This window comes from Pseudomonas sp. BIGb0558 (genome assembly GCF_024807515.1).
In the GTDB taxonomy this organism is placed as follows: Bacteria; Pseudomonadota; Gammaproteobacteria; order Pseudomonadales; family Pseudomonadaceae; genus Aquipseudomonas; species Aquipseudomonas yamanorum_A.
Window position 1 is genome coordinate 1 of sequence record NZ_JANUEW010000009.1, and the last position, 115343, is coordinate 115343.

A 115343-nucleotide genomic window follows, 5' to 3' on the forward strand; every position below is an offset into this window, starting at 1 on the left:
AATGCGCTTGCAGATGGGCGAGCGATACATCACTTCCAGCGTTTCGGCTTCAAGTTCCTTGGGCACTTTCACCGTGATGGTCATGAGTTCGCTGTCCGGCGGCGGCACCAAACTTCGGTCCATGGCACAACCGCTCAGGCTGGTGAATAGAGTGATCATGGTGAGGGGAAGAACTATGTTCATTTTTGCGCCTCCGCAGCCAGGCGGATGGCTTGTAGTTTGCGGAAGTTGGGCTTGGAGCGACCATCGGCTGAGGTGCTGCCATCGGGGTAGGTGAAGGCGGTGTGGTTACCTTCCTTTTTAATCTTCGGTCCAGCCGAATAGACCGCGAAACCTGAGTGCAGAACCGGCTCGAAATATACTTGGCGAGCTTGCAATGCCTGATAGCCGAGATAAATATCGCCTTCACCCGCCAAACTTACGGTCTTTTTATAAGGCCCCAAAAACTCTTCATCAATCCAAGGGTAATAGTCCTTCTTGATCATCAAATCCCCTTCGACTTCAATAGGTATACCCGCGCTTCTCAGCCCGCGATTGTGGTCAAATTTCACCACGACACCGCCTCCCGCCCCGTAAGTTACATTCTCGCCAAATTGCGCGGGATTGCTGTAGGCAACGCCAAAGATGACGTTACTCAAGCGCCACTGGCATGCACCACCGCCGTCCATTGGTAACTTGGCTTCGTAGAGATCACTCTGCCCCTGCTGCTGCAGTTGCACGTCAATTCCGTGATAACCCTGCAGTTCAATGCGTTGGCCGCTGGCTCCGGAAGTAATGCGCTTGCAGATGGGCGAGCGATACATCACTTCCAGCGTTTCGGCTTCAAGTTCCTTGGGCACTTTCACCGTGATGGTCATGAGTTCGCTGTTCGGCGGCGGCGCCAAACTTCGGTCCATGGCACAACCGCTCAGGCCGGTGAATAGAGTGATCATGGTGAGGGGAAGAACCATGTTCATTGTTGAACCTCCGCAGCCAGGCGGATGGCTTGTAATTTGCGGAAGTCGGGTTTGGAGCGACCATCGGCTGAGGTGCTGCCGTCGGGGTAGGTGAAGGCGGTGTGGTTACCCTCTTTCTTCTCCTTTGGCTGTATGGAGTAAACGGTGAATTTAGAATGCAGGACAGGTTCGAAGTACACGTGTCGGGCCTGTAGTGCTTGATAGCCAAGATAGATATCACCCTCACCAGTAAGACTGACACGTTTACGGTAACCACCTAAAAAGCTCTCTTTCACCCAAGGGTAATAGTCCTTCTTTATCGTCAAATCGCCCTCAACTTCAATATCTGCACCTCCTCGTAGTGAGTTGTTTTGATCAAATATCGCTACAATTCCGCCTCCCGCGCCGTAAGTTACATTCTCGCCAAATTGCGCGGGATTGCTGTAGGCAACGCCAAAGATGACGTTACTCAAACGCCACCGGCATGCACCACCGCCGTCCATTGGTAACTTGGCTTCGTAGAGATCACTCTGCCCCTGCTGCTGCAGTTGCACGTCAATTCCGTGATAACCCTGCAGTTCAATGCGTTGGCCGCTGGCTCCGGAAGTAATGCGCTTGCAGATGGGCGAGCGATACATCACTTCCAGCGTTTCGGCTTCAAGTTCCTTGGGCACTTTCACCGTGATGGTCATGAGTTCGCTGTTCGGCGGCGGCGCCAAACTTCGGTCCATGGCACAACCGCTCAGGCCGGTGAATAGAGTGATCATGGTGAGGGGAAGAACAATGTTCATTGTTGAGCCTCCGCAGCTAGGCGGATGGCTTGTAATTTGCGGAAGTCGGGTTTGGAGCGACCATCGGCTGAGGTGCTGCCATCGGGGTAGGTGAACGTTATATAACTACCCACTTTATGGACCCTGCTTCCCTGTGAAGTCGCCATAAAATCAGAATGCAGGACGGGTTCGAAGTACACACGTCGGGCCTGCAATGCTTGATAGGTGAGATAGATGTCGCCCTCGCCTGTCAGACTGATCCGTTTTCGATGCCCCCCAAGAAACGCCTCACTCAACCAAGGGTAATAGTCTTTCTTGATCACCAAATCGCCTTCAATTTCTATAGGCAATCCGGAAGTGCTCAATGGGCGGTTGTGATCAAACTTCACGCCAATTCCCCCGCCGGCACCCCAAGTCACGTTCTCTCCAAAACGCTTGGGATCGCCATACACGACCCCAAAGGACACATTACTCAAATGCCATTGGCACGCACCGCCGCCTTCTATCGGTAACTTGGCTTCGTAGAGATCACTCTGTCCCAGCTGTTGCAGTTGCACGTCAATCCCGTGATAACCCTGCAGCTCAATGCGTTGGCCGCTGGCTCCGGAAGTAATGCGTTTGCAGATGGACGAGCGATACATCACCTCCAGAGTGCGCGCTTTCAAATCCTTGGGCACTTTCACCGTGATGGTCATCAGCTCACTGCCGGCCGGCGGCGCCAAACTACGGTCCATGGCGCAACCGCTCAGGCTGGTGAGTAGAGCGAATAAAACGACGGTGGTGTTCCTGATCATGGTCTTGTCCTGGCCGGTATTTACGGGCTTAACCCTTAATGGTTTCGTGGTGTCTCTCGGGATCCGAGACCGCATCGAAACGTTGCAGCGCTTCGGCGCCGCCCTCCATTTCCCGCGTGACGCGCAGGGCCTGCTCCAGTTGGTTTTGCAGTTCGAGGAACACCCGGTTACGCGTCAGCTCATCTTCGGGCGCGCTCAAGGCGTTCTCCCGCATCTGTTGCTTGAATTTCTGCCGCTGCACCTGCCGCTCCAGCAACGGGTCGCGCCCAGGGTTGAGCAGTTCCAGCAACTGGTTGCGGATATGGGGTTGGTACACCCCCATGAAATGGTTGCCGAGCCCGGTGAACCGGCCGGTCCTGAGGTTGCCATTGGGCGGGAAGATTCTGTCGCGGCTGTCGGTGGTCAATGAGGTGAAAAACCGCTGCTGGGCGTGTTCGGCCTGTTGGCTGTCGTCGGTGCTCAGGCTGGGTACCACGTACATCAGGGATCGTTGCGCCAGGCGATGGTTGATCGTGGTGTGGTAGGGCGCGCCCAGTCCTTCCTTGTTGAGATAGGCCGGATAGTGCGAGCCTCTGGCCTGGCGGTGCTGGTCGGCCCAATACAACATGGCGATTTCGCCGTGATGGCAGAACGGGTCGCCGTACCGGAACAGTTGCCTGGCGGTCAGTTGAACCAGGGACCAGGCGAACCCAAGAGAAGTGCCCAGTTGGCCGTAGAGGTTGTACAGGTAGTTGTCCAACTCCGCTTCGGGTGGGACGCTGGGGATAGTGTCCGTGTCGTTGACGTGGCGGAAGTGTCGGATATCGGCCAAGCCTTGTACCGCTTTGAGGGTGAAGGTACGGGGCATGCCGTAGGTGTAGAGCAGTGGGTTTTGGTCTTTCAGGGATGAGGCGTGGATCAGGCCGAGCGCGCCGCCCAGGCTGTGGCCACAAATAAACAGGTCTTTACCGTCAATAGCGTTAAAGACCGTCCCGCCTAGACCCTCGGCATAAATCCTTCTGGCCTTCTCAAACGCATCACGAAAGCCCAGATGCACGCTGCCCTGCGGGGTCAAATCGTCACAGGGCACCTTGGGCTCACAAGTGGCCTGCACTTCTGGCTTCACGGGCCGAAAGGTTACATCCGTTGCCAAATCGGTAAACGGCCAGGCCATTTCGGTGCCGCGCCAAGCAACCAGCACCTGGGAGGCGTTGATGGCGTAGAAGAATTGCGTGTTGCCTTCCGGCGGATCCGCCTTCCCCGTGTCCAGGGTCCGTGCCAACGTATAGCGCTGACTAAAGGGCACATCCGTTACCACGCAACCCCAGTTGTTCCCGGTATCCAATACCCGTGGCGTGCGTGACAGGTCCAGGCATTGATGGAGAAAAAACTGCTCGGGTGAACCGCGATCGTTCTCCTCATATCGGCTATAAGCCAAAATGCTCATAAGCCCCAAATTGTGTGCATTTACCAAGCTGTACTCAGGCTGGTGATGCAGCACCAACGCCCAAGCACGAAACGGACACACCTCCACCACATGCCGGCGATTCAGCTCCTCGTACTCAACGGTAAACCCACTGAAAGCCGGGTCCGGAAAGTGAAACGCCGGAAGTTTCTTCGAGTCTGCCAACGGCGGGTCAACGTTCGGCGCTTGATCGCATAACTGCCCAATGCGCACATAGTGGTAGCCGTGCCCCGCCGCGAGCGCCTGCGCCTCAATCGGCGAAAAGCCCGGGCGCTGCGGACCGTAGGGCGCGCCGCGGTCACCGATAATTGGCCACTCCGGTTCGGGCCTTTCGGCACGCAAGCGCCGGGTTTGCAGTTGCTCGGCCAGCGGGTCGGCGGACACCAGCAAGGTGATGGGGATGGGGTGCAGGCCGTCTACACGAACCACTCCTTGGGCATCGCTCACACCTGAGTGCGGCGGCGCACAGTCGGCACGTGTGGCATCGTTCACCGCTCGCCACGGCAGGTTCGCCAGTGGTTCACCCTGTTCATCCACCAACTGGAATTCAACCCAGTGCTTTTTCTGTGGACCGCAAGTCACTACTTTGACGGTGCCGAGTGTATCCGTGCGATGCAAAAATTCGTCACTCATACAAGCCCCTGAGTATCTCTAGTTATGATGGGTTAAATCCATAATCAATGGTGCGTAGATTTGCTTTTCCATCTAACTGAAAAACTTCGACAAAAGAAAAACAAAAAACAACCATCCAACTCCACCCACCACAAGTCCGACTGACCATTTCATGCGTAGTTTGATAGAGCCAGGCAAACAAGCCAGTTCCTGAGCGTCGAGCGAACCGTTGCGTATATGCTTGTACGGCCACATCACACTTCCGGCCACTACCATAGATAAGGCGCTGCGTGAAAAAAAAGAACCACCCGCCCATACATCAGCATAAGACGTCACAATGGAGCTTTTTTTAAAAACCTTTAACACCACCTCCAAATCACGGCATGCGACATAACTATTCACCCCGGCACCCGCCAATCCGAGGGCCAGAGGCGCGAACAATGAAAAGAATAATTTCAATAAAATAAGCGTCATGAGTATCTCCATCGACCGCACACACTGACTGGCGTACTACTTCACCTGCCAACGAGTAAATTCCTCGAGCTCGTCATCAAAAAGCTCTACAACTTCTGACGCAACCCATCCTGCGGCGATCCCGCCACCAATCAATAGTGCAACAGCACACACGGGAGCTCCTGGGCCACACACCAGCGAAGCGGCAGAGCCGGCTAAAATCGTGCCTGAAAGCCCGCCAGCCATTACAGCGCCTTGCTTGATCACTTCTTTCACTTTGTTTTGCGCATTGACAACGTCGTAGACAACATACGCAACAGTCACCACTATCAGCACTTTCCCTATCGTTCTTAATGCTTTGTTTCTTATATTGAACTTGGTGTTTGGCCTGGCGGAAGACTCAATGATCTCGTAATGAACAGTACTTTTCTGCCGAGGGCCCAGCTCATTAAACCTTTTTCCAAATTTCCTGCCGGACTTTTCGTCCAGCAATTTCTCCAGAGCAGGAGAAATTACTTTCTCTCTCTCAGCAACGGCGCGCCCCGCCACCGAAGTTCTGGCGCGCGTTTCCGCCATGATTGTATTTCTCATTTCATAGCAAAACTCAGCACCTTCCTTTGCTGAAATGCTCCCATTTGCTACTTGCTTCAAAACCTCAGCCTTGACCCTCTTGACGTTACGATTGTAATTATCACGCTGCCTTGCATCTTCTATAAAATCCGAAGAAAACTTAACGGCAACTCCCTCAAAGCTCTCTAGCGCACGCTCCAGAACCTCAGCATCAACCGAGTGATTTTCTCGAGCCGGGTAATTTCGATAAGGGGCATCCATATTGATTACTCCATAATCCTTTTCAGTATTTCTTCGGCGCAGCTAATACCCGTTTCCTGTGGCGCAAGTTCAGCCACCTCAAACTTGACACAGGTGTTACCAGCAAAAGAATAAAAGCTCGCCTTGTTCTGATGATCGAACTCACCTTGCAAAACGGTTCCATCGTCCATCGTCGCAGTGCATTTGATGCCTTGATGATTCAATTCAACCGGCGCGCAAAAGCTGATCCATTTCTCCGATGCAGGAAACTCAACTTTCAACTCTCCCGGGACCAGTGTATGGATCGGCATGGCCTTGCCTGCCTTATCGGTCACCCCCTTGAACACCTCTCCCTGCCGGGTGGTAATCCGATAACGAGTGAACGGCAGGGGCACCCGGGCTTCATCCTTCAGGGCATAGCTACCGGAATATCCCGCTGGTAGCGGTGATACCGGCGTATCAAGGCTGGCGCTTCCAAGCTTGTCGACATGGGCAGCCTTGAGGTAAATATTGCCGGGCGCACCCAGCTCAATTTCGCCATTCTTCAGGCGGATATAGGCGCCACCACAGTTGAGTACAAGCTCTTGTGGCGCGCTGATTTCTACGCGGCCTTCCACGCTTTCGATCTTGATATCGGTCTTCGCCATCGCATGCAGATTGCTGGCCTGGGCATGCAGCTCAATCTTGCCTAAGGCGGCCTTGAGCTGCATGTCTGCACGTTGCGCAAGTACGCTAATCCCCCCCTCGGCAGCGGCCGTGATGTTGTGCCCGGCGCTGATGTCGGCGTTGTGCGCCGCCATGATGCCCACGCTTTCGCCCCCGGATGACAGGCATACCGCTTTGGGACTGACCACACCGACACCTGCGGGGGCATGCAGCAATACGCCCGATCGCCCCAACTCGCTGAGCGCCTGAACCAGTCCTCGTTGGCTATCGATATCACCGGGGAGAGCTCGTGCATTACGAGCCGCATCGGCCAGGGAGCGCGCCAGTGATAGCGCGCTTTCCAACTGCGTAATGGCGGCTTCCATTTCAAGTTGCTCACCACCGGCCTTGACCTGCTTGTCGGCACTGATAAACAACCCCTTCCCCGCCCGAATGGCACCCCAGTCGTCGGTTCGCAGCTCAAACCCCTCCCCGCGCTTTTTCTTCCCGGCATCCACCAAATGCCCAAGGTTCAGCTGACTTTTCCCACCGTATTCCGTACTGAGCTTGACGTGCTCCTGCCCCCGCGTGTCGTCCATGCGCAGTTTGTTGTTGGCCGGTGTGCGCAGCACGTTGCGTTTGTAGTTGCGCAAGGTCACATGGTCCTCGCGCCGGCTGTCGTGCAAGGCATGGGCGATGTAGGGACGGTCCGGGTCGCCTTGCTCAAACGCAATGGCCACTTCGGTGCCCGCTATCAGCGGCAAGTGCAGGCCATGGGTGTCGCCTGCGTACGGACGGGCCAGGCGCAGCCACATACTTTCCTGGCCGGGCTTCCAGGTGTCGCGGTCGAACAGGAAGTTGACCCGGTAGCGCCCTTCCAGGTCGATTTCGGCGTACGGGTCGTTGGCCTGCCGGCTGGTGACACGGGCCGGGACGGTGCCGGCGATTTGCGGTTTTTTCTTGAGCTCCGGGCGGAAGCACACGGTCTCCGAGTAGGGAATGGCTTTAAAGCTGACGTCGAAACTGCGGTCGCGGGCGGCCCGGGTGGTCAGTTGCGAAATCACCGCGCCGGGCGCAAAAGCCTGTGGCGCGCCGCCGGAGATTTTCAGTACCTGGCCGGGCGCCAGGGTGGCGCTGCTGCTGTCGCCGCTGAGTTGGGTCTGGCCATTGAGGTAACGTTCGTGGCGCAAACGGGCGTAGAAGTAGCCGCTTTCGCTTTGCAGGTCTTCGTCAAAGGCGTAGCGGTCGCCCATGACGGTGTAGGGTTCGGCGTAGTGATAGGCCTCGCCGTAGGTGGTGGTGGCGCCACGGGTTTGGTCGATTTCCCCGTTCAGGTGGGCGTGGGCCACGCGGTGGTGGTAGCTGCGGATATTGACGTGCTGCTCCACCACCTGGTGGCTGGATTGCAGGTTCCATACGCCATCTTGCCCGGTGCTGCTAAGCCCGGATTGTGGGCGGTAGGCGAGTTCGACATTGAATTGGTAATGGCGTTGGTCGTCGTGGAATTCCACCACCTCGATGTTCAGGCGTTCATCGCGGGTGAAGCGGTACCAGATGCCTACATCGGCCAATAGGCGGGTGATGAAAGCCAGATCGCTCTCGCCGTACTGCATGACCTGGTGGCGCTGGGGGTATTCGCGCACCAGATTGAAGAAGAAGTCCTGGCCTTCAAAGTCGTGGCGGTTGCGCAGGATGCTTTCGACGATCTGCGGGACGGATTGGTGTTGGTAGATGCGGAACTGCTGGCCTCGCCCCAGCAGGGCAAAGTGGGGTTCCAGGGTGATTTCGTAGCGGGCTTCATCAACGGAACCGGACAGGCGTTTGAACCCGGTGACCACGCCATGCAGCGTGCGCAACTGCCTCGCAGGCGGCGGGATGAAGCCGCGCATCGGCGATTGCTGCAGTGCGCTGTATAAGCTGAACGTGGCGTTCTGACCGAGCATTTTCTCGACAGCGATGTCGCGGGCGGTACTGGTGAACTCGACACGGTAGTTGAACAGTTCGCTCAGGCCTTCGGTGCCCTCGAAGGCCAGGACGTCGAGTACTGCATCAACGTTGCGAACGGTGAGTTTATGGCGACTGTGGTCGAAAAACGGGAAGGGTGATGCGCTGGAGTTCATGCCTTTTCATCCCTGGACTTTGCGAGAGGCCAGAGAGTAAAGATTTGCTATCGGTGAATAATGTCAGAAGATTCCTCTTTACAAGCAAGGCGCTTCCCGTTTCGACTTTTTACAAGTTATCAATGTGCCAGTAGTCCACCCGCAATCCGGTCGCCAGCTCTTTTGCCCTCCCCAACCGAATCGGCCCACGCTCGATATCCACCAGCAAGCCCGGGCAGTCCAGTTGCGGCAACCCCGCCACATCCTTCAGCCGCCCATCCGTGACCACCAGCAAACGCTGCTGTTCCGCCGGATACCGCTTGCGCCGGGCCACCAGCCAATGGCCTGCCTCTGTCAGCGCCGCCAACAAGGGCGTACCGCCGCCCGCTCCGAGCCCGTCAAGCCAATGACCAAGCCCCTTAGCCGCCTTTAATCCCTGCACCTGCCATTTCGGCGATTGCCCGCTCGCGGTGAGCAACGCCATGCGCGCCCGCTGCCGATAGGCGTCGTCAAAGAGTTGGGCGAGCAACCCTTTGGCATCCGTCAACGCCTGATGCCGCCGGGTGGAGGCCGACGCATCGACAATCACCAGCCACAGTTCGTGGGGCGTGCGGCTGCGCAGTTGGTACAGCACGTCTTCACGGCGTTGCGGCCGCCCGCCGAGCAAGGTGCCCGGCCAGTTGATCGAACCTTCGGTCGCGCTGCGCGCCTGCCCTCGCCGGCCCTTGTTCAGTCGACCCGCCTTGGGCCGTGCATCCGCCCCCGCGTCAGGTTTGGGGCGGATGCCTAGGGCTTTTTTGGCCAGGTGGGCACATCTCGGCGTGCGCCTATCGGCAAGGCGGGTGCGGGCATGTCGCCCCATTGGCCCTGGCCTTCCGGCGAATCATCGGGCTTGGGTGATTGACCGCCAGCGGGCGGCGTCAAAGGTGGCGATTGCTCCTGGCGACGGTGGCGCAGGGCGAATTCCGCAACGGCTTCGATATCTTCGTCGCCGATGACCGTCGCCCCCCGCCAGGCCGCATGGGCACGGGCGCCACGCAGCCAGACCAGGTCTGCGCGCAGGCCGTCCACGCCAGCGGCAAAGCAGCGTTCGGTAATCTGCGCCAGCGCGTGGTCATCCAGCGGGATGCTCTCCAAGTGCGCCCGCGCCTGGGTGCAGCGCTCGCGCAACGCGGCCTGCTGATCGGCCCATTGCCCACAGAAACCCTGGGGGTCGCTGTCAAAATCCAGCCGGCGACGGATGATCTGCCCACGTTCGGCGGGCTGGGTGTGCCCGCTCAGTGCCACGTTGAAGCCAAAGCGGTCGAGCAATTGCGGGCGCAACTCGCCCTCTTCCGGGTTCATGGTGCCGATCAGCACGAAACGCGCCGAATGCCGGTGGGAAATCCCGTCGCGCTCGATCAGGTTGGTGCCGCTGGCGGCCACGTCCAGCAGCAGGTCCACCAGATGGTCGGGCAGCAGGTTGACTTCATCCACGTAGAGCACGCCGCCGTCGGCCTTGGCCAGCACGCCTGGGGAAAACTGGGCGCGACCTTCACCGAGCGCCGCGTCCAGATCCAGCGTGCCCACCAGGCGTTCCTCGGTGGCGCCCAAGGGCAGCGTGACGAACTGGCCGCTGGCGAGCAGGTCCGCCAGGCCACGGGCCAGGGTGGACTTGGCCATGCCACGCGGACCTTCGATCAGCACGCCGCCGATCTTCGGGTCGATGGCGGTCAGGCACAGGGCCAGTTTCAGGTCATCGGCGCCGACAACGGCGGACAGCGGGAAATGCGGGAGGTCGGTCATCAACTGCCTTCTTCTATATCCAACAACAGGTTTTCCAACGCCTCGCGGTACGCCCCGGGCTCCTGCCACATGCCGCGCTGCTGGGCTTCGAGCATGCGCTCGGTCATGTCCCGCAGGGCATCCGGGTTGTGCTGCTGCACAAACGCCCGGGTGTCCGGGTCGAGCAAATAGGCGTCGGCCAGCAACGCGTACTGATGATCGTCGATCAGCGCTGTGGTGGCGTCGAACGCGAACAGATTGTCCACGGTGGCCGCCATCTCGAACGCGCCTTTATAGCCGTGGCGCTTCACCCCTTCGATCCACTTCGGGTTGGCCGCCCGGGCACGGATCACCCGGTTCAACTCTTCCTTCAGCGTGCGCACCTTCGGCAGGTCCGGCTGGCTGTGGTCACCATGATAGCTGGCGGCCTTGTCGCCGCTCAGGGTTTCCACGGCGGCGAGCATGCCGCCCTGGAATTGGTAGTAATCATTGGAGTCGAGCAAGTCATGCTCGCGGTTGTCCTGGTTCTGCAACACCGCCTGCACCTGGCTCAAGCGCTGGGCAAACTGTTCGCGGGCGGCGGTGCCTTCGTCGGAGCCGCCATAGGCGTAGCCGCCCCAGTTCAAGTAGACCTCAGCCAGGTCTTCGCGGCTTTGCCACAAGCGCCCGTCAATTGCGCCCTGCACGCCGGCACCGTAGGCACCGGGCTTGGCGCCGAAGATCCTCCAACCCGCCTGTTTCGCGGCGGCCTCCTCATCCAGGCCCGAAAGGCGCAAGGCCTCACGCTCGCTGCGCACCTTGGCCGCCAGCGGGTTCAGGTCATCCGGTTCGTCCAGCGCAGCCACGGCTTGCACTGCCGCATCGAACAGGCGGATCAGGTTGGCGAACGCATCGCGAAAGAACCCCGACACGCGCAACGTCACGTCCACACGCGGCCGATCCAACAGGCTGATGGGCAGGATTTCAAAGTCATCCACCCGCTGGCTGCCCGTGGCCCACACCGGGCGCACGCCCATCAGTGCCATGGCCTGGGCGATGTCGTCACCGCCGGTGCGCATGGTGGCGGTGCCCCACACCGACAGGCCGAGCTGGCGCAGGTGGTCGCCGTGGTCTTGCAGGTGACGCTCCAGAATCAGGTTCGCCGACTGGAACCCGATGCGCCAGGCCGTGGTGGTCGGCAGGTTGCGCACATCCACCGAGAAGAAATTCCGCCCGGTGGGCAACACATCCAGGCGGCCCCGGCTCGGCGCACCGCTAGGGCCGGCGGGCACGAAACGCCCGCTCAGGGCATCCAGCAAGCCGCGCATTTCCGCCGGGCCACAGGCATCCAGGCGCGGCGCAACGACAATGCGCAGGCTCTCGATTACGGCCTTGACGTCCTCCCAGCCCGGCTCTTCAAGCTGTTCCACCGGCCCTTCCAGCGCCTGCTCGATCAGGCGGGCGGCATACAGTTCCAGGCGTTCACGGGTGTCGCCGGCGGTGCGCCACAACTGCGAGTCAATCTTCTGCAGTACCAAGGGGCGGCGCCCGGTCCAGGGTTCGGCCAGGGCGCAATCCAGCGGGTCGAAGCCCAGTTCAAAAGCCTTGGCCAATACCCGCAGCAGGCTCGATTGCGGCCCGCGCCCATCACCCCGGGGGATGCGCAACAACGCCAGCAAGGTGTCGATGCGCAAGCGGCCTTCAGGTGACTCACCAAAGATGTGCAGGCCATCGCGAATCTGCGATTCCTTCAAGTCACACAGGTAGGTATCCAGGCGCGGCAGCCAGATCGCGGCGTCGGCGTCGCTGTCGAGATTTTCGTCGAGGGCCAGTTCCTGGTCGATGCGGGTTTCGCGCACCAGCTTGAGGATGTCCTTCTGCAACTCGCGGGCACGCCGTGGGTCGAGCAATTGGGCTTCGTAATATTCGTCGGCCAGTAACTCAAGGTCGCGCAACGGCCCGTAGGTTTCGGCGCGGGTCAGTGGCGGCATCAAGTGGTCGATGATCACCGCCTGGGTGCGCCGCTTGGCCTGGGCACCCTCGCCCGGGTCGTTGACGATAAACGGGTAGATGTTCGGCAGCGGACCCAGCAGTGCGTCCGGCCAGCAGTTCTCGGAAAGCCCGACGCCCTTGCCCGGCAGCCACTCCAGGTTGCCGTGCTTACCGACGTGGATAACGCCATGGGCGCCGTAGGTCTGGCGCAACCAGAAGTAGAACGCCAGGTAGCCGTGGGGCGGCACCAGGTCCGGGTCGTGATAGACCGCGCTGGCGTCCACCTGATAACCCCGGGCCGGCTGGATGCCGACGAAGGTCAGGCCAAAGCGCAGGCCGGCGATCATCATGCGCCCGTCGCGGAACATCGGATCGCTATGTGGCGTGCCCCAGCGCGCCAACACCGCCTGGCGGTTGGACTCGGGCAAGCGGTTGAACATCGCTTCATAGTCATCGAGCGCGAGGCTTTGATGGCACGGACGCAGGTCGAGGCTGTCCAGGTCGTTGCTGACACCGCCCAGCAGTTCCTGGATCAACGCCGTGCCGCTCTGCGGCAGCACGTCCGGCAACGGATAACCTTCGGTCTTCAAGGCCCGCAGGATATTCAACGCGGCGGCCGGGGTGTCGAGCCCCACACCATTGCCGATACGCCCGTCCCGGGTCGGGTAGTTAGCGAGGATCAGCGCAATGCGTTTTTCGCCATTCGGCACCCGCGCCAGTTCGACCCAGCGCCGCGCCAGCTCGGCGACAAAGTCCATGCGTTCCGGCTGCGCGCGATAGCACACCACATCGGACTGGCTGCGCTCGCTGCGCCAGGCCAGGTCCTTGAAGCTGATGGGCCGGCTGATGATGCGCCCGTCCAGTTCCGGCAACGCGATGTGCATCGCCAGGTCCCGAGGGCCGAGACCTTGCTCGCTGGCCTGCCAGCCAGGCTCGTTATCCTGGGCGCAAATCGCCTGGATCACTGGAATGTTGCGGCGAAACGGCCGCAGGTGCGGCGCTTCAGGGCTGGATTGGGCAAAGCCGGTGGTGTTTAGAATCACCGAGGCGTGCACTTCGTCCAGCAGGTCCTCGACCACCGTCAGGCAGCCGGGCTCTTTCAGACTGGCCACCGCCATCGGCAACGGATTAAGACCCGCCGCCTGCAAGCGCTGGCAAAAAACATCGATAAAGCCGGTATTGGCCGCCTGCAGGTGAGAGCGGTAGAACAGCACCGCCGCCACCGGGAAACCAGGTTGCCAGTCCGCCTGCCAATCGTTGAGACGGGCATTGGCTTTGTGCGGGTGATAAATCGCGGTGCGCGGCAGGGTTCGCGGTTCGTCCCAGGCATAATCGCGACCCAGGTAGCCGGCCGCCAGGCAACGATAAAAGTCCAGCGCGTTACCCAACCCGCCCTGGCGCAGGAAGTGCCAGAGCCGGTCACGTTCCTCGGCGCCCACGGTGCTCAGGCCGCTGAGTTCCGGGTCCGGGCGATCATCCCCCGGCACCAGGATCAGTTGCACACCGCGCTCGGCCAGCTCAACCAGACGCTCGATGCCGTACCGCCAATAGCCGATACCGCCGTGCAGCGAAATCAGGATGACTTTGGCGTGGCGCAGCACCTCGTCCACATACAGGTCGACCGAGGCATGGTTCTGCACCTGCATCGGGTTGGCCAGGCGCAGGCTCGGGTAATCCTCGGGCAACTGCTGAGCCGCTTCGGCGAGCAGCGCCAGGCTGGAATCACCGCTGCACAGGATCACCAGCTCGGCGGGGGTTTGGCCAAGGTCGGCAATGTTGTCATCCGAGACGAAACCGCCGGGCTGGGTCCTGAGCAGGTGCATGGGTTAAACGCTGAGGGCAGCGCGCAATTGCGCTTCGAGCAAGGCTGCGTCCAGTTCCTGGCCGATCAGCACCAGGTGCGTGGCGCGCGGCTCGTCGGTGCGCCAGGCGCGGTCGAAGTGCTTGTCGAAACGCGTGCCCACGCCCTGGATCAGCAGGCGCATCGGCTTGTTCGGGATCGCGGCGAAACCCTTCACACGCAGGATGCCGTGCTGGACCACCAGTTGGGTCAGGGCGTCGAGCAGCAGGCTTTCGTCGGCCTGGGGCAGTTCGATAGAGATAGAGTCGAAGGCGTCGTGGTCGTGGTCGTGGTCGTCTTCACCTTCGTGGTGATGATCGTGGTGGCTGTGGCGGCCGTCGATGTGCTCTTCGGAGCCAGCGCCCAGGCCGATCAATACGTCCAGCGGCAGGCGACCGCTGCTGGCTTCGATGACTTTTACCGCGGGCGGCAGCTCTTCGGCCACTTCCAGGCGCACACGGGCCAGGTCTTCAGGGCTGATCAGGTCGCACTTGTTGAGGATCACCAGGTCGGCACTGGCCAACTGGTCGGCGAACAGCTCGTGCAGTGGGGATTCGTGGTCCAGGTTCGGGTCGAGTTTGCGCTGGGCGTCGACCTGGTCCGGGAATGCGGCGAAGGTGCCGGCGGCCACGGCCGGGCTGTCGACCACGGTGATCACCGCGTCAACGGTGCAGGCACTGCGGATTTCCGGCCACTGGAACGCCTGGACCAACGGTTTTGGCAGGGCCAGGCCCGAGGTTTCGATGAGGATATGGTCGAGGTCGCCGCGGCGCGCCACCAGTTCGCGCATCACCGGGAAGAACTCTTCCTGGACGGTGCAGCACAGGCAACCGTTGGCCAGCTCGTAGACGCGGCCGTTGGCTTCTTCCTCGGTGCAGCCGATGGAGCATTGCTTGAGGATTTCACCGTCAATGCCCAGCTCGCCGAACTCGTTGACGATCACTGCAATGCGGCGCCCCTGGGCGTTGTCCAGCATGTGGCGCAGCAAGGTGGTCTTGCCCGAGCCGAGGAAGCCGGTAACGATGGTGACGGGGAGTTTGGCCAGTGTTTTCATCGGATGCCCTTTGGGGCGGGCATACGGGACGAGTGGCCCTGCGCGGGTGCGCAGAAGCAGAATTCGCCACCGGATCACCCCGCCCGGTTGAAGTAGAAAATCGGTTGCGAGGCAGGTCTCCTGGCTTGGGGCTTGCCGGCGATGAAGCCGGCGCTGGCTGCGCCTTCCCGCCTTGTTCAGGCAGTGGCGTGGCAGTCAGATAAACCCTTTACAGTTGCGGGGGCAGCCGCGGCATTGACCGCGTTCCCTTCTTAGCTTCGACCTGGGCCGAAGAACCTCGAACGTGCAAGGCTACGCAGTGCGCGGGGACGGGTCAATGTCCGAGCGCTTGGCGCGAAGCAGCGCCAGGCGCTCCAGCATGCCCTCGCTCGCTGCCGGCCCGGCTTGCACGCTGCATTGCTCGACGGGCACGCGCGCGCCGCTGCCGGCTTCCACCACGGCCACTTCCACTGGGCGCCGGGTTTCCCGGTCGACCAACTGCAGGCTTTCACCTTCGGTAGCGAAGTGGCGGTTGCCCCAGCCGATAAACGCCATGATCACCACGCGGAAATCCTCGCCCACCGGCGTCGGCACGTACTCGAAACGCGGCGGCCGCTCGCTGTATTGCCGGCGCGCAAGCAACCCCGCGTCCACCAGGCTGTTGAGCCGGCGCGTGAGCATGTTGGGGGCGATCTCCAGGCTCTGGGAAAACTCGTCAAAACGCCGCAAGCCTTGCAGCGCATCGCGCATGATCAGGATGCTCCACCACTCGCCTACCCTTTCCACTCCACGGGCTACCGGGCATTCGGCATTCACCAGCGACTTACGTTGCATTGCAGTTCCTCTGTGGGGCGGCCCCGAAAATTTAAGCTGTTCGATGTTACTTTCATAATGATAGTTTCGTCGCAGCATTGCTACCAAACTGAAATTGCGGAGCTAAGCGATCATGAATAAGCGAATTGTTGTGACCGGCATGGGTGCAGTGACCCCGCTGGCAACCGGCGTGGAACAGACCTGGAAACGCTTGCTGGCCGGCGAGTCCGGCATCCGCCGGCTGCCCGAGGAATTGGTCGGGGACCTGGCAATCAGCATTGGCGGCCAGGTGTTGGGCCGTGATCAGGACCCACACGCCGGTTTCGACCCCGACAGCGTGATCTCCGCCAAAGAGCAACGCAAGATGGATCGGTTCATCGTGTTTGCCCTCGCCGCTGCGCAGGAAGCCTTGGCGCAAGCCGGCTGGGCACCGCAAACCCCGGCGCAGCAAGAACGCACCGCGACCATTATCGCCTCCGGCGTGGGTGGCTTCCCCGCGATTGCCGAGGCAGTGCGCACCGCGGACAGTAAAGGGCCGCGCCGCCTGTCGCCATTCACGATTCCGTCATTCCTCGGCAACATGGCCGCCGGGCATGTGTCGATCCAGCATCATCTGAAAGGCCCGCTGGGCTCCCCGGTCACCGCCTGCGCCGCCGGCGTGCAAGCGATTGGTGATGCCGCACGGATGATCCGCGCCGGCGAAATCGACATCGCCGTATGTGGCGGCGCCGAAGCCTGCATCCACCGGGTCAGCCTCGGCGGTTTTGCCGCCGCGCGTGCGCTGTCCAGCGATTACAACGACACGCCGGCACTCGCTTCGCGCCCGTTTGATCAAGGCCGCGATGGGTTTGTAATGGGCGAAGGCGCCGGCTTATTGGTGATCGAGGAACTGGAGCATGCGCTGGCCCGGGGCGCGACGCCGATTGCGGAGCTGGTGGGTTATGGCACGAGCGCCGACGCTTATCACATGACTTCAGGTCCCGAGGATGGCTCCGGCGCACGGCGGGCGATGGAATTGGCGATTGCCCAGGCCGGGATCACACCGGCACAGATCCAGCACCTGAACGCCCATGCCACCTCCACGCCGGTGGGCGATAACGGCGAGCTGGCGGCGATCAATACGCTGTTCGGAGCAGACTCGACTGTCGCTATCAGTGCCACCAAATCGGCGACCGGCCACCTGCTGGGCGCGGCGGGCGGGATTGAGGCGATCTTCACCGTGCTTGCCTTGCGCGACCAGATTGCCCCGGCCACCCTCAACCTGGACAACCCCGACCCCGCCGCTGCCGGGCTGAACCTGATTCGCGGCACAGCCCGGCAGTTGCCGATTGAATACGCGATTTCCAATGGTTTCGGGTTTGGCGGCGTGAATGCCAGCGTGCTGTTCAAGCGCTGGAGTTAAACCGGCGATTTGACGCCCATCGCCCGGCCATGCTCTCCTACACATCTTGTTTCGGGTGCCCTTCACAGGGTGAAACGGGAAACCGGTGAGTCATATGCTTTTATTCAAGGGCATGACGAGTCCGGTGCTGCCCCCGCAACGGTAAGCGAGCGAAGTGTCAGATCCACTGTGTCGTTATGGCATGGGAAGGCGATGCTTTCAGGCGATACATGCCCCTCGCAAGCCCGGAGACCGGCCCGAAAAAATCAGATAACAAACCCGCGGTGGGCGGGCGCTGTTCAAAACCCTGCGTGCCTGGCTCGCGGGGTTTTCATGCGCTCGTGCACCCTGAAACCCAGAAGGGACGCGCCATGTCGATCATCAGCAGCACCGCCTCTACCGCCAGCACCACCGCCACCCTGAGCCAACGCCTGACCGCCGCCATCGGCGCGTCGATCCTCGGCGCGTGCCTGGTGTATTTCGCCGGGTTCTCGCATATCGAAGCGGTGCACAACGCCGCCCACGATACCCGCCACAGCGCCGCGTTCCCGTGCCACTGAGACCTGCCGACATGATCAAGCGTATTGCGCAAACCGCAGGTTTCACCGGTCTTCTGGCCGCCTTGTTGCTGACCCTGCTGCAAAGCTTCTGGGTCGCTCCGCTGATTTTGCAGGCGGAAACCTTCGAAAACGCCCCGGCCGCCACCGAAGTGCATGAGCATGCCGGCGCCGCAGCCCACACCCACGACGCCGAAGCCTGGGAGCCGGAAGACGGCTGGCAGCGTGTGCTGTCCACCACTGGCGGCAACCTGGTGGTTGCAGTGGGCTTTGCCCTGATGCTTGCCGGCCTGTACACCCTGCGTGCGCCGACCCGTACGGCGCAAGGCCTGCTGTGGGGCCTGGCCGGTTACGCCACGTTCGTGCTGGCGCCGACCCTGGGTTTGCCGCCTGAATTGCCGGGCACTGCCGCTGCTGACCTGGCACAACGACAAATCTGGTGGATCGGCACCGCAGCCTCTACCGCCGCCGGTATCGCGCTGATCGTGTTCGGCCGCAATTGGCTGCTGAAAGTGCTGGGCGCGGCGATCCTGGCGGTGCCCCACGTGATTGGCGCACCACAGCCGGAAGTCCACTCGATGCTGGCGCCAGAGGCGCTGGAAGCTCAGTTCAAGATCGCCTCGCAACTGACCAACGTGGCCTTCTGGCTGGCGCTGGGCTTGATCAGTGCCTGGTTGTTCCGCCGTAACCGTGATGGCCAGTATTCGGCATGATCCTGGCGGTTGGCCTGGGTTGCCAGCGGGGTTGTCCTGTCGACGCCCTGCTTGAGCTGTTCAATGCCGCCCTCACCGAGGGTGGCATTGAGCGCCAACGCATCAGCGCATTGGCCAGTATCGATCGCAAGCAGGATGAGCCGGGGTTGCTCGCACTGTCCCAGGCTCTGAAGCTGCCTTTGACGTTTTTTAATACGGCTCAACTGCTGCCTTATGAAGATCGATTGAGCCATAAGTCAGACACCGTTTTTGCCCACACCGGCTGCTATGGCATCGCTGAAAGTGCCGCGTTGGCCCTCGCGGAACACCTGTCACAGCGCCCCGCCACCCTATTGATCACGCGCAAAAAAACCGCCCAGGCCACCTTTGCATTGGCTTGCGCCGGCTGAATTCCCGATAATCATCAGCTTCGATCATGAGCAACTTTCATCTGAAGGCCTGCTCGCGTGCTTTTTTCACAGGAATGTATCCATGACTGTCTTTTTCATCGGCGCAGGCCCAGGCGACCCGGAACTGATTACCGTCAAGGGCCAGCGGCTGATTCGCAGTTGCCCGGTGATTATCTATGCCGGCTCGCTGGTACCGGCGGCGGTGCTTGAGGGGCATCAGGCAGAATTGCTAGTCAACAGCGCTGAATTGCATCTGGAACAGATCATCGAGCTGATCAAGACCGCCCACGGGAAAGGCCAGGACGTGGCGCGCGTGCATTCCGGGGACCCGAGTTTGTATGGAGCGATTGGCGAGCAGATTCGCCTGTTGCGGGAGCTGGGGATTCCTTTCCAGATCATTCCCGGCGTCACCGCCGTAGCGGCCTGTGCGGCGTTGCTGGAGGCTGAACTGACCCTGCCGGACATCGCTCAAAGCGTGATCCTGACGCGTTATGCCGACAAGACGGCGATGCCCGAGGGCGAGGCGTTCAGCAGCCTGGCGCAACATGGCACGACCATGGCGATTCACCTGGGGGTGAATCATCTGGAGAAGATCGTGGCCGAGTTGTTGCCTCACTATGGCGCGGACTGCCCGATTGCCGTGGTGCATCGGGCGACCTGGCCGGATCAGGATTGGGCGGTGGGTACTCTGGCGGACATTGCCGGGAAGGTGGCGGCCAAGGGCTTTCGGCGTACCGCGCTGATTTTGGTGGGCCGGGTGTTGGCGAGTGACAGTTTCAGCGAATCCTCACTGTATCGAGCGGGCCACGCCCACCTCTACCGCCCCTGAAGAAACACAGTAAAAATGTGGGAGCTGGCTTGCCTGCGATAGCAGTGTGTCAGCCAAAGCATCCGACATTGACCCACCGCTATCGCAGGCAAGCCAGCTCCCACACTTAATGTAAATTGTCATTATTTACGTGCAAACCACTGAATAACAAGCATAAAAAAACGGCGCTCACGGGGCGCCGTTTTTTTATATCCGCAGCGAACGCCTTAGTAGTAGGCGTTTTCTTTCTGCGTATGGTCAGTCACATCACGCACACCCTTGAGCTCCGGAACACGCTCCAGCAAGGTGCGCTCGATGCCTTCACGCAAGGTCACGTCCGCCTGGCCGCAGCCCTGGCAACCGCCACCGAACTTCAACACGGCAATCCCGTCATCCACTACATCGATCAGGCTGACCTGGCCGCCGTGGCTGGCCAGCCCCGGGTTGATTTCGGTTTGCAGGTAATAGTTGATGCGCTCGTTTACCGGGCTGTCGGCGTTGACGTTCGGCACCTTGGCGTTGGGCGCCTTGATGGTCAACTGGCCGCCCATACGGTCGGTGGCGTAGTCGACCACGGCGTCGTCGAGGAAGGCTTCGCTGAAGTTGTCGATATAAGCGGTGAAGCTTTTGAGCCCCAGGGCGGTATCTTCAGGTTTCTCTTCGCCAGGCTTGCAGTAGGCAATGCAAGTCTCGGCGTATTGGGTGCCGGGCTGGGTGATAAAGACGCGGATGCCGATACCCGGTGTGTTCTGCTTCGACAGCAGGTCAGCCAGGTAATCGTGGGCGGCGTCGGTAATGGTTATGGCAGTCATGGAAACTCCTCACAGGCTTGCCGGCAGTTTACGCCAAATTATTACCGAGGTACAAAGTCCTAGTATTTTTGTCGGGAAAAGGTCAACCGCCATCAGCGGCGCACGCACGTCAACCAGCCCCCACAGGAACAGCCTCCCGACCCTCTATATATCTACGCCGCCACCGCGCCAGGCAGTTTTAACATCGTTGATCCCGCTCACAGCGCCCACGAGATCAACTCGATGCCAGCCTCAACGTCGTCGTTTTATCTGGAAAACATTGCCAGCTTCCAAACGCAACTGCAGCAACTACTCCAACAACAACCCAGTGCGTATAGCCTGATCGGCGTTCTTCACTCGCACGCACAAAACATGTTCGCCACACGCCCGCCGCCGATTGAGGCGCAAGAAATACGCTACGAAAAGAACCTCTGGTTCATCACCGTCCCCAATCGCCGCGTGTACGCGCCTGCGGGGTACCGCATCAATGGTTTGCAGCGACTCCTAGCACAAAGGCCATGGGCAGGCGGCGTCCTGCAAGATAACGGCTTTTACCGAGCCTACCTGCAATCGGCGAATTCGACCCTATACAGCAACCCCTCATTTGAATCGTTGATCGAATCCATGGTTCGCAGCCCGGACCAACTCTACGCCCGACAACTCGATGCGTTCTGGAACGGCGCTCGCTCCGACACCGATCTTCGCACGCGCCGGCAATGGCTGGCCGACATCCAGCGCAGTGCTCTGCAAGACCTGGCAGCGCTGCGTCTGGAGGATGGCACGCTGGGCCTGCACTTCAGGCACATGCTGGACCATTTGTACCGTTGCCCGAGCGCTATCCAACGGGCCGGCGCCCCCTCCGAGCAACGCCCTTCCACGCTGAAAGCGAGTGTGCACATCGCAGATGGGCTGCCGGACATCGACCTGCTCAACACATTCATCCTGACAACCAAGACACCAGGGTCATCGATAAACGCCGACACCGACTGCGGCCCTGTTGTGCTGTGCTGCAACATCAATGGCATCCAAACCTTTGACTCCCTGCCGGCGCTCCAGCAGGCGCTGCAAGCTCGCCTGGCCGCATCCACCTCGCGCCACCAACTGCTACGCAACGTGCCATGGCACGCCCATGGCAGGATCGAACGGCACCCTCAGCGATCCATTTCGTTCACCACAGTCGAAGGCAATATCTTTGAATATGCCGCCCAGGCCCTTCTGGACCAGCAGCGAAGTGACTTGGCGTTCACTTGGCAGACCCTGCCCAAAGATGAAACAGACTTCGCGGCGCTGCAGGAAGCTTTCGATCACGCCGCCGATATCGGCCCTCTACTGGACCTTGGGCATGGGCTCAAAGCCCGCGCAATCTTGCTACTCGAAAAACATCGCCCGGATTGGTATATCGCACTCGATCCAGCCAACGGGATACGTTTGCGGCAATACCTGGACGACGACCATGCGCAAAACAAGACCCTGGCCCGTTTGCTGATACAAAAACAGATCCCTTCGTTGCAGGCTTATACCCGCAAACGCATTAAGGAGTACTTCGCGCCGCGTTTCGTCGACCTCGACCCGGAAACGGTGCAGGTGGTATTTACGACCCTTTCAAGCCCTATCAATCCTTCCGGATCCTCAACCCCGACCATTGGTGGCCCCGCAGCTGACTACCCGAAGAAAATCGATCTGGAACGCATGACACTGACCCAGTTTGTGCTGAGAAACGTCGACCCTTGGGACGTGACCTATATAAAACTGCTGTCACGCACGAACAGCCGTTTACACGCCCATTACCTGCACAAGGCCCCCACAGAGGTGCTCCTCAATAATGACGAACTACGCGCCCTCGCCAAGGATCTGGACGCGGGCCAAGGCTACGATGAGTTATTACACGAACAAATGATCGTACAGGGCGCAGAACTGCGTGAGTCGTGGCGAAGGGCGTACCTGGCCACGCTTAAGGCCAACGCCTTGGTTGCGCACTTGGAAAACACACGGTTCCTGCCTGACCGGCTCAACCGCGGCTACGAATGGGTCAAAGCATTGATTGATCATCCATTGCCAGCCCTGCGCAGCGTAGAAGGCCAACTGATCGTTGCCAATATTCTGCAAATCGGCAACAGCCCGAGCGCTCGTAATGGTTATGAGCTGAACAACGTGCTGGTGCTCAGCGCCCAACACTCGGCCTCCGTCCCCAATGTCGTGCTCTATACGCCCAACGGGCCAGACGGCCAGGAGCTCAAGGAGTTCAAGGACCTGGGCACACTCAAATACGTGCTGAAAGAGCAGTGGGCCTCCTCGCCCCCATGGGTCCGCTATTTCCAGGAACGGCTGACCACCGAAGGCAAACGTTCCCTGGAACACAAGGCGTTTTCCCAGGACTGGATGAAGACCTTTCTGAGCGCCTCGCGCCATCGGGCAGGCAACCCGTTCGACACCCTGCGCCTGGTTCCCGTCAACGGGAATGTGCATGAATCGATGTACGATCAGTTAGTCCACACCCTGAGGCATAGCGCTGGCAGCGAGTCCACCACCAATGCCGAGGTCAAAAAGCAGTCGGTCATGAACAAAATCATGTTCGGCGTTGAAGTCGGGCTCGACATCCTTGGTTTTCTGCCCGTCACCTCAACGTTTACGGCACTGTCGCATATCCGCCAGATTTACTTGATGCTGGCACAAATAAAGAAGTCCAGATCCGCAGCCAACCAGATATGGTCCCTTATCGGCAGTAACAGTCGAGTAGTGCTGACAACCCCCTCTGCCCTGCCGCCGGCCCTGAGCAGCCTGCCCCCCGCACCCGCCAACACCCTTGTGCCGGTGCCTTCGAAAGATCTCAGGCAAATGTCCGGCAATCTCTATCGCAATAACGCCGGATCGGAATATTTCGTACGGATAGGTGACGACTTTCACCCCAGCCTGCAAATACAAGGACAACGTTATATCTATGACCCAGCCTTCCCCAACATTCGCTACCTTGTCGCCCAGGATGAGCTGACCGACATATGGTCGCCTGTACCCCGGGAACGGCAGCTGCGCCTGCTCGGCGGGAGGGATGATGCCCCACGCACGGATGCCGACACCCCCCTGAACAGCTACCACCTCAGCCCTGCTCAGCGCAACGAGCTTGCGACCTTTGCCACCGAGCGCTTCGGCATACTCAACCTGGCGAATCCGCAGCTCTACGCGCCGGCGACTCGCGCGTTTCAGCGCCATCTTGAAGCGGTGCGCGAAAGGCTGACCCAGGACGCCCAGCGTTCCCTCGTGCAATTCAGGCCTGCACCCAGGCCACGATTGGCGCAGGCCAACCACGCAGACGTGCGCGCCCTGATTGAGGTAATCCTTGATCAACACCCAGGGCTGGTCGTCGGAGAGATGCACACCCACTCAATCGCACGGCAGTTTCTGATCGAAAACATGCCCACCTTTCACCAGCAGGGCGTAAGAGTGCTCTACCTGGAAGCCTTCAATTGGGACCTGCACCAAACCGCCCTCGACCGGTTTTTCCTTTCCAGGACCGGAGAACACACCCCGGAGCTGAAAACCCTGCTCCAGCAAATCGACCAGGTGACCAACGCCAATGACGCGTTCACCTACAGGCAATTGATCGATACAGCGCGTGCACAGGGCATACGCCCGGTTGCGATCGATTGCCTGGCCTCGTGCAGTATCGCCGCTATCAAGCCGTTCAGCCTGGAGATGCTGCAACAGCGTTTGCGCACGATGAATTATCACGCAGCAAAACTGATAAACGCCGATCAAATCCAACGGGGAGCAAGCCGCTGGGTAGCGCTGGTCGGCTGCGGCCATGTCAATCAGTATCTGGGCGTGCGAGGGATCGCCGATATGACCAACGCGCTCGGTGCACGTATCAGCAGTGTCGACCGGGCCTTGTCCGCACACGCCTTCAGAGACCCTGGCGAAGCCACGTACCATGACAACCTGCAACACCCCATCAAGCTGCAATGCGACCTGTTGATCAACCTGCCAGGCACACCCGTGACGTCGTTCCCCGAGTTCCGGCTGCACAGCAAGGGCATGTTTTCCCTTGAGCGCAACCTGACCCAGCTGCCAATTTTGCATTACCGAAACCGCCAAAACCAACTGACTCGATCAGCGATCCTGAGTCGCAACTCGAAGTACTACCTTGACGACGCTGAGTTCGGTGCTCTCCTCCATCAGCGTTTCGACAGCCTTCAGGCACTGGTCAACGCGCTGACCACTGACTATCAGATGGTGTGTGTCTGATACATGCCTTAAAGGTTCTCGTAGCGATTCATGTCCAGCACGCCGTCTTCCAGGGGCGTAGTGTCGCGGATGTACTGCGATAAATCGTGAAAATACTGCCAGAACAACGGGTGGCTGCGCCGAACGCCCCAGCGGTCGACAATCTTCCCAAACCGATTGGCATCCTTGGCGCGCTCCATCTGCGCAACGAATTCGGGCACTTCCTGTGCAGGGATATTGAACATGAAATTCGGGTAGCTGCTGAGCACCCCTGGGTAGACCGTCAGCGTGTCCAGCCCCGGTTGATAGCGATAGGCCTCACCCAGCAGAAACGCCACGTTACTGTGCGCGCGGTTACGCAGCAGGCTGTAGACCACCCGTTTGCCGCCGGCGGTTTCAATACGCAGCATCGTGGCTTCGGGCAACTGGTCGATGACTTTAAGCCCCGCCGCCGGCCGCGACGTCAGGCGGCTCAATGCTTGCTCGGCGTCCTGCAACGCCGGGTCGATACCGTCGCGCGAGCAATAGGCGCCGGTGCAGCGGTTGATCGGGTCCGGGCTGGCGTTCAGGTCGCCATAACGGCCGAGTAATTGATTGGCAAAGTCGCGCTTGGGATCCTTTTCATCCAGATGCAGCCCCGTAGGCTTATCGTCGTCAATCGCTTCGTAGTCCAGCCACAGCTTGATCTTGCCGCTGTTCTGGTACCAGTCGTCCATAAAGTCATCGCGGCTGTCGGCCGGCATCAGGCGCAGGAAGTTCTGTTCGGCGCCGTTGCGAATCAGGTCAAAGTACAGGCGGGTCTGGGCCTGATGGGAGACGTTGCCGAACACATCGAAGTTCACCGCCAACTGGTAATAGGTGCGCTCCAGCAGCGGGTAGTCGAACAGCCACATCGTCTGCGGCACTTCGCCAATCAGGCCCTTGGTCACCGACGCACTGTCAAAGTGGCGAAAGATCGTCAGCAGCGCGTTGTCATTGCCGGCCCACAGGCTCGACCAGCTTGGCGGCGGCACGTCGGCGTAACTGTCACGGCGAAGCGCTTCGTACTCATTGCGCTTGTCGCGGTATTTGATCCAGAGGCTGAGCACGCTGCCCACATCATCAATTTGCCCTGGCATCGCCAGCAGCGGCGTGGCCTGGCCGCGGTAGCGGGCATCGGTGATGTACAGGTCGTGGTCGGGGTCCTGGAACAAGGTCCAGAAGTTGTCGCGGATCACGTCCGTGGCGATTTGGCCCCGGCATACCGGCCCGCGAATAAAGGTGCGCACGAAGTATTCGGCGTTATCCAGCATGAACTGGTAGCGCGCCTTGGCTGGAATCGCTTCAAACGTCTCGAACGGGTTGGCCCGGCGGCCCGGCCCGTAACCCGGCAAGGCGTGCACCTGCCAGTCGTCGGTGTAGAACAGCGACTTGATCCGGGCCATTTTCTCGGCACTGAACGGATAGGTGATGTGGGTCTTGTGCACGATCACGCCCTGCACCGGCCACAGGCGGTAGTAAATCTGGGTGCCCGGGTCGTCGTTGGGGCGGCGGGTGTTGATCAGGTCGATCGGCTGGCCGCTGGGTGTACGCGAACGTACCCACTGGAAGAAATGCCCCGGTTCGCCACCTTCAAAGTAGATGTGGGCCAGGAACAGATGCTCGAACAACCAGCGCGCCACCAGGCTTTCCCGGGCGCCGGGCTGGTTGAACAGGTTTTCCCATTGCTGCACCTGCAAGGCTTCCTTGGCGCTCGGCGCCAGGCCTTGTTCGTCGATCGGGGCACCCGAGGCCAGCCAGCGTTGCAATGTCTGGTATTGCTGGTCGCTCAGGCCGGTGACCGCCAGCGGCATGCCTTCCTTGGGGTGGCTGCCAGCGTAGGCGTTGAACTCGCCCGGCATCGGGCAGGTGTTTTCGCGGTTCAGGCCCAGCACGATGTCGTCGGGCAGCTTGGCGTTGGGCTGCAAGGGCGCGTTATGCCCCAGCTCCAGCATCCGCGCCATCAGTGCGGCCTGGCTGCCCTGGGCGTCGAGCACCGAGTAGAAATCCTTTTGCTGCCAGGCCGCCTTGCCAAAGGCGTCATAGAACAAGCGCGTCGGTTGGCTGGCCTGGCTGCGTTCGCCGTCGTACACCGGCACTTTGGTCGCGCCACGTGCGGCCCCTTCGGCGCTGCCCAGGTTGAGCTGGCAGGCCGAGTCATAGCAGGCGTGGCAGGCCACACATTTCTCGGTGAAGATCGGCTGGATATCACGGGTATAAGAGATCGCCGGAGCGGGACCTTCTGCCTGTGCGGTGAGGGCGAACAGCGCAAACGCGGCGCTGACGATGAGGCGAAGTGACATGTTCCCGGTCCCGATTCAATGCGTGCAGTAAAAAATCCTACGCAATTCTACCGACCTGCAGCCCTCACCAACATGAGCGATATTCATGCAAAACCTGCACATGCTCTAAAAGCGCACAGGTTTGTTATGATCTTCGCCCTCCGTAATACCTGACCAGAGTAGTCCCATGCCCGATCGTAGCGCTCGCCTGCAAGCCCTCCACCAAGCCCTCAAGGAACGCATCCTGATCCTCGACGGCGGCATGGGCACGATGATCCAGAGCTATAAGCTGGAAGAGCAGGACTACCGTGGCAAACGCTTCGCCGACTGGCCGAGCGACGTCAAGGGCAATAACGACCTGCTGGTGATCACCCGTCCGGACGTGATCGGCGGCATCGAAAAAGCCTACCTGGATGCCGGCGCCGACATCCTGGAAACCAACACCTTCAACGCCACGCGCATTTCCATGGCCGACTACGGCATGGAAGAGCTGGCCTACGAATTAAACGTAGAAGGCGCACGCCTGGCGCGCAAGATCGCCGACGCCAAGACCCTGGAAAACCCGGCCAAGCCGCGTTTCGTCGCCGGCGTGCTCGGCCCTACCAGCCGTACCTGTTCGCTGTCTCCCGATGTGAACAACCCGGGCTACCGCAACGTGACTTTCGATGAACTGGTGGAAAACTACACCGAGGCCACTAAAGGCCTGATCGAAGGCGGCGCCGACCTGATCCTGATCGAAACCATTTTCGACACCCTCAACGCCAAGGCCGCGATCTTCGCGGTGCAGGGCGTGTTCGAGGCGTTGAACGTCGAACTGCCGATCATGATCTCCGGCACCATCACCGACGCCTCCGGCCGTACCCTGTCGGGCCAGACCACCGAAGCGTTCTGGAACTCGGTCAGCCACGCCAAGCCGCTGTCCGTGGGCCTCAACTGCGCCCTGGGCGCCAGCGAGCTGCGCCCGTACCTGGAAGAGTTGTCGAACAAGGCCAACACCCACGTTTCCGCGCACCCGAACGCCGGCCTGCCCAACGAGTTCGGCGAGTACGACGAACTGCCGTCGGAAACCGCCAAGGTCATCGAAGAGTTCGCCCAGAGCGGCTTCCTCAACATCGTCGGCGGCTGCTGCGGCACCACCCCGGGCCACATCGAAGCCATCGCCAAGGCCGTGGCCGGTTATGCGCCGCGCCCGATCCCGGACATCCCCAAGGCCTGCCGCCTGTCGGGCCTGGAACCGTTCACGATTGATCGCAGCTCGTTGTTCGTCAACGTCGGCGAGCGCACCAACATCACCGGCTCCGCCCGCTTCGCCCGCCTGATCCGCGAAGACAACTACACCGAAGCCCTGGAAGTCGCCCTGCAGCAGGTGGAAGCCGGCGCCCAGGTGATCGACATCAACATGGACGAAGGCATGCTGGACTCGAAGAAGGCCATGGTGACCTTCCTCAACCTGATTGCCGGCGAGCCGGACATCTCCCGCGTCCCGATCATGATCGACTCCTCCAAGTGGGAAGTGATCGAAGCCGGCCTCAAGTGCATCCAGGGCAAGGGCATCGTCAACTCCATCAGCATGAAGGAAGGCGTCGAGCAGTTCATTCACCACGCCAAGCTGTGCAAGCGCTACGGCGCGGCGGTGGTGGTGATGGCGTTCGACGAGGCCGGCCAGGCCGACACCGAAGCGCGCAAGAAAGAAATCTGCAAACGCTCCTACGACATCCTGGTGAATGAAGTCGGCTTCCCGCCGGAAGACATCATCTTCGACCCGAACATCTTCGCGGTGGCCACCGGTATCGAGGAGCACAACAACTACGCCGTCGACTTCATCAACGCCTGCGCCTACATCCGCGACGAGCTGCCGTATGCACTGACCTCGGGCGGCGTGTCCAACGTGTCGTTCTCGTTCCGCGGCAACAACCCGGTGCGTGAGGCGATCCATTCGGTGTTCCTGCTGTATGCGATCCGCAACGGCCTGAGCATGGGTATCGTCAACGCCGGCCAACTGGAAATCTACGACCAGATCCCGGCCGAACTGCGGGACGCGGTGGAAGACGTGGTGCTCAACCGCACCCCGGAAGGCACCGACGCCCTCCTCGCCATTGCCGACAAGTACAAGGGCGACGGCAGCGTCAAGGAAGCCGAGACCGAAGAATGGCGCGGCTGGCCGGTGAACAAGCGCCTGGAACACGCGCTGGTCAAGGGCATCACCACCCACATCGTCGAAGACACCGAGGAATCCCGGCAGTCGTTCGCGCGCCCGATCGAAGTGATCGAAGGCCCGCTGATGTCCGGCATGAACATCGTCGGCGACCTGTTCGGCGCCGGCAAAATGTTCCTGCCCCAGGTGGTGAAATCCGCCCGGGTGATGAAACAGGCCGTGGCCCACTTGATCCCGTTCATCGAGCTGGAAAAAGGCGACAAGCCGGAAGCCAAGGGCAAGATCCTGATGGCTACGGTAAAAGGCGACGTGCACGACATCGGCAAGAACATTGTCGGCGTGGTGCTGGGTTGCAACGGCTATGACATTGTTGACCTGGGCGTGATGGTGCCGGCCGAGAAAATCCTGCAGGTGGCCAAGGAACAGAAGTGCGACATTATCGGGCTGTCCGGCCTGATCACCCCGTCCCTGGACGAGATGGTGCACGTAGCGCGCGAGATGCAGCGCCAGGATTTCCACCTGCCACTGATGATCGGCGGCGCCACTACCTCCAAGGCCCACACGGCGGTGAAGATCGAGCCCAAGTACAGCAATGACGCGGTGATCTACGTCACCGACGCCTCCCGCGCCGTGGGCGTGGCGACGCAGTTGCTGTCCAAGGAATTGAAGCCGGCGTTCGTTGAAAAAACCCGCCTGGAATACATCGACGTACGCGAGCGCACCTCCAACCGCAGCGCTCGCACCGAGCGCCTGAGCTACCCGGCCGCGATTGCCAAGAAGCCGCAGTTCGACTGGAGCACCTACGCTCCGGTCAAGCCGACGTTTACCGGCTCCAAGGTGCTGGACAATATCGACCTGAACGTTTTGGCCGAGTACATCGACTGGACGCCGTTCTTTATCTCCTGGGACCTGGCCGGCAAATTCCCGCGCATCCTCACCGATGAAGTGGTGGGCGAAGCCGCCACCGCGTTGTACGCCGATGCTCGGGAAATGCTCAAGAAGCTGATCGACGAAAAACTCATCAGCGCCCGCGCGGTGTTCGGCTTCTGGCCGACCAACCAGGTGCAGGACGATGACCTGGAAGTCTACGGCGACGACGGCCAGCCGATTGCCAAACTGCATCACCTGCGCCAGCAGATCATCAAGACCGACGGCAAGCCGAACTTCTCCCTGGCCGACTTCGTGGCGCCCAAGGACAGCGGCGTGACCGACTACATCGGTGGCTTCATCACCACCGCCGGTATCGGCGCCGAAGAGGTCGCCAAGGCTTATCAGGACGCTGGCGACGACTACAACTCGATCATGGTCAAGGCCCTGGCCGACCGCCTGGCCGAAGCCTGCGCCGAGTGGCTGCACCAGCAGGTGCGTAAAGAGCACTGGGGTTACGCCAAGGACGAAGTGCTGGATAACGAAGCGCTGATCAAAGAACAGTACAGCGGTATCCGCCCTGCCCCGGGCTACCCGGCGTGCCCGGATCACACCGAGAAAGCCCAGCTGTTCCAACTGCTGGACCCTGAAGCCCGCGAGATGCAGGCCGGCCGCAGCGGCGTGTTCCTCACCGAGCACTACGCGATGTTCCCGGCAGCGGCGGTCAGCGGCTGGTACTTCGCCCACCCGCAGGCGCAGTACTTTGCCGTGGGCAAGATTGACAAGGACCAGGTGGCGAGCTACACCGCCCGCAAGGATCAGGACCTGAGCGTGACCGAACGCTGGCTCGCGCCAAACCTGGGTTACGACAACTGATCGACACTCGGGGGCGGCGCCCTGCCGCCCCCGGCCCCCTTCAGGTTTACAGACCCATCGCAGCGCGCTCGCGCGCCGTCAATTGCAGCGCCAGCGCCTTCTCCTCTTGGATTCGCTGTGTGTCCAAGGCCACCGAGGCTGCCAGATACGCCGGATTCAGGTCCGTATGCTGCGCTTCGAGTGCCTCAACTCTCGCAGCGTGCCCGCTGGCCATCGCTGAAAACTCGGCGGGGTACTGCCGCTTCAGGTAATCCACCCAGTAGTCACGGGTCACCAACTTGTCGGTGAACGCGGGTGTGTTTTCACTGGCGATGATGCGGGTGTAGGCGCTGTCAATGTCCGCGGGTGTCACTCCGGAAAAGTTTTCGTAAATCATGGTGGACGGCTGCCGGGGCAGTTCCAGCCGTTGCGCCAACCGGATGCGATAGGCCAGGCGCACTTCCGCCTGGTCGATACCCGGGTGCTGCCTGATGGCGGTCTCCGCCGTGGCTTCGACTTCTTCCAGACGAATAATGCTTCTGGCCAGCCTGAAAAGGCCGAGGCCTTCCTGCCCAGGGGAAACCGTCTGGAGCACCTTGAACTCATAAGCCCTCACTTCAAGATCGCTGAACAACAAGATCCAGCCATCACCACAGGTCACCTGTTCGATCGAGGCGCGCGCCCGGAGAAACAACGCGTCTCTCAAGTCGGGCTGTGCATGCGCGCCCTCCAACACGTCCCACACCCGCCGGGTAAGCTCGGCACGGTCTACCTCGTAGTCCTTGGCGTGCCTCAACTGGGAAATGATCTGGAAAAAGTCGGCGCTGCCCTCGGCGGCCTTGAGCTCATCCCAGATGGCATGTTTTTCCGACTCGGCAGGCACGCCGTTAAACCACTGGTCTTTCTGCTCCTGCGGCGGCTGCTGCTCCGGGTGTGCCTCGTCATCGGGGCCATTGCCATTGGCTTCATCATCGTTTTCATAGCCATCCAGCAAGCGGTCGATCTCTTCCTCGGTAAACCCCAAGCCGTGGCCGGTGTCGAGCAAATAGTCGTGCAGTACCCGAAGGTCACCTTCCAGCAGCAGGTTATCCGACAGGTTGATCCCCGCCATCAAGGCCAGGTGTTCGGGATACCAGGCATCGGCGGGCACCCTCTCGATCTGATTGTTACTCAGGTTGAGGCTGCGCAGGCGCGGGGCCTCCAATACGCCCACCGGCCAGTCCACCAGGATGTTGCCATGCAGGTCGAGGGTTTCCAGCTGTGGCAGCCGGGAGATGTCCAGGCCGCTGAGGGAGTTTGCGCTCAGGTCCAGCCACTCCAGGGCCGGCAATTCATTGAGCGTCGCCTGCAACTCGGCAAGGCCCCACACGTTATTGTGGCCAGCCTCCAGCCGGGTCAGTGCCGACAACTCGCTGACCGCCTCCGGCAAGCGACTAAGGCCGTTGTGACTGAGGATCAGGCTGCGGACCTGGGGAAATGCGCGCAGAAACTCGTTGGAACCCTGCTCCGTGAGTTTCACCGCGCTCAGGTTCAGCGTCGTGACATGCGCGAAGTGCGGCGCCACCGGCGGAAGATCCCCAAGGTACAGGTCGGACAAGTCCAGCAACTGGCGCCCGGTTTCAGGCTCGGTGCGCAGGTTGTACCGCCAGCTGTCCAGCAGCCGGTCCGCCGCTCGTCGCCGGTCAACGGGGCTCACCCAACCGCCGCCCTCGCGATAGGCGCGAATATCGATCCAGTCATTCAATTGCCTGACGAGCGCCTGATGCTGCGCGCTCCACTGCGTCAACCGGGCCTCAAGGTCGAGGCTGCTCAGCCCCGATGCGCTGAGGTCTGCAATGCGCTGCACGGCTCGTGCATCGCTCAAGGCCGGATCGAGTCGTTGCATCCTGACCGCCGCCGTCAACGACGCCTCGCCACCCGGCGAATCCAGGGGCAGTGCTATCAGCAGGTCGGGATTGTCCCTCACCTCCAACGGAAAATATTCAGGGTCGCCACCGGTACGGCCCTCTGCAAGCAAGTGACGAGGAATGCCCAGGACTGAATCGTTCTCCGGGCGCGAGGCCAGGTGGCGTTGCAGCTCGGTAAGCACCGTGGACGAAGACCGCGGGCTAAAACCTTGCAGGTCGGCAAGCGCCTGGGGCCTCAGGCGACACCCTCGCAGGTTGGTGCCGCGCATCAATGGATCATGCCCGACGAGCGCCGCGCCGGGCACTTGGGTAATCGCGCTGTGGCTCATGTCCAGCCGGCGCAGGTGGGGCAAGTCCAGCACTCCGGTGGGCCAGGCCGTAATACCGGTGTGGCTCAAGTCCAAACCGCGCAACTGAGTCAGGCCCCTTACGGCCAGTTGACCAACGCGGTTGTACGCCAGGCTCAGCTCCTGAAGGCTGCCCAGGCCGCTCAACTGCTGTTGCATGGTCGGGGTCAGGATCAGTTGGTTATATGTAAGGTCCAGGTGCTCAAGCCCGCGCAGTTCTGTCAGCCTTGCCGGCAAGGTCGCCAAATTATTGCGCCTCAGGCTCAGCCGGTTGAGCTGCGTAAAACGCGCCAGCACGCCGTCCAGCGCCTCGACGGAGGCACGTACACCGTCCAGGTTCAAACCCTGCACATGGGCGAAGCCTTGCGTTGGCAAGCGCGGAAAATCCCCCAGCACGCCTCCCGACAAATCCAGCCTGCTAACCCGCGGATTGATCGCCGACGACGGGCCTGGCTGGGCATCACTCCCCGTGCGCCGGTCGAGCCCTTCGCGCCAGCACTCCAGCAGATTTTCCGCCGCTCGCTGACGGTAAAAAAAGTCCACTTGTCGGCGGTCGACCCGCAACTCACGGGTCTTCCAAGCCTCCAGTTCGTCAACCAGCGCAGTGTGCTCGTTACGTAATGCATTGACCCCTAGCACCCGCTCACGTGGCGACACCCCCAACCCCTTGAACGCTGCCGTCATATCCTGGAACGACGACACCCCGCCGAACCTCAACGCGCGAAGACTGCCCTCGCCATAACCCTGTGCCAAGCGCTCTTCATCCACCAGATGCGCCGGATGGTCGTGCAGGTAGTCAAACACCCGCAGGAAGTCCTCGGTTTCAAAGGTTGGCCAGTTCAGATGCAACCCCCGCCAGACACGTTCCGATCCTTGAAACAAGGCCTCGGGCAACCTGTTGATGCGGGTGCCCGACAGATTCGTCCATACCAGCCGCTCCAGACTCGCGAGCCCTTCTGGAAAGGTCGCCAGGGAACCGGAAACGTTCAGTGTCTCCAGGTTTGGCAGGCTGCTCACGTCCAGGCTCTCCAGGGCGCCACAGAGACTCAGCGTCTCCAACTGCGGCATGCCATTGAGCACCGGCTCAAGCCCGTTGGCAAAATTCAGCGCGTCCCCATCAATCGACAAACGGGTGATGTTCGGCAAGTTGCGCAAACGCTCGCCCACCGCGCCCAGCTCGGCCTGCGCTACATAGAGGTCCAATTGCCGTAGCCCGGGAAATTGCTGGAACAAGGCGCTGCCGTTTTCGCCGAGCATCGCCGGGCCTTGCAGACGCAAGGCGTACACATGGGAAAAGTCTGCCTGCAAGGTCGGCAAGCGGATTTCCCAGTGCAGGTTCAACCGGGCATGGGGGCGAATCCCGCGATACAGATTTTGCCGCCAGCACGCGATAAGGTCCTCGGCCAATTGCCTGCGCCTGGCGGCCAGATACTGCGGCTCGCCCACCGCCCGCGCCCACTCATCCAGGGTCGCCCGCAGGCCGTCAAATTCACGCTGGCGAGTGGTCAACAGGTGGAACACCTGCTGTGTCGTGTCGCCGTCTCTCAGGCGCCCCAGTACAAAACGGCCGGCCTGTTCGTCGCTGAGGTCGGGATACAGGTCACAGACCCTGGCGACCAGTGATGCGTCAGCGGCAAAGGCGTCACCACGGCCCGTCATTGCATAGCCCGGGCGCCCGCCCGGCAGGCGCCATTTGGGTCTGGAGCGGGCGATCCGCAGCTTGAGAAATTCACTCATTTGCTTGCGATGACTCACCCCATACTGTGCCAGTAGCCGTTGCAGCTCGGCATCCTGGCTCACCAGCGGCACACCCAGCTCTCGCCGTGCGGCATCAGGTAATGCGTGCATGATTGATTGAAACCAGTTACGGCTACCCGGCACCCTGCCGTTAAGGGTTGCGCCGTTCGCGTCGCAGGCCTGAAAGGTATCGCCGTCCTTGACCAGGTACCTGCGCACGGGCGCCGAGTCCGGGCCGATGCTGTCCAGCACCCGCCCCCCGATGCTGTCGGCGCGCACCTCCAGCCGCAGGTTCCCCGGCCATCCCGGCAAACGCTCCAGGCTGTGCAGCGCCAGCCGGTCACTGTCTGCACCGGCCAGCGCCTCACGCTGCATACCGGCAATGGCCCGGCTCAGGCGTACTTGCTGGGCTACGCCACGCGCGAGGTTGTCCAGCCGCGCCGGCACGCGGCCCTGAGTGCGGATTTGCAGGCGATCCTGTTCGCTGGCCTGGGCCAACACCTCGGCCATCGCGTCCCTGGACAACATGGGAAACCGGCGTGCAAGCCACTCACTATCGGGCAGACCGGCTTGCATGGGACGGGACAAACTATCGAACAAAGCCTTTTTGCGCTTCTGCGCAAAATCCGCCAGGCGTCCGTTGAAGGCCTGTTCTTTGCTCCCGCTCGTAGCGTTCGCCTGGCTGCCCAACAGTTCAGCCGTTTCATCCTCGCCAAGATCAGCCAACACGTGTTGAGGCAGCTTGCCTTTGCGCAGCTCACCCCGGGTAATCTTGATCGAGGCCCGCACATCCGCCGCCGATGCACGGCTGCCATACACCCGGGAGCGTCCCCAGGGCTCCGGCCCCTCGAACACTTCCAGTACCCGGCCCACCGGCCAGCGCGGCATTTCGACCACCAGTGGCAGGACATGTTCGTAGTGCCGGCCCAGCCCGGCGCCACTGCGAATCCGGGCGACCAGTTCATCCACTTCCTGGTCGACCCTGAACTGCCTCAACGTGTCGGCCAGTGGCGCCGGCAAGGGCAAACCATCGATATGGATCTTGCGCAATGCCTCGTCGGACACACCGCTGATATCGCCAATGGTCGCCAGTGTTTCGTCGGAGAAACCCAGGGTGTCGTGCCCCAGGCGTCGCAGCAGGGTCAGGCGTTCCCAATCCCGTGGCCGCTCATGCACTGCGCGCCAGGCCCCGGCGTGGTTACTGTGCAACTCCGGTTGGTAGGCGTTGGGATTATCGGGGTGTTTGATTCGCCATTTTTTCAGCCGGGAATCAAAACCTTTTTCGTACACACCATCACCGATACGCACGTAGATCTTGCCCTCCACCTCGTACTGGCCCTGGGCATTGGGCAGGAGGTCCGGGTCCAGTACCACGTCACTGCGATAGGGCTCCAGATCGGGCTTCCACAACCGGGCTTCACCGCTGGGCAACTTGACCGGCACCAGGCCGTCCACCCATTTCGAGACCTGGATCACCGGCTTGCGGGCGGCCAGCGCACCTGCCGTCCCCAGCGTTGCCATGAAGGCCACATTCAGCGCCACCGACTCCAGATGGCCCCAGGCTGCGTCCAGGTCGCCCTCTTTCCACGATTCGATGCCGTGGTACACCTCCAGCCCCAACTGAATCGCAGTGACAGCCAGCATCACCTCGCCCAACCCCGGCACGAAGAACGCCGCCACGTTCAACAGGTTCATACCCAGGCTCAACCAATGCTCATGACGTTCCTGGGCCGCCTTGCGGTCTGCTTCAGCGGTCGGTACCGCGAGCTTGAGGGCATCGTCCTTGAGGCGCTGGACGTGCTTTTCGTAGAGGTCGCCAAACAGCTCGCCGCTGATGGGTGTTTGCCGCAGGTTCAAGCTGATCTGTTGGTCGTAGACCTGTTCATACAAGCCTTTGGTGGCATTCCATTGATAGGTATGGAGCCTGTCTTTCAGGCGTTTCAGAAAGGCCGGCGCATCACCTTGCGGTACGCGGCTGGCCAACAAGCGTTGATAACCCGATGAGCGCAAGTTGATTGCCAGGTCCTTTTCAAACGCCTGCATCGATGGGTATTCCTTGAGCGGGTACAGCGGTGCTCCGGGAATCCAGGCCACAAAACGTCCGAAAGTGGGGGGACTTGTCAGCAGGTCGATCGCGCTTGCCACCGGTGTCAGGAGCGCACTCCAGCCCAAGGCTTTGGCGGCGTCACCCTCAACCCCGACGCCCGGGCCAATCAATACCACCTCCCCCAAAGGGCAGCCCAGCACCGAGAGTTGGCTGTAGCCCACGGGGTGATCGTCCAGTGTGAGGCCGCCGGTGCCGGCCAGCAGCTTGAGCAGCACGGCGTAGAACGACTCGCTCACCTCCTGCTTGATGCGCGCGGTGTGCAGTCGCACGGCCAGCAGGTCCTTTTGTGCCTGGATCATCCGGGCCCGCACTTGAGGTGCAGTGTCCGGGGCGTCGAATATCTGCTTCAGATGGTCCTGGTATTGCCGGCCCAGGTCCAGGGTGCGGCACAGGGTCGAGAAGTCCTGCGGCGGGATCGGCAACTTTTCGGTGTAGCGATAGCGCGCCGGCCATCCTCCGCGACTGAACTCACCGTAATCGGTCACCAGCGCATCGACGGGGGCAATGGCGCTGGTTTCGCCCAACGCCACCTCGGAAAAATCTTCATTGCCCTCAAAGTTCAACAGCGCGGCCTGAAGCAGCGTGTGCTGCACGGGGGCCTGGCGATAACGCAGGTAGAACAGTGCGTTTTTATGGGCGTCCGGGGCCTGCCCGAAGCGTTCGCTCAAGGCTTTCAACAACAGTGGCTCGGCAAATTCCGTCGGTCCCTTGAGCAGTTTCATGCACTTTGCCAGTGCCAGGTTGGAAGCGTGACTGCGCTGCTGACTGACGCTCAGCGCCACGCGCAGCGCCGCCGGTGCATGCGTCAGCCACGCCGGGGGCGGGCCGGCAGGGACGCGGCCGGGGAGCAAACCGCCCCGCAGGCGGCGGATATCCGCGCCGGCACTGTGGGCCACCCACAAGGGTAAACGTTGCTTGATCAGGGCTGTGTGCAGGCCCTCTTCCGGCGCGGGGGTTGAAATGGTCATGGGTGACTCCTGGAGACTCTGGTTGAGGAGTCCCAGTACAACGAGCGCGCTGCCACCCAAGGCAGTAGATAGCTATGGACCGGTGTTTTGCCGGAACTTGACTATCCTGTGGGGAGCATCGGTCTTGTCACCACGAGCTGAGGGCCATATGGACGACTCCAATAACAAGCCACCCACCTTCTGGCAAATGCTCCACAGCGTCATGGCGGCGGCCTTCGGCGTGCAAAGCGGGAAGAACCGCGCCCGCGACTTTACCCACGGCAAGCCCAGTCACTTTGTGGTGCTGGGCATTCTGTTCACCGCGATCTTTGCCTTGACGCTGTTTGGCATCGTCCAGTTGGTATTGCACTTGGCCGGCGTTTGAACGCGCTCAGTGCATCAGTAGTTGCAGGCTGAACGGGTAACGGTAGGCGGCGGGCTTGCCCTGGGCCGACAAGGCGCGGAAGTCGACGCCGTAGGCCTGGCTGGCATTGATCTGCAACAGGCGGCGCGCCAGCTCCGGGTCGATCAACTGAAACAGGTCCAGCGTGCGTTCGCGCCCGCCATACTTGGCGATATCCAGGCCCCTGGCATCGTCGTGCAACAACACCATCGCCCATCCACCTACGGTGAAATGCCCGGCCGCCAGCACGCTTAAACGGCCATCGAGCCGCGCCTGCAACACCTCGGGCGAACTGTTGACCGCGCTGAACAACACATCCCGGCCCGGCGTACGCCCGCTGTCTTGCAACGCCGCCATGGCACCCAGGGCCATTTCATCATTGGCCGACCACACCAACGCCGTCTGCGGGTAACGCTTGAACAGTTGCCTTGCCTGCTCGAAGGCTCGCTCGCGACTCCATTCGCCATACACCAACTGGCGCAGGCGCACTTGCGGATGGTCCGCCAGGGCACGCTGTAAACCCCGCTCGCGCAATTGTGCTGCCGGTGTGGTCTTGGCACCGGAGAACGCCAGCAGGTCGATGGTCTGGCCGGGCGCGACCGGCCCGTGCTGGCGCAGCAACTGCGTGAGCATCAGGTAGCCCGCCTGTTCGTCGTTGGCCACCAGGCTGCCTATCCAGTTGGGGTACTTGCCTGCGTCGAGCAACTCGATCTGGTCGGCGGTCAGGGCGTTATTGACGATCAGCAGCTTGACCCCGCTGCCCTGGGACAGACGCAGGATCTGCGGGGCGATGTATTGCTCATTCACCAGCACCAGATAGTCCGGACGCTCAGGACCTTGCAGTGCCTCGCGGGCCTGAAACAACGTGGTGTCGGGGTTGCGCTCGGAATAGCGCACACGCAAATCCAGGCCGAGGTCCCTGGCGGCGGCCTGCATGAATTGTGCGTAGCTGACCCAGAAGGTCTCATTCGAATTGCCAGGGTTGAGAAACACCACCGACGTCGCCTGGGCGATGGCCCAGAACGGCGTGCTCAGCACCAGCAAGCACTTGCAGAGAACCTTCAACATCGTTGCCTGAGCCCTTCGGAATGACCGCCCATGATAATGGCTATGGGCCGGTCAATCTCGATTAATTGCCGACTGTCCGACAATCCGGCTCGGGTAACGTCCGTTTATTGATGGCTGACCCAGAACACGGCAGTGGAAACCACCAGGATAATCAAGAACAGGATCGCCCAGGCATCGACACTGCTGTCACTTTTGCGGGCTTTGGTCGGATTGCTCATAGCATCGCCTCTTGTCGGTTTTATAGGTGATTGCATAAAGACACGAGCACAGTAAAGTTCATGATTGCCCGCATGACAAATGTGGGTATCACGATAACGGTTCTCATTAGTCAATTTGGTTATTTGCATATACTCAAACATCACTTTTGCGCATAAACGCAAACTGGTATCGTGCGCCGGCTCCGTTGGGAGTGCGCGGCCGTGCGCGCAGATTTGCCGAGAACAGGACCTATATGTACGTATACGACGAATACGATCAGCGCATCATCGAGGACCGCGTCAAGCAGTTCCGTGATCAGACCCGACGCTATCTGGCAGGTGAACTGAGCGAAGAAGAGTTCCGCCCTCTGCGCCTGCAAAATGGCCTTTATGTTCAGCGCTTTGCGCCGATGCTGCGGGTTGCCGTGCCTTATGGCCAACTGACTTCCCGTCAGACGCGCATGATGGCCAAGATTGCCCGCGACTTCGACAAGGGCTACGCCCACATCAGTACCCGCCAGAACGTCCAGTTCAACTGGCCAGCCCTGGAAGACGTGCCGGACATCCTGGCTGAACTGGCCACCGTGCAGATGCACGCCATCCAGACCAGCGGTAACTGCCTGCGCAACGTGACCACTGACCAATTCGCCGGTGTTGCCGCTGACGAACTGATCGACCCGCGCCCGTGGTGTGAAATCGTCCGTCAATGGACCACCTTCCACCCGGAATTCGCCTACCTGCCGCGCAAGTTCAAGATCGCCATCAATGGCTCGACCTCGGACCGTGCCGCCATCGAAGTGCACGACATCGGCCTTGAGCCCGTGCATAACGCTGCGGGCGAGCTCGGCTTCCGTGTTCTCGTGGGCGGTGGCCTTGGCCGTACGCCGGTGGTCGGCGCGTTCATCAACGAATTCCTGCCATGGCAGGACCTGTTGAGCTACCTCGACGCCATCCTGCGGGTCTACAACCGCTATGGCCGTCGTGACAACAAGTACAAGGCCCGGATCAAGATCCTGGTAAAAGCGCTGACCCCCGAGGTGTTCGCCCAGAAAGTCGACGCCGAGATGGAACACCTGCGCGGCGGCCAGACCACCCTGACCGACGCCGAAGTGCACCGCGTCGCCAAGCATTTCGTCGACCCCGACTACAAGGCCCTGAGCAATCAGGACGCCGAGTTGGCCGAACTCGATGCGCAGCACCCGGGTTTCGCCCGCTGGCGCACCCGCAACACCCTGGCCCACAAGAAGCCGGGCTATGTGGCCGTGACCCTGTCGCTGAAACCCACCGGCGTTGCGCCGGGCGATATCACCGACAAGCAACTGGACGGCGTCGCCGACCTGGCCGAGCGCTACAGCTTCGGCCAACTGCGCACCTCCCACGAGCAGAACATCATCCTCGCCGATGTCGAGCAGTCTCAGCTGTTCACCCTGTGGGGCGAGCTGCGCGAGCAGGGTTTTGCCACGCCGAACATCGGCCTGCTGACCGACATCATCTGCTGCCCGGGCGGCGACTTCTGCTCCCTGGCCAACGCCAAGTCGATCCCGATTGCCGAATCGATCCAGCGCCGTTTCGACGACCTGGACTACCTGTTCGACATCGGCGAGCTGGACCTGAACATATCCGGTTGCATGAACGCCTGTGGTCACCACCACGTCGGCCACATCGGCATCCTGGGCGTGGACAAGAAAGGCGAAGAATTCTACCAAGTGTCCCTGGGTGGCAGCGCCAGCCGCGATGCGAGCCTGGGCAAGATCCTCGGCCCGTCCTTCGCCCAGGAAGCCATGCCTGACGTGATCGGCAAGCTGATCGACGTGTACGTTGAACAGCGCACCGAAGATGAGCGTTTCATCGACACTTACCAGCGCATCGGCATTGACCTGTTCAAGGAGCGCGTCTATGCAGCGAATCATTAAGAACAACGAAGTCGTCGACGAAACCTGGCACCTGCTGCCCAAGGACGCGAGCTTCGATGGCATCTCCAACTGCGACGACCTGATCGTGCCGCTGGCCCTGTGGCGCGAGCACGCTCACGCCCTCAAGGCCCGCGACGGCGGCCTTGGTGTGTGGCTGGACGCCGATGAAGAAGCCGAAGAGATCGGTGATGACGTGGAGCATTTCCAGGTGATCGCCCTGAACTTCCCGGCCTTCACCGACGGTCGCAACTACTCCAACGCCCGCCTGCTGCGTGACCGTTACGGTTACAAGGGCGAACTGCGGGCGATTGGCGATGTGCTGCGCGACCAGTTGTTCTACCTGCGCCGCTGCGGGTTCGATGCCTTCGCCTTGCGCGCCGACAAAGACCCGTACGAAGCGCTGGAAAGCCTCAAGGACTTCTCGGTGACCTACCAGGCCGCGACGGACGAACCGTTGCCGTTGTTCCGCCGTCGGTAACGCTGAAAGCCGTCTGAATACCCCTCATTGAGGGGTATTTTTTTGCCCGGGTTTTCTATTCGCTCTCCAGGTTGAGCGTGACCAGCGCATCGTCGTTGAGGTCGGCGGCAAACTTGCCCATCAGCCGCACCAGGTCATCAATATCCTGCGGCTCCCAGTTGGCGAAGATAGCCATGCCCATGCGGGTCCGCGCCTCATCCACCCGATCCGTCATCGCCTTGCCCTCTGGGGTGATAACCGACTCGCGCACCCGGCGGTCCTTGGCGCTTTCCTGGCGGTCGACCAAGCCAAGGCTCTCCAGCTTCGCCACCTGGCGGCTGACCGTGGTGTAGTCGCGCCCCACGCGGTCGGCCAGCTCGACAACGCCGATCGGCCCCAGCCGCTCCACCAGCACCACCAGCGGAAACAGTGCCCGATCGAGGGCTATCCCGGCCTCGCGGACCATCACTTCGTCGCGCTGGGGACGGTTCATGGCGCCGACAATTTCAATCAACGCCCCGTGAAGCTCGCGAATCTGACGACCAATAGGTGTATTTTGCACGCTTTCTGTTGACACGGATTTTTCCTTGCTCAAATATATGTGCATATTACATATAAAGGCGATCCAGATGAAACAGCAAAGCGCAGTCGACGTTCTGATTTGTGGTGCGGGTGCGGCCGGCTTGACCCTGGCGATCGAGCTGGCGCGACGGGGCGTATCCTTCCGGCTGATCGAGAAAGCCCCCTCGCCGTTTCATGGCTCACGGGGCAAGGGCATTCAACCGCGAACCCAGGAAATCTTCGAATACCTCGGCATTCTCGACCGCATCATCGCAACGGGCGGCGTCTACCCGCCCGAGCGGCGATACAACGCAGACGGCAGCCACACAGACGCCAAGGTGGTCGAGCAGTCCGAGCCGACGCCAGCGGAGCCCTATCAGCAGCCTTTGATGCTGGCGCAGTTCCTTACCGAAGGGCTGATGCGCGACCGCCTGCTGGAACTGGGGCACCGCCCGGAGTTTGGCTGCGAGCTGGTGGGCTTTGAGCAGGACAGCCAAGGCGTGACCGCACATCTGGTCGGCCATGACGGCGAACACAGCGTTCACGCGCGTTGGCTCGTTGGCGCAGACGGTGGCCGCAGTGTGGTACGGCGCACGCTGGATATCGGATTTCCCGGGCAAACCCTCGGCGTTCGCGCCATCGTGGCCGACGTTGCAATGACCGGCCTGTCACGGGACTACTGGCACCGGTTCAGCAATGAGTGCATGACAGCGCAGATCGCAATCTGCCCCTTGGCGGGGACCGAGCTGTTTCAGGTACAGGCGCCGATTCCACTGGACGCAGAAGTTGACCTCAGCGCTGAAGGGCTCATGACCATGGTGGCGCAGCGCACCGGTCGGCAGGACATTCACATCCAGTCTGTCTCCTGGGCGTCGGCCTACACGATGAATGCGCGGCTCGCCGATCACTATCGCGTCGGGCAGGTGTTTCTTATTGGAGACGCCGCCCACATTCACCCGCCAACCGGCGGCCAGGGCCTCAATACCAGCGTGCAGGATGCCTACAACCTGGGCTGGAAGCTGGCCGCGGTCATCTGTGGTGCGCCCGACGCATTGCTCGACACCTATGAGGAAGAGCGGCGGCCTGTGGCCGCGTCGATGCTCGGCTTGTCGACCAAGCTGCTGGACGGGATGAAAAACGGCGACATGCGTCGTGGCCGCGAAGTGCACCAACTCGATATCGGGTATCCCCACTCCAGCCTCGCGCTGCAACCGGCAGAACGTGACGGGCGCTTGCTCGCCGGTGACCGGGCGCCCGATGCAACCCTGCGCGACGCCGCCGGCCATTCGTCCCGGTTATTCAAGCTGTTCCAGGGCGCGCATTGGACGTTGTTGGGCTACGAGGTGGGGCGCGGGTCGCTGAAGCCTGCCGCCGGGCTGCATATCCACCGCTTTGGCCCAGGCGGCGACCTGGTGGATGATCAACGACAGTTCAAGGATGCCTACAACCTCGCCCCTGGCGAATGGGTGCTGGTGCGTCCGGATGGCTATGTCGGTGCGATCATCACGCATGACGACCTTGAGGCGCTGCACCGCTATCTGGCCCAAGTGGGGCTCAGCGCCGAGTCGTTTTAATTCCGGGCTCAGGCAGTTGGCTGCAAGGCCAACTGCACCGCGCCGTCCACACTCAACCCGCTGATCAACACCTGGGGCGCGCACGCCTCAGGCAGCGTCTGCAACACCTCCTGCGCCTCATGCCTTACGCGGGCCAGCACCAGGCACTTGCCCTCCCCTTGCACCTGCACGAAAAACGCCTGCAAAGCCTCGATACTGGTGCCGTCCAGGTCCGGGGACTCTTCCAGGCTCAGCACCACGCTGTGAACCGGTGACGACGCGCGCCGCATCAAGCGCAACACCGCTCCCAGCACCCGCTCGGCATTCGCGAAAAACAACGCTTCGCTGGGACGCACAATCAGCACGCCCGGAATCTGTTCGGCACCTGGATGATGCTGCAGGTCGACAAAATCATGCCCGCCATCGATGCGCCCCAGCTCACGGACATCCGCCGACGACATCTGCCGCAGCATCAGCACCACGCTGATGCCCACCGCCACCAGCAAACCATCCAGTACGCCAAGCACCAGCACGGCGGCCACCGCGCAAATCACCAGCAGCCGGTCGCGGCGCCAGGAGAAATAGCGGCCCAAGGGTTGCAGGCTCAAGCCACGGCCCAAGGCATAAATGACGATGGCCGCCAGTACCGGCTCCGGCGTCAATGCCACCAGCGGCAACACCGTCAGCACGATGGCCAACACCACCAGCGCCGCCACCGCTCCAGCCAACCGGGAGTTGGCGCCTGCCGCTTCGTTAGCCGACGTCGCCGAATACCCGGCACCCGCAGGCATGCCCTGAAACAGCCCGGACAACAGGTTCGCAGCCCCCAACGCCAGCAAGTCACGGTTGGATGACACCCGGTCGCCATGCTTGAGGGCGAAAGAACTGATGGAGCCGTAGGACTCGGCGTAAAGAATCATCACCATGGCAAACGCCAGCTCCCCGAGGCGCAACCAGTCGGCAAACGGCAACACCGGCAAGTGCGCAAACTCCAGGCGCAGGTCAATCACCCCGATCAACGCCACACCATGGGCCTGCAAATCCAGCCACTGACCGGCGGCAATCCCGAGGATCACCACCAGCAAACCGCCCGGCAGGCGCCGGACTCGCGCGCACAGCCACAGTAATAGCAGCGCGACAGCCGCCACCGCAGCGGCGGCCCAGTTCCAGCGCGGCAGTTGCTCCAGGAGCTGAGGCAGGAAGCGAATCAGGTTGTTGTCGGTCAGGTGTACTCCGACCACGCTGGCCAGTTGCTTGAGGATGATGGTCAGCGCCAGGCCAAAGGCAAAGCCACGCAGCACGGGCTTGGCGATAAACGAGGTCAGGCCGCCCAGCTTGAGCAACCCGGCCAGCAGGAAAAAGGCTCCGGTCACCAGCACCAGGCCCATCGCCAGGCTCAGCCTGAGTGCCGGATCGTCGCCGGCCAGACTCGCGGTGGCGGCCGCCAGAACAGCGGCCGAGGACGAGGTGGCGGAGACAATCGCGAAGCGGCTGGTGCCAAACAGGCCGTAACACAGCAACCCGGCGAACAAGGCGATCACGCCCGCCTGGGGCGGCAATGCGGCGATGCTGGAATAGGCCACGGCCTCAGGCAGCAGCAGGCCGGCGATGGACAGCCCGGCCAGCAAGTCTTGTGCACGATTCGGCGTGGTGTCGCTCTCAGGCTTGGTGATCAATCCTTAATTCCCTGGCAAAAAAAACGGCCAATCCGCAGTCTGCGAATTGGCCGTGATCATTGCATTGAAACGGGGTGCTGTCAGGACACCAACGAGTAAATCAGCGCGGTAATCGCCACCAGGCCCACCGCCGTCACAAACACGTTGGACGCCTGCCCACGGTACTTGGCCATGGCCGGTACCTTGCGGATCGCGTACATCGGCATCAGGAACAGGATCGACGCAATGATCGGCCCGCCCAGGGTCTCGATCATGCCGAGGATGCTCGGGTTCAGGGTGGCGACGATCCAGCACACCACCAGCATGAACGCGGCGGTCATGCGGTCCAGGGTCTTGGCAGCCGGACGACGGCCGCTTTTCAACACCAGGCCCTTGAGGCCTTCACTGGCGCCGATGTAGTGGCCCAGGAACGACTTGGCAATCGCCACGAACGCGATCAGCGGCGCGGCAAACGCGATGGTCGGGTTGCTGAAGTGGTTGGCCAGGTACGACAGGATCGACAGGTTCTGCGCCTTGGCTTCGGCCAGTTGCGCAGGCGACAGGGTCAACACGCAGCTGAACACGAAGAACAGCACCATCACCACCATCAGGATGTGCGCCCGGGACAGGATCTGCGAGCTGCGCTCCTCGGCGTGTTCGCCGTACTGGCGCTTCTGGTCCACCGCAAAGGCCGAGATGATCGGCGAGTGGTTGAACGAGAACACCATCACCGGAATCGCCAGCCACAAGGTGTGCAGCAGCGCCGAAGGGGCCGGCACCGTGCTGGCGGTGCTGAGGATGCCACCGTTCCAGTGCGGCACCAGGTACACGGCGAGGAACAGCAAGGCGACGATAAACGGATACACCATCAGGCTCATGGCCTTGACGATCACCTGCTCGCCGCAGCGCACCACGGCCAGCAGGCCGAGGATCAGCACCAGCGACAGGATCGCCCGGGGCGGCGGCGCGATGTGCAGTTGATGCTCCATGAAGCTGCCGACGGTGTTGGTCAGCGCCACGCTGTAGATCAGCAGGATCGGGAAGATCGCGAAGAAGTACAGCAAGGTGATCGCGGCACCGGCCTTTAGGCCGAAATGTTCCTCGACCACGTCGGTGATGTCCGAGCCTTCGCGGCCCGAGAGCACAAAGCGGGTCAGGCCGCGGTGAGCGAAAAACGTCATCGGGAACGCCAGTACCGCGAGGATCATCAGCGGCCAGAAACCGCCAAGGCCGGCGTTGATAGGCAGGAACAAGGTGCCGGCGCCGATGGCCGTACCGAACAGGCCGAGCATCCAGGTGGTGTCCTGGCGGCTCCAGCTTGTGAGGGTTGCAGGTGTCGTTGCGTAGCGTTCGTCGACGCTATTGGCCTGATCATTCATCCGTTCGGATCTCCGCATTCACTCAGTCGGGACGAGTCAGAAAAACCTGACAGGCAGCGCCTCGACCGAAACAGGGGCGCGATTGTCCGGGATTCGCTTGAATAAGCAAAGACTTAGCTGAGGAATGGTTGTGCGGAGCAGAGGGTTGAAGGTGATTTTTACGCCTTTAATTTTACATTTCATAAGAAATCTATTTTATAAGTGCCTACCGTCATGTATTTTTAAGCCACGCCTCTCACTGGAATCACTGCCATGCCAATCGTGCGCATCGACCTTCGGAAAAACCCCGACGTCACCTACGCCAAACGCGTCGGTGTCCTGATCTACAACGCCATGCACACCGCGATTGGCGTGCCCGAGCACGATAATTTCCAGATCCTCACCGAGCATGATGAGCACCACTTCATCTATGACCCGGAGTATCTGGGCATCCAGCGCACCGACAACCTGGTGATCATCCAGATCACCCTGAATGAAGGCCGCAGCACCGAGCAGAAAAAGCTGCTGTACAAGACCATCGCCGAAAGTCTGAACCGTGAACTCGCGGTGCGCCTGGAAGACGTGTTTATCAGCCTGGTGGAGGTCAAGAAGGAAAACTGGTCGTTCGGCAACGGGATTGCGCAGTACGCCAGCTAAACGTTTTATGATGCCGCCCATTCCTGCCACAACCTGATCCAGAGAGCCTTCGATGCCACGCGTGTCCCGCAAACAAGCCGAACTCAATCGCGAAATCATCGTCGAGGCCGCCACGCGACTGTTTCGTGAACGGGGCATCCATGGCATCAGCGTGTCGGACGTAATGGCGGCTGCCGGCCTGACCCATGGCGGTTTCTACGGGCACTTCGAGTCCCGCGAGGCGCTGGCCACGGAAGCCTGCAACCGGGCGTTCGAGCAATCGAGCCTGCGCTGGCAAGCGCGGGTCGAGCAAAGCCCTGACCCCGAGACTGCGCGCCTGGCACTGATCGATCCGTACCTCACGGCCGCCAATCGCGACAACCCCGGGGACAGTTGCCCGGTGGCGGCGTTTGCCGGGGAAATGTGCCATGAAGCGCCCGACAGCGCGCTGCAACGCAGCTTTATCCAGGGTTTTGAAGAGTCCATGGGGATCCTGGCCGCTACCCAGGCTACCGGCACACCCGAAGGTGACCGGCAGGCCGCCATTGCCCAGTACACGATGATGGTCGGCGCCCTGACCCTGGCCCGTGCGACCAAAGGCGACAGCCTGTCCGAGGAGTTCCTCGCCGCCGCCAGAAATATCCTGCTCCCGGAAAAAAACCTCGTCTGATGCGTTGACAGCCAAACGCCAGCGCCAGCATGATCGGCCCATGAACCTTATCCAGCTGGCCCTCACCCGTACCACTACCACGACCGCTTATGGCGGGTCGTGTGGTAGCGGTGAGTGGCGCGCAAACTAAGCCACCCAGGTTTACCCAAGGCCCCGCCAGCAATGGACGGGGCCTTTTTATTGCTCCGCCCGTCTGGCAACTACAAGGAGCAACACCATGCCTGAAGCCAAGCGCCCCGCCCTGCTGGTCATCGACATGCAGACCGGTCTGTACGACGGCCCGGAAAAACCCCACGAACGCCAGCGCGTACTCGACACCATCAACTCATTGATTCAGCGAGCCCGCCTAGCCGGCGTACCGATTTTCGCCGCACGTCACACCGGCCCTGCGGGCTCGCCCATCGAGTCGGGCAGCCCGCTCTGGCAGCTATGGCCGGCGCTGGAGGTGGATGAAGCCCGCGACACGGTGTTCGATAAATCCAGGCCCAGCTGTTTCCTCGGCACCGGGCTGGCACAACAACTGGCGGCGTCACAGGTGAATGAGCTGGTGATCGTCGGGATGAAAACCCAGTACTGCATCGACACAACGTGCCGGGTTGCCGTCGAACTGGGGTTCTCGGTGGTGCTGCCGGAGGATGGTCACACGTGCATGGACACGCCGGCGTTAACGGCCGAGGCGATTATCGAGCATCACAACGCCACGTTGGCCGGGGCGTTTGTGAAACGTATTAAGGCGGCAGATATCTGCTTTTAACATCCTCTCCGGAGCGCCCGCTGGAGTATCAATACCCAGCGGGCGTCGGATTTTTCTTCACCTGGCGCGGGGTTCATACCGACAAAATGTCGCATACTGAACTCCTCAAACCCTTCAGGAAGAGCCCTCGCATGCCCGTCACCGTTCTGGTCCTGGTTGAAACCATCAACGACTACCTGCCGATTATCGAAGGCAACGGCTTTCACGTGATCCTCGCGCCGACCCCGGCCGAGCGCGCCAAGGCGATCAAGACCCACGGCGGGCAGATCCAGGCGGTACTGACCCGTGGCCCGCTGGGCCTGTACGCCGAGGAAATCGCCGCGCTGCCGGTGCTGGAGATCATCTGTGTGATCGGCGCCGGTTATGAACACGTGGACCTGCAAGCCGCCAGCAACCGGGGCATTGTGGTCACCAATGGCGCCGGTGTGAATGCGCCATCGGTGGCCGACCATGCCATGGCGCTGCTGCTGTCGCTGGTGCGTGACATTCCCCGGGCAGACGCGGCGGTGCGGCGCAGCGAATGGCCCAAAGTCATGCGCCCTTCCCTGGCCGGCAAACAGCTGGGGATTCTCGGGCTGGGCGCCGTGGGCCTTGAGATCGCCAAACGCGCGGCCCTGGGTTTTGGCATGGAGGTGAGTTATCACAACCGCCAGCCCCGCGATGATGTCGACTACACCTACTGCGCCACCGCCGTGGAACTGGCGCGGGCCTCGGACTTTCTGATCCTGGCCACGCCCGGTGGCACCAGCACGCGGCATTTGATCGACCGCCAGGCCCTCGACGCGCTGGGGCCCAACGGTTTCCTGGTGAACATCGGCCGCGGCAGCGTGGTGGTCACCGCCGACCTGATTACCGCCCTGGAGCAGCGCCGCATCGGCGGCGCGGCACTGGATGTGTTCGACGATGAACCCAAGGTGCCGGATGCCTTAAAGCGCTTGAGCAATACCATACTCACGCCTCACGTCGCCGGCCTGTCACCGGAAGCTGCCCATGACACCGTGCAGCGCGTGGCAGACAACCTGTTGGAATACTTCGCCGGGCGCCCCGTGCTGACCCCCGTGATGTTGCCGCCAAAAAATAATGGCTAATAGCCAGCAACCATTCAAATCCTGACTAAACTGTTTGCGGGAGTGCTCAGGACGCTGGTACTGGACCGGCGAAGGAACGCAGGATGGTTTGCCATGGACCCGGCCCGGCCCGCCAACGCGGTGCGATAGGTTTGGTGGGCGCGATGACCCTCGGCATCGCGCTGTTGTTCCTGTTGCTGGTGGTCGACAGCGGCCGGTTGTACCTGGAAAAGCGCAAGCTGCAACGCGTGGCCGACACCGCAGCGCTTGAGGTGGTGAGCCGCGGGGGCGCCTGCTTGACCCCGAATACCAACGCCCCACAGTTTGCGATACAAAGCGCGGCCCGCAATGACTTCCCGATCGACGACAACCGCACCCTGAGCACCGCCTGTGGCACGCTGGTCACCGGCGCTGACTTCATCCGCACCTTCTCCCCCAATCCCTCCAAGGCCGATGCGATCCAGGTCATTGCTACCCATCGCGTGGTCACCAGCATCGCCAACGGCCTTTTCATGCTGTTCGTCCCAGGCCCGTTCAACCCGACGATTCAATTGCGCGCAGTGGCTGTGGCCGCCGTGCCCGCACCACCGGTGGCGGTGCTGACCATCCGCAGCACGCTGCTGACCGTAGACAGCACCAAGTCCGCAGCGCTCAACGCCTTGATCGGTGGGCTGCTGGGGGGCAAATTGCAACTCGACGCATTGGGCTGGGAGGGTTTGATCAAGGCCAATATCAACCTGCTCGGTTACCTGGACGCCTTGGCTATTCAGCTTAACGTCAGTGCCGGCAATTACGACGAACTGCTCAAGACCGACGCCAGCGTCGGCGACCTGATTCAAGCTGCGATTGATGTGCTCAAGCTGGGGGGCGATGCGGTCAAGGTGGTGATCAATAACCTGGAAGCGATCAAGCTGATTGCCCCCGGCACCAAGATCCTGCACCTGGGCGACCTGCTGAGCATCCAGAACGGCACCGACAAAAGCGCCCTGGACGTCAACCTGCAACTGTTCAATCTGATTCAGGGGTTTGTGCAACTGTCGAACAAGTACAACGCCGTGGCGGTGGAGTTGCCGATCGATGTATTGGGCCTGCTGAATATCACAGTCAAGACCAAGGTGATTGAACCGGCGCAGGTTTCCGCCATTGGCAACCCGAAGCTGATCGCCACCCAGCCGATCTATGTCAGGACCGCGCAAGTCAGGACGTTGATCTCCGTCAAACTGCCGGTAATCGACGGACTGAACGGAATTATCAGCACAATAACGGGGCTGGTGGGTGGCTTGTTGGGTGGTTTCCTGGACCCGGCAATCGGCTCGCAAATTGATGTTGCCCTGGAGGCTGCCAGCGGCAGCAGCAGCGTCACCGGTTACAGTTGCACGAGCGCTGCGGACAAATCGTTGTCGGTTGTGGGCACTACCTCTGCCGTGCGGTTGATGGTGGGCCAGATCGATCCGAAGAACCTGTTTTCCTCCACTGAACCCCTGAAGGTCAATGAATTTGCGCTGCTGGACCTGGGCGAAAAAACCTGCAGCAAGGGTGTGTGTGACCGGGAGCCGTATGCCGTCGGCGGTATCAGCCTGAAGGTCGACAGCAGCGTGGCCAAGACCACCCGAAACCATACCTACCTGTCGCCACCCGAGGTAAAAAGCCCGCCGGATTACTTCAGTTTCAGCTCCAACAACGTCGTGGGCAGCCTGGCCAACACCCTCAACGGCATCCAATTGATCAACCATCCACCCACAAAGGGCGGGCTGCTGGGGTTGGTGCTGAGCCTGGTCGTCGGGCTGTTGACGACGGTGCTCAACCTCGTCAGCACTACGGTCTCCGCCCTGCTCGGCCCACTCCTCGACCCACTGGTCAACAACCTCCTCGCCGGCCTGGGCATCGACCTGGCAAAAGTCGAGATCGGTGCCAACCTGTCCTGCAACCCAAGCGGGCGTGCAATTCTGGTGATCTGAGCACATCAGGCCCGCTGATCATCGGCCAACACGCTAACCTATTAAGCCGCCCCAACCTTGTGGCTGGGCGGCTACGCGCATTAGATTAGCCAATAGTCCAAGGCCTTAAGAATAAGCAGAAGGGATAAGCATGGCGCTTAATGACCAATCGACCCAGATTCGCCCCGGCGAAGAACTTGATGCCAGCCTCATCGATCCCTACCTCAAGGCCCATATTCCGGGCTTGAGCGGCAGCGTCAACATCAGCCAGTTTCCGGGAGGCGCCTCCAACCTGACGTACCTGCTGGAATACCCCGGCCAGGAATTCGTGCTGCGCCGCCCGCCCTTTGGCCACAAGGCCAAGTCCGCCCACGACATGGGCCGCGAATACCGGATTCTCAACCAGCTCAAGGACGGTTTCCCGTATTGCCCCAAGGCCTACGTGCACTGCACCGACGAGTCGGTGATCGGCGCCGAGTTCTACGTGATGGAGCGCGTCAACGGCATCATCCTGCGCTCGGACCTGCCGCCGGAGCTGGGCCTGGATGCGGCGAAAACCGAAGCCTTGTGCAAAAGCTTTATCGACAAGTTCGTCGAGCTGCATCAGGTGGACTACACCGCCTGCGGCCTGGCCGACCTGGGTAAGCCCGAGGGTTACGTGGAGCGCCAGATTCGCGGCTGGAGCGATCGCTACGAAAAAGCCCTGACCCCTGACGCACCGAGCTGGGAAGCCGTGCGTGCCTGGCTCAACGACAAGATGCCAGCCGATCACCCCACCTCGAGCATCGTCCACAACGACTATCGCTTCGACAACGTGATCCTCGACCCGCATAACCCGATGCAGATCATCGGTGTGCTCGACTGGGAACTGACCACCCTCGGCGACCCGCTGATGGACCTGGGCAACACCCTCGCCTACTGGATCGAAGCGGCCGACCCGGCGCCGGTGCAGCTAATGCGACGCCAGCCGAGCAACGCCCCCGGCATGCTCACCCGCCGCCAGTTCGTCGACTACTACGCCGAGCGCTCCGGGATCCAGATCGACAATTTCGACTTCTACTACACCTACGGCCTGTTCCGCCTGGCCGGCATCGTGCAGCAGATCTACTACCGCTTCTTCCATGGCCAGACCCAGGACAAACGCTTTGCGCAGTTCATCCACATGAACAAGCTGCTGGAGCAGATGAGCCTGAATGTCATCAAACAGTCTTCCCTCTGACCCTCTTCAAGGAAAAACCATGTCCAAGACTCAACTGTTCGACCTCGACGGCAAGATCGCTTTCGTTTCCGGCGCCAGCCGCGGTATTGGTGAGGCGATTGCCAAATTGCTGGCCCAGCAAGGCGCCCACGTGATCGTGTCGAGCCGCAAGATCGACGGCTGCCAGCACGTGGCCGATGCGATCATCGCCGACGGCGGCAAGGCCACGGCCATTGCCTGCCATATCGGCGAAATGGAACAGATCACGAATGTCTTCGCCGCGATCCGCGAACAGTTCGGCCGCCTGGATATCCTGGTCAACAACGCCGCCACCAACCCGCAGTTCTGCAATGTACTGGACACCGACCTGGGCGCGTTCCAGAAGACCGTCGATGTGAACATTCGCGGCTACTTCTTCATGTCGGTGGAAGCCGGCAAGCTGATGCGCGAGAACGGTGGCGGCAGCATCATCAACGTGGCATCCATCAACGGGATATCGCCGGGCGTGTTCCAGGGCATCTACTCGGTGACCAAGGCGGCCGTGATCAACATGACCAAGGTTTTCGCCAAGGAATGCGCGCCGTTCGGCATTCGTTGCAACGCGCTGCTGCCGGGGCTGACCGACACCAAGTTCGCCTCCGCGCTGGTCAAAAACGATTCGATCCTGAAAATGGCCCTGGCGCAGATCCCCCTCAAGCGCGTGGCCGACCCGAGCGAAATGGCCGGCGCGGTGCTGTACCTGGCCAGCGATGCATCCAGCTACACCACGGGTATTTCGCTGAACGTGGACGGTGGTTTCCTGTCCTGATCAATCGTTCGGCGGTTGCTGGCGAAACCCTACGGCCAGGCGGTTCCAGGCACTGATGCTGGACACCGCCATGGTCAGGTCCACCAGCTCCTGCTCGCTGAACTCCACGCGCATCGCCGCAAACAGTTCATCCGGCACGCTGGAGGTCGGCAGCGTGGCCACGGATTCGCTCCAGGCCAGGGCGGCCTTCTCCCTCGCGGTAAAAAACGGCGAGTCTCGCCATACGCACAATGCGAACAGCCGGCGTTCGCTCTCGCCCCGCTGACGCGCTGCCATCGAGTGCATGTCGGTGCAGAACCCGCACTGATTGAGCTGCGAAACCCGGATCCTGATCAGCTCCAGCAGGGGCTTTTCGATGGACAAGCCAAAGGTCGCCGCTTCCAGCATCAGCATGCCCTTGAGCGCTTGTGGCGAAGCGGTGTAGTAATCCAGGCGAGGTTCCATCGGTGTAGCCCCAGTGGCAAATGCAATGACTGCCCAGCCTAAAGGCCGCGTGGCATAAGCCCTATAGCCAAAACGCCGGTTTATGAGGGGACCACTTTGGCGGTACCGAGCCGCGACGGTTACGGGTAACCTTGCCAGGGATTGATCGCCTCTGGATGAAACATGGAACTGCACGTCGTCATCAATGGCCGCAAGGATCTGGCCGAACAGCTTTACCAGCAACTGCGCGCGGCCATTGAGTCGGGACAACTGGCGGCCGGCGCGCAGCTGCCGCCCAGCAGACTGTTGGCCGAGCAATTGGGCGTGTCGCGCAAGACAGTGTCCGACACCTACGCCACCCTGACCTATGAAGGCCTGCTGGTGGGCAAGATCGGCCGTGGCACCTTCGTCAACGCCCGGGCGCCGCGCTCCGAGCGCTTGCAAACCGCCACAGACCTGGCCTGCGCCGCCAACCTCGCCAAGTGGCAATCACTGCCTTCCCCCATGCGCCACCCAACCCGGGACGGCACCTTGCGTTGCGAGTTTATCGGGGGTGCCACCACCCGCAGCCAGTTTCCCCAGGAAGAATGGCGCCGCTGCACCCAGGACGCCTTGCGCCGCATCGCCCAGAACAGCGGTTACTACAGCCAGCCTGAAGGCTTGCCGGCCTTGCGCAATGCGATCGCCGGGCATATTGCGTTTTCCCGCGGGGTCAAATGCCGGGATGACGACATCGTGGTCACCAATGGGGCCCAGCAGGCGCTGGACCTGATCGCCCGCGTGGTGCTGGAACCCGCAAGCATCGTTGCCATGGAAGACCCCGGCTACACCCCGGCACGCCTGATGTTCAACGCGGTGGGCGCTACGGTGGTGGGCGTGCCGGTCGACGAACAGGGCATCCAGGTAGAGCTGATTCCCGACGGCACCCGGCTGATCTATGTGACGCCGTCCCACCAGTTTCCCCTGGGCATGCCGATGAGCCTGGCGCGCCGCGAGGCGTTGCTGGCGCGGGCGTTCGAGCTGGGCGCAATCATCATCGAAGACGATTACGACAGTGAGTTTCGCTACGAGGGGCGCCCCACCGATTCGCTGCAAAGCATGGACACCCGGGGTGTCGTCACCTACGTCGGGACCTTCTCCAAAACCCTGCTGCCAGAGCTGCGCCTGGGTTATGCGGTGCTGCCGCCGGCGATTTTTGGCGCAGTGCTCAAGGCCAAGCAACTGACCGACCAACACAGCTCCACCCTGCCGCAATGGGCCCTGGCCAAGTTCATCAGCGAAGGCTATCTGCTCAAGCATATTCGTCGTTGCCATACCGTGTACGCGGGGCGCCGGGAGCGCATTCTCAAGCGCCTGGCCACAGACCTGTCGCCGTGGTTCGAAGCGGTGCCCACCGTGGCCGGGTTCCATATGGCGGCGCTGTGCAAGGTGCCGGTAAATATCCCGCTGCTGATGGAGCTGGCCCGCAAGGTCGAGGTCGGCCTGTATCCCTTGAGCGTGTTCTTCCATGAAGCGCCGGTGCGCGACGGTTTGATCATTGGCTTCGGCGCCATTGAAACCCTGGATATCGACCCCGCGCTGGACAAGGTACGCGACATCCTGCAAGAGATTGGCTGAGGGATTTTCCGGCGGATTGGTTATTGGTCGCCCCATGACCTGCGCGTAGGGTGAAGGGGTCTAAAACTTCCCGGAAGCATCGCCATGAAAATACTGCTCGGCACCACCCTGTTGCTGGCCTCGTTAAGCGCCTTTGCCCACGACCCGGTGTACAACCAGGAAAAGATCAACGTCCTGCAAGAGCATGCCCTGACCAACGTTCCGGGCAAGAAAACCATCATGCTCACCGTGGACTACGCCCCGGGCCAGGCCACCGTGCCCCACAGCCACACCGGCACGGCCGTGGCCTATGTGCTGGAAGGTGCAATCACCTCGCGGGTCAACGATGAGAAGGCGATCACCTACAAGGTCGGCCAATCGTTCTATGAACCCGCCGGTTCGCGGCACTTTGAATCCAGCAATGCCAGCCAGACCCAGCCGGCGAAACTGCTGGTGGTGATGGTGATGGACGACAAGGCCGACGTACTCACACCGTTGCCAAAGTAACCGTCCCTGTGGGAGCTGGCTTGCCTGCGATAGCGGTGTATCAGACACAGTTGTGTTTGTTGACCCACCGCTATCGCAGGCAAGCCAGCTCCCACAGTTTTGACCGCGCTCAGGGGCGTTTGAAGTGGCGGCGCAGGTGTTCGATTCTTGGCCGACAGACGCAGCCTTCAAGGTGGTCGTTGACCATGCCCATCGCCTGCATCAACGCATACATGGTAGTCGGCCCCACGTAGCTCCAGCCGCGTTTTTTCAGGGCCTTGGACAAGCGCGTTGACGCAGCTGACGTGGGATTGGCCGTCCAGTACGCCATGTCCACCACTGCCGGACGCTCATCGGCGGCCGGTTCAAATGACCACAGCCACGCCGCCAGCGAGCCGGTCTCATCCACCAGCTCACAGGCGCGCCGGGCGTTGTTGATGGTGGACACGATCTTGGCGCGATTACGCACAATGCCCGGATCGGCCATCAAGCGCTCGATGTCCTGCTCGGTGTACTGCGCCACCCGGCGAAAATCAAAGCCCTCGAACGCCCGGCGAAACGCCTCGCGCTTGCGCAGGATGGTGATCCACGCCATGCCTGCCTGAAAACCCTCCAGGCAAATCTTCTCGTACAGCGCAATGTCCTCGGCCACCGGCACGCCCCATTCATGGTCGTGGTAATGCGCGTACTCCGGCGCCGCCGTGCGCCACGTACAGCTCGTGATGCCCGCCGCGTCCGTAATCAATCCTGGAATATCCATAACTCACCTTGGGAACCGAGCCCAGGATGATAAGCGAAAAAAATTCCGGGCCGCCAACCGCTCAAGCCCCGACCTTGGCGACCAACTGGTCAGACCGGGACCCATCCTCTCTGTAATATTTACTTGCAGCTGGAAAAAAACCGAGCGTAGACTGGCCCCGCACTGGACATACCGGTCAGACCACAACAATTAAGCCCTGGACCCACCAGGGCACCGAATAGAGATCCTTCCCATGCTCAGATGGTGCTCGCGTTCGATTTTCCTGCAAGTCGTGATTGGCCTGGTCATCGGCATAATCTGCGGCCTCGCCCTTCCCGAATTCTCCTCGCAACTCAAACCCCTGGGTGACGGCTTTATCAAGCTGATCAAAATGCTGATTGGCCTGATCGTGTTCTGCGTGGTGGTCAGCGGTATTTCCGGTGCCGGCGACTTGAAGAAAGTCGGACGCATCGGGCTCAAGTCGGTGATCTACTTTGAAGCGCTGACCACCGTGGCCCTGGTGATCGGCCTGATCATGGCCTTCAGTACCGGGATCGGCACCGGCGCCAATATCCACCTGGAACAACTCTCCTCCGCCGGCTTGAATGAACTGGCCGACAAAGGCCAACACATCAAGGGCACCAGCCAGTTCCTGATGGACCTGATCCCCAACTCGGTGATCGGCGCCTTCGCCGACAACAACGTGCTGCAGGTGCTGTTGTTTTCCGTGCTGTTTGGCAGCGCCCTGAACCTGGTGGGCGAAGCCGCCTCCGGCATCTCGCGGTTGATCAACGAGCTGAGCCACGTGATCTTCCGCATCATGGGCATGATCGTGCGCCTGGCACCCATCGGCGTGTTTGGCGCCATCGCCTTCACCACCAGCACCTACGGCCTGGATTCCCTGCAACACCTGGGTAGCCTGGTGGGCCTGTTCTACCTCACCTGTTTCATGTTCGTGGCGGTGATTCTCGGCCTGGTGATGCGCCTGTCGGGCCTGCGGATGCTGCCGCTGCTCAAGTACCTGCGCGAAGAGCTGTTGATCGTGATGGGCACCGCGTCCTCCGATGCGGTGTTGCCACAGATCATGCGTAAACTGGAGCACCTGGGCATCGGCAGCTCGACCGTGGGTCTGGTGATTCCCACCGGGTACTCGTTCAACCTCGATGGCTTCTCGATCTACCTGACCCTGGCCATCGTATTTATCGCCAACGCCACCGGCACGCCGCTGTCGATGACCGACCTGCTGACCATCCTGCTGGTATCGCTGATCACCTCCAAGGGTGCCCACGGGATCCCGGGATCGGCCCTGGTGATTCTGGCGGCGACGCTCACCGCGATCCCGGCGATTCCGGTGGTGGGCCTGGTGCTGGTGTTGGCAGTGGACTGGTTCATGGGGATTGGCCGGGCGCTGACCAACCTGATCGGCAACTGCGTTGCTACCGTGGCCATCGCCCGCTGGGAAAAAGACATCGATATCCAGCGCGCCAACAAGGTGCTGGACGGGCAGCAAGGGTATGCCTTCCAGGCCAAGAAGCCGGTAGTGCCCGCCCACCAGGAGTTCTGACTCTTTCCCGACAACACACCACTCCAATGTGGGAGCTGGCTTGCCTGCGATGGCGCCGGGTCAGCAAATGAATTTTTGACTGATACACCGCTATCGCAGGCAAGCCAGCTCCCACACTAGATCATCAAGGAGGCATCGACGTGATCAGCACCTCAACCGTCGTCAATTCAGTGGTAGAAAAACTGCGCGCCGCCCTGGCGAAGGGCCAGTGGCGACGCGGCGAGATGCTCCCCGGCCAACGTGAACTGGCCGAGCAACTGGGCATCAGCCGTCCGAGCCTGCGCGAAGCGGTGATCGTGCTCGAAACCCTCGGCCTGGTGCGCTCCATGCCCGGCAAGGGCGTGGTGGTGCTGGAAGCCACCCTCAGCGAACCCCAGGCCCAGGACAGCGGCGTGGCCGACGCCAGCCTCGAAGACATCCTGCAACTGCGCTACACCCTCGAGCCCTTTATCGTCGGCCTGGTGGCCCAATCCATCAGCAGCAAGGAGGTCGGGCAACTGCGCCTGACCCTGATGGACATGCGCGAGGCCCTCGATGCCGGCGACAGCGAAGCCGGGATGAACGCCTACATCGCGTTCCACGAAGAACTGTTCGCCCTGACCTCCAACCCGATCTTCCAGAACGTGGTGCAACAAACCAGCAACGCCCTCAAGCAAAGCGCCCAGGTGCTGCGCAACTCCCCCGAGCACCTGGCGGAGCGCCTGCAGGAAAACGACGCCGTGGTGCGCGCGATCCGCAACAAGAACAGCGCCCTGGCCAGCGCCGAAATGCGCCGGCACATCCTGCAGGAAGGCTTGCGCATGGGCATTCGCTTGAACATCCCGGATGACCATCTGGGTAGCTGACTTTTTGGAGACCGCCCATGAACGCCCCTGCCCTGCAACGTAACAGCGTCGTCAATGTCCTGCCGCCGATACGCCTGGTGCCCGGCAAAAAACTCTCGGTGGACGACATCTATCCGCGGCTGTTCGACGCCATTCTCGAACAACGCATCGCCCCGGCCAGCCGCTTTACCGAAGAAAGCCTGGGGCAGAGTTTTGGTGTGAGCCGCAGCGTGATACGCCGAGTGCTGGCGCGGCTATCGCACCAACAAGTAATCATCCTGCGGCCCAACCATCGGGCCCAGGTGGCAGCACCGGATGCCCAACAAACCCGGCAAATTCTGGAGGCCCGTCGCCTGACGGAAATCACCGTGGTGCAACTGGCGTGTGCTCACGCGAAACCGGCACAGATCCGCCAACTGCGAGAGCTGATCGCACGGGAACGCGCCTGCATTGAGCATGACGAACGCGGCCCGGCGATTCGGCTTTCAGGGGAGTTTCACCTGCAACTGGCGGCCATCGCCGGGAATGCACCGCTGGCGCAGTTTCTCAACAGCCTGGTGCCGTTGACGTCGTTGGTGATAGCGCAGCTTGAGGCGACGGCCTGCACGTATTGCGCGTGGCAGGAGCATAGGGCGATTGTGGATGCGGTGGAGCAAGGCGACGCCGGTACCGCCGTCACCTTGATGACCCGGCATCTGGACCACCTGGAAGCCAAGCTACTTATTTCGTAGCATCGCCAATCTTGTAAAGCGAACACAAAGAAGCCCGGTATCTTTCGACACATGGTTTTGTCTACTAATCAGCCAAGCCAACTCCAGCACCGCCTGATCCGCGCCCGCCCTAGCTATGTAACGCCTGCGCCAGGTGACCTTTCCATAACCTGTATCCCGCACTGCTTGAGTGCTCTATTACAGGTATCGAAAATGTACATTGACCCAGACGTGTCGTCGAAGCTGTCCACCCTGATTACTCAATTGAATGATCAGAAGGCTTCTCTGCCGGCCCCCTTGAATGCAACGTTGGCTGAACTGACCGACGCCGCAAGGAAGATTGGAAGCGCGTTGTTTCGTCGAGGCAAAATTGACGACGCGGCATTCTATTTGACCTTCCCGGCGCTGAATGGCGACGCGCAATCGCAATACGCCATGGCCACTTGCACCGGTTATATATTCGGGGCATTTCGCTATGCGTTCCCGGAAACCAAAAAATGGCTCAGGCTTGCAGCGGCACAGAACAACGTCTTCGCCTTGATGTGGCTCGGGGACACCGAATCTCTGGCAAAAGCCAGGGAGCTGTCCATGGCGGCAGTTGCCGCTGGCAATGCCCAGGGCATGTTAAACATGTATACCCTGACCCAGGACATTACATGGCTGACCCAGGCCGCAGCCACAGGCAACTCAAAGGCGCAATTCAAACTGGCCCAAGCCTACCGGGAACACCCGGGGCTGATGACCAACGCCGTAGAGCGCAACGCACTGATTGAAGAGATGTGCCAAAAATCTGCTGACAGCGGGTATCCACCGGCACTGTACGATCGCGTCTACCCCCAGACATCAACAGCCAGCACGCTCGAGAAGCAGCAAAGGTTTGCACAATTGGTAGCGGCGGGCGAACTGGAAGGCATACAGGAATACGGCTACGCACTGGCCGGCATGCCATGGAAAGGGGCCAAAAAAGCGCGCACCTATGGACTCGAAAAAGACTTGCCCAAAGCCCGCGCACTATTGAAATTTGCACGTGACAGAAACGTCGGTATTGAATCGGTTGATCAACTCGACGCTGACCTCGAGGAAATCTTGCACCAGATGAGTCCGAAGCAATATGACGCCTCCCTGTCCATCCTCGCTGAGTTGAACAGCAAGGTGCTGCTGGTCGCTCAATTCAATGAACCAAAAGTCGTGCTGGGTTCCGGCAACTGACCCACGGCAGCCATGCCCTCGACGTAAGCGTCCACCCAAAAAAAATCCCCGTGTCTTTCGACACGGGGATTTTTCGGTGTTAACCCTCAATCAGGCTTTTTACAGCACCGACTGACCACTCATTGCCAGGTCCAGCAACTCACGGTTGGCCACCGCGTACATGGCGTAGTCCGTGCCGACTGCAGCACGAATTTCAACCATCATGGCGCGCCAGCGATCAGCCATGTCCTGGTGCTGCTCAAGCCACAGGGCCACGCGGGCTTCCATGTCTTCTGGCACGTCGGCCATTTGCAGTACGGAAATGGTGATCGCCCGTTGCTGCCAATCCACGTCGTCGCGGAAGGCCTCACGGGCCTGGGCCTGCCAGTTGTTGCCCACCGGCAGGCTGCTGATTTGCTGCAGGTACCACGGCAAGTCCAGGGCGCTGCCGACGGCGAAGTAAGCCTTCGCGACGTCTGCTGCACTTTGGCCTGTCACGTCCGCGGCCTCGATGATCGGCAACAGGGTGTACAGGTGCGTAGTGCCTGCAACCATGCGCGCCAACAACTCTGGCACACCGGCCTCGACGTAAGCCTGGTAACGGTTCTGCCAGCCTTCGCGGGTCGGACCTTCCAGCAGTTCGTCGAGCTTGAGACCCAGCGCAGCGAGGTGTGGACCGAAGTGCGCAACATCGCGCCCGGCGTCCTGCTCGTTGCGGCGGCTGCGCAGGAACCAGCGCGTGGCACGACGGCCCAGGCGCATCAGTTCGTCCATCAGCTCCAGTTGCACGTCGGCCGACACCTGGTGGTCCAGGGCTTCGATCTGACGGAACCAGTGCGGGAGGTGGAAGATGTCACGCACGATCACGTAGGCACCGGCCACGTTCGCCGGGCTCATGCCGGTGGACTCTTTGAGTCGCTGAACGAAGGTGATGCCCATGTGGTTGACCAGGTCGTTGGCGATCTGGGTGCTGACGATCTCACGCTTTAGACGGTGGCGACGCATGGCTTCGGAGAACTTGGCCACCAGGCTCGGCGGGAACGCGGTCTCCATGTCACGGGTCAGGTAGTCGTCATCCGGCACCAGGGATTTGAGCAACGCTTCCTTGAGGTCGATCTTGCTGTAGGAGATCAGTACCGACAGCTCCGGACGCGTCAGGCCCTTGCCCGCGGCGGCGCGCTCGTTGAGCTGCTCCTCGGTCGGCAGGTACTCGATGGCACGGTCCAGCTTGCCGCGGCCTTCCAGGTCGCTCATCAGGCGCTTGTACTCGGCTGCTCGCTCGAAAGCTTTGCGGGCCGCCAGGGACAGGGCCTGGGTTTGCTTGTAGTTGTTGCCCAACACCAGGCTGCCGACTTCGTCGGTCATGCTCGCCAGCAACTGGTTGCGTTGCTTGTCGGTCATGTCGCCAGCCTGCACCACTTCGTTGAGCAGGATCTTGATGTTCACTTCGTGGTCGGAGCAATCCACGCCACCGGCGTTGTCGATGAAGTCGGTGTTGGAACCGCCGCCATTGAGGCCGAATTCCACACGACCCAGTTGGGTCATGCCGAGGTTACCGCCCTCGCCCACTACCTTGCAGCGCAGCTCGTTACCATTGACGCGCAGGGCGTCGTTGGCCTTGTCGCCCACATCGGCGTGGCTTTCGGTGCTGGCCTTGACGTAGGTACCGATACCGCCGTTCCACAACAGGTCCACCGGCGCCTTGAGCAAGGCGTTCAGCAGTTCGGTCGGGGTCAGCTTGTCGGCCTGGATGTCGAAGCGTTCTTTCATCTGTGGCGAGATGGCAATGCTCTTCGCGCTGCGCGAGAAGATACCGCCGCCTTCGGACATGATGCTGGTGTCGTAGTCGGTCCAGGCCGAGCGCGGCAGGTCAAACAGGCGCTGGCGTTCCGCGAAGCTGTTGGCCGGGGTCGGGTTTGGATCGATGAAGATGTGCAGGTGGTTGAAGGCCGCGACCAGTTGCAGCTTGTCGGACATCAACAGGCCGTTGCCGAACACGTCGCCGGCCATGTCGCCCACGCCCACCACGGTGATGCTGTCTTGCTGGACATTGATGCCGCGCTCACGGAAGTGACGCTGCACGCCCACCCACGCGCCCTTGGCGGTGATGCCCATTTTCTTGTGGTCGTAACCGGCAGAACCACCGGAGGCGAACGCATCACCCAGCCAGAAGCCGTAGTCGATGGCGATGCCGTTGGCGATGTCGGAGAAGGTCGCAGTGCCCTTGTCCGCCGCCACCACCAGGTACGGGTCATCGTTGTCGTGGCGCACCACGTTCAACGGTGGCACCAGGGCGCCGTCTTTCAGGTTGTCGGTGATGTCCAACAGGCCGGAAATGAAGATGCGGTAGCAGGCGATACCCTCGGCCGCGATCTCGTCCCGGCTGCCGCCCAGTGGCAGGCGACGCGGCAGGAAGCCGCCCTTGGCGCCGACAGGCACGATGACCGAGTTCTTCACCTGCTGGGCTTTTACCAGGCCCAGCACTTCGGTACGGAAGTCTTCTTCACGGTCGGACCAGCGCAGGCCGCCGCGAGCGACGTTGCCAAAGCGCAGGTGCACGCCTTCAACCCGTGGCGAGTAGACGAAGATTTCAAACTTCGGCACCGGCTTGGGCAATTCAGGAATCGCGTGTGGGTTGAACTTGAAGCTGAAGTAGGACTTGTTCTGACCGTTGGCATCCGCCTGGTAGAAGTTGGTCCGCAGGGTGGCCTTGATCAGGTCCAGGTAGCGACGCAGGATGCGGTCTTCGTTGAGCACCTGAACGTCGTCCAGGGCCGTGAGGATCGCTTGCTCCAGGCGTTGCTGCTTGTCTTCCAGGTCGTCGCTGGTGAGCTTGCGCGCCAGGTAGAAACGGGTCTTGAACAACCGGGTCAACTCGCGGGCGATGTCGGTGTGGTTGTTCAGGGTGCTGGCAATGTAACCCAGGTCGAAGCCCAGGCGAATCTGCTTCAGGTAACGGGCGTAGGCACGCAGCAGCGCCACGTCGCGCCATGGCAGGCCGGCGGTCAGCACCAGGCGGTTGAACGCATCGTTCTCGGCATCGCCGTGCACGATATGCACGAACGCGTCCTGCAGGGTGTCGTTCAGTTGCTGGATGTCGAGGTTCACGCCTTCGGCGGCGATGAACGCGAAATCGTGAATCCAGAACTCGCGGCCATTGGCATGACGCAGGCGGTACGGGAATTCACCCAGTACACGCAGGCCGAGGTTTTCCAGGATCGGCAGCACGTCGGACAGTGCCAGCGGAGTGTCGGCGTGATACAGCTTGCAGTGCAGCTCGCGCTGGCCGGAAACCTGGCCCAGTGGCTGGTAGAAACTCATCACCAGCGGGTTGGCTTCGGTCAGGCTGAGCAGGTGCTGCATGTCGACCACGGCCGAATGCGCGGCGAAACGCTCGCGGTAGCCGGCCGGGAAGCCTTTCGGGAAGTCTGCGAGCACGTTGGTGCCATGGGCTTCGCCGAAGCTTTCCACCACCAGGCTGGAGTAGTCGTCCTGCCAGCTGCGGCAGGCCTGCACCACTTCTTTTTCCAGTTGCAGCGGGTCGATGTCCAGGCGGTTCTTCGGGTCTACCCGCAGGATCAGCTGGACGCGAGCCAGTACGGACTCAGAGAAGAAGGTCCAGAATTCGCAGTCCGAGGCTTTCAGGCGATCCATCAGCACTTGCTGGATCTTCTGGCGCACTTCGGTGGAATAGATGTCGCGCGGCACGTAGGCCAGGCAGTAGCAGAAACGACCGTACGGGTCTTTGCGCAGGAACACGCGGATCTTGTTGCGTTCCTGGATCTGCACGATCGACATCACGGTGCTGAACAGCTCGTCCACCGGGGTCTGGAACAGATCATCCCGGGGCAGCACTTCGACCACCTGGGCCAGTTCCTTGCCCAAATGCGCCTTGGCCTGGAAGCCCGAGCGACGTTCGATTTCCGCGACCTTGCGGCGAATGTACGGGATTACCCGCACGCTTTCGCCGTACACCGAAGAGGTGTAGAGGCCCATGAAGCGGCATTCCTTGATGACCTTGCCGTCGGCATCGATCTGGCGGATCGACACGTAGTCCGGGTAGGCCGGGCGGTGCACGCGGCTTGGGTGAGCGGCCTTGGCGAACGACAGCACGGCCGGTTCACGCAGGTAGTTCACCGCGTAGTCTTCGATGCGCAGATCGTCGGCGGTGAGGCCCGGGCGCAGCAGTTTGGTCAGACCGAGGAACGAATTGGCGTCATATTCGATATGACCGCCGTCCGCCTCGTCACGTACCACAAACTCTTCATAGCCCAGGAAGGTGAAGTGGTTGCCCACCAGCCATTCCAGGAAACTCTTGATCTCGGCTTTTTCTTCGCCGTCGATCACGTACGCGCTGGCGTCGATACCGTCCAGCAGTTCCTGGACCTTGGCCTTCATCGGCTCGAAATCGGCGACAGCGACGCGCACTTCGCCCAGTACCTGCTCAAGTTCCTTGCTCAGGACATTCAGCTCGGCGGCGTTGGCGCAGCGGTCGATTTCCAGGTACATCAGCGATTCTTGCTGAACGTCTTCGCCCTGGGTGCCTTTGGGCAGGATTTCCAGCAGCTCGCCCTTCTTGCCACGCCGTACGCTGAGCACGGTGGTTTGCAGGGTATGGATGCTGTAGCCACGGCGGTTCAGCTCGGTACGCACCGAGTCCACCAAAAATGGCAGGTCGTGGTGCAGCACTTCGACCGCGGTGTGGGTCGATTGCCAGCCATGACGTTCGTAATCGGGGTTGTAGACCCGCACTTGCGGTTGGGTGTGGTCAAAGCGCTCAAGCAGGCGCCAGGCAGACAGGGTGCAACCGGCCAGGTCGGACAAGCGACGCTGGGTCAGTTCATCCAGGGAAATGATGCCGAAGAATTGTTCAGCGAACAGCGCCACTTGTGGCAGTGCCTGTTCACTGATGTGCTGCGCCAGTGCCGCTTGCAGTTGGTGCTGGAAGTCGGCTTTGCTGGCTGCGGTGAAGAACGCCATCTGTGGTACTCCGCTTGGGCTTGTTATTGATGGAAGCGTCGCGTGTTATCCCCTTGCGGGGAGACCGTCAGCTCTGTTCGCGGTCTACAGTAACGAATTCAGAGTGACAGGTGGGTGAAGCTGGACAAGACAATGAGGTCACATTCAACTTCCATAAGATGTACACCTTGCCAGGTGACGGTACGACGGGCAGGTCAGACTCCTGGCGAGGCACATCCGTTGCGCAGCTTAACGAGTGTAGGAAGCGTGCTGCTTGCGACGCTGCGACATATTCGGTCATCGGCACGCTGCTGGCGGGTTGCGACTTGGGCAACCGGGTGTTTTCAGAGAAATCCCGAGGCGCCGAGTACCGGAAATGACTGATATTGCCCGCCAGGTCATGCCACAAGGTCTGACACACGATGCAGCACAAAATTCGCCGCAATGGCACAATTGCCCTGCTGCGCCCTCCCCCAAGACAGGATTGACCATGCCACTGCAACTGACCACCGCCCACCTGATCGTCAACCCGTGCGATGACGAGGAAGACAACATGGCCATGCTCTGCTGCCACGGCGACAAGGGCGAGATGTTCATGGTCACCCGTTATCCGGATGAGGATGAGGTGGAAATCACCTGGGATTACGAGCCGTCGACCCTGGACGGGCTGAAGATCACCCTCGGTGCCACGACATTGCTCGTGGAGATTGGCGCGGCGGACGCCGACGCACTGGGCGGCAACGATCATCTGGAAATCACCCACGGCACGGCGGAGTCGGATTTGGCCGAAGTGGAAGAAACCCTGCAGAACATTCTCAAAGGCACCGGCACCTATATCCGGGCCTGACTGCCAAAACCGTTCAATGTGGCGAGGGAGCTTGCTCCCGCTGGGCTGCGCAGCAGCCCCAATAAGGCCGCCGCATTTTTCCAGGCAGATCCCGGTTCGCTGTTTTGGGGCCGCTTCGCAGCCCAACGGGAGCAAGCTCCCTCGCCACATAGCAAGCTCCCTCACCACACAGGCCGGAGTCAGCCTGTAAAAACCTCGGACATTTCCCACAATTCCCAAAAAATACCCCCTGTGCCGTTAGTCGCAGCCCCCCCTGATGCATTAAAGTAAGCCCCCCAGGCCCTGGCGTTTTTGACAACGCCCGGGCTCACCTCTCCAGGAACCGTCATCGATGGAACATCGTGAAGCGCTGCTTGCGCTGCGAACCTTTCTTTCAACGCAGATTCTCGGCCAGGAAAAACTCATCGAGCGCTTGCTCATTGCCCTGCTCGCCGATGGCCACATGCTGGTTGAAGGCGCTCCCGGCCTGGCCAAGACCAAGGCCATCAAGGAACTTGCCGAAGGGATCGAAGCACAGTTCCATCGCATCCAGTTCACCCCCGACCTGCTGCCCGCCGACATCACCGGCACCGAGATTTATCGCCCGGAAACCGGCAGCTTCGTGTTCCAGCAAGGCCCGATTTTCCACAACCTGGTGCTGGCGGACGAAATCAACCGCGCCCCGGCCAAGGTGCAGTCCGCCTTGCTCGAAGCCATGGCCGAGCGTCAGGTCAGCGTCGGACGCAGTACCTATGAACTGTCGCCGTTGTTCCTGGTGATGGCCACGCAAAACCCGATCGAGCAGGAAGGCACCTACCCGCTGCCTGAAGCCCAGCTCGACCGCTTCCTGATGCACGTGAAAATCGGTTTCCCCGACGCCGCCGTCGAGCGCCGCATCCTGCAGCAGGCCCGTGGCGAAGCCCTCAACGGTGAAACCAAGCCCGAACGCCGGGTCAGCCAGCAGGCGATCTTCGCTGCCCGCAAGGAAATCCTTGGCCTGTATATGGCCGACGCGGTGGAGGAATACCTGGTGCAACTGGTGATGGCCACCCGCACCCCGGCCAAGTTCGACCCGGAAATGGCCGAGTGGATTGCCTACGGCGCCAGCCCCCGTGGCTCGATTGCCCTCGACCGCTGCGCCCGGGCGCACGCCTGGCTGGCCGGTCGCGATTTCGTCAGCCCGGAAGACATCCAGGCGGTGCTGTTCGACGTGCTGCGCCACCGCATCATTCTGTCGTTCGAGGCTGAAGCGGCCGGTATCGACCAGGACCGCGTGGTGCAACGCATTCTCGACGTCGTTGCCGTCGCTTGACGCCCATGAACGCTGGCGATGGAACCCGTGTCACCCTCAGCGAATTGATCGAGATGCGCCATCGCGTGCGGGAAGTGCAGCTGTTTTCCACGCCGAGCCAGCGCAGCCCGCTGATCGGCCTGCACCACTCGAAACTGCGCGGGCGCGGGGTCGACTTCGACCAAGTGCGGGTGTACCAGGCCGGCGACGATGTGCGCACCATCGACTGGCGCGTCACCGCACGCACCCAGGAACCCCACACCAAACTGTTCCATGAAGAACGCGAACGGCCGATCTTCATCATGGTGGAGCAAAGCTGCCGGCTGTTTTTCGGCTCGGGGCAGATGTTCAAGTCGGTGCTGGCGGCTCAGGCGGCGAGCCTGATCGGCTGGGCTGCACTGGGCCACAACGACCGGGTCGGCGGGCTGGTATTCGGCGACAGCGAGCACTACGAAATCAAACCCCGGCGCAGCAAGCAAAGCCTGCTGCAGCTGCTCAACCGGCTGGTGCGGGTCAACCAGAGCCTCAACACCGAACGTCGCCCGGAAGCCGACGCCCTCGGCATGGCCTTGCGCCGGGCCCGGGAAGTACTGCGCCCGGGCAGCCTGGTGATTGTGATCTGCGACGAACGCGCCCTGACCGAAGGCGCCGAGCAACAGCTGAGCCTGTTGTCGCGCCACTGCGACCTGCTGCTGTTGCCGGTCTCCGACCCGCTGGACCACGCCCTGCCCGCCGCCGGGCTGCTGCGTTTCGCCGAACGCGGTGCACAGTTGGAACTGGACACCCTGAACTTTGATCTGCGCCAGGCCTACAAGGCCCAGGCCGAAGCCCGCAGCGCCCGCTGGGAATTGCTCGCGCAAAAGCTGCGGGTGCTGTTGATGCCCTTGAGCACCCAGGGTGAAATGGTCGAGCAACTGCGCGAATACCTGAACCCGCAACGCCCGGTTAAAAAGCAATGAGCGGCCTTGACCAACTGCAACCCTTGATCGCCCCGCCGGTGATCGGCTTCTGGCCGCCGGCACCGGGCTGGTGGCTGCTACTGCTGATCATCCCGCTGGCGGGCTGGGGCCTGTGGTGGCTGCGCCGCTTCCTGCCGGCCAAGCGCCCGCTGGCGCGCGCCGAGCAATCCCTGGACCCGCTGCGCATCGCTGCCCTCGCCGAGCTGGCGCTGATGCCCAAACCCTACGACGGCGCGCCCGCCGGTGCCTGGCTGCAACAACTCAACGGCCTGCTCAAACGCCTGTGCCGCAACGACTACCCCTACAGCCAGAGCCACACCCTCAACGGCCGCAAGTGGCTGGCGTTCCTCGACAACCGTTGCCCCGCCGCCGGCCTGACCCGCTGGATGGTGCTGGTGGAAGGCGCCTACAAGCCCGAATGCAAACTCGACGACAAGGCCATCGCCGGCCTGACCCAGGCCGTCGACACCTGGATTCGCAAACATGTTTGAGTTCGCCTGGCCGTGGATCTTTGCCCTGTTGCCCTTGCCGTGGTTGCTGCGGCTCATCTTGCCGGTGGCCGACAGCGGCGAGCCGGCGCTGAAAGTCAGCTTCCTCAGCGACCTCGAAGGCCTGGCCCGCCGTCGTGCGCGGGTGAACCTGCCGGGCTGGCGCCAGCAAGCGCCGTTCGTATTCCTGTGGCTATTGCTGTTGACCGCATCCGCCCGCCCGGAATGGCTCGGCGAACCGCTGCCGATTGCCGCCAGTGGCCGCGATTTGCTGGTGGCGGTGGACGTCTCCGGCTCGATGGACTTCCCCGATATGCAGTGGCAGGACGAAGACGTCAGCCGCCTGAGCCTGGTCAAGCACCTGCTGGGGGATTTCCTCGAAGGCCGCGAAGGCGACCGTGTGGGATTGATCCTGTTCGGCAGCCAGGCTTATCTGCAAGCGCCGCTGACCTTCGACCGGCGCACCGTGCGTACCTGGCTCGATGAAGCAAAAATCGGCATTGCCGGTAAAAACACCGCAATCGGCGACGCCATCGGCCTGGCCCTCAAGCGCCTGCGCCAGCGTCCGGCCCAAAGCCGGGTGCTGATCCTGGTCACCGACGGCGCCAACAATGCCGGCGAAATCGACCCGCTGACCGCCGCCCGCCTGGCCGCCGAGGAAGGCGTGAAAATCTACCCGATCGGCATCGGCGCCGACCCGGAGCAAACCGGCTCCCTGGGCATCCTCGGCGTCAACCCGAGCCTGGACCTCGACGAGCCGGCCCTCAAGGCCATCGCCGAGACCACCGGGGGCCGCTACTTCCGCGCCCGCGACGGTAACGAACTGCTGAAGATCAAGGAAACCCTCGACCAGCTCGAACCCGTGGCCCAGCAACCGACCCAGGCCCGCCCCGCCCAGGCGCTGTACAGCGCGCCGCTGGCGTTGGCGCTGATCCTCAGCATGCTGCTGGTGATCCAGGAGCGCTGGCCGGATAACGCCCTGCAACGCCTGTTCAACAAACTCTCGAGCAAGGGCCGTTTCCTGCAACCCAATACTGAATGGCGCGAACGCCTCAAACGCCTGCGTTTGCGGAGGCGTCGATGATCGCCCTGTGGCCCCACTGGTTCCGCCCCTGGTGGCTGTTGCTGCTGCCGCTGCTGGGCTGGTTGCTGTGGCAGTTGTGGCACCGCCAGAAACGCGCCGGGCGCTGGCAGATGATCCTGCCACCAGCCTTCCATGCCGCGCTGCTCAGCGGCGGCAGTGGCCGGGAAAGCAAATCGCCGTGGGTGGTGCTTGGGATTGCCTGGCTGCTGGCCGTGCTGGCGTTGCTTGGTCCGAGCTGGGAGCGCGTCGAACAGTCCAGCCAGAAACCCGCCGACCCGCTGGTGGTGCTGCTGGAACTGACCCCGGAAATGCTCGCCACCGACAGCCCGCCCAACCGCCTCGAACAGGCGCGGCGCAAGCTGTTCGACCTGCTCCAGGCCCGCAGCGATGCGCAGACCGCCATCGTGGTCTACGCCGGCAGCGCCCACACCCTGGTGCCGCTTTCGGACGACCTGGCCACCAGCCATAACCTGCTGGAAGCCCTGCGCCCCTCGATCATGCCCGAGCCCGGCCACCGCGCCGACCTGGCCGTGGAAAAAGCCCTGAGCCTGCTCAAGCATGGAGGCCTGGGCCAGGGTCGACTGCTGCTGATTGGCTCGTCGCTGTCCAAGCAGGAACGCCAGGGCATTCGCCTGCAGTTGCAAGGTAGCCAGGCACCGAGCCTGTCGATCCTCGGTATCGGCAGCCGCGAAGGCACGCCGGTGACCCAGGAGAGCGGTGAATTCCTCAAGGACGCCCAAGGCGCAATCCTCGTGCCGCGCCTCGACAGCCCGACCCTCAAGGCCTTCGCCAGCGAGATGGGCGGCCGCTACCGCCAGGCGCGCCTGGACGACAAGGACCTGCGCAGCCTGGGCCTGCTGGACGGCCCGCAAAGCCTGCGCAATGACGGCCAACTGCTGCACCTCGACACATGGGCCGACCAGGGTTATTGGCTGCTCCTGCCACTGCTGCTGCTCGCCGCCTGCGCCGGGCGCCGCGGCTGGCTGTTCTGCCTGCCGTTACTGCTGTTGGGCGCGCCGCAGCCCAGCTACGCCTTCGACTTCCAGGACCTGTGGCTGCGCCCGGACCAACAGGGCCAATTGCTGCTCAAGCAAAAACGCCCGGCCGAGGCCGCCGAACATTTCGAAGACCCGCAATGGCAAGGCGTCGCACTGTACGAAGCAGGCAACTACGCCGAAGCCGCCAAGCGTTTTGCCGAAGGCAGCGACGCCTATTCCCACTACAATCGAGGCAATGCCCTGGCCAAAAGCGGCGAGCTGGAAGCGGCGATCGACGCCTACGAACAAGCCCTCGAAGCCCAGCCAGACCTGCAACCGGCGCTGAAGAACAAAGCCCTGGTGGAAAGCCTGATGCAGCAGGAACCGGAAAAAACCGAGCCGGCCAAACCTGCGAAAAACGAGGATGACGAAACCACGCAACCCGGCCAGACTGCGCAACCGGGCGCCAGCAGCCAGACCGCCACCGGTGGCGAGCAGACGTCCCAAGGCCAGGGCCAGCCCGGCGCCACCGACACCCAAACCGGCGCCACGCCCCACGCCGGCAGCAACGAGGTACCCGGCAGCGAGTTGGGGGATGAGCAAACCACCACCCCGCCCCTGCGCCCCGCCGACGGGACGCTGGAAGGCGAACAGCGCCAGGCCCTGGAACAATGGCTGCGGCAGATCCCGGACAACCCCGGTGAGCTGCTGCGACGCAAATTCTGGTACGAACAGCAACAACATCAGGACAAGACTCGATGAACCGCTGCACCGCCCTTCTTCTCACCCTCGCGTTGTGGGCCAGCCAGGCCCAGGCTGCCGGCCTGGTGGCCAGTGTCGACCGCAGCCGCATCAATTCCGGGGAGACAGTGGAGCTGACGGTGGAGTCCAACGACGTCACGCTGTTCGGCAAACCGGACCTGGCGCCCCTCGACCCGCTGTTTGAAGTCAGCGGCACCCGCCAGATCAACCAGCTCACCACCCTGGGGGGCGACAACCACGCCACCACCCGCTGGATCATCACCCTGCTGCCCAAGGAAAACGGCACCGTGGTGATTCCGCCGTTGCAGATCGGCGAACTCAAGACCCAGCCGATCACCCTGCAAGTGGTGGAAACCGTCAGCCAGAACACCGAGGCCCAACTGGCCCCGGTGTTTATCGAAACCAACCTCGACCAGGACAGCGTCTACGTCCAGGCCCAGGCACTGCTGACCCTGCGCGTCTACCATTCGGTGTCGCTGTATGACGACAGCAGCCTCACGCCGTTGCAGGTCGCCGATACCCGCATCGAGCAACTGGGTGAGTCGCGCACCTACGAGAAAGTCATCAACGGCATTCGCCATGGCGTGATCGAAACCCGCTATGCGATCTACCCGCAGCACAGCGGCACGCTGACGATCCCGACGCAGACATTCAGCGCCACCCTGGTGGAGCCACGGCCCGCCCAGGACAACAACCCCCAAGGCTCCAAGCCCGGCAAGCTGATCCACGTCAGCTCGCCGGAGTTGTCGCTGACCGTCAAGGCCAAGCCAGCTGTCTACCCGGCGGACGCACCCTGGCTGCCGGCACGCAGCCTGACCCTCACTGAAAGCTGGAACCCCGAGCCGGACCATGTACAGGTCGGCGACTCCCTGACCCGCAGCCTGACCCTGAAAGCTGAAGGCCTGGCCGCCGCACAACTGCCGCCCCTGGCACTGAGCGACATCCCTGGCCTGCGCCGCTACCCGGACCAACCGGTCTTGAGCAACCAGAACAACGACCGCGGCCTGATCGGCAGCCGCGAAGACCGCGAAGCCCTGGTGCCCAACCGCGTCGGAGCACTGGAGCTGCCGGCGGTGGAAGTGGTGTGGTGGAACACCCACGAAGACCACCTGGAACGCACCAGCCTGCCGGCGCGCACCCTGCAAGTGGCGACCAACCCGAGCCTGGTGGTGGACACACCGGCCAGCCCTACCGTGATTACCGCACCGGACAACGACAGCCTGTGGATCTGGCAACTGACCAGCCTGATCCTGGCCTGCACCACCCTGCTGGGCTTCGGCTTGTGGTGGCGTGCGCGCTGGCAGCCGGCGATCCTGCGTGCCGCGCAAACCGGCCCGAGCCCGCGTACCTTGCTGGACGACCTCAAGCGCGCGAGCCAGGCCAACGATCCGCAAGCCACGCGCCAGGCACTGGATGCCTGGGCGCGGCAACAGCCGGAGACCCTGGCGGACATGGCCGCGCGGTTTGTGCCGCTGTCGGATGCGTTGGACGGGTTGAATGGCGCGCTGTACAGCGAAAGTGGCCAGTATTGGCAGGGTGAGGAATTGTGGCGGGCGGTGAAGGCGATTCCGATGGCGGAGCGCGAGCAGGACCCTGCGGGGGATAGCACCAGCTTGCCGCCGCTGTATCCCAAGTAGCCCCTCTTTTCTGAGACACCACCAATCAAATGTGGGAACCGGGCTTATGTGGGAGCTGGCTTGCCTGCGATGGCATCACCGCGGTCTGGCTGACAGACCGAGGTGCCTGCATCGCGGGCAAGCCCGGCTCCCACAAAAGCCTGGCTCCCACATTTTTTGATCTGCTGCGTTTGGGTTATTTGCGCGCCGCCTCCCACGACTTGAGCAACTCGTTATAGCTGACCGTCTCACCCTGCGGCTTCTCATTCGCCAGCTTCGGCTTCGGCGCACCCGGCTGGTCAAACCAGTACTGCGCATCCCGCTCCTCGTTCATCTTCGGCCCGCAAATCGGCTGCACCTTGGAGCGTTCCAGGCGCGTCATGATCGCGTCCTGGTCTTTGGCCAAGCCATCCAGTGCCTGCTGCGGCGTCTTCTCCCCGCTGGCCGCTTCCGAAATATGGCTCCACCACAATTGCGCCAAGCGTGGATAGTCCGGCACGTTGGTACCGGTCGGGGTCCATTCCACGCGGGCCGGGCTGCGGTAGAACTCCACTAGGCCACCGAGTTTCGGCGCCAGGTCGGTCATGGCCTGGGAGTTGATGTCCGACTCACGAATCGGCGTCAGGCCCACGATGGTTTTCTTCAGCGACACGGTTTTCGAGGTCACGAACTGCGCGTACAGCCAGGCCGCGAGTTTCTGCTTCTCGGGCGTCGACTTGAGGAAGGTCCAGGAGCCCACGTCCTGATAACCCTTCTTCATGCCCTTTTCCCAATACGGCCCGACCGGCGATGGGGCCATGCGCCATTTCGGCGTGCCGTCGGCGTTCACCACCGGCAGGCCCGGCTTGGTCATGTCGGCGGTAAACGCGGTGTACCAGAAGATCTGCTGGGCGATGTTGCCCTGGGACGGCACCGGCCCGGATTCGGAGAAGGTCATGCCCGCCGCTTCCGGTGGCGCGTAGGCTTTCATCCAGTCCACGTATTTCTGCGTGGCATACACCGCCGCCGGGCCGTTGGTGTCGCCACCACGGGTGACGCTGGAGCCCACCGGGTGGCAGTCCTCCACGCGAATGCCCCACTCATCCACCGGCAAGCCGTTGGGCAGGCCCTTGTCGCCGCCACCGGCCATGGAGAACCAGGCATCGGTGAAACGCCAGCCCAGGGACGGGTCTTTCTTGCCGTAGTCCATGTGCCCATAGACGCGCTTGCCGTCGATTTCCTTGACGTCTTCGCTGAAGAATTTGGCGATGTCTTCGTAGGCTGACCAGTTCACCGGCACACCCAGCTCATAGCCGTACTTTTCCTTGAACTTGGCCTTCAGGTCCGCCCGTTCAAACCAGTCGGCGCGGAACCAGTACAGGTTGGCAAACTGCTGGTCGGGCAACTGGTAGATCTTGCCGTCCGGCGCGGTGGTGAACGAAATACCGATGAAGTCCTTGATGTCCAGGGTCGGCGAAGTGAAGTTCTTGCCTTCGTTGGCCATCAGGTCGGTGATGGATTCTGTCTTGCCATAGCGAAAGTGCGTACCGATCAAGTCGGAATCGTTGACCCAGCCGTCATAGATATTCTTGTCGGACTGCATCTGGGTTTGCAGCTTCTCCACCACGTCGCCTTCCTGCAGCAGGTCGTGGGTCAGCTTGATCCCGGTGATTTCGCTGAAGGCCTTGGCCAGTACCTTGGACTCGTACTCGTGGGTGGTGAGGGTTTCCGACACCACGTTGATCTTCATCCCGCGAAACGGCTCCGCGGCCTTGATAAACCACTTCAGCTCTTCGAGCTGCTGGGCTTCGGTAAGGGTCGACGGCTTGAACTCACTGCCGATCCATTTTTTCGCAGCGTCTTCATAGGCATCGGCCCAGGCCGCAGCACTGAGCCCGCTGAGCGCCAGCACGGCCGCCAATGAAATGCTATGTCGCAGCTTATTGTTTTTATCGAACATAGAGACCTCCTGGTTTTGGGGTTCAAACGGGGCAACTAGCCCCAGCGCATCACAGACAACAGCCACACCAGAGACAGCGCGGACGCCACCCAGATGCTCCAGCCGGTTACGCCGATCACCAACAAATGCAGGTAGGCGCTGCCGAGAAGACCGATAAACAAGCGATCACCACGGGTGGTGCTGATCGGTAACAAGCCGCGCCGGGGGATACTCGGCGAGCGCAATTCCCAGGTTGTCATGCCCACCAGCAGCAGGCCGATCGCGGCGAAGAACAGTGCAGTCGGGGTGGTCCAGGCCATCCATTCCATCATCGACTCCTCAGACCCGGCCCAGGGCGAAGCCCTTGGCCACGTGGTTGCGAACAAACCAGATCACCAGCATGCCCGGCAGGATGGTCAACACCCCCGCCGCCGCCAGCACGCCCCAGTCGATGCCGGAGGCCGACACCGTGCGGGTCATCACCGCCGCAATCGGCTTGGCGTTCACCGACGTCAACGTGCGCGCCAGCAGGAGTTCGACCCAGGAAAACATGAAGCAGAAAAACGCCGTGACGCCGATTCCCGAGCCAATCAGCGGGATGAAAATCTTCACGAAAAACTTGGGGAAGCTGTACCCGTCGATGTAGGCGGTTTCGTCGATTTCCTTGGGCACACCGGACATAAAACCTTCGAGAATCCACACCGCCAGCGGCACGTTGAACAGGCAATGGGCCAGGGCCACCGCGATATGCGTGTCGAACAGGCCGATGGAGGAATACAGCTGGAAAAACGGCAGCAAAAATACCGCCGGCGGCGCCATGCGGTTGGTCAGCAGCCAGAAGAACAGGTGCTTGTCGCCCAGGAAGCGGTAGCGCGAGAACGCATAAGCAGCGGGCAGCGCCACACTCAGGGAAATCACGGTGTTGAGGCTGACGTAATACAGCGAGTTGAGGTAGCCGGTGTACCAGCTCGGGTCGGTGAAAATCACCTTGTAGTTGGCGAAGGTAAAGTCCTGGGGAAACAGGGTCAGCCCCCCGAGGATTTCGGTGTTGCTCTTGAAGGACATGTTCAACAGCCAGTAGATCGGCACCAGCAGGAACAGGATGTAGACCAACAGCGGGATAACCTTGCGCTTGCTCATGTTGGCGGCCTCAGCGGCTGGCGTCGGAGTGGGTCATGGCGGTGTAGAACAGCCAGGACACCAACAGGATGATCAGGAAGTACACCAGGGAAAACGCCGCCGCCGGGCCCAGGTCGAATTGGCCTACGGCCATCTGCGTCAGCGTCTGGCTGAGGAAGGTGGTGGCATTCCCCGGCCCGCCCCCCGTCAGCACAAACGGCTCGGTGTAGATCATGAAGCTGTCCATGAAGCGCAACATCACCGCGATCAGCAGCACGCTCTTCAGCTTCGGCAGCTGGATATGTCGGAATACTGCCCAGCTGGAAGCCCGATCAATCCGCGCCGCCTGGTAGTACACGTCCGGGATCGCCCGCAGCCCCGAGAAACACAGCAACGCCACCAGGGACGTCCAGTGCCACACGTCCATCACCAGCACCGTGACCCAGGCGTCCATGGTGTTGGCCGCGTAGTTGTAGCTGATACCCATCGCATTGAGGGATGAACCCAGCAGGCCGATGTCGGCACGGCCGAAGATCTGCCAGATGGTGCCGACCACGTTCCATGGGATCAGCAGCGGAATCGCCATCACGATCAACACCAGCGAGGACCAGCGGCCCTTGGTGGGCATGGTCAGGGCGATGGCAATCCCCAAGGGAATTTCGATCAGCAGCACACACGCCGAATAGATGAACTGGCGCAACAGCGAGTCATGCAGGCGCGGGTCCAGCAGCACCTGCTTGTACCAGTCGGCGCCGACAAAGTAGCGGCTGGACTGGTCGAAGATGTCCTGCACCGAGTAGTTGACCACGGTCATCATCGGGATCACCGCACTGAAGGCCACCAGCAGAAATACCGGCAACACCAGCCACCAGGCCTTGTTGTTCTGCACCTTGTTCATGGCTGCACCTCCAGCAGGTAGTCGTCGGCATACACCATCAGCCACTGCCCCGGGAAGCTGATGGACGCCTGGCCCTCGGGCACCGGTTTGTCTTCTGCCAGGCGTACTTTCAGCGGGGCGCCGTCGAGGTTGAGGGTCATGATCTTGTAGGTGCCGAGGTCTTCCACATGAGTGACCTGTGCCTGTAGCGCGTCAGGATTGTGCTCATCCCACACATGGATAAATTCCGGGCGGATGCCGACCTGCAGCTTCTTGTAAGGCGTTTCGCCAATGCGTTGCTGCAACGCCTCGGGCAGCGCCAGATGCGTGCCGGCAAAGCGCACACCGCCCGCCTCCGCCTGCACCTCAATCAGATTCATCCCCGGGCTGCCGATGAAATAGCCGACAAAGGTATGGCTCGGCCGCTCGAACAGCTCCCGGGGCGTACCGAACTGCACGATCTGCCCGCCATACATCACCGCGATCTTGTCGGCGAAGGTCGAGGCCTCCAGTTGATCGTGGGTGACGTAGACCATGGTGATGTTGAACTGCTCGTGGATCTGCTTGAGCTTGCGCCGCAGCTTCCACTTCAGGTGCGGGTCGATCACCGTCAGCGGTTCGTCGAACAGGATCGCCGACACGTCGTCACGCACCAGCCCGCGGCCCATGGAGACTTTCTGTTTCTCATCGGCGGTGAGGTTGCGGGCTTTTTTGTCCAGCAGGTTCTGCAGGTCGAGCACCTCGGCAATTTCCTGCACCTTGCTGTGAATCTTCGCCTCGGCCATGCCCTGGTTTCGCAGGGGAAAAGCCAGGTTGTCGAACACGGTCATGGTGTCGTACACCACCGGGAACTGGAACACCTGGGCGATGTTGCGCTTTTCCGGGGTCAGCTCGTTGACCACCTTGGCGTCGAACAACACCTGGCCTTCGGATGGGCTGAGCAGGCCGGAAATAATGTTGAGCAAGGTCGACTTGCCGCACCCCGAAGGCCCGAGCAAGGCATAGGCGCCGCCCTGCTCCCAGACGTGGTTCATTTCGCGGATCGCGTAGTCCTCGGGGCCGGCCGGCTTTTCGCTGTAGCTGTGGGCCAGGTTCTGCAAATGGATCTCTGCCATCAGGCAACCCTCGCGACACGGCGGCCCGGGGCCTGGACCAGACGTCCCTGGCCATCGAACACAAACAGTTTGTGGGTGGGGATATAGACGCGGATCGGCGCGTCGACGTCGTACTCGTGCACGCCGGGTAAATGCAGCACCAGCAGGAAATGTTCGCTGCGCACGTGCAGGAAGGTTTCCGAGCCACTGATCTCGGCGACTTCCACCGTCACTGCCAACTCCAGGTCATCGTCGTTGCTCGGCACCAGGCTGATATGGCTGGGGCGCACGCCAAAGCGGAACTCGCCCTCGCCGATGGGCCGCAGGTCGACGTTCAGCGGGAAGTGTACGAAGTTGGCGAAGCTCACCTCATTGCCGCTGATGCGCCCGGGCATCAGGTTGATCGGCGGTTCGGAAAACAGCTCCGCCGCCAGCACGGTTTGCGGCTGGTGATAGACCTCGGCGGCCTTGCCGCTCTGGATCACCCGGCCCTCGTGGAGAATGGTGGTGGTGCCGCCCAGTGCCAGGGCTTCGTTGGGTTCGGTGGTGGCGTAGATGGCGATGGTATGGCGGGCCTTGAACAGCTCGCGCATTTCCTGGCGCAGTTCTTCCCGCAGTTTGTAGTCCAGGTTCACCAGGGGCTCGTCGAACAGGATCAGCTCGGCGTCCTTGACCAGCGCCCGGGCCATGGCGGTGCGCTGCTGCTGGCCGCCGGAAAGCTCCAGCGGGTGGCGCTGGAGGAATTTCTCGATGCGCAGCATTTTCGCGGTTTCGAGGACCTTGCTCTGGATCTGCTCGGCCGACACACCGGCCTGGCGCAGCGGCGAGGCGATGTTCTCGAACACGGTCATGGTCGGGTAATTGATGAACTGCTGATAGACCATCGACACGTTGCGCAGGCGTACCGGCTTATGGGTGACGTCGACGCCGTTCATCAGGATGCGCCCGCTGTCGGGCTTGTCCAGGCCGGCCATCAGGCGCATCAGACTGGTCTTGCCGGACAGCGTACGGCCCAGTAGTACATTGAAGGAACCGGCTTCGAAACGCAGGTTGGCGTCGTCGATCCAGGTCTGGCCTTCGACAACGCGAGTGACGTGCTCCAGGGTCAATGACATGACACGACCTTTTTATTATTGGAATGGTTCTGGCAAGAGCACAGAGCGAGTTCCGTGCCAAAAAACCAAAACCCAGGCCGGTCAACGGGTTAGGCAAAACGGCCGTTCACCTCTGAACAGAAATGAACAGGCCGGCCTGAACAACTGAACACGTGGCGGGTTGACAATGAACAGTTCTGAACAACACTTTGTGTAGGAGCGTGCTTGCTCGCGAAGAACTTCAGGACGCCGCGTTCATTCTGGATGGGCGCGTTATCGTTGACGTTCTTCGCGAGCAAGCTCGCTCCTACATAGGTAGAGATAGAACCCAGAACAACAATAAAACAAGGGTCACCGCCATGAGCACACCGCTGGCGCACGATGCCATCATCCAGGACTCCTGGCGCCGCTGCCGGGCCTATGGCCTGGATCACCAGAGCACCCCGAGCTTCGATCAGCTCCCCGCAGACGGTGTCAGCCAGTTGCTGGAGAGCCAGCATTCCCTCGTGCAAACCACCCACCAGGAAGTACTGCCCTACTACGAAAACATCCTCAGCAACTCCAACTGCCTGATCATGCTCGCCGACAACCAGGGCCAGGTGCTGACCTCGTGGGGTACCCAGCGCTTTATCGAACCCAAGCTGGCCCGTGGCTTCAGCGCCGGCGCCAGCTGGATGGAGCGTTCCAGCGGCACCAACGCCATCGGCACGGCCCTGGCCTGTGCCCAGGCGGTGCATATCGAACACGACGAACACTTCCTCAAGGCCAACCGCTTCATGACCGGCTCGGCGGCGCCGATCTTCGATGCCCAGCGGGAAATCATCGCAGTGCTGGATGTGTCCAGCGACAGCTACCTGCCGCCCTCCCACACCCTCGGCATGGTCAAGATGATGAGCCAGACCGTGGAGAACCGGCTGATCCTCAACCTGTTTCGCGGCGAGCATTTCCAGCTGACGTTCAACACCGGGTTGAACAACCTTGATAGCCAGTGGGCCGGGTTGCTGATCTTCGATGAAAGCGGCCAGGTGCTGTCAGCCAACCGCCGTGCGGACAATCTGCTGGGCATCAGCCTGTCGCGGGTGCTGATCGACAGCCTGTTCAAGGTCTCGCTGCTGGAACTGCTCAACCAGCCCGAAGGCCTGCCCTTTTCACTGCAAGCCGCCGGGCGCAACCGTTTCCAATGCCTGTTGAAACGCCCGAAACAGGCACCGGTGCAGGCTCGCGTATTTGTGGAAAGCAAGAAACCCAGCGCACCCGCCTCCACAGCCATCAGTCTCAAGACCCTGCACTTTGGCGACGCCCGGGTGGAAAAGGCCGTACGCCAGGCCGAACGTTTGCTGGAAAAGGACATCCCGCTGCTGATCCATGGCGAAACCGGGGTCGGCAAGGAAGTGTTCGTCAAAGCCCTGCACCAGGCCAGCTCCCGCAGCCAACAGGCGTTTATCGCGGTCAACTGCGCAGCGATCCCCGCCGAACTGGTGGAGTCTGAACTGTTCGGCTACGAAAAAGGTGCGTTCACCGGCGCGAACCAGAAAGGCAGCATCGGGCTGATCCGCAAGGCGGACAAAGGCACGCTGTTTCTCGACGAGATCGGCGACATGCCGCTGCCGACCCAGGCCCGGTTGCTGCGGGTGTTGCAGGAACGCTGTGTGCAGCCTGTGGGCAGCAGCGAGTTGTTCCCGGTGGATTTGCGGATCATCTCCGCCACCAACCGTTCGCTGCGGGAACAGGTACAGCTCGGGCGTTTTCGTGAAGACCTGTATTACCGCATCGGCGGCCTGACCCTGGAATTGCCGCCGCTACGGGAGCGCACGGATAAACAGGCGTTGTTCAAACAGTTGTGGCAACAGCATCGGGAGCCGACGCAGTGGGCCGGGTTGACTAACGAGGTGCTGGCGCTGTTTGAGCAACATCCGTGGCCGGGGAATCTGCGCCAGGTGAGCAGTGTGTTGCAGGTCGCGTTGGCGATGGCGGAAGAGCAGCCGATCCGGGCGGAGCATTTGCCGGATGATTTTTTTGTGGATTTGAATGGGGTGGTGCCGGAGCCAACCGGTGAACGGCTGGATGACAGCATGGACCTGGCCCAGCGGCTGAAGGCGGCGGGCGGTAATATTTCTCACCTGGCCAGGGAGCTCGGCGTCAGTCGCAATACCCTGTACAAGCGCCTTAAGCAAAACGAGGACTCTGATCAGGAACACGGTTAAACCTGTGGGAGCTGGCTTGCCTGCGATGGCGCAGTGTCAGTCAACATCTCTGTCACTGATCCACCGCTATCGCAGGCAAGCCAGCTCCTACATTGGAACTGCGTCGGGTTTGAGATGTGGGCTCAGTTCAGGACCGGCGTTGCCCCCATTGGCACTTTGCGACCCGGCGCCGCCATCTCGAACAGCTGCTCAACCCGGGCACTTTCTTGCGCGCTCGGCTTGATCGCCAATGCACACACCACAAAAATCCCCGCATTGACCACCAACCCGACAATCCCGCTGGTCAACGAGCCCAGCCCGGGAATGTCATCCGGGTACATCGTCGTCAGCACAATCGCCACCACAATCCCGGCCAGCATCCCGGCAATCGCGCCTTGCTTGTTGCCACGACGGCTGAAGATCCCGAAGAACAGCGGCACCGCCAGCTGGATGATCCCCTGGTAGGAAATCTGCGCCAGCAACTGCAGCCGCGCATAGTCAAAGGTCAGGTATGCCAGCACCGAGGCGGCGACGATAAACACCACCATTCCGGACTTGGCCAGCAGCGTCAGTTGCCGATCGGTACGCGGGGTGTTCCAGGTGGCCAGGTCATTGGCAAACTGCGTTCCGCAGACCTGCACGCAACCGTCTACGTGGCCGATGCTCGCCGCCAGCACGATGACGATCGCCAGTGCCAGCATCCACGGCCCGCCGATGTCGAACAGCGACAGGAACCAGCCTTGTTGCGGATGCGCGATCACGTTCGGGTCCTGGCTGATGGCTGCGGCAAACAGCATCAGGATGCCGTAGAAACCACCCACCAACAGGATCGTATACAGCGTGCCTTTCTTCACCGCCTTGACCCCGCTGGCGGTGTAGATGCGCTGGAAACTCATGGGCCAGCACATCGAACCGATCACCCCGGTGAAGATCAGGCTGAACATGTACAACGGGCCATAACCGGTGCCGCTGGCGCCGGGAATCAGCAACATCTTGGCCGGCAGGTGCGACAGGTTGGAGAACGACGCCTGGTCGCCGAACAGCAGGAACACACACAGCGCCGCGCACAGCACGTAGGCAATCAGGCCCTGGAACATGTCGGTCATGATCAGCCCGCGCATGCCCATGCTCACGGTCCAGTACTGGCGCACCAGCACCACCACCACGCCGGCGATCAGGCAGGTGGTGACGCCCCAGCGGCCGAAACTGGCGAACTGGAACAGCATCGCCAAGGCCTGGATGCCCATCACCACCCACGGGAATACCGAGATGATGCCGATGATCGAGGCCACCCGCTTGACCACCGGGCTGTTGAAGCGCATGCCAAGCAGGTCTGGCTGGGTGCGCAGGTTGAAGCGCTGGCCCCAGGTCCAGGCGCGGCGCGCCATCAGGTACATCGCGGTGACGCCGAGGGTGGCGTAGACCATGCCGTAGAAGCCCAGGGCGCCGCCGATGGTCAGGGCGAAAAACGCGGTAAAGGTCGAGCCCGGCCACCAGGAGTTGGTGTAACACATCGCGATGTACCACGGCCCATAGGAACGCCCGCCTACGGCGTAATCGGAAAAGCTCGTGCTCTCACGGTTGGTGGCGTAGAGCACGGCGATCATCCCGGCCAGGAACAGGCCGATCACGCCAAAGGTGATAAAGAGGTTGGCATCGCTGGTGGTGCTGATCATTGCGCATCCCCCTCTTCGGGTATTTCGCCGGCTTTCAGCTCGGCGACGTACAGCGCCCACAGGCCCAGGCCTGCAAGGACGGCAATGGCGATCCAGTAGAAGATCGGCAACGGAATGCCCAGTACCAACGCGGTACTGCCGCTCACGCTCAAATAGAACGGCGGGAATAAAGCGAGCATCAGCAACAGGAAAAAGTACACGCCGAAGATTTGGCTTTTCAGGCGTCCGGGTGGTGCGGTATCGGATTTCATGAGTCGGGTGCTCCTTGAATTTCTGGATCGGTTTGTTATGTGATCAAACAAAAAATCAAGCAGTGAAACGTCAGCGCAAACCAGCGCCAAAGGCGGAACCTGAGGTGTCGTCGTTATTGTTATGGCGCAGGCTCAAGCCTGTCTTAGCCAGGTTTCCCATTGCGAATCGTTGATGATGCTGCGGGCCCGCATGTGCTTCCACGTGCCGTATTTGTAGAAGTCGAAATCCAGCTGCGACACCGCGTGCTGCACCATCGCCCAGGTCGACCATTTGATGTCCGCCAGAGCCTTGTGCAACTTGATGCGCGCCAGGTTCTGCGGGGTAACCTGGCCGAAGTAGTCTTCGATCAGGGCCAGCTCCATCTCGTCGGTAAAAAACATCTCGCCGAACCACAGCGCCAGTTCGTAATGCCGGTCGTTGTTGGAGGCGTATTCGAAGTCCACCAGGCGAATCTGCCGACGGTCGTTGAGCATGAAGTTACCCGCCAGGGTGTCGTTCATGCACGGCGCCAGATCGATGCCGGAGGCTTGCAGCACACCCCGCGCGCGATCGCATTGGCGGCGCAGCCAGGCGTCGTCGGCGGGTTTGCAGCCGTTGAGTTGCTCCACCTGGCGCTGGTGCTCGGCGATCATGTCGAACACGGTTTTGGTCTGCACCAGTGGCGGCTGGTCGTTAAAGGCCTTGAGGGCGTGCAGTGCGTTGTGGCGCACGTCGCGGTCGAGGAAGTCGTGGTTGGACGAGGCGCGCCAGCCTTCCATGAATTCGAAGACTTCCACGCCGAATTCCTCAAGGAAGGCAAACACCGGCGCGCCGTAGCCGGTTTGCGCCGCCTTGAGGCTGGCGTCGTGGGCGGTGCGGCGGTCGATAAACATCTCGGTGCCCACACCGGGCACCTTGAAGAAATACGCCGTATCGATGCCGGCCACTTCCACCCGCCAGTTGGTGTTGGAAATCCCGCCGCTGACCGGCTCATAACGAATTCCGCTGCCGCCCCAACTGGCGACCCCGCGCACCGCCGCCTCCAGCTGACACTCTTGTGGCGTACACGCCTCACCTAACGCTTTCATGCCTGCCCCTCCTGTACCTGACGTAGCCAACTTTCAAACCGTGGGTCTTGCAGACTCTGGCGGCAGCGCAACAGCGTCCACTGCCCCACCTTGGAGAACTCCAGCGGCCGCACCGAGGTGGCGCCGACCCACAGGCCCCAGAGGGTCCAGTACCAATCGTTGATCAGGGCATAGAGGCGGCAACGGGCGTAGTCGCTTTCGCGGCATTGGCCGGCCCAGGCAGTGATGCCTTCACGCCAGTCGCTTTCGAAGACATACAGCTCGTTAAGGCTGATGGCCACGTCGTACCAGGGGTCACCGCAGCCGCCGTAGTCGAAGTCGATCAGTTGCAAGGCGCCCTCCGGGCCAATCATCACGTTGCTGGCCACGCCGTCGCCGTGCAGCGGCACCGACGCGCTGGCGCTCAGCTGCAGGGAAGTCCAGGCCAGGTCAATGCAGGTGCTGATCCAGGCGTGGTCGAGGGGCAAGCCCACGCTGTAGCGCACGCACAACTCGCGCAGGTGCTGAATGTCTTGCAGCGGCGAGCGGTTGAAACCCGGGGAAGTGCCGGCGTGCAGTTGTTTCTTCAGGGCCCAGAGCGCCTGCAGGCGCTGGGGCTGCATCAATTCGTCGAGGCGGGCCCAGCGCCATTCACTGGCGGGCAACGCATCCAGCAGCAACACACCGGCGGCTGCATCCACCAGACGCACGCCCGGCGTCACGTCGCAATCGGCCGCCAGTTGTGTGGCGCGGGCGGTGCGTTCGATGTCGATCAGCGCGCGCATGTCGTCATGCAAGACCTTGGCGTAACACTGGCCCCACGGGGCGGTGACGGTATAACCGGCCCACTCGGTGGCCAGCCGAACCGGCGAGGCAATCCCGGCGGTGCCCTCTTCGACCACCACATGGGCGGACAAACCGGCCGCCTCCAGGGCGCCCAGCAGCCGTGACTTAGCTTGCAAACGACTCGACATGGCAGACCTCAGCGGTAGGCGTTGGGGGTGGAACAGGCGCGGTGCAGCAACGCAGTCAGCATGTGCAAACCGTTGCGCATGTCCTGCTCGCTGGTGAACTCCGCTTCGTTATGGGACACGCCATTGCTGCTCGGAATAAACAGCAGGCACACCGGGTAATGCCGGCTCAGGCTGATGGCGTCGTGGCCTGAAACGGTGACGCTGTTGCCGATGGGCAAACCCAGTTGCTGGCCGACGCTGTAGGCCAACTCGGAAAAGCCATGGTGCAGATGAGTCGGCTCACGCAGGGCGCGGCTTTCGATGGTGTAGTCCGTCGCCGTGGCGGTGGCCGTGGCCTTGAGCGCGGCGTCCAGGCGCGCGCCGGCGGCTGCCAGTAACTCGGTGTCTGGCGAACGGTACTCGACGTGCAGTGTCACGCTGGAGGGCACCACGTTCGGAGAGTTGGGGTAGATCTCCAGGCGCCCCACCGAGCTGTGCAGTTGCGTGCCGTGCAGGTCGGCCTCGGCCCGCACCGCGATGATCCCATGGGCGGCGGCCAGCAAGGCGTCCTTGCGCGCAGCCATGGGTGTGGGGCCGGTGTGGTTCTGTTCGCCGATAAACCGAATCCGTTGCTTGAGGGCGGCCCAAGTGTCGCGAACCACGCCGATGGCCAGGCCGTCGCGCTCAAGGCCGTCGCCTTGTTCAACGTGGATCTCCACATAACCGGCCACGTCCAGCTCGACCCGGCCCTCTCCCAAATAACCAATCTGTTGCAGCGCATGCTTGAGGCTGATGCCGTCGCCATCGCGGCACGCCCAGGCGTCTTGCAGGGCCAGGTCGCCGGTGAACACGCTGCTGCCGATCAGGCTGGGCTGGAAGCGTGCGCCCTCCTCGTTGGTCCAGTTCACCACCGCCAGGTTGCACGCCGGTACTTCGCCGCGTTCGCGCAATTGGCGGGCCAGGCTCGCCACCGCGACCGCGCCGGCCAGCACGCCATAGACACCATCGAAACGCCCGGCGCTGGGCTGGCTGTCCAGGTGTGAGCCACACAGCACGTAGGGCGCGTCTGGATTGAAGGTAATCAAGCCGAACATATTACCCACTGCATCCACCCGCACTTCAAAGCCACGCTCGGTCAGCCAGGCGGCGAACAGGTCGCGTACGGCGCCGTCCTCGGCCGACGCTGCCAGGCGGTGCAGCCCACCGGCCTTGGTCGCTCCGATAGCTGAAGAGTCGCGAAACAGCGCCTCGAAGGTTTCAAGGTCCTGTTCACTGGGCGCCAGTAACTCAGGGGTAAAGGATGTCGACATGGGCTTGCTCCAGGCGGGTCGCAAAATCGTCGGACGGCGCACGATTGGTAACCAGGGTCGTAATGGCGCTGAATGGCAGCGTATTGATGAACGTGCGGTGGCCGAATTTGGCGTCGTCGGCCAGGATTACGCTGCGCAGGCTGTGTTTGGTCAGTTCCCGGCGCAGCAGCGCCTCGGGTTCCTGGTAGTCCATGAACCCCAGTTCCAGGTCGACGGCGCCGATGCCCATGAAGGCAATGTCGTAGTGGAACTGTCGGACGAATTCCAGGGTGTGGGCGCCAATCAGCGCGTTGTCGTTACGGCGTACATCGCCGGGCACCACCAGCACCTGGTTGGCGCTTTGTTCGGTGATCAGGCGGGCGATGTCCAGGGAGTTGGTGATGATGCGCAACTGGCTGAACCCGATCAGTTGCTGGGCCAGGGCCAGGGTCGAGGTGCCGGTGTCGAGAAACAGCACCATGCCTTCGCTCACCAGCTTCGCCGCACACACCGCGATGCGCGTCTTGGCCTGGGGCTTGATGCGGCTGCGCACTTGCAGCGGTTGCTCTTCGTTGAGCCGCGGCAGGATCGCGCCACCGTGGATGCGCCGCAGCTTGCCGGCTTCTTCCAGGTACTTGAAGTCGCGGCGGATGGTTTCTTCGGAGACGAACAGCGTCTGCGCCAGGTCCGACGCCTTGACGCGCTGGTGTTGGGTGAGCAGGAGCATGATTTCGTCGAGACGTGGCTGGTTGAGCATAAAAGAGGTATTCCAGGGCAGGTTCAGGCGGCCGGTATTGCGCGCCCCACGGCGAGAAGCGGCACACGCCGGTCCAGCAGGGAGCATAGAGCGTAATACGGCCATGGACAGGGTCACGGGTACCTCTCACTCATCGGGGTGTGAAAGGGCAGGACAACACAAAGCGTTTATCACGGGCAGGCTTCTATCGAGCCCACTCCGGGTGCAATCAATCAGGGATACAGCAGCGGGGGAAGGTGCTGATCCCAGGGTGCGATCGCTTCCACGGCTGCGCAGAATTGCAGCACCTGGGCGTCGGCAAACCGCGGGCCGATCACCTGCAAGCCAATCGGCAAACCGCTCGGGCTGAAACCACAGGGCAGGCTGGCGGCGGGGTTGCCGGTGATATTGAACGGGTAGGTAAACGGCGTCCAGCGCGCCCACGGCACTGCACCCTCCTCGCCTGGCCAACCTTGCGGGGCCACGCGATCGGCGGCGAACGGCAGGATCGGCATCGTCGGCATCAACAACACGTCGTATTCATTAAACAAGGCGTGTACCTGATTGGCGAACAGTGCACGTTGCTGCACGGCCTTGAGGTAAGCCGCCAGATCGTAATCGGCGGAACGCTTGATCAGCGCGGCAAAACCTGGGTCCAGTTGGTCGAGGCGATCGGCCAGGGATTTACCGTAGGCAATCCCGCGCCCGCCGACCCACAGGGTTTCGAAGGTGGAGAGCGGGTCTTGCCAGTCCAGGGTCATGGTGGTGACAGTGACCGGCAGCTCATCTGCGAGGTAATGCACCGCCGCTTCGACGGTGGCGGCGATGACCGGGTCCACGGGTGTATCGAACAAGGTCGGGCAGTACGCCACGCGCAAAGGGCCCAGCGGCTGGTCGCAGCGCGCCAGGTAGGACTCGGTGGGCGCGGGCAAGGCCTGGTGGTCCAGCGGGTCGGGGCCGGAGAGGATATCGAAGAGCAACGCGCTGTCGCGCACGGTGCGCGTGATCGGCCCGGCGTGGCTGAGCATCTCCGTGGCGGACCAGGGCCAGGTGGGGATTCGCCCCAGGGAGCCTTTAAGGGCAAATGCACCGCAGAAGGCGCCCGGAATACGCACCGAACCGCCGCCGTCGGAGCCCAGCGTGGCCGGGACCATCCGCACCGCCACGGCAATGGCCGAGCCGGAGCTGGAACCGCCGCTGGTGAGTTGCGGGTTCCACGGGTTGCGACCGTTGCCGAAGACGCGGGAGGTACTGGCGCCGGTCCAGCCGAATTCGGTGGTGGCGGTCTTGCCGAGGATGATCGCGCCGGCGTCTTTGAGACGGCGGATGATCGGGGCGTCTTGTGTGGGGACGTTATCCAGCCCAGTGAGCGAGCCACGGGTGGTGCGCAGGTTGGCGGTGGAGAACAGGTCCTTGATGCCGAAGGGGATGCCGTGGAGCGGGCCTTTTATCTGCCCGGCCTCGGCGGCCGCCGTCATGGCATGGGCCTGCTCAAGTGCGGATTCGGTGTAGACGTCGCCAAACGCGTTCAGTGTGGGATTGTGGGTTTTGATGGATTCGAGGCTTTGCTCCACCAGTTGCACGGGAGTGAGTGTGCCTTGGCGGATGCGTTCGGCTGCCTGCAGGACGCTGGGCATATCGGTGAGTGAGGTATCAGTCTTCATTGAGCATCCTGGGACATCTGCGAAATGGTCCAGCGGGTACGTCAATAGATGCCAAGGGAATGGCGGCTGTCAAGTTGGATTTGTTGTGTATGTGGGTTTTGTGGGATTTATTTTTGTCAGAGATTTGGCTTACGAAAACGGGCCGGTTTAGCCGGGGATTTGGCGAAACGTCCTATCAGTAGCAGTGGATAGCTCTGACTTCTTTCTCTCACAAACCTCTGCAAAGTCCCTCGCCTGATCACACAGCGCGAGGGAACGCCGATGTCTTTTTCGATTACTGCTCTGCCCGGTGGGGCTGCCTCTTGATTCCCGCCATTGGCTTTTTCGTCGTGGCGGCGATGGACCCGAAGACGCGCGACGTCAATGCGGTTCTCAACGACTTCACACACTGCCTGAACACCTACGACGCATGGGCCGAGAGCTTCTGGAGCTTTTCGGCACTGGATGTCGAGCAGGTGTTCAAGGTCGGCGATGAGGTGTCGCTGGTCGCGCCCATCACCCGTTCTCTGTATCCCAGCAGCACCGTCGCGACCTGCAAGGCCAACTCACCGTTGACCCTGGTGCACATGTTCCAGAGCACACGGTTCGTGCCCATCGGCAATACGCCCGTGATGCTCCAGGAAATCGCGCAAGACGGTGGCCCGCTCGGCGACCCCCTCCATAAAACCATCGGCCCCAGCGGCATTCTCGAAGTCACCGAGTGCACCGTCGACCGGCAGTACCGGGTCAGCTTTTATCCCAACGTTTCCAAGGACCACATCAAGGCGCTGTATGCCTCCTATCAGTCCGGGATCAGCTTGCTGGAAGGTCGCCTGCGTGGCGAGTGGACGAGCACGTTCAAGCCGATATGGGAGAGCTATTCCAAGGCCGGTTATGTCGATCGGTATACCTCGCTGCAAGTGGCCTATGCGCAAGGGTTTGGCAACGTGCTTTACGGTCTTTGGGACGGTATTGCGCAACTGTACCAATGGTTAGCAGACATCAAGCCCAACAGCGAAAAGCTGCTGCAGTACATCTCCCAGGCCGAGCTTGCGGCGCTGCTGAAGCTCAGTAATGAGGCAATTGCCAAAGGGTTGTTGATCCTCAGCGATGAGCCGCTGCTGTTTATCTACCTGTCCGCGATGGTCAGTTGGATGCGCATGCTGCCGCCGCATTACATGTTTGAGTTGCTGGGGGAAATCACCACCGAAGTCTTGCTCAACCTGCTGTTGCTATGGGCCACCGGCGGCATGGGTGTGGCCGTACGCCTGGGTGCGCAGGTGCTGGGCAAGGTCAAGTCCGAGCGGGCACGGGAATGGCTGGAGCAGATGGCCACGCTGGGCGGCACGGCCCGGATGGATGGGCATGCCGAAGTGCTTAAGCCGGTGGTGCTTCAGAGTCATGCGGTGCCAGTGAAGGCAGCGGCGGTGCCGTTGAAGGTGGGTCCAGATCAGGTTTCGAATCCGGCGGCTCTGGTGCGGGAGCCGAAGACGGCGCGCACGGCGCTGGTGAAGCAGGAGCTTGTGGATGATGTGCCCGCCTCTGCCAAGAACCCTGGAGGAGATGCGGCCGCTCCCGCAGACAAGACCACAACCAATGGCTGCCCGGTGTCGATGGTTACCGGTGAGGAGCTGCTGACCCTCACCGACGGATCGTTGGATGGCGTGCTGCCCTTTGCCTGGACGCGGTTGTATCGCAGCAGTGCGGTGGAAGTGGATTGCGGGTTGGGGTTTGGCTGGAGTCATGCGCTGGCTCAACGGTTGGTGATTAGCGGCGAGTCGGTGATCTGGACCGATCACGAAAACCGCAGCACTACGTTTCCCCTGCCCTCTTCTGCGCGACCGGCCATCACCAATAGCCTGGCGGAAGCAGGGATTTATCTGGGCGCTTTGCCTGATGAGTTGGTGCTGTCTCAGGCGTCCCTTTTCTACCACTTCCGTGACGGTGTACTGACGTCGATCAGCGACGCGTACGACAACCGGCTGCGTATTTCCCGAGACTACTCCGGGCGGATTCAGCGGATTGATAACCACGTCGGCCAAGGATTGCTGTTGCGGTATGACCGCGGGCATATCGTTGCCGTCGACTATCAGGTGCAGCGGGAACTGGACTGGGTTACCGAGCAGAACGTTGTTTCCTACACGTACGACGACGCTTGGCGGTTGGTTGAGGCGACCAACGCTGTAGGCGAAAGCGAACGTTATCGGTACGACGATCAGCAGGTGATTCTGGAGCGGCAACTGGCCGGTGGGGCGAGTTTCTTCTGGGAGTGGGAACGGTCCGGTAAATCTGCAAGGTGTATCCGCCACTGGGCCAGCTTCTCCCAGATGGACACGCGGTACGCCTGGGACGACAACGGCAGCGTCACCGTGCACAACGCCGATGGCAGCCAGGAAGTCTACGTCCACGACCAGCGCGCGCGGCTGGTGCAACGGATTGATCCGGACGGTGCCGAGCACTTCAAATCCTACGATGACAAAGGCCGGCTGACAGTCGAGCAGGATCCGCTCGGCGCGGTGACGGCGTATCAGTACGACGAAGCCGGTCGGTTGATTGCGCTGTTTCCCGGGGATGATGCGCCCACGTCCTACGAGCATGACAACGGTTTCGTGCGGGTTGTGCGGCGTGGTGACGCCGTCTGGAAATATCTGCGTAACGATCAAGGCGATATCACCCGCAAGACCGATCCGGACGGTAACTACACCGAATACACCTACACCAAACACGGAAAACTCTCCGGCGTCTGGCACCCGGACAACAGCAGTCAGCGATTTATCTGGAATGAACGTGGCCAGCTTATCGAGGAGAAGCTGGCGAGTGGCGGTGTGCGGCGTTATCGCTACAACGACCTGGGCCGGCAGGTGGCCTGTGTGGATGAGCACAGTGCGCTGACCCAGTATCAGTGGGACGCCGTAGGGCGTTTGCTGAAGGTGATTCAGCCCGGTGGTGCCACTCGCGAATTCAGCTACAACCCGTACGGAAAAATCACTGCCGAGCGCGATGAGCTGGGTCGGGTTACTCGCTATGAGTATGCAGACGGTTTGCACCTGATCAGCCGTCGGATTAATCCCGACGGCACACAGCTCAAATACCGTTACGACAATGCCCGGTTGTTACTGACTGAGATTGAAAACGAAGTCGGCGAAACCTATCGGCTCGACTATCACGCCAACGGCCTGATCCAGCAGGAAATCGGGTTTGATGGGCGCCGCACCGCCTATGTTTATGACCTCGCCGGACATCTGCTGGAAAAGACAGAATACGGTGACGATGGTAGTCAGCTGGTTACTGGCTATCAGCGAGACGGCGCCGGTCGCCTTGTACGAAAAACCCTGCCCGACCGCAGCATTGTCGATTACACCTACGATCGCCTCGGCAATCTCCTCAGCGTCGATGATGGTCATTGGCCGCTCCACTACGAATACGACGTGCAAAACCGCCTCACCGCCGAACATCAGGGCTGGGGCACCTTGCGCTATGGCTACGACGAATGCGGGCAGCTCAACTATCTGCGCCTGCCCGACAACAACCGCCTCACCTTCCATCACGACAAAGGCGGCGACCTTGCCACCATCGCGCTGAATGGCAACCCGCTCACCTCGCACCTGTTCAAGTCCGGCCGCGAACACCAGCGCCAGCAAGGCCAGCTCCTAAGTCACTACCACTACGACGACCAGGGCCGGCTGCACGCCCACGCCATCACCCAACAGGAACAACGCCACCAACGCCGCCAATACGACTACGACAAACGCGGCAACCTGACCCGCATCCTCGACACCCGCAAAGGCCAGCACGATTACCACTACGACCCGCTCGACCGCCTGACCCGCGCCGACCACTCGCACGACCTGCAGGAACGCTTCGTCCACGACCCGGCGGGCAACCTGCTGATGCAGGACCGCGTTGGCCCCAGCGTAGTCAAAGGCAACCGCCTGTTGATGCAAGGCGACCGTCATTACGACTACGACGCCTTTGGCAATCTCCTGAGCGAACGCCGGGGCCGTGCCCAGCAGCTGGTCACCGAATACCGCTACGACTGTCAGCACCGCCTGATCGGAGTCACCCAACCGGACGGCACCCAGGCCAGCTATCGCTATGACCCGTTTGGTCGGCGTATCGCCAAAACGATAAAAGGCCAAACCACCGAGTTTTTCTGGCAAGGCGACACCCTGATCGCCGAGCACAGCGCTGATCATCACCAAAGCTATATCTACGAACCCAACAGCTTCCGCCCGTTAGCACTGCTGAAAGGCTACGGCCCGGAAGACGTAAAACCCTTCCACTACCAACTCGACCACCTCGGCACCCCGCAGGAACTCACCACACCCGATGGCGAAATCGTGTGGTCTGCCCACTACCGCGCCTACGGCCAAATCGCGAAGCTCGACGTCAACACCGTCACCAACCCGCTGCGCTTCCAGGGCCAATACTTCGACCCGGAAAGCGGGCTGCACTACAACCGACATCGCTACTACAATCCGGATGTTGGCCGTTACCTGACGCCTGATCCCGTGAAACTGGCGGGTGGACTGAACGGCTATCAGTACGCTCCAAACCCGACGGGGTGGGTTGATCCGCTGGGGTTGAATACTTGTCCGGGTGGGGATGGATGTAAGCCGAAAGCCTTTGATAACGACCCTGCTAGCAAAGCAAAAGCCGATGAAGGTATACCTTCGCCGCCGGTTATTAGCGGAGTTGACGTGGAAAGCTTGAATCGAACACATAGCATCGAGGGAAAAAAATCAACCAAGCGAGTTGACGAAATCTCCCTCAGCATGCGGAGCAAGGGTTACGACACAAATGAGCCAATCGACGTGGTCGAGGTGAACGGGCAGCGCTATATTATCGACGGCCACCACCGGGCATCAGCGGCAAGACGGGCAAATACGCCAGTCACCATAAAATTGATCGAGAACCTAAATAGCCATAAGGGAACGCTCAAAAGCAAAGATGACGTAATAAACGCTTCGAATGCTGTTGGACTTGATAGATTGGAAAGGCCGAGAAGATGAAAAAGAACAACCTAGAGAGTTTGATCCGTGAATATATATATCAAGTAAAAAAAGCGACAGACTTACTTGAACAAACATTCGGCACAAAAAACATTCTCCGGCTTTGGCGCAGCAATCAAATCCCGCAACGCGGGAGGATCACTGACAACATCTCCTACGAACTACACGGGATTGGCTGCAGAGTCGATTTTTCCGGAGTCTGTATCGATTTCGACTACGGCCCCAACGAAAGGGTGGATGGCTTCGATCCGTGGCGGCTTTACATATACGCATGCGAAGTACCACACAGGTACAAAAAGTACACTAACCAAAACACACTCGAACGAGAATTCAATAACTATGTAGCGCAAGGAAAAGCGCAAAGAATCACTGATTCCATGTCCAACCTATACTTCCTGAATCCTTGACCCGGCTCGCCCCCTGACCAACTGTCACCAGGCGAGCATATGAGTTTATACAGCGTAAACTCACTCTTTCGCGGGAAACACTCCCCCTCAACTCCACGCCACCACCAACAACCCCGCCCCCAACACCAGACACAACGGCGAATAAAAAAACGTATCCAGCCGCGCAAACCGCGACCCACCCACCTTCTTGAAAAAACCCACCAGCTCCGAATCCCCAATCGCCCGGGCAAACATCACCAGTGCCACCGCACTGATGCCCCATTGCAAGGCATGGTTGGACACCGGTTCGAAATACAGCCCGGCCCGCAAACACACCAGCACCGCAATCGCCACCAGCCCCACACCCACCAGCAGCGTGCCCAGCGCCGACGGCTTGAACGCCGGCCGTGGCCCACTGGCGAATTCACCCGGCAGCTGCGGAATCGCCGCGGCAACCCCCAATTTGCCACCGGCCGCCCAGTACAAATGCACCAGGCTGATAAAGCCGAACACCCCGACGATCCATCGCGCGACTAAAAAGCTCATGGCTGGATATCCTTGGAAAAGTCCGGAAGAGGATAGACCTCTTGAGATTTTTTGCAGGCAATTCGTCGGCGGCTGATGGTAAAGTGCCGCCCCATGAAACTCGCCCGTACCGACCGCTCGCTCATTGCCTGGATGCTCTACTGCTGCGTCCTGTTCAATGTGTTCGCCTGCAGCATTGGCCACGGGCAAATGGTCGGGATGCAGCTCAACGGCATCGGCGGCCAGTTCTGTACGGTAGACCCGCGCACCCAGGCGCCGGCGCCTTACAAGTCCACCGATGAATCCCTGCCCACGCTCTCGAAAGCCTTCGGTTGCCCGCTGTGCTCCACGGGGGGCATGGGCCCGGCGCTCAACTCCAGCCTCAATGTGGCCGTGCTGCCGCAACCCCATGCGCCGCCGCCGGCAATCGTTGCCAGCGCCGACATTCCTGCCCGCTTCACCTGGCCTGCGGCTAATCCGCGCGCCCCACCCGCCTTCGCCTGATACCTGCGCTTTTTTGATTTGCCCATGCTGCTGTCTCCTTTGGGAGTACGGACGGCCGTGGGTTGTTTTCAAGCCATGTTTTTCAGGATTCAACCATGAAACATTTACCCCTTTTGGCGGGCCTGTTCGGCTGCCTGCCTGTCAGCGCCTGGGCGATTGAGCTGGCACCGACCACCATTGATGGCGAGCAAACCGGCGAACCCGGCCTGGCCCTGGACCAATCCAGCGGCATGGCCTCGCGCCTCGGGCTGAGCGTGCGGGAAACCCCGGCGTCCATCGCCATTGCCAATCGCAACGACATCGAACGCCGAGGCGCCAAGACCTTCCAGGACGCGGCCAATACCCTGCCCGGGGTCAACGCCAGTGCGCCGCCGGGGTTTGGCGGCTTCATTTCCTATCGGGGTTTTACCAGCAGCCAGATTACCCAGATGTTCAATGGCGTCGCCGTGTCCGGCGGCCTGGCGCGCCCGGTGGATGCGTGGATCTATGACCGGGTCGAACTGGTCGGCGGCCCCTCCTCCCTGATCAACGGCGCCGGTTCCGTTGGTGGTTCGCTGAACTACGTGACCAAGCTCGCCACCCGCGAGGAACAAGCCGCCGAAGGGCAACTGACGTATGGCAGCTACGACACCGCCGGGATGGCCTTCGGCCTGAACCATGCGCTGACCGAACCGGGTGCCGAGGTCCAGCATTACGCGCGCCTGGACGTGAGCCGCAACACCAACCACACCTATATCGATCGCCAACAGCGCGATGCCTGGAGCGTGGCGTTCTCCCTGTTGAGTGATTTCACGCCAAACCTGTCCCACACCCTGGCGCTGGAGTATCAGGACGAACACGAAGACAGTCCCTACTGGGGCACGCCGGTGCTCAACCCGAAGTCGGGCGAGTTGAAGATCGACAAGCACAACCGCTTCAACAACTACAACGTGGCCGACGGCCGTTATGAGCAACGCACGATCTGGGTCCGATCGATCATCGACTACCGGATCAACGACAGCACCACCCTGAAAAACACCCTCTATCACCTCGACAGCCAGCGCGACTATCGCAACCTGGAAACCTACCAATACAACGCGGATAACAGCGCGGTGAATCGCTCGACGGCCTATCAGGTGCGGCATCAGGGCGAGCAGAATGGCAACCAGTTCGAGCTGCGCCATGACGACACATTCTTCGGTTTGAGCACCACCTGGTCCGGTGGAATTGAGTACAAGGTCAACAGCACCACCAGCAACCCACTGAACGTACCGGGCAAAAACACGGTGGACCCGAACAACTACGATCCGGGGCATTTCTATGACCTTCCCGGCACCAAGCCCGGCTTCGATCCGGACAAGACCAACGCCGTTACCACCAAGGCGCTGTTCGTCGAAAATCGCCTGGGGCTGACCGACAAACTGTCGCTGCTCACCGGCCTGCGCTATGACGCGATTGACCTTGAGGTGACCAATCACCGAGACATCACCGCCAGCAATCCCCGGCACGTCAAACGCAGCTGGGAGCCGGTGACCGGGCGCATTGGCTTGACCTATCAGTTCATTCCCCAAGCCAATGTCTATGTGCAATACAGCACCGCCGCCGAACAGCCGAGCAGCACCACCCAGGTGTTCGACGTGTCCACCGGCAAGCAGTGGGAAGTGGGCAGCAAGTTCGACTACCTGGACGGTCGCGGCTCGGCCACCGTCGCCGCCTACCGGATCGAGCGCAAGGACTTCGCCGTCACCGACCCGCAGGACCCGACCAACAGCATTCCGGTGGGCGCGCAGTCGTCCAAGGGTATCGAACTGGCCAGTTCGTTGCGGGTCACGCCCAAGCTATTGCTGGAGGGCAACTACGCCTGGGTCGATGCCGAGTACGAGGACTTCAACGAGAAAACCGCCAGTGGTGCCGTGGTATCACGCAAGGGCAATACGCCGACCAATGTGCCCAAGCAGGTGGGCAATCTGTGGCTGACCTATGACTTTGCGGAGGATTGGCAAGGGGGTGTGGATGCACGGTATGTGGCGTCGGTGTATGCCGATAATGCCAACACCCTGACGGTGCCGGCGTATACCTTGTTCGGGACGTTTTTGACCTACAAGGTGGATCAACACACCTCCGTGACGGGCCGGGTGCGCAACCTGACCAATGAGGTGTATGCCGAGTTTGCCCATGTGTCGCCAGCGTATTACCTCGGATCGCCGAGGACGTTCGAGCTGGCGGTGCAGACGAAGTTCTAAGGCTGGAACAGGGTCCATGTGGGAGCCGGGCTTGCCCGCGATGCCAGCAACTCGGTCTGTCAGTCAAACCGAGGTGCCGGCATCGCAGGCAAGCCAGCTCCCACATTTAGTCCGTGCCAGTCAGGACTATTGAGGGGCTACTTCAGGCTGGCCTCTACCTTCTGCGCCACATCCTCAGTCAACCACGCCTTCCAGATCTGCGGGTGATCCTTGAGGAACGCCTGGGCGACTTCACGTGGCTGGCTGTGCTTCTCGCTCATTTCGGCCAGCGCCTTGTTCAAAGGCTCTATGGGAAAGTCGACCTTGGCAAAGAATTCAGCAATCTGCGGATGTTCCTTCTGGAATGGAGTAGACACACCAATGCTCAGCTTGGAGGCCAGTGAACGGGTGGGTTTCGGATCAGGATTATCCGCATCCGTCAGGGTCTTCCACGCCTCGGCGTCAAACGGCGGCTCTTCCAGCTGGATCAGCTTGTAGCGCCCCATCAATGGCGTGGGTGACCAGTAATAGAACAGCACCGGCTTGCCCCGGCGGATCGACGAGGCAATCTCGGCGTCCAGCGCCGCACCCGACCCGCTGCGGAAATTCACGTAGCTGTCGTCAAGCCCATAGGCCTTGAGCTTTTGCTTGTTGACCACTTCCGAGGTCCAGCCAATCGGGCTGTTGAGGAAGCGGCCCTTGGTCGGTGCCTCGGGGTCCTTGAACACATCCTTGTAGCGCGCCAGGTCTTTCACGCTGCGCAGTTCCGGCGCCAGGGGCTTGATGCCTTTGGCCGGGTCGCCCTTGACTACGTATTCCGGCACCCACCAGCCTTCGGTAGCGCCCTTGACGATATCCCCCAGGCCCACCACTTTGCCCTCAGCCTCGGCCTTGACCCACACCGGGCTGCGGCCTGCCCATTCTTCGCCGATCACCTGGATGTCGTTTTTTGCCAGGGCGGTTTCCAGGGTGATGGTGGTGCCGGGCAAGGTGTCGGTGGGCAAGTCATAGCCCTTTTCGACAATCACCCGCAGCACCTCGGTGATCAGGCTGCCGCTTTCCCAGTTCAGGTCCGCGAAATGGATCGGCGCCTGGGCTGCCGATACAGGCAGCGACGCCACCGACAGACTCAGGGTCGTCAGTGAGGCTGCCAACAGTGCTCGAATTCCTTTCATGCTTTACACCTCATGCCTTACAGCAATAGCGAACGGCTTTGCTGTAACACCGCGAAGCCTCTGAATACTTAAGTCAACTCAACTGTAGTAGAGGTTCCGGCGAACATGGCAGGGTGCTGGTATTTACGGCGGATTGTTCAGGCGCTGCAGCTCGCGGCGCACCATGCTGGCGTACTCGGCGGGCTTGAGTTCATATAACTGGCCGGCCACCCAACTCAACCAGGCGCCCTGCAACTCGGACTTGCGGGCAAGCAGCTGCGCCGCCACGGCCTGGGCATCGAGCAAGTGCTGCTCGTGGAACTGCGCCCTACCCTGGCTCATTACTCGCTGGCCTTGAAGGTCACCAGCTCACCCTTGCGCCACTTGGCAGCCTTGCCGGTGACAGCCTTGAGGGTCTTGGTCAGGCCTTCAACCAGCTGCTCATGGGCGGCGAACACCAACATCACACTGTGGCCTTCCTTGAATACGATGCCCTGGCCTTCGGCCGAGGAAACAAAGGCGTAGTCGCCCAGGCCATACACCGTCAACTTGATATCGCGAAACTTCAGTTCGAACTTGCCACCTTCGCGACTGGGCAATACCGCTGCGCGAAAATGATCACCGACCTTGAGTTCAAGACGCGGCTTGTCGTCCACCACCAGCGCCGTCTCGGTATCGATCTCGGCGATGTAGATACCTTCAGGTGTCTGCTCAGTGACGTAGACGAAACGGGATTGAAACTGCTTGACCAACTTTGCGCGCAAATCACCCAGCACGAACAACGCGTGCATATCCAGATTACTGACTGCCAAGGAAACGCCCCCACATCAAAAAGGTGCTGACCGCCCAGGCGGGCAGCACAAAAAACGGCCGAAACGGCACGATCACACAACAAATCCACTGAAAAACTGAAGAAGGCCCACGCTGCAAAGCCATAAGACTAGTACAGGCGTACCCGACGCACCTTACGCAAGGTCGCCAGGCGTTGCAGGAAATCACAGGTTCAACGGCCGGAGAATACCGACCGCCCTACTTCAGACAATAACCCTTAATAAAATGCAGTTTTCCGACATCCAACACAGAAACTAATGCTTTGGATGGAACCGGACGCCGGATGCTGACGACAATACTAAAACAGCAACACGGGTCAAAACCACCCGAAATACTGCAAGCGGGTCCGCAAGATCGATCGACAGGAGCTGATTATGCAACGACCTCAACCGATTGCCATCCCCTCGAACACAGGTTCATCTTTCCTGGATGAGCGTCAATTCTACTCCCTATACACCCACGACAGTTGCCTGCATTCGGTTCTCTATCGGGTAATACCCGCCGGAAGAAACTTCTTCCATATCGTTGAAGTGCCCAGCGGGCGAATCAAGGGCTTTCGCAGCGGCCATCGTCAGGCGTGCGAACTGGCCAGGCAGCTGGAAGCTATCCTGCAGACGCCCCACGGCTGAAACTCGGCGCTGTCGTTTCGTCATCTGGTTGACTTTACTGCGCCGCCAGCGCGTAACAACTGCCATACTGGTCCGTCCATTGAGATTTGTCCCCTTGGGGTTCAGGTTTCATCAGCGCAATTACCTCCAAGGGAAGGCTATACGTGACGGAATTTGATATAGGCGAATTTTTCATCCATGGCGAAGCCAGGGAAGTAGACGGTGAATTTCAAGCCGTGATCGTGATGCGAGCCAAGCCCCCCCTCACCACCGTGACAACCCACCAGGTAGAAAAGGACCGCTGGTTCAAAACCATAGACGCCGCCAACACCGCTGCCAAGGATGCCGCCAAAGCCCTTAAAGCCGCAGTCGATTCAGGCGCACTGACCTCCTGATAACCCGGCGCGACAATCCGATCGAACTCTGACCCGCAACAACCCTCCCATGCATACGATGATCAGCCTGCATGGAGAACGATATGGACGCGCCGACTTACACCCTCGAAGACCTGTTTGAACAACTTGGCCTGGAATCTTCCCCGGAGGCGATTGACGCCTTCATCGGCGAACACACCCTGGCCAATGACGTAAAGCTGATCGACGCAGATTTCTGGTCACCGCAGCAAGCCCAATTCCTTAAAGATGAACTGCGTGAAGACGCGGTCTGGGCCATCGCGGTCGACGAACTGAACCAGCGCCTGCACCAACCACGCTGATGCTTCAATGCAGGCTGTCTGACTGCTCCAGGCGCAACAACGCCTCCCAGGCAGCCCTGCACTCTTCTGCCTCATCGCGGCTGGCGAACGCCGTGCCGCGCTGCTCGCCGTTAAGCAGTACCACCCAACACGCCTTGCGCCCCAGCGCGCGCAGGGTGGGCGGTACGCCACTGCCAATCATCACGGCGACATCGACTTTGTTTTGCATGGAGAGCCTCCAGAAAATTAGTTAGCTGGCTAACAATGTCAGCCATGCTACGGTTTTCCTCCAGCTGGAAAAAGCTATCCCCGGAATAGCTCCCTTGCATAACCTGCAACAATCGCCTCGGTGAATCAGCGGCCCTCGGGTTTATAGCCCAGACGCAAGCCACCCCAATGCCTGCCCTTGACCGTGATCGGCACCGACAAGTCGTGCATCAACTCACCGGTATCGCGGGTGTAGGTTTGCAACAACACCGCCTGCTGGTGGCTGCCACAGCGGATCCCGGTACGGTCGTCAAACTTGCGCTTGGTACGGTTTTGCAGCGCATCCACCTGGGCGTCGCCGGTCAATGTCTGGGAAAACGCCTTGTTATGGGTCGGCACATAACCCTGTGGCGTGCAGGCGATGGCGAATACCAACCCCTCATGACGGGGCAACAACGCTTCCTGGATGGCCGGCAGCACCTGGTCGGTGTAGCCATCGAAGCGGGTGTGGTACTTGCTTGGCCGGGTGTTGGGAATGGGCGTGTAACTGCGGTCGAACAGGTCATCCAGGCTGATGCGGTTCTGCAGTACGTCGGCTTCGAACTGCGCGGCGATCCGGCCGGCTCCTTCCCGGGCCAGGTCATAGATGCGCTGGTGATAGTCGTCCAGGCCGACCTCGGCGAGGCGCTCGCTGATGGTTTCGGCCTGCCCTTCCATTTGCACCGCGGCGGCGGCCAGCTGTTGGGTTTGCTGGTCACTGACGGTCAAGTCGCTACGCATCTGCTCCACAGCATGAAACAGACTGTCGAGTTGCGCGCGGTTGGTGTCGGTGCCTTGGGCGATTTCATTGACCTGGCCTTCAACGTCCGCGGCCAGGGTAGCAATGTTCTCCAATTGCTCACCGGCGTGTTCCACCTGTTCTACACCGGACTGCAAATCCGCCGACAACTGCCGGATCTGCTCCACCACCTGGGCGGTACGCTGCTGGATATCCGCCACCATCACTCCGACCTCGTCGGTGGCCGTGGCCGTACGCCCTGCCAGCCCACGCACTTCGTCGGCGACCACCGCAAAACCGCGACCGTGCTCACCGGCCCGCGCGGCCTCAATCGCAGCGTTCAGGGCCAACAGGATGGTCTGGCTGGCGATCGACTGGATCACCAGAGTGACTCGCTGGATTTCTTCGCTGCGCTGGCTCAAGGCCTCGATCAAGTGGCGGCTGTCGTTGGCACGCTGGCTGAGCTGGTGCATGCGGGTGATGGATTGCGCCAGCACTTCGCGCCCTTCGGTGCTGCGCTGATGGGCCTGGCTGGCAGCACCGAGAGCCTGGCGACTCAGCTCGGAGGTGACCTTCTCGGTGTCAATCATCACTTCGGCACTGCTGACAATCTGCCTGGCCGCGCCTAATTGCGATTGCAGCCTGGCCGCCAATTGCTTGACCGAATAGGCCACGCCCGCAGCAGACAATGCGTTATGACTGGTGGTGTAGGACAGGTCGCGGGTCAGCTCGCCGATGGCATCGGTAGTGTCGGACGGTACGGTGCTGGCGGTGCGATGTTTCAGGCGGGGCAGCCAGATCAGCAGCAGGGCCACCGGCAGGCACAGGTAAATCGAGAGTTGGCCGAACGCCAGGCCCAGCAGCAACAGCACCAGGGCGGCACTTTGCAGGAGCGGCGTCAACCAGCCGGGCAACTGACGCGTCACCACAGGGGGTGACACTGCCGCGCCTATGAGAGATCCGTCTCCAGCCATCTTCGTTACCCCACTGCTTGTCGTTATTGTGACTGCATTAAACGCCACTACGTGGCCATTATCCATGGGCCTTTAGTGGGGGGCTTGCAGCAGATCAATAGACAGGGGTAATACGGGCGAAATCTATGTAGGAGCGAGCTTGCTCGCGAAGAACCTGAGAGCACCGTTGGGTACCAGGCTTCCCGCGTTATCGTTAGCGACCTTCGCGAGCAAGCTCGCTCCTACAAGGACGGCATCAGGCTTGACGCTGGTGCTTGTCGATTTGCTCGTGGCGCTCTTGCGCTTCGATGCAGTACTTGGTGGTCGGGCTGATCAGCAGGCGCTTGAGGCCGATAGGCTCGCCGCTGTCATCGCACCAGCCGAAGGAATCTTCCTTGATACGGCCCAGGGCCTGCTCAAGTTGCGGCAGCATGCGCTGGTCGCGGTCGATGGCATTCACCAGCCAGGTGCGCTCTTCTTCGACAGAAGCAGCGTCAGCCGGGTCAGCCGGGGTGTCCAGGCTTTCGATGGCGATGCGGTTCTGCTCAATGCGCTCATGGTGTTCCACTTTCATGTCTTGCAACAACTGCTCAAAAAAAGCGTGCTGCTCGGCATTCATGTAGTCATCCGCCGGCATGGCCAGCAACTTTTCCTTTGTCATTGATTTCTCTATAAAAAATACGTGCATCAAGGCGAATAAGGGAGCGTTCCGGAAGGCCTGTACAGGTCTCGGAAAGGCGCCGTCCATTTCAAGCGCCACCCGGCACTCAATTTACGAGGGGCGGCAGTCTAAGGCCGACTTGAGGGCTCAGCAACTGAAATGACAGGCATTTTTTCCAAGATAACCCGCAAAGGCACCAGGACGGGCTCGGCGAACGGTCATCGGAGTGCGTTTATAGCAAGAAATTCAGTGTTGTGGAGCTATATAGAAGACAAACGGTTAAACGTTGATGGCAAAACGCTCATGTGGGAGCCGGGCTTGCCCGCGATGCAGTCGACTCGGTCTGTCAGCGAGACCAAGTTGATGCTATCGCAGGCACGCCAGCTCCCACATTGATTGATGCAGCCTTGAGGACCGTGTTAGCGCTTGAGCTTGCGCTTGTTGCGGTACTGGTCGATCACCACCGCCACCACGATGATCAGGCCCTTGATGATGTCCTGGATGTAGGCATCCACACCGACGAAGGTAAACCCGCTGGCCATCACCCCGAGGATCAGCGCGCCGATCACGGTGCCGGTGATGCGCCCTACTCCGCCCGCCAGGCTGGTGCCGCCGATCACCGCAGCAGCAATCGCGTCCAGCTCATAGGACATGCCCATGCCCGCCTGCCCGGTGGCCGCTCGTGCCGAGGCCACTACACCGGCCAGGCCCGCCAGCAGGCCGGCGATGCTGTAGACGATGATCAGGTGACGCTTGACGTTGATCCCAGAGGTGCGCGCCGCCTGCATGTTGCCGCCGATGGCGTAGGTGTACTTGCCGTACTTGGTGTAGCGCAGGGCGATATGGAAGATCACCGCCACCACCAGGAAGATCACCACCGGCATCGCGCCGTGGCCGATGGCCGTGTAGGAGTCCGAGAGCATGCTCACCGGCTGGCCTTCGGTGTAATAACGCGCCAGGCCACGGGCCGAGACCATCATGCCGAGGGTGGCAATAAACGGTGGAATCCCGGTGACCGCAATAATGCTGCCGTTGATGGCCCCCGCCAGCAGCCCCACACCCAGGCCCATCGCCACCGGTATCCACACCGGCAAGTCGGTCAGGGATGGAAACACTGCCCGGGAAAAGTCGGAAGTCTGCGCCAGACTGGCGGCGATCATCGCCGACAACGCCAACACCGAGCCCGAGGACAGGTCGATACCGGTGGTGATGATCACCTGGGTCACGCCAATCGCCAGCAGGCCGATGATCGACACTTGCAGGATCATCAACACCAGGCGCTGGGAGTTCATCAGGAAACTCTGGTCCCGCACGATCCAGCCGAACAACTCAAACACCAGGCCGATGCCAATCAGCACCAGCAGGATGCTCAGCTCGGTGGGCATGCGTCGACGGTGCTTGACCGGCGCTGCAGCGGGCTTCTTTTCCTCGGGTTTGCTTTCCAGTATCGCGTTCATAACCACTCACCTTTTTTTATCGCGTTGCGCCGGCCGCAACGGGCCGGCGCCGTGTGTTCGTTAGTGGACCGCCGTCATACCGGAAGCCAGTTGCATGACTTTTTCCTGGGTCGCGTCCGCGCGGTCCAGGGTGCCCATCAGGTCGCCTTCGTGCATCACCATTACCCGGTCGCTCATGCCCAGCACTTCCGGCAGCTCCGAAGAAATCATGATCACGGCCATGCCTTCGCTGGCCAGGTAGGAAATCAGCCGGTAGATCTCGGCCTTGGCGCCCACGTCGATACCGCGAGTGGGCTCGTCGAGGATCAGCAGCCGCGGGTTGGTCATCAGCCAGCGGGCCAACAGGGCTTTTTGCTGGTTGCCGCCGGACAAGGTGTCGATGCACTGCTCAAGCGACGGGGTTTTCACCCGCAGCTTGGTGCACATGTCTTCACACAGGGCCCGCAGGGCCTTTTGCTGGATGAAGCCGTTGCCGGAGTAAAGCGGCAGCACGGCCATTTCCATGTTTTCCAGCACCGAGAGGCAAGGAAACAAGCCGCTGAGCTTGCGGTCTTCGGTCAGCAGCGCGAAGCCCTTCTCGATGGCCATGTGCGGGTCGGTGATGCGCACGGTCTTGCCGTCCAGCTGGATCTCGCCGCCGGAGCTTGGGGTGATGCCAAAAATGGTCTCAGCCACGTTGGTACGGCCAGAGCCCATCAACCCGGCAATGCCGAGAATCTCGCCGGCGTGCAGGTCAAACGACACGCCCTGGAACACCCCGTCCAGGCGCAGGTCGCGTACCGACAGCAGCAGATCGCCGATCGGCTTGTCGCGCACCTGGAACAGCTGGCTCAGCTCGCGCCCCACCATCATCGAGATCAGGCTGTCGCTGTCCATGCTGTCGGCCCGTTGCAGGCCGATGTACGCACCGTCGCGGAACACCGCCACTTCATCGGCGATGGCGAACACTTCGTTCATTTTATGGGTGATGTAGATGATGCCTTTGCCCTGGGACTTGAGGTCGGCAATGATCGAAAACAGGTGGGCCACTTCCTTGTCGGTAATCGCCGAGGTGGGCTCATCCATGATCAGGATGTCGGAGTCATAGGACACGGCCTTGGCAATCTCGACCATCTGCCGCTCGGCGATGCTCAGGTTGCCGACGTGTTCTTCCGGGTCGAGGTTGATCCGCAGCCGCTCCAGCAATTGCGCGGTGCAGCGGTGCATTTCCCGGTGGTTGACCATGTGCAGGCCGTTGAGCTGTTCGCGGCCGATCCAGATGTTCTCGGCGATGCTCATGTGGGGCATCAGGTTGAGTTCCTGGTGGATCATCGCGATGCCGGCTTTCTGCGCCGCCAGCGGTGTCTCAAACACAATCGGCTTGCCCCGCAGGCGGATTTCACCGGCGTCGGGCTGATAGATGCCGGCGATGATCTTCATCAGCGTCGACTTGCCCGCGCCGTTCTCTCCCATCAGCGCCAGCACCGAACCGGGGCGCACCCGCAGTTGCACATCGGCCAGGGCCACGACGCCGGGAAAGCCTTTGCTGATGTTGGAGATCTCCAGCAGATAGGGTTCTTCCAGTACCAGGGGCTGGATACCGGGAGGCTGGGAAGCAGTCGCTTGAGCAAACATATCGGGTACTCCGTCAGCAGGGCCGCCGTGGCTGCCCTGCCGGTTTATTGTTGTTATTAAGGGCTACTTGAAGTCTTTGACGTTGTCCGGGGTGATCAGCTTGAACGGGATCACCACGTTCTGCTCCACCGGCTCGTGCCTGGCCATCTTGCGTGCTGCTTCCACCGAGCCCACGGCCTGGCCGTTGGCGTCCTGGAAGGCCGACGCGGCCATGTCACCCTTGGTAATCGCGTTGAGGCCGTCCGGCGTGCCATCCACGCCCGCGATCAACACGGTGCCCGGCTTGGTCCCCGCCGATTTCAACGCCATGGACGCACCGATAGCCATCTCATCGTTGTTGGCCAGTACTGCGTTGAACTCGCGGCCCTGGGTCAGCCAGTCATTGACCAGGGTCATGCCCTTGTCACGCAGCCAGATGCCGGTCTGTTCCTGCTCGATCTTGATGTCCGGGTATTTGGCCAGGACTTCCTTCACGCCCTTGGTGCGGTTGGTGGTGGAGTTGTTCGCCAGGTCACCCAGCAGGATCACGATCTTGCCCTTGCCACCGAGCTTTTCGGCGATGTACTGCATTTGCAGGCGGCCGGCCTCGACGTCATTGGAGGTCACGGCCACGATGCCCTTGGGCAAATCGGTCTGGTCGGGACGACGGTTGACGTACACCAGCGGAATGCCCGCCGCGAGCGCCGCTTTACTGATGTTGGCGGTAGATGCCGTGTCGACCGGGTTGACGATGATGGCGTCGACTTTCTGGCTGATAAAGTTCTCGACCTGGCTCAATTGCTTGACCACGTCGGCGCGGGCATCTTCGAACTGCAGCTGTACGCCGTCACCCTTGGGATAGGACTTGGCTTGCTTGTCCATGTCCTCGCGCAGGTAGGTCAGGAAGGTGTCATCGAATGCCGACATGCTCACACCCACCTTGATATCGGCGGCGGTGGCAAAACCGCTGGCGAGCATCATTGACAGGGCCAGCGCGGTAAAACGGATCGGGGTCTTCATGAACGGTCTGTCTCCAATTTCTTGTTGGTTTTGTGGACGTTGCGTTTTTCAGAGCGAAGCTGTCGGCAGTCGAACGATCGGCGCCCCCGGAATGCAGCACACCAGGGAACCCTTGCTTTCGACGCACAGGACATTCAGGAGGGAGAAGTAAAACGGCCGGGCGCGGGGCAGACCGCGTGGCTTGAGGGCAGGACGTAAAACTCGCAGTACAGCGTTGAAGATTTTCATCTGACGGTACCTGGTTGTTTTGATCTTGTTTTTGTCGAGTCGCCCGAATCGAGTCCGAACGTACTTTATGCAACCTGGAAATGACTTTATTGGAAAATAATTTCCATATCAACTTATTTTAGAATTTTATTCTATTTTTCATCTGTGGCTTTCCACAGCGGGTATTTCCACCACCTGCTGGCGCTCCGAACTGAGGCGCGCCGCGTCCAGTACACGGGTGGTTTGCAGCGCATCCCGGGCGTCCACCGGCAACGGCCCCTGGCCTTCCACTGCGCTTTGCAACTGGCTGTAGAACTGGTTCCAGCGGCCTTTTTCCGAGGGCACGCGCTCGCGCTCCTCACCTTGCTCGAACCAGCCCCAACGCCGGTGTTCTTCGGCGCCCCAGTGCTCGCCTTCGGTTTTCGGGGTCTTGCCGGCCATCAACAACGCTTCCTGGCCGTCCAGGCCTTCCACGGTGTAGCACCCGGCGCTGCCATTCACCCGGAAACGCGGCGCCTGGCTGTTTTGCAAGGCACTCCCCCACAGATGGGAAATCACCCCGTTGGCGTGGGTCATGGACACGAAGAAACCGTGATCTACTGTGGGCTCCTGCGGGGTGTAGTGCAATTGCGCGAACACCCGCTCCACCGGGCCGAACAGCTGCATCGCCTGGTCCACCAGATGGCTGCCCAGGTCCCGCAGGAACCCGCCGCCGCTGGCATTGCCCACGGAGCCCGGGTTGTAGCGTTCCACCCGGGATTCGAAGCGGGTGACGGTGCCCAGTGCGCCGGCGTCGATCAGCTTGCGCAGGGTCAGGAAATCCGAATCCCAGCGCCGGTTCTGGTAGACGCTGAGCAGCACGCCCTGGCGCTCGGCGGCGGTAATCAAGGCCTGGGCCTGTTCGGCATTGCTGGCGAAGGGTTTGTCGCTGACCACCGCCACACCGTGTTCGATGGCTTCCAGCACCAGCGCGGGACGGCCCTTGAGGGTGGTGGAGATCACCAGGGCGTCGACACCGGCCTCGACGATCTGGCCGATGGTATCGAAGGCTTTTACACCGGGATGGTCTTTCGCCAACTGTTGGCGACGCTCGGGTGAGCGGGTGACGACGCCGACAAAGGTCGCCCCCGGCAGGCTGGCAATCAGCGGTGCGTGAAAAAAGCGGCCACCGTGGCCGTATCCAACCAATCCGATTCGCATACAAATACTCCTTGGTTAATTGTGGCGAGGGAGCTTGCTCCCGCTCGGCTGCGTAGCAGTCGCAAGCTTTTGGGGGCGCTTCGCACCCCAGCGGGAGCAAGCTCCCTCACCACAGAGCAAGCCACAGCGATCTAACAGCAAAGTTCGCGGGTGACCCGCTCCAGCATCATCCGGTTGGACTCATCCGGCCGGTCTTCCCAGGCGAACACCGACACCGTGGCGATGCCGTCGAACTTGATTTCCCGCAGGGTGCCGAAAAACGCCTCCCAGTTGACCTCGCCCTGGCCGATGTCCAGGTGCTGGTGCACGGTGGCCGTCACGCCCGGCGGATTGACGATGTAGCGCAGGTTGGAGGACGCCCGGTGGTTGTAGGTGTCGGCGATGATCAAGTGGCTGAGCTTTGCGCCTGCGTACTTGAGCATCGAGGCGATATCGCCCTTGCCGTCGTCATAGAAGAAGGTATGTGGCGCGGCGTAGAGGTAGTTGATCCAGTCGCGGTCGAGGCCGCGAATGATGTCCACCGACTCGTTGTTGCGCTCGCAGAAGTCATACGGGTGCGCCTGGATATCCAGCTTCACGCCTTCGCGCTCGAACTCCGGCATCAGCTCATCCATGGAGCGCATGAACTGGTTTTCGCACACCAGCGGGTTGTCCGACTGGCCAGTGAATTCGGTGTTGACCAGCTCGCAGTCCATTTCCACGGCGATCTGGATCGCGCGCTTCCAGTTGCGTACGGCGGCAACCCGCAGGCCTTCGTCAGCGGCGGCCCAGTGGTACATGGGCAGCAGGGACGAGAGTTGCACGCCGGCGTCGCTCAGGGCTTTGCGAAATTCCTTGATGCGCGCCCGGTCGACCCGGGCGGCCTTGTAGAACGGCAGGAAGTCTTCCCGGGGCGAGAGTTCGATGTGCTGGTAGCCGAGTTCGGCGGCCTTGTCGACCATTTGGCCGAGGGGCAGGTGGCGGTACATGTAGGGGTCTAATGCGATGCGCATGTTAGAAACGCTCCCAAATCTGATGTTGGAACCCGATCAAATGTGGGAGCTGGCTTGCCTGCGATAGCGGTGTATCAGGCGACAGTATTGTTGAATGTGCCGCCGTCATCGCAGGCAAGCCAGCTCCTACAGTGGAATAGGTGGTCAGCCGTAGAAATGCGGACGGGGTGGCAGCCCCACTTTCACAATCTGCCCACTGTTCTGCGCCTCGATGCACGCATCCGCCGCCACCGCCGCCGCAAAACCATCCCACGCCGACGGCCCGCCCACTTGCCCGGCCCGCACGCCGTCGATAAATGCCTGCAACTCGACGTCATAGGCCGCGATAAACCGGTCTTTCCAATCCATCAGGATCGCATTGGACAGCTTGGCCTCACTGCGCATCTGCACCTGGGACGGCTCCGGCAATTTCGCAATACCGGTCTCCCCCACCACTTCACATTGAATGTCGTAGCCGTATTGGCAGTTCACAAACACTTCCACATCGATGCGCGTGCCCTTGGCGGTTTCCAGCAGCACGATCTGCGGGTCACGCAAGTGCGCCAACGCCTTGCTCGATTTACGCGGAAACACCACTTGCACCGACACATAGTCATCCGCCAGCAACCAACGCAACACATCCAGCTCGTGGATCAAGGTGTCGGTGATCGCCATGTCGGTCTTGTAGTTCTCACCCACCCTCGGGTTGCGGTGGGCACAGTGCAGCATCAACGGCTCGCCGATCTGGCCGCTGTCGATCACGGCCTTGAGGGCGCGATAGCCGTGGTCATACGGGCGCATGAAACCCACTTGCACCAGGCGCTTGCCGTGGGCCACTTCGGCCTCGACGATCTTGCGGCAGCCCTCGGCGGTCACGGCCAGCGGTTTCTCGCAGAACACCGGCTTGCCGGCAGCAATCGCCGCCAGCACGAATTCTTCGTGGCTCGGGCCCCAGGAGGTCACCAGGACCGCCTCGACTTGCGGCGAGTTGATCAGCGCGTGGCCGTCCGGGTAGACCTCGGCGGTGAGTTTCAGGTCCGCGACGACCTTGGCAGCTTGTTCAAGGTTGATGTCCGTCACCGCCACCACCTGGCTGTTGAGCAAGGTCTGGCTGCAGCGACGAATGTGATCCTGGCCGATGGCGCCAGTACCGATAACACCCAACTTCAAAGACATGGAAACACTCCTCTTGTTATTAGTACTGCCGGGCCTTGGCCAGGCGTTCATTGAGTTGTTTGGCCACCGCATCGGTGCGCGCGCTGGTGGACACCTGCGCCACACCGACTCGCCACCACGACAGGTATTTGTGGATCATGGTCTTGGGCAAAACCTTGATATCAATCAGCGTCGACACCGTTTGCGTGCGCGCATCGGCCAGCGCCGCCTGCAGCTGCTCCACGGTGTTGACCTTGTAGGTCTTGCAGCCATAGGCCGCCGCGCTCATGGCGAAGTCCACCGGCACGAACCCGCCGTCGAGCTTGCCGGTCTCGGGATTGCGGAAGCGGAACTCGGTGCCGAAGCTGTCCATGCCGTGTTCCATCTGCAAATTGTTGATGCAGCCGAAGGTCATGTTGTCCAGCAGCACCACGTTGATCTTGCGCCGCTCCTGGATCGAGGTGGCCAGCTCCGAGTGCAGCATCATGTAGGAGCCATCGCCCACCAGTGCGTACACCTCGCGCTCGGGCTCGGCCAGCTTGACGCCCAGCGCCGCGTTGACCTCGTAGCCCATGCACGAATAGCCGTACTCGACGTGGTAGGTGTTGACGCCCTTGCTGCGCCAGCTGCGCTGCAAATCGCCCGGCAGGCTGCCAGCGGCGGCGACGATGATCGCATCATCAGCCAGGGTTTCGTTGAGCACCCCGAGCACGCGGCTTTGGGTCAGGCAGGAACCGGTCAGCTCGATGAATTCACGCAGCACCGCCGGGTCCATGTGGTCGTTGATTTCCGGGACGAAGTTTTCGCTCTGGTAATCGGCCTGGTAGATGCGGTCCACTTCGGCATCCAGTTGCGCCTTGGCATCCCGTGGCTGATCACCCCAACTGGAGCGATAGTCACCCAGCGCTTCGGCCAGCGCCTCAAGGCCCACCTTGGCATCCGCCAGCAATTGCACGGCGTCCAGTTTCAGCACATCGCACGGGCTGATATTGAGGTTGAGAAACCGCACCTCGGGATGCTTGAACAGGGATTTGGATGAGGTGGTGAAGTCGGTATAACGTGTGCCGATGCCGATGATCAGGTCGGCTTCAGGTGCCAGCAGGTTCGCCGCCAGGCAGCCGGTTTCACCAAGGCCACCGAGGTTCAGCGGGTGGCTGGACACCACCGCACTCTTGCCCGCCTGGGTTTCCGCGAACGGAATGTCGAAGCGCTCGGCAAAGGCTTGCAGCGCGGCATTCGCGCCGGAGTATTTGACCCCACCGCCACACACGATCAGCGGTTTGCGCTTGCCTTTGAACGCCGCTACGGCATCGCCCAGCATCGCTTCGGTCGCCGGGCGGCGGTCGATACGGTGCACGCGTTTCTGCAGGAAGTAATCCGGGTAATCCCACGCCTCGCCCTGCACATCCTGCGGTAAAGCCAGGGTCACCGCGCCGGTTTCGGCGGGGTCGGTGAGCACGCGCATGGCGTGGATCGCCGCGGTCATCAACTGTTCCGGACGGTTGATGCGGTCCCAGTATTTGCTCACGGCACGAAAGGCGTCGTTGGTGCTGATGCTCAGGTCATGGAACTGCTCGATCTGTTGCAACACCGGGTCCGGCTGGCGGCTGGCGTAGACATCACCGGGCAACAGCAGCAACGGAATGCGGTTGGCGGTGGCAGTCGCCGCCGCGGTCAGCATATTCGCCGCGCCCGGCCCTACCGAAGAGCTGCAGGCGTAGATCTTGCGGCGCAGGTGCTGCTTGGCAAAGCCAATCGCCGCGTGGGCCATGCCTTGCTCGTTGCGGCCCTGATGCACCACCAGGTCACCGCTGTCCTGCTCCAGGGCCTGGCCCAGGCCCAGCACATTGCCGTGGCCGAAAATCGTGAAGATGCCGGCGACAAATTTGCTCTGCACGCCATCGACTTCGATGTACTGGTTATCCAGAAACTTCACCAGGGCCTGGGCCATGGTCAATCGGGTTGTGGTCATGGGGTGCCCCTTATCGTTTTTGCAGGTGGGCGATGCTCGCCCCCAGTGCCTGCTTGATGTCCGCCAGGCCATGCACGCTTTCGGCAAACGGCTCGAACGACAGGTAGCCGCTGTAGCCGGTGCTGAGCAAGGTGTCGATCTGCGCGGCGTTGCCGAGGATGTCGGCCTCGCCCACCAGCACCCGGTGGCCGTCGCGGATCGAGTTCAGCGGCGCCTCGGCATCTTCCACACCGGAGATATGCACCAGCCCGGTCAGCTCGGGGAAGAACTCATGTTCGCTGGCCAGGTGATGGTGGAAGGTGTCGTGCACCACGCGGAATACATCCAGCCCGCCGATGGCCTTGATCGCATCCACCGCCACGCGCTTGCGGCGCAGGGAGCATTCTTCAAAACCCAGGGGTTCGACGAAGCCGAGAATCCCGTATTCCCGCAGGATCGGCGCCAGTTCGCTCAAGGCGGTGCGCAAACCGGCGGCGCGCTGGGCTTCGTTGCGTGAGTCGGCACGGTCGTTCAACGGGCACATCACCAATGCCTGTGCGCCGGATTCGCGGGCATAGGCGGCCAGCTTGATCGCCTGGGCGCGGC

The 115343-nt window shown here is 61.2% G+C and carries 89 protein-coding genes, 2 pseudogenes and 2 riboswitches (1 of these 93 running past the window's edge); of the genes and pseudogenes, 39 read left to right on the forward strand and 52 right to left on the reverse strand.

Annotated features, from left to right (window positions below):
* From M2400_RS13525 to M2400_RS13585, 13 genes and pseudogenes are all read right to left on the reverse strand, one after another.
* Nucleotides 1-183 (reverse strand): annotated as a pseudogene (locus M2400_RS13525) (hypothetical protein); the annotation flags it as partial.
* Nucleotides 180-956: a hypothetical protein gene (locus M2400_RS13530; protein ID WP_259197029.1), complete on the reverse strand. Its 777-nt coding sequence runs from the start codon at nucleotides 954-956 to the stop codon at nucleotides 180-182. The pseudogene M2400_RS13525 and the gene M2400_RS13530, both read right to left, overlap by 4 nt.
* The gene (locus tag M2400_RS13535) at nucleotides 953-1726 is read right to left on the reverse strand and encodes a hypothetical protein (protein ID WP_259197030.1); all 774 of its coding nucleotides are present in this window, start codon (nucleotides 1724-1726) and stop codon (nucleotides 953-955) included. Before M2400_RS13535 ends, M2400_RS13530 begins: the two co-directional genes overlap by 4 nt.
* Nucleotides 1723-2499, reverse strand: a complete 777-nt coding sequence (locus M2400_RS13540) for a hypothetical protein (RefSeq protein ID WP_259197031.1) — start codon at nucleotides 2497-2499, stop codon at nucleotides 1723-1725. Before M2400_RS13540 ends, M2400_RS13535 begins: the two co-directional genes overlap by 4 nt.
* Before the next feature lie 28 nt (nucleotides 2500-2527).
* Nucleotides 2528-4576 carry a lipase family protein gene (locus M2400_RS13545; protein WP_259197032.1) on the reverse strand — a complete coding sequence of 683 codons (2049 nt, stop codon included), beginning with the start codon at nucleotides 4574-4576 and terminating at the stop codon, nucleotides 2528-2530.
* A 72-nt stretch (nucleotides 4577-4648) separates the two neighbouring features.
* Nucleotides 4649-5029 carry a hypothetical protein gene (locus M2400_RS13550; RefSeq protein WP_177079576.1) on the reverse strand — a complete coding sequence of 127 codons (381 nt, stop codon included), beginning with the start codon at nucleotides 5027-5029 and terminating at the stop codon, nucleotides 4649-4651.
* Between the two features lie 36 nt (nucleotides 5030-5065).
* Nucleotides 5066-5839 (reverse strand): hypothetical protein, encoded by a 774-nt coding sequence (locus M2400_RS13555; protein WP_259197033.1) that lies wholly within the window; start codon nucleotides 5837-5839, stop codon nucleotides 5066-5068.
* Between the two features lie 5 nt (nucleotides 5840-5844).
* The gene (locus tag M2400_RS13560) at nucleotides 5845-8583 is read right to left on the reverse strand and encodes a type VI secretion system Vgr family protein (RefSeq protein ID WP_259227773.1); all 2739 of its coding nucleotides are present in this window, start codon (nucleotides 8581-8583) and stop codon (nucleotides 5845-5847) included.
* Nucleotides 8584-8692: 109 nt separating this feature from the next.
* Nucleotides 8693-9295 carry a VWA domain-containing protein gene (locus M2400_RS13565; protein WP_177079479.1) on the reverse strand — a complete coding sequence of 201 codons (603 nt, stop codon included), beginning with the start codon at nucleotides 9293-9295 and terminating at the stop codon, nucleotides 8693-8695.
* Nucleotides 9296-9348: 53 nt separating this feature from the next.
* Complete coding sequence (locus tag M2400_RS13570; protein WP_177048476.1) at nucleotides 9349-10347, reverse strand: ATP-binding protein; 999 nt, start codon at nucleotides 10345-10347, stop codon at nucleotides 9349-9351.
* Nucleotides 10347-14120, reverse strand: a complete 3774-nt coding sequence (gene cobN, locus M2400_RS13575) for a cobaltochelatase subunit CobN (protein WP_259197038.1) — start codon at nucleotides 14118-14120, stop codon at nucleotides 10347-10349. The genes M2400_RS13570 and cobN overlap by 1 nt, the downstream gene beginning before the upstream one ends.
* A gap of 3 nt (nucleotides 14121-14123) precedes the next feature.
* Nucleotides 14124-15191 carry a cobalamin biosynthesis protein CobW gene (gene cobW, locus M2400_RS13580; RefSeq protein ID WP_259197040.1) on the reverse strand — a complete coding sequence of 356 codons (1068 nt, stop codon included), beginning with the start codon at nucleotides 15189-15191 and terminating at the stop codon, nucleotides 14124-14126.
* A 92-nt stretch (nucleotides 15192-15283) separates the two neighbouring features.
* A riboswitch (cobalamin riboswitch) is annotated at nucleotides 15284-15486 on the reverse strand.
* Nucleotides 15483-16004 (reverse strand): helix-turn-helix domain-containing protein, encoded by a 522-nt coding sequence (locus M2400_RS13585; protein ID WP_259197042.1) that lies wholly within the window; start codon nucleotides 16002-16004, stop codon nucleotides 15483-15485. It overlaps the preceding riboswitch by 4 nt.
* 112 nt (nucleotides 16005-16116) lie before the next feature.
* On the opposite strand from M2400_RS13585, the gene fabF reads away from it, so the two are divergent.
* The 5 genes from fabF to cobM all read left to right on the forward strand — a co-directional run bounded on the left by fabF (nucleotide 16117) and on the right by cobM (nucleotide 19852).
* Complete coding sequence (gene fabF, locus M2400_RS13590) at nucleotides 16117-17385, forward strand: beta-ketoacyl-ACP synthase II (protein WP_177048460.1); 1269 nt, start codon at nucleotides 16117-16119, stop codon at nucleotides 17383-17385.
* Nucleotides 17386-17421: 36 nt separating this feature from the next.
* Nucleotides 17422-17640: riboswitch (cobalamin riboswitch) on the forward strand.
* Nucleotides 17641-17735: 95 nt separating this feature from the next.
* Nucleotides 17736-17924 carry a CbtB-domain containing protein gene (locus tag M2400_RS13595; RefSeq protein WP_003217883.1) on the forward strand — a complete coding sequence of 63 codons (189 nt, stop codon included), beginning with the start codon at nucleotides 17736-17738 and terminating at the stop codon, nucleotides 17922-17924.
* 11 nt (nucleotides 17925-17935) lie between these two features.
* The gene (locus tag M2400_RS13600) at nucleotides 17936-18634 is read left to right on the forward strand and encodes a CbtA family protein (RefSeq protein ID WP_177079471.1); all 699 of its coding nucleotides are present in this window, start codon (nucleotides 17936-17938) and stop codon (nucleotides 18632-18634) included.
* Nucleotides 18631-19023: a cobalamin biosynthesis protein gene (locus M2400_RS13605; RefSeq protein WP_259197048.1), complete on the forward strand. Its 393-nt coding sequence runs from the start codon at nucleotides 18631-18633 to the stop codon at nucleotides 19021-19023. Before M2400_RS13600 ends, M2400_RS13605 begins: the two co-directional genes overlap by 4 nt.
* Before the next feature lie 82 nt (nucleotides 19024-19105).
* On the forward strand, nucleotides 19106-19852 hold the full coding sequence (gene cobM / locus M2400_RS13610; RefSeq protein ID WP_259197050.1) for a precorrin-4 C(11)-methyltransferase: 747 nt from the start codon (nucleotides 19106-19108) through the stop codon (nucleotides 19850-19852).
* A 206-nt stretch (nucleotides 19853-20058) separates the two neighbouring features.
* On the opposite strand, the gene nfuA is transcribed toward cobM, so the two are convergent.
* On the reverse strand, nucleotides 20059-20643 hold the full coding sequence (gene nfuA / locus M2400_RS13615; protein ID WP_259197051.1) for a Fe-S biogenesis protein NfuA: 585 nt from the start codon (nucleotides 20641-20643) through the stop codon (nucleotides 20059-20061).
* Between the two features lie 222 nt (nucleotides 20644-20865).
* Between nfuA and M2400_RS13620 the strand changes: the two genes are divergently transcribed.
* Nucleotides 20866-24861: a membrane-targeted effector domain-containing toxin gene (locus tag M2400_RS13620; RefSeq protein ID WP_259197052.1), complete on the forward strand. Its 3996-nt coding sequence runs from the start codon at nucleotides 20866-20868 to the stop codon at nucleotides 24859-24861.
* Between the two features lie 8 nt (nucleotides 24862-24869).
* Here M2400_RS13620 and M2400_RS13625 read toward each other — a convergent pair whose 3' ends face one another.
* On the reverse strand, nucleotides 24870-27161 hold the full coding sequence (locus M2400_RS13625; protein WP_259197053.1) for a fatty acid cis/trans isomerase: 2292 nt from the start codon (nucleotides 27159-27161) through the stop codon (nucleotides 24870-24872).
* A 166-nt stretch (nucleotides 27162-27327) separates the two neighbouring features.
* Here M2400_RS13625 and metH point away from each other — a divergent pair, with 166 nt between their 5' ends.
* Nucleotides 27328-31038 carry a methionine synthase gene (gene metH, locus M2400_RS13630; protein WP_177120764.1) on the forward strand — a complete coding sequence of 1237 codons (3711 nt, stop codon included), beginning with the start codon at nucleotides 27328-27330 and terminating at the stop codon, nucleotides 31036-31038.
* Between the two features lie 46 nt (nucleotides 31039-31084).
* Here the strand turns inward: metH and M2400_RS13635 are convergent, their stop codons facing one another.
* On the reverse strand, nucleotides 31085-38083 hold the full coding sequence (locus M2400_RS13635) for an NEL-type E3 ubiquitin ligase domain-containing protein (RefSeq protein ID WP_259197054.1): 6999 nt from the start codon (nucleotides 38081-38083) through the stop codon (nucleotides 31085-31087).
* Nucleotides 38084-38231: 148 nt separating this feature from the next.
* On the opposite strand from M2400_RS13635, the gene M2400_RS13640 reads away from it, so the two are divergent.
* Complete coding sequence (locus M2400_RS13640; protein ID WP_259197055.1) at nucleotides 38232-38447, forward strand: DUF2970 domain-containing protein; 216 nt, start codon at nucleotides 38232-38234, stop codon at nucleotides 38445-38447.
* 6 nt (nucleotides 38448-38453) lie between these two features.
* On the opposite strand, the gene M2400_RS13645 is transcribed toward M2400_RS13640, so the two are convergent.
* The gene (locus M2400_RS13645; RefSeq protein WP_259197056.1) at nucleotides 38454-39533 is read right to left on the reverse strand and encodes an ABC transporter substrate-binding protein; all 1080 of its coding nucleotides are present in this window, start codon (nucleotides 39531-39533) and stop codon (nucleotides 38454-38456) included.
* Nucleotides 39534-39984: 451 nt separating this feature from the next.
* Between M2400_RS13645 and M2400_RS13650 the strand changes: the two genes are divergently transcribed.
* Nucleotides 39985-41643, forward strand: coding sequence for a nitrite/sulfite reductase (locus tag M2400_RS13650; RefSeq protein ID WP_177048435.1), 1659 nt, complete (start codon nucleotides 39985-39987; stop codon nucleotides 41641-41643).
* Nucleotides 41627-42121, forward strand: coding sequence for a DUF934 domain-containing protein (locus tag M2400_RS13655; RefSeq protein ID WP_017479943.1), 495 nt, complete (start codon nucleotides 41627-41629; stop codon nucleotides 42119-42121). The genes M2400_RS13650 and M2400_RS13655 overlap by 17 nt, the downstream gene beginning before the upstream one ends.
* Nucleotides 42122-42176: 55 nt before the next feature.
* Here M2400_RS13655 and M2400_RS13660 read toward each other — a convergent pair whose 3' ends face one another.
* Complete coding sequence (locus M2400_RS13660) at nucleotides 42177-42677, reverse strand: MarR family winged helix-turn-helix transcriptional regulator (RefSeq protein ID WP_259197058.1); 501 nt, start codon at nucleotides 42675-42677, stop codon at nucleotides 42177-42179.
* Between the two features lie 52 nt (nucleotides 42678-42729).
* Here M2400_RS13660 and M2400_RS13665 point away from each other — a divergent pair, with 52 nt between their 5' ends.
* Nucleotides 42730-44235, forward strand: coding sequence for an FAD-dependent oxidoreductase (locus M2400_RS13665; RefSeq protein ID WP_259197061.1), 1506 nt, complete (start codon nucleotides 42730-42732; stop codon nucleotides 44233-44235).
* A gap of 8 nt (nucleotides 44236-44243) precedes the next feature.
* Here the strand turns inward: M2400_RS13665 and M2400_RS13670 are convergent, their stop codons facing one another.
* Nucleotides 44244-45890 carry a SulP family inorganic anion transporter gene (locus tag M2400_RS13670; protein WP_177120767.1) on the reverse strand — a complete coding sequence of 549 codons (1647 nt, stop codon included), beginning with the start codon at nucleotides 45888-45890 and terminating at the stop codon, nucleotides 44244-44246.
* Between the two features lie 80 nt (nucleotides 45891-45970).
* Nucleotides 45971-47248, reverse strand: coding sequence for a serine/threonine transporter (locus M2400_RS13675; protein ID WP_177048428.1), 1278 nt, complete (start codon nucleotides 47246-47248; stop codon nucleotides 45971-45973).
* Between the two features lie 252 nt (nucleotides 47249-47500).
* Between M2400_RS13675 and M2400_RS13680 the strand changes: the two genes are divergently transcribed.
* The 7 genes from M2400_RS13680 (at nucleotide 47501) to M2400_RS13710 (ending at nucleotide 54297) form a co-directional block, all read left to right on the forward strand.
* The gene (locus M2400_RS13680; RefSeq protein ID WP_003210790.1) at nucleotides 47501-47884 is read left to right on the forward strand and encodes a tautomerase family protein; all 384 of its coding nucleotides are present in this window, start codon (nucleotides 47501-47503) and stop codon (nucleotides 47882-47884) included.
* 52 nt (nucleotides 47885-47936) lie between these two features.
* The gene (locus M2400_RS13685) at nucleotides 47937-48533 is read left to right on the forward strand and encodes a TetR/AcrR family transcriptional regulator (protein ID WP_177079460.1); all 597 of its coding nucleotides are present in this window, start codon (nucleotides 47937-47939) and stop codon (nucleotides 48531-48533) included.
* Nucleotides 48534-48750: 217 nt separating this feature from the next.
* Nucleotides 48751-49287: a cysteine hydrolase family protein gene (locus tag M2400_RS13690; RefSeq protein WP_259197067.1), complete on the forward strand. Its 537-nt coding sequence runs from the start codon at nucleotides 48751-48753 to the stop codon at nucleotides 49285-49287.
* Nucleotides 49288-49418: 131 nt separating this feature from the next.
* On the forward strand, nucleotides 49419-50375 hold the full coding sequence (locus tag M2400_RS13695) for a 2-hydroxyacid dehydrogenase (RefSeq protein WP_177079459.1): 957 nt from the start codon (nucleotides 49419-49421) through the stop codon (nucleotides 50373-50375).
* A gap of 83 nt (nucleotides 50376-50458) precedes the next feature.
* Nucleotides 50459-52312 carry a pilus assembly protein TadG-related protein gene (locus M2400_RS13700; protein WP_259197069.1) on the forward strand — a complete coding sequence of 618 codons (1854 nt, stop codon included), beginning with the start codon at nucleotides 50459-50461 and terminating at the stop codon, nucleotides 52310-52312.
* Nucleotides 52313-52442: 130 nt separating this feature from the next.
* Nucleotides 52443-53510, forward strand: a complete 1068-nt coding sequence (locus tag M2400_RS13705) for a phosphotransferase family protein (RefSeq protein ID WP_076014879.1) — start codon at nucleotides 52443-52445, stop codon at nucleotides 53508-53510.
* Nucleotides 53511-53529: 19 nt separating this feature from the next.
* Nucleotides 53530-54297, forward strand: a complete 768-nt coding sequence (locus M2400_RS13710; protein ID WP_177048418.1) for an SDR family oxidoreductase — start codon at nucleotides 53530-53532, stop codon at nucleotides 54295-54297.
* Here M2400_RS13710 and M2400_RS13715 read toward each other — a convergent pair whose 3' ends face one another.
* The gene (locus M2400_RS13715) at nucleotides 54298-54741 is read right to left on the reverse strand and encodes a carboxymuconolactone decarboxylase family protein (protein WP_177079457.1); all 444 of its coding nucleotides are present in this window, start codon (nucleotides 54739-54741) and stop codon (nucleotides 54298-54300) included. It lies immediately after the preceding gene.
* A gap of 162 nt (nucleotides 54742-54903) precedes the next feature.
* Here M2400_RS13715 and M2400_RS13720 point away from each other — a divergent pair, with 162 nt between their 5' ends.
* Both M2400_RS13720 and M2400_RS13725 read left to right on the forward strand, forming a co-directional pair.
* A complete protein-coding gene (locus M2400_RS13720) occupies nucleotides 54904-56337 on the forward strand; it encodes a PLP-dependent aminotransferase family protein (protein WP_177048416.1) in 1434 nt (477 codons plus the stop codon).
* 84 nt (nucleotides 56338-56421) lie between these two features.
* Complete coding sequence (locus M2400_RS13725; RefSeq protein ID WP_259197073.1) at nucleotides 56422-56823, forward strand: cupin domain-containing protein; 402 nt, start codon at nucleotides 56422-56424, stop codon at nucleotides 56821-56823.
* Nucleotides 56824-56932: 109 nt separating this feature from the next.
* On the opposite strand, the gene M2400_RS13730 is transcribed toward M2400_RS13725, so the two are convergent.
* Nucleotides 56933-57562, reverse strand: a complete 630-nt coding sequence (locus M2400_RS13730; RefSeq protein WP_177120773.1) for a DNA-3-methyladenine glycosylase I — start codon at nucleotides 57560-57562, stop codon at nucleotides 56933-56935.
* Between the two features lie 232 nt (nucleotides 57563-57794).
* Here M2400_RS13730 and M2400_RS13735 point away from each other — a divergent pair, with 232 nt between their 5' ends.
* The 4 genes from M2400_RS13735 to M2400_RS13750 all read left to right on the forward strand — a co-directional run bounded on the left by M2400_RS13735 (nucleotide 57795) and on the right by M2400_RS13750 (nucleotide 61848).
* A complete protein-coding gene (locus M2400_RS13735) occupies nucleotides 57795-59105 on the forward strand; it encodes a C4-dicarboxylate transporter DctA (protein ID WP_177079454.1) in 1311 nt (436 codons plus the stop codon).
* A gap of 140 nt (nucleotides 59106-59245) precedes the next feature.
* Nucleotides 59246-59950: a FadR/GntR family transcriptional regulator gene (locus M2400_RS13740; protein ID WP_177048412.1), complete on the forward strand. Its 705-nt coding sequence runs from the start codon at nucleotides 59246-59248 to the stop codon at nucleotides 59948-59950.
* A 17-nt stretch (nucleotides 59951-59967) separates the two neighbouring features.
* A complete protein-coding gene (locus M2400_RS13745) occupies nucleotides 59968-60660 on the forward strand; it encodes a GntR family transcriptional regulator (protein ID WP_177079453.1) in 693 nt (230 codons plus the stop codon).
* 192 nt (nucleotides 60661-60852) lie between these two features.
* The gene (locus tag M2400_RS13750) at nucleotides 60853-61848 is read left to right on the forward strand and encodes a tetratricopeptide repeat protein (protein WP_177115724.1); all 996 of its coding nucleotides are present in this window, start codon (nucleotides 60853-60855) and stop codon (nucleotides 61846-61848) included.
* A 99-nt stretch (nucleotides 61849-61947) separates the two neighbouring features.
* Here M2400_RS13750 and M2400_RS13755 read toward each other — a convergent pair whose 3' ends face one another.
* Entirely contained in the window at nucleotides 61948-66807 is a 4860-nt protein-coding gene (locus tag M2400_RS13755) for an NAD-glutamate dehydrogenase (RefSeq protein ID WP_259197076.1), read from the reverse strand.
* Nucleotides 66808-67276: 469 nt separating this feature from the next.
* Here M2400_RS13755 and M2400_RS13760 point away from each other — a divergent pair, with 469 nt between their 5' ends.
* The 7 genes from M2400_RS13760 (at nucleotide 67277) to M2400_RS13790 (ending at nucleotide 74810) form a co-directional block, all read left to right on the forward strand.
* Complete coding sequence (locus tag M2400_RS13760) at nucleotides 67277-67633, forward strand: hypothetical protein (RefSeq protein ID WP_177048407.1); 357 nt, start codon at nucleotides 67277-67279, stop codon at nucleotides 67631-67633.
* Between the two features lie 331 nt (nucleotides 67634-67964).
* Nucleotides 67965-68924, forward strand: a complete 960-nt coding sequence (locus M2400_RS13765) for a MoxR family ATPase (RefSeq protein WP_003218556.1) — start codon at nucleotides 67965-67967, stop codon at nucleotides 68922-68924.
* Between the two features lie 5 nt (nucleotides 68925-68929).
* Nucleotides 68930-69862: a DUF58 domain-containing protein gene (locus M2400_RS13770; RefSeq protein WP_003218540.1), complete on the forward strand. Its 933-nt coding sequence runs from the start codon at nucleotides 68930-68932 to the stop codon at nucleotides 69860-69862.
* Nucleotides 69859-70353 (forward strand): DUF4381 domain-containing protein, encoded by a 495-nt coding sequence (locus M2400_RS13775; RefSeq protein WP_259197119.1) that lies wholly within the window; start codon nucleotides 69859-69861, stop codon nucleotides 70351-70353. Before M2400_RS13770 ends, M2400_RS13775 begins: the two co-directional genes overlap by 4 nt.
* Nucleotides 70346-71434 carry a VWA domain-containing protein gene (locus M2400_RS13780; RefSeq protein ID WP_259197121.1) on the forward strand — a complete coding sequence of 363 codons (1089 nt, stop codon included), beginning with the start codon at nucleotides 70346-70348 and terminating at the stop codon, nucleotides 71432-71434. The genes M2400_RS13775 and M2400_RS13780 overlap by 8 nt, the downstream gene beginning before the upstream one ends.
* Nucleotides 71431-73173, forward strand: coding sequence for a tetratricopeptide repeat protein (locus M2400_RS13785; RefSeq protein ID WP_177120775.1), 1743 nt, complete (start codon nucleotides 71431-71433; stop codon nucleotides 73171-73173). The genes M2400_RS13780 and M2400_RS13785 overlap by 4 nt, the downstream gene beginning before the upstream one ends.
* Nucleotides 73170-74810: a BatD family protein gene (locus M2400_RS13790; protein ID WP_259197123.1), complete on the forward strand. Its 1641-nt coding sequence runs from the start codon at nucleotides 73170-73172 to the stop codon at nucleotides 74808-74810. The genes M2400_RS13785 and M2400_RS13790 overlap by 4 nt, the downstream gene beginning before the upstream one ends.
* A 175-nt stretch (nucleotides 74811-74985) precedes the next feature.
* On the opposite strand, the gene M2400_RS13795 is transcribed toward M2400_RS13790, so the two are convergent.
* From M2400_RS13795 to M2400_RS13820, 6 genes are read right to left on the reverse strand one after another with little or no spacing between them, the layout of a single operon-like run.
* Nucleotides 74986-76728: an ABC transporter substrate-binding protein gene (locus tag M2400_RS13795; RefSeq protein ID WP_003218534.1), complete on the reverse strand. Its 1743-nt coding sequence runs from the start codon at nucleotides 76726-76728 to the stop codon at nucleotides 74986-74988.
* A 35-nt stretch (nucleotides 76729-76763) separates the two neighbouring features.
* The gene (locus M2400_RS13800; protein ID WP_010173082.1) at nucleotides 76764-77036 is read right to left on the reverse strand and encodes a DUF2160 domain-containing protein; all 273 of its coding nucleotides are present in this window, start codon (nucleotides 77034-77036) and stop codon (nucleotides 76764-76766) included.
* Between the two features lie 10 nt (nucleotides 77037-77046).
* A complete protein-coding gene (locus M2400_RS13805) occupies nucleotides 77047-77847 on the reverse strand; it encodes a carbohydrate ABC transporter permease (RefSeq protein WP_008433050.1) in 801 nt (266 codons plus the stop codon).
* Nucleotides 77848-77857: 10 nt separating this feature from the next.
* The gene (locus M2400_RS13810; protein WP_259197128.1) at nucleotides 77858-78724 is read right to left on the reverse strand and encodes a carbohydrate ABC transporter permease; all 867 of its coding nucleotides are present in this window, start codon (nucleotides 78722-78724) and stop codon (nucleotides 77858-77860) included.
* Nucleotides 78721-79818 carry an ABC transporter ATP-binding protein gene (locus tag M2400_RS13815; protein WP_259197129.1) on the reverse strand — a complete coding sequence of 366 codons (1098 nt, stop codon included), beginning with the start codon at nucleotides 79816-79818 and terminating at the stop codon, nucleotides 78721-78723. The genes M2400_RS13810 and M2400_RS13815 overlap by 4 nt, the downstream gene beginning before the upstream one ends.
* Nucleotides 79818-80912 (reverse strand): ABC transporter ATP-binding protein, encoded by a 1095-nt coding sequence (locus tag M2400_RS13820; RefSeq protein ID WP_177048395.1) that lies wholly within the window; start codon nucleotides 80910-80912, stop codon nucleotides 79818-79820. Before M2400_RS13820 ends, M2400_RS13815 begins: the two co-directional genes overlap by 1 nt.
* A gap of 338 nt (nucleotides 80913-81250) precedes the next feature.
* On the opposite strand from M2400_RS13820, the gene M2400_RS13825 reads away from it, so the two are divergent.
* Complete coding sequence (locus M2400_RS13825) at nucleotides 81251-83095, forward strand: sigma-54-dependent Fis family transcriptional regulator (RefSeq protein WP_259197132.1); 1845 nt, start codon at nucleotides 81251-81253, stop codon at nucleotides 83093-83095.
* Between the two features lie 122 nt (nucleotides 83096-83217).
* On the opposite strand, the gene M2400_RS13830 is transcribed toward M2400_RS13825, so the two are convergent.
* The 7 genes from M2400_RS13830 to M2400_RS13860 form a co-directional block, all read right to left on the reverse strand.
* Complete coding sequence (locus tag M2400_RS13830; RefSeq protein ID WP_259197134.1) at nucleotides 83218-84750, reverse strand: sodium:solute symporter; 1533 nt, start codon at nucleotides 84748-84750, stop codon at nucleotides 83218-83220.
* Nucleotides 84747-85001 (reverse strand): hypothetical protein, encoded by a 255-nt coding sequence (locus M2400_RS13835; RefSeq protein ID WP_088427136.1) that lies wholly within the window; start codon nucleotides 84999-85001, stop codon nucleotides 84747-84749. The genes M2400_RS13830 and M2400_RS13835 overlap by 4 nt, the downstream gene beginning before the upstream one ends.
* 132 nt (nucleotides 85002-85133) lie before the next feature.
* Nucleotides 85134-86069, reverse strand: a complete 936-nt coding sequence (locus M2400_RS13840) for a choline kinase family protein (RefSeq protein WP_010173097.1) — start codon at nucleotides 86067-86069, stop codon at nucleotides 85134-85136.
* Complete coding sequence (locus M2400_RS13845) at nucleotides 86066-87022, reverse strand: aminoglycoside phosphotransferase family protein (protein ID WP_177079444.1); 957 nt, start codon at nucleotides 87020-87022, stop codon at nucleotides 86066-86068. Before M2400_RS13845 ends, M2400_RS13840 begins: the two co-directional genes overlap by 4 nt.
* 8 nt (nucleotides 87023-87030) lie before the next feature.
* A complete protein-coding gene (locus M2400_RS13850) occupies nucleotides 87031-88311 on the reverse strand; it encodes a M20 family metallo-hydrolase (protein ID WP_177079443.1) in 1281 nt (426 codons plus the stop codon).
* Nucleotides 88289-89047: a DeoR/GlpR family DNA-binding transcription regulator gene (locus tag M2400_RS13855; RefSeq protein WP_177048381.1), complete on the reverse strand. Its 759-nt coding sequence runs from the start codon at nucleotides 89045-89047 to the stop codon at nucleotides 88289-88291. The genes M2400_RS13850 and M2400_RS13855 overlap by 23 nt, the downstream gene beginning before the upstream one ends.
* A 212-nt stretch (nucleotides 89048-89259) precedes the next feature.
* Nucleotides 89260-90663 (reverse strand): amidase, encoded by a 1404-nt coding sequence (locus M2400_RS13860; RefSeq protein ID WP_259197247.1) that lies wholly within the window; start codon nucleotides 90661-90663, stop codon nucleotides 89260-89262.
* A 365-nt stretch (nucleotides 90664-91028) separates the two neighbouring features.
* Here M2400_RS13860 and M2400_RS13865 point away from each other — a divergent pair, with 365 nt between their 5' ends.
* Nucleotides 91029-95681: an RHS repeat-associated core domain-containing protein gene (locus M2400_RS13865; RefSeq protein ID WP_259197250.1), complete on the forward strand. Its 4653-nt coding sequence runs from the start codon at nucleotides 91029-91031 to the stop codon at nucleotides 95679-95681.
* On the forward strand, nucleotides 95678-96088 hold the full coding sequence (locus M2400_RS13870) for a DUF6896 domain-containing protein (protein ID WP_177120782.1): 411 nt from the start codon (nucleotides 95678-95680) through the stop codon (nucleotides 96086-96088). The genes M2400_RS13865 and M2400_RS13870 overlap by 4 nt, the downstream gene beginning before the upstream one ends.
* Nucleotides 96089-96175: 87 nt before the next feature.
* Here the strand turns inward: M2400_RS13870 and M2400_RS13875 are convergent, their stop codons facing one another.
* Nucleotides 96176-96613 (reverse strand): DUF3995 domain-containing protein, encoded by a 438-nt coding sequence (locus tag M2400_RS13875; RefSeq protein ID WP_169388104.1) that lies wholly within the window; start codon nucleotides 96611-96613, stop codon nucleotides 96176-96178.
* A 93-nt stretch (nucleotides 96614-96706) separates the two neighbouring features.
* Here M2400_RS13875 and M2400_RS13880 point away from each other — a divergent pair, with 93 nt between their 5' ends.
* Together M2400_RS13880 and M2400_RS13885 are read left to right on the forward strand one after the other, a co-directional pair.
* Nucleotides 96707-97096 (forward strand): DUF2946 domain-containing protein, encoded by a 390-nt coding sequence (locus tag M2400_RS13880; protein ID WP_003214719.1) that lies wholly within the window; start codon nucleotides 96707-96709, stop codon nucleotides 97094-97096.
* A 95-nt stretch (nucleotides 97097-97191) separates the two neighbouring features.
* Nucleotides 97192-99318 (forward strand): TonB-dependent siderophore receptor, encoded by a 2127-nt coding sequence (locus M2400_RS13885; protein WP_259197137.1) that lies wholly within the window; start codon nucleotides 97192-97194, stop codon nucleotides 99316-99318.
* Nucleotides 99319-99455: 137 nt separating this feature from the next.
* Here the strand turns inward: M2400_RS13885 and M2400_RS13890 are convergent, their stop codons facing one another.
* From M2400_RS13890 to M2400_RS13900, 3 genes are all read right to left on the reverse strand, one after another.
* Entirely contained in the window at nucleotides 99456-100472 is a 1017-nt protein-coding gene (locus tag M2400_RS13890; RefSeq protein ID WP_177044698.1) for an ABC transporter substrate-binding protein, read from the reverse strand.
* Nucleotides 100473-100595: 123 nt separating this feature from the next.
* Nucleotides 100596-100793 (reverse strand): hypothetical protein, encoded by a 198-nt coding sequence (locus M2400_RS13895; protein ID WP_177044696.1) that lies wholly within the window; start codon nucleotides 100791-100793, stop codon nucleotides 100596-100598.
* Complete coding sequence (locus M2400_RS13900) at nucleotides 100793-101242, reverse strand: hypothetical protein (protein ID WP_177044728.1); 450 nt, start codon at nucleotides 101240-101242, stop codon at nucleotides 100793-100795. The genes M2400_RS13895 and M2400_RS13900 overlap by 1 nt, the downstream gene beginning before the upstream one ends.
* A gap of 414 nt (nucleotides 101243-101656) precedes the next feature.
* Here M2400_RS13900 and M2400_RS13905 point away from each other — a divergent pair, with 414 nt between their 5' ends.
* From M2400_RS13905 to M2400_RS13915, 3 genes are all read left to right on the forward strand, one after another.
* A complete protein-coding gene (locus M2400_RS13905; RefSeq protein ID WP_259197142.1) occupies nucleotides 101657-101911 on the forward strand; it encodes a hypothetical protein in 255 nt (84 codons plus the stop codon).
* Between the two features lie 143 nt (nucleotides 101912-102054).
* Nucleotides 102055-102285, forward strand: coding sequence for a hypothetical protein (locus tag M2400_RS13910; RefSeq protein ID WP_177044694.1), 231 nt, complete (start codon nucleotides 102055-102057; stop codon nucleotides 102283-102285).
* Nucleotides 102286-102368: 83 nt separating this feature from the next.
* The gene (locus M2400_RS13915; protein WP_084250787.1) at nucleotides 102369-102605 is read left to right on the forward strand and encodes a DUF2789 domain-containing protein; all 237 of its coding nucleotides are present in this window, start codon (nucleotides 102369-102371) and stop codon (nucleotides 102603-102605) included.
* A 4-nt stretch (nucleotides 102606-102609) separates the two neighbouring features.
* Here the strand turns inward: M2400_RS13915 and M2400_RS13920 are convergent, their stop codons facing one another.
* The 12 genes and pseudogenes from M2400_RS13920 to M2400_RS13980 form a co-directional block, all read right to left on the reverse strand.
* Nucleotides 102610-102813, reverse strand: a complete 204-nt coding sequence (locus M2400_RS13920) for a hypothetical protein (RefSeq protein WP_177044692.1) — start codon at nucleotides 102811-102813, stop codon at nucleotides 102610-102612.
* Between the two features lie 125 nt (nucleotides 102814-102938).
* Nucleotides 102939-104609: a methyl-accepting chemotaxis protein gene (locus tag M2400_RS13925; protein ID WP_405046195.1), complete on the reverse strand. Its 1671-nt coding sequence runs from the start codon at nucleotides 104607-104609 to the stop codon at nucleotides 102939-102941.
* Nucleotides 104610-104669: 60 nt separating this feature from the next.
* A pseudogene (locus M2400_RS13930) lies at nucleotides 104670-104756 on the reverse strand (outer membrane lipoprotein carrier protein LolA); the annotation flags it as partial.
* A 22-nt stretch (nucleotides 104757-104778) separates the two neighbouring features.
* Complete coding sequence (locus M2400_RS13935) at nucleotides 104779-105183, reverse strand: TraR/DksA C4-type zinc finger protein (RefSeq protein ID WP_010173153.1); 405 nt, start codon at nucleotides 105181-105183, stop codon at nucleotides 104779-104781.
* A gap of 419 nt (nucleotides 105184-105602) precedes the next feature.
* Entirely contained in the window at nucleotides 105603-106640 is a 1038-nt protein-coding gene (locus M2400_RS13940; RefSeq protein WP_003214704.1) for an ABC transporter permease, read from the reverse strand.
* A 60-nt stretch (nucleotides 106641-106700) separates the two neighbouring features.
* The gene (locus tag M2400_RS13945; RefSeq protein WP_259197155.1) at nucleotides 106701-108254 is read right to left on the reverse strand and encodes a sugar ABC transporter ATP-binding protein; all 1554 of its coding nucleotides are present in this window, start codon (nucleotides 108252-108254) and stop codon (nucleotides 106701-106703) included.
* 63 nt (nucleotides 108255-108317) lie between these two features.
* Nucleotides 108318-109253, reverse strand: coding sequence for a sugar ABC transporter substrate-binding protein (locus M2400_RS13950; RefSeq protein WP_010173158.1), 936 nt, complete (start codon nucleotides 109251-109253; stop codon nucleotides 108318-108320).
* 366 nt (nucleotides 109254-109619) lie between these two features.
* On the reverse strand, nucleotides 109620-110660 hold the full coding sequence (locus M2400_RS13960; RefSeq protein ID WP_259197163.1) for a Gfo/Idh/MocA family protein: 1041 nt from the start codon (nucleotides 110658-110660) through the stop codon (nucleotides 109620-109622).
* 131 nt (nucleotides 110661-110791) lie between these two features.
* Nucleotides 110792-111652, reverse strand: coding sequence for a sugar phosphate isomerase/epimerase family protein (locus M2400_RS13965; protein ID WP_177044685.1), 861 nt, complete (start codon nucleotides 111650-111652; stop codon nucleotides 110792-110794).
* Nucleotides 111653-111796: 144 nt separating this feature from the next.
* Nucleotides 111797-112807 carry a Gfo/Idh/MocA family protein gene (locus tag M2400_RS13970; protein ID WP_177044683.1) on the reverse strand — a complete coding sequence of 337 codons (1011 nt, stop codon included), beginning with the start codon at nucleotides 112805-112807 and terminating at the stop codon, nucleotides 111797-111799.
* 19 nt (nucleotides 112808-112826) lie between these two features.
* Nucleotides 112827-114758, reverse strand: coding sequence for a 3D-(3,5/4)-trihydroxycyclohexane-1,2-dione acylhydrolase (decyclizing) (gene iolD, locus M2400_RS13975; RefSeq protein ID WP_177115852.1), 1932 nt, complete (start codon nucleotides 114756-114758; stop codon nucleotides 112827-112829).
* A 10-nt stretch (nucleotides 114759-114768) separates the two neighbouring features.
* Nucleotides 114769-115343 carry the 3' portion of a TIM barrel protein gene (locus tag M2400_RS13980; protein ID WP_177044680.1) on the reverse strand. The gene runs 241 nt beyond the window's last position, so only the last 575 of its 816 coding nucleotides appear in the window; its start codon lies beyond the right edge, outside the window — the gene reads right to left on this strand; its stop codon occupies nucleotides 114769-114771.

Coding starts and splice junctions, on each gene's coding strand:
- M2400_RS13530 (WP_259197029.1), bottom strand. CDS start 956: ATGAACATGGTTCTTCCCCTCACCATGATCACTCTATTCACCGGCCTG.
- M2400_RS13535 (WP_259197030.1), bottom strand. CDS start 1,726: ATGAACATTGTTCTTCCCCTCACCATGATCACTCTATTCACCGGCCTG.
- M2400_RS13540 (WP_259197031.1), bottom strand. CDS start 2,499: ATGATCAGGAACACCACCGTCGTTTTATTCGCTCTACTCACCAGCCTG.
- M2400_RS13545 (WP_259197032.1), bottom strand. CDS start 4,576: ATGAGTGACGAATTTTTGCATCGCACGGATACACTCGGCACCGTCAAA.
- M2400_RS13550 (WP_177079576.1), bottom strand. CDS start 5,029: ATGACGCTTATTTTATTGAAATTATTCTTTTCATTGTTCGCGCCTCTG.
- M2400_RS13555 (WP_259197033.1), bottom strand. CDS start 5,839: ATGGATGCCCCTTATCGAAATTACCCGGCTCGAGAAAATCACTCGGTT.
- M2400_RS13560 (WP_259227773.1), bottom strand. CDS start 8,583: ATGAACTCCAGCGCATCACCCTTCCCGTTTTTCGACCACAGTCGCCAT.
- M2400_RS13570 (WP_177048476.1), bottom strand. CDS start 10,347: ATGACCGACCTCCCGCATTTCCCGCTGTCCGCCGTTGTCGGCGCCGAT.
- cobN (WP_259197038.1), bottom strand. CDS start 14,120: ATGCACCTGCTCAGGACCCAGCCCGGCGGTTTCGTCTCGGATGACAAC.
- cobW (WP_259197040.1), bottom strand. CDS start 15,191: ATGAAAACACTGGCCAAACTCCCCGTCACCATCGTTACCGGCTTCCTC.
- M2400_RS13585 (WP_259197042.1), bottom strand. CDS start 16,004: ATGCAACGTAAGTCGCTGGTGAATGCCGAATGCCCGGTAGCCCGTGGA.
- fabF (WP_177048460.1), top strand. CDS start 16,117: ATGAATAAGCGAATTGTTGTGACCGGCATGGGTGCAGTGACCCCGCTG.
- M2400_RS13595 (WP_003217883.1), top strand. CDS start 17,736: ATGTCGATCATCAGCAGCACCGCCTCTACCGCCAGCACCACCGCCACC.
- M2400_RS13600 (WP_177079471.1), top strand. CDS start 17,936: ATGATCAAGCGTATTGCGCAAACCGCAGGTTTCACCGGTCTTCTGGCC.
- M2400_RS13605 (WP_259197048.1), top strand. CDS start 18,631: ATGATCCTGGCGGTTGGCCTGGGTTGCCAGCGGGGTTGTCCTGTCGAC.
- cobM (WP_259197050.1), top strand. CDS start 19,106: ATGACTGTCTTTTTCATCGGCGCAGGCCCAGGCGACCCGGAACTGATT.
- nfuA (WP_259197051.1), bottom strand. CDS start 20,643: ATGACTGCCATAACCATTACCGACGCCGCCCACGATTACCTGGCTGAC.
- M2400_RS13620 (WP_259197052.1), top strand. CDS start 20,866: ATGCCAGCCTCAACGTCGTCGTTTTATCTGGAAAACATTGCCAGCTTC.
- M2400_RS13625 (WP_259197053.1), bottom strand. CDS start 27,161: ATGTCACTTCGCCTCATCGTCAGCGCCGCGTTTGCGCTGTTCGCCCTC.
- metH (WP_177120764.1), top strand. CDS start 27,328: ATGCCCGATCGTAGCGCTCGCCTGCAAGCCCTCCACCAAGCCCTCAAG.
- M2400_RS13635 (WP_259197054.1), bottom strand. CDS start 38,083: ATGACCATTTCAACCCCCGCGCCGGAAGAGGGCCTGCACACAGCCCTG.
- M2400_RS13640 (WP_259197055.1), top strand. CDS start 38,232: ATGGACGACTCCAATAACAAGCCACCCACCTTCTGGCAAATGCTCCAC.
- M2400_RS13645 (WP_259197056.1), bottom strand. CDS start 39,533: ATGTTGAAGGTTCTCTGCAAGTGCTTGCTGGTGCTGAGCACGCCGTTC.
- M2400_RS13650 (WP_177048435.1), top strand. CDS start 39,985: ATGTACGTATACGACGAATACGATCAGCGCATCATCGAGGACCGCGTC.
- M2400_RS13655 (WP_017479943.1), top strand. CDS start 41,627: ATGCAGCGAATCATTAAGAACAACGAAGTCGTCGACGAAACCTGGCAC.
- M2400_RS13665 (WP_259197061.1), top strand. CDS start 42,730: ATGAAACAGCAAAGCGCAGTCGACGTTCTGATTTGTGGTGCGGGTGCG.
- M2400_RS13675 (WP_177048428.1), bottom strand. CDS start 47,248: ATGAATGATCAGGCCAATAGCGTCGACGAACGCTACGCAACGACACCT.
- M2400_RS13680 (WP_003210790.1), top strand. CDS start 47,501: ATGCCAATCGTGCGCATCGACCTTCGGAAAAACCCCGACGTCACCTAC.
- M2400_RS13685 (WP_177079460.1), top strand. CDS start 47,937: ATGCCACGCGTGTCCCGCAAACAAGCCGAACTCAATCGCGAAATCATC.
- M2400_RS13690 (WP_259197067.1), top strand. CDS start 48,751: ATGCCTGAAGCCAAGCGCCCCGCCCTGCTGGTCATCGACATGCAGACC.
- M2400_RS13695 (WP_177079459.1), top strand. CDS start 49,419: ATGCCCGTCACCGTTCTGGTCCTGGTTGAAACCATCAACGACTACCTG.
- M2400_RS13700 (WP_259197069.1), top strand. CDS start 50,459: ATGGTTTGCCATGGACCCGGCCCGGCCCGCCAACGCGGTGCGATAGGT.
- M2400_RS13705 (WP_076014879.1), top strand. CDS start 52,443: ATGGCGCTTAATGACCAATCGACCCAGATTCGCCCCGGCGAAGAACTT.
- M2400_RS13710 (WP_177048418.1), top strand. CDS start 53,530: ATGTCCAAGACTCAACTGTTCGACCTCGACGGCAAGATCGCTTTCGTT.
- M2400_RS13715 (WP_177079457.1), bottom strand. CDS start 54,741: ATGGAACCTCGCCTGGATTACTACACCGCTTCGCCACAAGCGCTCAAG.
- M2400_RS13720 (WP_177048416.1), top strand. CDS start 54,904: ATGGAACTGCACGTCGTCATCAATGGCCGCAAGGATCTGGCCGAACAG.
- M2400_RS13725 (WP_259197073.1), top strand. CDS start 56,422: ATGAAAATACTGCTCGGCACCACCCTGTTGCTGGCCTCGTTAAGCGCC.
- M2400_RS13730 (WP_177120773.1), bottom strand. CDS start 57,562: ATGGATATTCCAGGATTGATTACGGACGCGGCGGGCATCACGAGCTGT.
- M2400_RS13735 (WP_177079454.1), top strand. CDS start 57,795: ATGCTCAGATGGTGCTCGCGTTCGATTTTCCTGCAAGTCGTGATTGGC.
- M2400_RS13745 (WP_177079453.1), top strand. CDS start 59,968: ATGAACGCCCCTGCCCTGCAACGTAACAGCGTCGTCAATGTCCTGCCG.
- M2400_RS13750 (WP_177115724.1), top strand. CDS start 60,853: ATGTACATTGACCCAGACGTGTCGTCGAAGCTGTCCACCCTGATTACT.
- M2400_RS13755 (WP_259197076.1), bottom strand. CDS start 66,807: ATGGCGTTCTTCACCGCAGCCAGCAAAGCCGACTTCCAGCACCAACTG.
- M2400_RS13760 (WP_177048407.1), top strand. CDS start 67,277: ATGCCACTGCAACTGACCACCGCCCACCTGATCGTCAACCCGTGCGAT.
- M2400_RS13765 (WP_003218556.1), top strand. CDS start 67,965: ATGGAACATCGTGAAGCGCTGCTTGCGCTGCGAACCTTTCTTTCAACG.
- M2400_RS13770 (WP_003218540.1), top strand. CDS start 68,930: ATGAACGCTGGCGATGGAACCCGTGTCACCCTCAGCGAATTGATCGAG.
- M2400_RS13775 (WP_259197119.1), top strand. CDS start 69,859: ATGAGCGGCCTTGACCAACTGCAACCCTTGATCGCCCCGCCGGTGATC.
- M2400_RS13780 (WP_259197121.1), top strand. CDS start 70,346: ATGTTTGAGTTCGCCTGGCCGTGGATCTTTGCCCTGTTGCCCTTGCCG.
- M2400_RS13785 (WP_177120775.1), top strand. CDS start 71,431: ATGATCGCCCTGTGGCCCCACTGGTTCCGCCCCTGGTGGCTGTTGCTG.
- M2400_RS13790 (WP_259197123.1), top strand. CDS start 73,170: ATGAACCGCTGCACCGCCCTTCTTCTCACCCTCGCGTTGTGGGCCAGC.
- M2400_RS13795 (WP_003218534.1), bottom strand. CDS start 76,728: ATGTTCGATAAAAACAATAAGCTGCGACATAGCATTTCATTGGCGGCC.
- M2400_RS13800 (WP_010173082.1), bottom strand. CDS start 77,036: ATGGAATGGATGGCCTGGACCACCCCGACTGCACTGTTCTTCGCCGCG.
- M2400_RS13805 (WP_008433050.1), bottom strand. CDS start 77,847: ATGAGCAAGCGCAAGGTTATCCCGCTGTTGGTCTACATCCTGTTCCTG.
- M2400_RS13810 (WP_259197128.1), bottom strand. CDS start 78,724: ATGAACAAGGTGCAGAACAACAAGGCCTGGTGGCTGGTGTTGCCGGTA.
- M2400_RS13815 (WP_259197129.1), bottom strand. CDS start 79,818: ATGGCAGAGATCCATTTGCAGAACCTGGCCCACAGCTACAGCGAAAAG.
- M2400_RS13820 (WP_177048395.1), bottom strand. CDS start 80,912: ATGTCATTGACCCTGGAGCACGTCACTCGCGTTGTCGAAGGCCAGACC.
- M2400_RS13825 (WP_259197132.1), top strand. CDS start 81,251: ATGAGCACACCGCTGGCGCACGATGCCATCATCCAGGACTCCTGGCGC.
- M2400_RS13830 (WP_259197134.1), bottom strand. CDS start 84,750: ATGATCAGCACCACCAGCGATGCCAACCTCTTTATCACCTTTGGCGTG.
- M2400_RS13835 (WP_088427136.1), bottom strand. CDS start 85,001: ATGAAATCCGATACCGCACCACCCGGACGCCTGAAAAGCCAAATCTTC.
- M2400_RS13840 (WP_010173097.1), bottom strand. CDS start 86,069: ATGAAAGCGTTAGGTGAGGCGTGTACGCCACAAGAGTGTCAGCTGGAG.
- M2400_RS13845 (WP_177079444.1), bottom strand. CDS start 87,022: ATGTCGAGTCGTTTGCAAGCTAAGTCACGGCTGCTGGGCGCCCTGGAG.
- M2400_RS13850 (WP_177079443.1), bottom strand. CDS start 88,311: ATGTCGACATCCTTTACCCCTGAGTTACTGGCGCCCAGTGAACAGGAC.
- M2400_RS13855 (WP_177048381.1), bottom strand. CDS start 89,047: ATGCTCAACCAGCCACGTCTCGACGAAATCATGCTCCTGCTCACCCAA.
- M2400_RS13860 (WP_259197247.1), bottom strand. CDS start 90,663: ATGCCCAGCGTCCTGCAGGCAGCCGAACGCATCCGCCAAGGCACACTC.
- M2400_RS13865 (WP_259197250.1), top strand. CDS start 91,029: ATGGACCCGAAGACGCGCGACGTCAATGCGGTTCTCAACGACTTCACA.
- M2400_RS13870 (WP_177120782.1), top strand. CDS start 95,678: ATGAAAAAGAACAACCTAGAGAGTTTGATCCGTGAATATATATATCAA.
- M2400_RS13875 (WP_169388104.1), bottom strand. CDS start 96,613: ATGAGCTTTTTAGTCGCGCGATGGATCGTCGGGGTGTTCGGCTTTATC.
- M2400_RS13880 (WP_003214719.1), top strand. CDS start 96,707: ATGAAACTCGCCCGTACCGACCGCTCGCTCATTGCCTGGATGCTCTAC.
- M2400_RS13885 (WP_259197137.1), top strand. CDS start 97,192: ATGAAACATTTACCCCTTTTGGCGGGCCTGTTCGGCTGCCTGCCTGTC.
- M2400_RS13890 (WP_177044698.1), bottom strand. CDS start 100,472: ATGAAAGGAATTCGAGCACTGTTGGCAGCCTCACTGACGACCCTGAGT.
- M2400_RS13895 (WP_177044696.1), bottom strand. CDS start 100,793: ATGAGCCAGGGTAGGGCGCAGTTCCACGAGCAGCACTTGCTCGATGCC.
- M2400_RS13900 (WP_177044728.1), bottom strand. CDS start 101,242: ATGCACGCGTTGTTCGTGCTGGGTGATTTGCGCGCAAAGTTGGTCAAG.
- M2400_RS13905 (WP_259197142.1), top strand. CDS start 101,657: ATGCAACGACCTCAACCGATTGCCATCCCCTCGAACACAGGTTCATCT.
- M2400_RS13915 (WP_084250787.1), top strand. CDS start 102,369: ATGGACGCGCCGACTTACACCCTCGAAGACCTGTTTGAACAACTTGGC.
- M2400_RS13920 (WP_177044692.1), bottom strand. CDS start 102,813: ATGCAAAACAAAGTCGATGTCGCCGTGATGATTGGCAGTGGCGTACCG.
- M2400_RS13925 (WP_405046195.1), bottom strand. CDS start 104,609: ATGGATAATGGCCACGTAGTGGCGTTTAATGCAGTCACAATAACGACA.
- M2400_RS13935 (WP_010173153.1), bottom strand. CDS start 105,183: ATGACAAAGGAAAAGTTGCTGGCCATGCCGGCGGATGACTACATGAAT.
- M2400_RS13940 (WP_003214704.1), bottom strand. CDS start 106,640: ATGAACGCGATACTGGAAAGCAAACCCGAGGAAAAGAAGCCCGCTGCA.
- M2400_RS13945 (WP_259197155.1), bottom strand. CDS start 108,254: ATGTTTGCTCAAGCGACTGCTTCCCAGCCTCCCGGTATCCAGCCCCTG.
- M2400_RS13950 (WP_010173158.1), bottom strand. CDS start 109,253: ATGAAGACCCCGATCCGTTTTACCGCGCTGGCCCTGTCAATGATGCTC.
- M2400_RS13960 (WP_259197163.1), bottom strand. CDS start 110,660: ATGCGAATCGGATTGGTTGGATACGGCCACGGTGGCCGCTTTTTTCAC.
- M2400_RS13965 (WP_177044685.1), bottom strand. CDS start 111,652: ATGCGCATCGCATTAGACCCCTACATGTACCGCCACCTGCCCCTCGGC.
- M2400_RS13970 (WP_177044683.1), bottom strand. CDS start 112,807: ATGTCTTTGAAGTTGGGTGTTATCGGTACTGGCGCCATCGGCCAGGAT.
- iolD (WP_177115852.1), bottom strand. CDS start 114,758: ATGACCACAACCCGATTGACCATGGCCCAGGCCCTGGTGAAGTTTCTG.